The sequence below is a fragment of the Mycobacterium sp. GA-1841 genome, from assembly GCF_001954135.1.
GTDB lineage: Bacteria > Actinomycetota > Actinomycetes > Mycobacteriales > Mycobacteriaceae > Mycobacterium.
In genome coordinates this window covers 1-112,163 of the sequence record NZ_MBEQ01000120.1, presented here as the reverse complement: position 1 = coordinate 112,163, position 112,163 = coordinate 1, and the positions used below count along the sequence as shown (strand labels likewise).

Sequence of the window (112,163 nt, the reverse complement as noted above, 5' to 3'; positions counted from 1 at the left end):
CTGGCCACGAGCCACGCCACAGCGAGCGTGTCCGGATGATCGTTGCCCAGGGTGGTGCGGCGGGCTTCGTGAACCTCGATGGCGTTGCGCAGTGCTCCGCGCAGATCGCCTGCGTTCTGGCGTGCGGCCGCAACGGCCAGCAGCGCGTTCAGCGACGCTGGGTCGTCAGTAGTGCCGGATGGCTCGTCATTCATCTTCTGAGGCGGCCGGCACCTGCACGTTCTGCAGTGCCACCGCCCGGGCCAGCCGGGCATAGCGCAGCTCGAGATCCTTGATGCGCAAGTAGGTCGAGATCGTGACGAACACGAACGCGATGATGAGCATGTACTCCATCAGGTCCGTACCACGGTCCACCCCAAGCCAATTGGCCACCACGGTGGTGTCGTCGGGCCGCAGGATCGCGTAGATGCCCGTCGCGACGAACAACACGAAACCGACCTTCACCCACGCCTTGGACCGGGCGCTGCGCCGTGACCCCAACAGGTAGGCCAACAACACCAGCACCGCGACGATCAACAGGGCCTGAATCCAGTTCATCGGGACAGCCTCCTGCGCAGCAGCCCGTCGAAGACGATGTTCACGCCGTTGAGCAAGGGCTGACCCTTCGACTTCGAGTAGTCGGTGTAGAGGATCTCGACGGGCTCCTCGACCACGCGCCAACGTTTCTCGTATGCCACCGCGATGAACTCGCCGGCGTGGCTCATCCCGTTCATGGTGAGGTCGAGGTCGTCGGCGACCACCTTGTCGAACACCCGCAGGCCGTTGTGCGCATCGGTGAGCCCGAGCGCGCGGCTTCGTGGGCTCAGGAAGGCCGCGGTGCGCAAGATGATCCGCTTCAACGGCGGCGTGTGCGTCACGGCGTGGGCGTCCGGGTCGGCGAAGCGGGTGCCGACCACGAGGTTGGCGCCCTCGGCGTCGAGCCGGTCGATCATCCGCACGACGTCTTTGACCTGGTGTTGGCCGTCGGCGTCGAAGGTGGCGAACACCCGGGCCCGGGGGCGGCTCCGCGCGTATTCGACCCCGGTCTGGATGGCGGCGCCTTGACCGAGGTTCACCGGATGCGGCACGACGTGTGCGCCGGACTGCAGTGCCAGCTGGGCTGTGTCGTCGCGGCTGCCGTCGTCGACGCAGATCACGTTAGGGAAAACCGAGCGCACGTCGGTGATGACGTCGCCGATGATGCTCGCCTCGTTGAAGGCGGGGATGATGACCCAAACGTCGTGAAAGCGCATGTCGATGGGCACCAAACTACACTGCGGTCCAATATCGCGGCCGAAGCCGCTCCGCGATCACCCAGCAGCCCTCCGCGCCAGCGCGCCCAGGTGGACCACGATTCCCACCAGCGGTCCGCACAGCAGCGCGATGATGGTCCGTTCTTCGAGCCCCACCGGAAGCAGTAGCAGCGCCACCGCGGCCACGGTGGCGATGATCCAACCCGTCGCATAGGCCCGGTGCAGAGCGGCCGCGACGGTGGCGGCGCCGGTCAGGGTGAGCATCGCGATGGCCACGGCGGCACCGGTCAACCAGGCCAACAGGGCGCCGCCGGCCTGGTAATCGTCACCGAACCCCACGCGCAGCAGCCACGGGCCGAGCAGCCCGGCCGCCACCACCCCGATGGCCCCGAGCGCGGCCACCACGGCAGCGGGTGCCACCAGTGCGCGCAGCCGCTTGTGGCGCTGGTCCACGAAGTGCGCGATGAGGTTGCCCTGCATGGCCGTCAGCGGCACCAGCAGCGGGGCCCGGGTCAGCGTCACGGCCAGGATCACCACACCCCCCGTGGCGCCGAGTTCACCCGAAGTGGCCTTGAGCGTGGTGCTGCTCAGCGTCGGGCTGGCCGGGTTCTGCCTGCACGCCACGTTGCTCGGCATGCTCGCCGGGGTGAACCGGTGGACCGAATACGGGGCCCTGATGGTCACTGACGGCGGCCAGCCGCGCGGCCGGCGCGGCGATCAGCATGATGAGCCAGGCGACCGCCCCCGCCACGGTGGCCCACAGGAAACCGGCCAACCCCCAGCCCAGCACGAAGGTGGCCGCCGCGACGGCCACCCGGATGCCGGCGTCAGTGACCATCAGGGCCCCGTATTCGGTCCACCGGTTCACCCCGGCGAGCATGCCGAGCAACGTGGCGTGCAGGCAGAACCCGGCCAGCCCGACGCTGAGCAGCACCACGCTCAAGGCCCGGGACTCGGCGAACACGTGTGAACTCCACAGCAGGGAGCTGGCCGCGATCACCACTGCCGCGACGATGCCGACGGAGGCCGCGATCCGCATCGGGTGGGTTGTCGGGCCGGCGCTGAGATCCCGGTGACGGGCCCCGCGCACCTCACGGGTGGCCTCCTGCAACAGGCCGTTGGCGGCGCCGGTCACGAGGCCGAACGCACCCCAGAACACGCTGAAGATCGAGAAGCCGGCCGGCTCCAGGTCTCGTGCGGCCAGGTACAGCACGGCGTAACCGCACACTGCGCTGATGGCGGTGGCCAGCCCGACGCGGGCGACGCTGCTGCGCGTGATCGGCCCTGTAGCGGGGGTGCTGCCGCCGTCGGTCACAGGTCCGGCAACTCTTTGGAGTACAGCCAGGCCTGCCACAGTGGCTGCAACGGCTCGTCGGTGTAGCCGGCGGCCAGCCCGGTGAAATCGTCGGTGAATGCCGTGTTGTGCCGGTAGCGGGCCGTCCAATCCTGTAGCAACGCAAAGAAATTCGCGTCACCGATTCGGGTACGCAGCACGTGCAGGGTCAGCGCGCCACGCTTGTACACGCGGTCGTCGAACATGTCCTCGGGCCCGGGATCGGACAGCAGCAGATCCTGCGGTTGGTCCTGCAGACGTGAGTGATAGTGCTCGGCCCATTGCGCCGCGCTGCGGCCCCCGCTGTGTTCGGACCACAGCCACTCCGCGTAGCAGGCGAACCCTTCATGCAGCCAGATGTCCCGCCAGCGCCGAGCGGTCACCGAATTGCCGAACCACTGGTGGGCCAGCTCGTGGGCAATCAACCGCTCGGCGCCGCGATGGCCGTCGCAATGATTGGCACCGAAGATCGAGATGCCCTGAGCCTCCAGGGGAATCTCCAGATCGTCGTCGGTCACCACGACGGTGTAACCACTGGCCACCGGATATGGCCCGAACAGTTTGACGAACAGTTTCATCATCTGCGGCTGACGCTCGAAGTCGTGCTCGAAGTTGCGGCGCAACCGGGCGGGCAGCACCGCATGCATCGGCACCGGAGATTTGGTCAGCCGCTGGTTCTCGTACATGCCGATCTGCAGCGTCATCAGATAACTCGATGTCGGTTCGGGCTGCTCGTAGGTCCAGACCGTGTGTCCGGCGCGGGCCTTGCGGGAGATCAACTCGCCATTGGCCAGCGCGTAGTACGGCGTGTCGGTGCTGATCTGGATGCGGTAGCTGGCCTTCGAGCTGGGATGGTCGTCGCAGGGGAACCAGGAGGCGGCCCCGTTGGGTTGGCCGGCCACCAGGGCGCCCTCGGACAGCTCCTCGAAACCAACCTCGCCCCAATAGGTTTCGATGGGGCGCGGGTTTCCGTTGTAGCGGACGGCGACGGTCATCGCGGCCCCGGCCGGCAGTGCCGATCCCAGTGTGATCGACAACTTGCCGTCCGTGGTCCGGTACTGCGCGGGCCGGCGACCGTTCACCGAAACCCGGGACACTGACAGCGCGTCGGACAGATCCAGGGTGAAGGTGCGCAGCGCGGCCAGGGTGACCGCCGTGATGGTGGCCGAACCGGCCAGTCGGTTGATCGCCACCTTGTACTCGAGCTCGAGCTCGTAGCGGGAAACCCGGTACCCGAAATTGCCGTTGCCCGGCAGGTACGGGTCGATCACGGGGGCGGACGTCACCTTCTTGGCAGCTTTCTTCGATCGGGTCACGCGGCAGGGTTTTCCGTCCGCTTGGTGTCGGCTGGTTTGGCGGTGCGCTTCTTGCCGAACATGTTCCACGGGGCGATCGGGTTGCCCTGCCAACGGGTGGACGGCGGCACCTCGTCCCCGCGCATGACCAGCGAGCCCGGCCCGACGGTGGATCCCGCGCCCAGCCGGGCGGCGGGCAGCGCGACGCAGTGGGGTCCCAGCGTCGCACCCTCTTCGAGCACCACGCTGTCCAGTCGCATGATGCGGTCGTGGAACAGGTGGGTCTGCACCACGCAGCCGCGGTTGACGGTGGCGGCGGCCTCGAGGGTCACCAGATCGGCTTCGGGCAGCCAGTAGGTTTCACACCACACCCCGCGCCCGATCGAGGCGCCCAGGCCGCGCAGCCACACGTTCATCACCGGGGTTCCGCTGGCCGCCCGGGCGAACCAGGGTGCGGCGACAGTTTCGACGAACGTGTCCGAGACCTCGTTGCGCCACACGAACGACGACCACAGGGGCTGCTCGACCGCGCGAATTCGGCCGACCACCAACCATTTTGCGATCACGGCGATGATGCCTGCCACGGCACCGGCAGCCAACAGCACCACGCCACCGGTCAGCGCGGCCCACAGGAAGCCGAACCGCATCGTCACCGTCTGCAGCGCGCCCAGCACGGCGACGCCGATCGCGAAGGTGATGATCACCGGGACCAGCCGGCAGGTCTCCACCGCCGAGCGCATGACCTTCAGCCGCAGCGACGGATCGAAGGTGCGCAGTGCATCGGCGGCAGTGGCGTTGCGGCGCAATCGAACCGGCGGACTGCCCAACCAGGACGAGCCGGCCTTGGCCTTGTGTGGGGTGGCCGAGAGCACCGCCACCAGGCCGTCGTCGGGCACCTTGCGACCGGGCTGGGTGATGCCCGAGTTGCCGAGGAAGGCCCGCTTGCCGATGGTGGCCTTGGCGACGTGGATCCAACCACCACCCAACTCGTAGGAGGCCACCATGGTGTCGTCGGCCAGAAACGCGCCGTCGTGTACCTCGGTGAACTTCGGGGTGAACAGCGCCGTCGAGATCTCGGTGTCCCGACCGACTTTCGCGCCGAGCAGCCGCAGCCACCACGGGGTGAGCAGGCTGGCGTAGATCGGGAACAGGTAGTTGCGGGCCGCGTCCATCAGCCGTTCGGTCATCCACAACTGCCAGCCCACCCGGCTGCGCACCGGGTGATACCCCTCGGAGAGCTTGACCGACAAAACCCGTACCCCGATCACCGTGAGGACGGCGTAGGTCAGCAGTGCGACCAGCGCTGCGGCCGGCGTCCAGGCCAGCGCCGGTATCACGGCCTCGCCCGGGGAGCCGGTGTCGTGGATGCCCCAGCCGATCACCGCGAGACCCGCGGCCAGCGCGGTCAGCGGCAGCCCGGCCAACAACATCGAGGACACTCCGTACACCCCGACCCACAGCGGCGCGCGAGGCGGCCGGTGGTCCGGCCACGGGTGGCGGGCCTTGCCGGACTTCACGGCCGGCGAACCCTTCCAGAACTGGCCGTTCTTGACCTTGCCCACCACTGCCGAGCCGGGCGCGACATCGGCGTTCTTGCCGACGCTCGCTCCGGGAAGCAGCGTGGTGCGGGCACCGATCGTGGCATCGTTGCCGATCGATACCGGCCCGACGTGGAACATGTCGCCGTCGATCCAGTGCCCGGACAGGTCCACCTCGGGTTCGACCGAGGCGCGGTGACCGATTTTGAGCATGCCGGTCACCGGCGGCGCGGAGTGCATGTCGACGCCCTTGCCCACGCTGTTGCCCAGGGCGCGGGCGTAGTAGACCATCCACGGTGCGCCGGCCAGGTTTTCGGCGCCGCTGGCCGCGGCCAGCCGTTCGGCGATCCACACCCGAAGGTGAACGGCGCCACCGCGCCGGTATGTGCCGGGTTGCAGGCCGCCCAGCAGTATCCGGGCGAACAGCACCGCAATGCCCATCCGGCCCAGCGGCGTGACGAACAGTCCGAACCCGGCCAGCACCCACCACCAGCTCAGCGGATGCGCCCAGGACACCACGCCCGTCATGGCCGCCACGTTGTTGAGCAGCGCCAGCCAGACCACCCACTGCATGCCGGTGAGGGTGGCCAGCGGCAGTGACAATGCGACTTGCGCGGCCTGGGTCAGCACCGGCGTCGGTTGGACCTGGCGGGTGGTGATCTGCGGTGGGGGTTTGAGCTCGTCGAGATAGCCGGCCAGCGAGCCCAGCCGGGGGTGGTCGTAGAGGTCGGCGACGGTCACCAGCGGATAGCGCCGGCGTAGCGCGGCCACCAGTTGCGCGGCGGCCAGTGAACCGCCGCCGAGGGCGATGAAATCGGCCTCCGGCCCGTCGACCGGAGTGCCGAGCACGTCGCGCCACAACCCGGCCAGCCAGCCCATGGTGCCGGTGAGTTCGGTGGCATCGGGTTGGTTGTCGCCCGGCGGCGGCCATGGCAACGCGTTGCGGTCGACCTTGCCCGACGTGCGGGTGGGCAGGTCGTCGAGCAGGACGAGCCGGGGCACCAGGGCGGCGGGCAGTGACTCCGACAGTGCAGCTCGGGCCGCCGCCAGATCGAAGTCTGGATCCGTACTCGCGATGTAGCCGACCAGCAGCGGGGTGCCGCTCGCGGTCTTTCGGACCGCGGCCGCGCCGCCACTCACCCCGGGCAGGTTGACCAGGGCGGTGTCCACCTCACCCAGCTCGATGCGACGCCCGCCGACCTTCACCTGGTCGTCGGCGCGGCCTTGGAAGTAGAGCCCGTCGGCTTCCAGACGCACCAGATCGCCGCTGCGGTAGGCGCGGGTCCATGACCCATGTTGGCTCAAAGAAGGCATGGGGGCGTACTTCTCGGCGTCCTTGTCGGGATCGAGGTAACGGGCCAGGCCCACCCCGCCGATCACCAGTTCACCGACCTCACCGAACCCGACCGGCAGACCGTCGGCGTCCACCACGGCCAGGTCCCACCCCGCCAGGGGCAGCCCGATGCTGACGGGACCCTGCCCGTCCAGTTTCGCGGCGCAGGCGACGACGGTTGCCTCGGTGGGGCCGTAGGTGTTCCACACCTCGCGACCGACGCTGTCTTCCCCGGAAGCCAGCCGGGCCGCCAGTTCGGGCGGGCAGGCCTCGCCACCGAAGATCAACAGCCGCACGGCCTCCAGCGCTTCGGCGGGCCACAGCGCCGCCAGCGTCGGCACCGTCGACACCACGGTGATGTCCCGGCTGACCAGCCACGGTCCCAGATCCATCCCGCTGCGAACCAGCGATCGCGGGGCGGGCACCAGACAGGCACCGTGCCGCCAGGCCAGCCACATCTCCTCGCACGATGCGTCGAACGCCACCGACAGGCCGGCCAGCACCCGGTCCCCGGGTCCGATCGGGCTGTCCTGCAAAAACATCTGGGCTTCCGCATCGACGAATGCGGCCGCGCTGCGGTGGGTGACGGCGACACCTTTCGGGGTGCCCGTCGATCCCGACGTGAAGATGATCCAGGCGTCGTCGCGGCCCAGCGGGGCGGCGGCCCGCCACCCGCGTGAGGAGCCCGGCCCGCGGGTCAGGCCGGCTTCGGTGATCACCCCGACCACGTTGGCCTCGCCGAACACCAGCTCGGCGCGCTCGTCGGGATCGTCGGCGTCCACCGGAACGTAGGCGGCGCCGCAGGCCAGCACCGACAGGATGGCCACGTAGAGCGCATAACTGCCCGAGGGCATCCGGATCCCGATCCGGTCGCCCCGGCCGATTCCGCGAGCGGCCAGCCAGGCCACGCTGTCGGTGATGTCGGCGATCAGCTCGGAGTAGGTGAGCTGGACAGCGCCGTCATCGAGAGCCGGCGCGTCGGGAAAACGGGCGGCGGTCTCGTGCAGGATGTCGATGAGGGTGCGGGGCGCGGGGGCCAGTGGGGATAGCGCGTACTGCGGCGGAATCTCGTGTTCACCGGCGGCTGCTGTCACGCGTACAAACCTACTAAGCCGCCGGCTGCTCGGCCCGTTACCCGGGGCGCGGGTCGGTGCGGCGGGCCCGTTCGATTTCGGTTAGTGGGTGACGTCAGGCAGACTGGTCGGCGGAGGGGAGTATTCCTTCGCTGCGATGTCGTCATCACGTCGGTCGTCAATTGATCGATCGGTGTCGCAGACCGGTGGCTATAGCCGGTGGAAGAGACCTCCGGCGCTTTGACGACCGGAGGATTCTCGATGCAGGTAACACAGCTGGAATGGATCATCACCCTCGCCGTGACGATCGCCGTTCTGCTGTTCGACGTCGTGGTGATCGGGCGACGCCCCCACGAACCCACCACTCGCGAAACCGCCACCTATCTGTCGATCTACATCGGCATGGCGGTGGCGTTCGGCATCTGGGTGTGGGTGTTCCATGGCCACCAGTTCGGGCTCGAGTTCTTCGCCGGCTGGCTCACCGAGTACAGCCTGTCGGTCGACAACCTGTTCATCTTCCTGATCATCATGGCCAGCTTCAAAGTGCCGCGGATCTACCAGCAGCAGGCCCTGCTGGTCGGCATCATCCTGGCGCTGATCTTCCGCGGCATCTTCATCGCGCTGGGCGCGGTCGCGATCAACCAGTTCTCGTGGGTGTTCTACATCTTCGGCGCGTTCCTGGTGTACACCGCGATCAACCTGGTCCGCGACACCGACCATGACGACGACGGCGACAACGGCGTGGTGCGTTTCGCCCGCAAGCACCTGCGCACCACCGACCAGTGGGACGGCCTGAAGTTGTGGATCCACGAGAATGGGAAACGGCTGATGACGCCGATGTTCCTGGTCATCGTGGCGTTGGGCACCACCGACCTGCTGTTCGCGCTGGACTCCATCCCGGCGATCTACGGGCTGACCCAGGAGCCCTACCTGGTGTTCACCGCCAACGTGTTCGCGCTCATGGGTCTGCGGCAGCTCTACTTCCTGCTCGGTGACCTGCTCAAGCGCCTGGTGTACCTGTCGCAGGGATTGGCGTTCATCCTGGCCTTCATCGGCGTCAAACTCGTGCTGCACGCACTGCACGAGAACGAGTTGCCGTTCATCAACGGCGGCGAGCCGGTGCACGTGCCGGAGATCCCGACGCTCGCGAGCCTGGGCGTGATCGTCGTGACGTTGGCCATCACCACCGCGGCGAGCCTCTACAAGACCCGGGTGCGCGACGTCCGGTAGTTCGTTGGATTCGGGCTGAACGTAACTCTGGGCAGGTGCGGTATTTGCACATAACGTGTCCGGTGTGCGGATATTTGTGGCGGACGCCGAATCCTGGACCGAGCTGACAGACGGTGGGGCGCCGACGGCGCGGATTTCGGCGCCCGATCTGGCCCAGGCGCGCCGGATCCGATCCGGCCTCAAGTCCGAGGACGACGCCGTCTCGGTGATCTTGGACGTGTCCGTCGCGGTGGCCGCGGATTACCGCTCGGCCCGATGCAGTCTGACGGTGGCGGGCTCAGAGGCCGGGGCAGTGCTCGGTGTGCGCTATGTGGGGACGATTGACGGGCTGACCGGCTTGATCGCCGACATCGAAGCGGCCGGCGTGGCCGACGGCGTCACGCTGATTCCGACCGGCCCGGATCCGGATCCGCGGGTCCTCGGCAGCGACGTACTGCGGCGCCTGCGCTTGCGTTCTGCGGCCAGAGCCTCGTGATTATGGGTGGCCGGCTTGAGAATTGACGCCACCGCATAGGTATTCTCGATCACGTCGTCACTAAAGCAGAGGTCAGCGCGACCGGGGTGGCCTCAGTGAGTAAGGACGTGATCCCATGCGCGCGGAACAGCCGTACCCATCTGCGACCCTCGCCGGTTTCGGCCCGCGAGCAGGCGGGCGCCGATTGTCGTTGTTGTTGGTCGAGGACGACCGCGGCGACGCACTGTTGGTCGAAGAACAGATCGCCGATGTTGCCGACATCGCCGACATCGACCTGGTGTGGGTGCAATCCATGGCATCTGCCGAGCAGGCGATCGTCTCCGCCCGCCCCGATTGTGTGCTGCTCGACCTGAATCTGCCTGACGCCGAGGGCATTGACGCCCTGCACCGGTTGGGCCGGCTCGATCCCACGGTTCCGATCATCGTGCTCACCGGTTTGAACGACGAGCACTTCGGCATCTCGGCGGTCGCCTCGGGCGCCCAGGACTACCTCGTCAAGGGCCGGGTCGATCCGGAGATGCTGCGCCGTGCCGTGGTGTATTCGATCGAGCGCAAACGCGCTGAGCTCACCGCGGTGGATCTGCATGCCAGCCAGCTGCGTGAGCGGGAGAACGCCCGACTTGAGCGCGGCCTGCTGCCGTCGGCGTTGCTCATGGACGATCCGGGCGTCGAGGTCGTCGCCCAATCCCTGCCGAGCCGACGAGACGCCCTGTTGGGTGGGGATTTCTACGACATCGTGCAGACGTCCGACCGCACGGTCCACGTGATGATGGGCGATGTGGCCGGCCATGGCCCCGACGAGGCCGCGCTGGGTGTGGCATTGCGCATCGGTTGGCGCGCATTGACTTTCGCCGGGCTACGGGGTAACGCGCGGATGAGGCAACTCGACCGCATTCTGACCAGCGAACGACCCGGACCCGGAATCTTCGCCACGCTGCTCAGCGTGGCACTGGATCCCGAGACCGGGCAGTATGACGTGGTCCGCGCCGGGCACCCCGGCCTGCTGGTGCACGGACCGGGCACAGTGGACTGGGTCGAGCCCACTGCCGGCTCTGCGCTGGGGCTGGGTGCCAGCGAATGGCCGGTCGACCGATTGGAACTGCCGAAAGGACACGGCCTGGTGTTGCTCACCGACGGATTGTTCGAGGGTCACGCGGGGCCGGGCGGTCGCCGCCTCGGTGAGCAAGGCCTGCTTGAGCTGGCGAGATCGCAGGCGTCCCGGCCCGGTCGCGAGTTCGTCGGTGCGCTGATCGCCGAAGTCGAATCCCGTGCCCAACCGTATGGCGGTCTCAGTGACGACATCGCGATGATCAGAGTGGAACGCGCGCTGCGATGAAATTGACTGTGCAAGGCTGGCAGAACTTGCTGGTGTTCGGGATGTGTGTGATCGTGCTGGCCGGCGCGATCGCCGGTATCAACCTGGTGAGCCGCACCGATGCGGTGTCCCGCGAACTGATCGACAACATCCAGCCCGCCCGGGTCGCGGCCTATCAGTTGCAGGCGGCGCTGCGGGACCAGGAGACGGCCGTACGCGGATACGCGATCGCTGCCGACCCCCGATTCCTCGACCCCTACGGCGAGGGCCAGCGGGCCGAGGCGGAGGCCGCCGCTGAGATTCGGGGGTACCTGTCCGGCCACGATCAACTGCTGAACGATCTGGACGTGATCGAGAAGGCCGCTGCGGCATGGCGGTCCGCTTACGCCGAGCCGCTGATCGCCAGTGTCAAGGTGGGCAGCCCCACCGTCGTCGACGCCAAGACAGCAGATCGCGGGAAGGCGGAATTCGACCGGCTACGAGGGTTGTTCGACATCCAGAACGCCAACCTTGGCGATACCAGGCAGGCCAGTGTCGACGAGATGAGCCATGTCCGCCAATGGCGTGACAAGGTGGTGATCGCCATGATCGTCGCGTTCTTCGCCGTGGCGATCCTGATGACCATCCTGGTGCACAGCGCGGTCACCGGGCCACTGGCCACGCTGGCCGCCTCCTGCCGCAGGATCACCGAGGGACACTTCTCTGAACGCATCGCGGCGAAGGGCCCCAAGGATATTCGCGCCATCGCCACCGATGTCGAGGACATGCGGCAGCGGGTCGTCGAGGAACTCGAAGCCTCACGATCGGCGCAGGCGGCTCTGGATCAGCAGGCCGACGAGTTGCGCCGTTCCAACGCCGAACTGGAGCAGTTCGCCTACGTGGCATCGCACGATCTGCAGGAGCCGTTGCGCAAGGTCGCTTCGTTCTGCCAGCTGCTGGAGAAGCGCTATGGCGACAAACTCGACGAGCGGGGCACCGAGTACATCGGATTCGCCGTCGACGGGGCCAAGCGCATGCAGGTCCTGATCAACGATCTGCTCACGTTCTCGCGGGTCGGCCGGCTCAACGCCACACATACCGAGGTGGATCTCAACGATGCCCTCGACACCGCGCTGAACAACCTGACCACCGGCATCGACGAGTCCGGTGCTCAGATCGAGCGGCCCAGCGAGCCGCTGCCGGAGATCGACGGCGATCCCACGCTGATGGCGATGCTGTGGCAGAACCTCATCGGCAACGCGGTGAAGTTCCGCCGCGACGGTGTGGCGCCCCGGATCGTCATCGAATGCCGAGAAGGTACCGGTGAATTCGCCGATCAATGGGTATTCAGTTTGTCCGACAACGGGATCGGCATCGCCGAGGAGTTCGTGGACAAGGTTTTCGTGATTTTTCAGCGGTTGCACGGCCGTGATGCCTTCACCGGAACCGGCATCGGCCTGGCACTGTGTAAGAAGATAGTTGAGCACCATGGCGGATCGATCTGGATCGACACGTCCTACACCGGCGGTACCCGGTTCATGTTCACCCTGCCCGTCACCCCGACGACGGTGCCCACCCCTGTGCTGGAAGCCCAGCTGGAAGGAAGCCCTGAATGACCTCATCTGAAAGCCGCGCCATCGACATCTTGTTGGTCGAGGACGACCCGGGTGACGAACTGATCACCCGGGAGGCCTTCGAACACAACAAGATCAAGAACAACCTCCACGTGGCACGCGATGGTGAGGAAGGACTTGACTTCCTGTATCGGCGGGGGGCGTTCGAAGCTGCGCCGCGGCCGGATCTGATCCTGTTGGATCTGAACCTGCCCAAGTACGACGGCCGTCAGCTGTTGGAGAAGATCAAGTCCGACGCTGACCTGTGCCACATTCCGATCGTGGTGCTGACCACGTCATCGGCCGAGGAGGACATCCTTCGCAGCTACAAGTTGCACGCCAACGCCTACGTCACCAAGCCGGTCGACCTGGACCAGTTCATGAGCGCGGTCCGCCAGATCGACGAGTTCTTCGTTCAGGTGGTGCGGCTTCCGCAGTTCTGACCGACGTGGTCCCACTGCAGGCGCACCTTGGTGCCTGTGTGGTTCGAGTCGATCACAGCCCGGTCGGTGAGCGCGCGCATCAGCGGGATGCCGCGGCCCCGCGCCGGGTTCTTGTGGTCGGTCTCGGCGATCCGCCACACCCCCTCGTCGGCGACGGTGACGGTGAGCACCTCGGTGTTCTCGTCGTAGTCGGCCTGTACACGCATCGCACCGGGCGCCGGTGCGTTCACGTAGGCGAACTCCGCGGCGTTGGCCAGCGCCTCGTTCACGGCCAGTAGGACATCACTGGCCTTCGTCGGATCGAGCGCGAGATGCGTGCTCAGCCAGCTGGAGAACTCACGGCGTATCTGCGCCGCGGTTTCCGGTGCGGCGGTGACATTTTTCGTGAACTGTGCTGACTGGCCTGCGTCTGTCATATCGACCTGCTGGCTACCCCGTTTTCGCCGGTCTTATGTCTTCAAAGCGGTCAAAGCCTCGTCGAGCGTCGCGAAAAGGTCTACGACATCGGCGATTCCGACCAGTTTGAGTGGACGACTGGTGGCCGGTCCGTCCGCCACGACGGCGAACCGGACGGCGTCGCCCAACTCTTCGCGTGCAGCCACGAGCACGCCCATCCCGGCTGATGCCAGGAACTCCACAGCACTCAAATCGACAACCACGGCCGAGGGCGAGCTCTTGGCGGCCGCGCCGATCGCCTCTTCGAGTTTGGGTGCGGTGAGCATGTCGACCGTACCGGCCACTGCCACCACACTCACCTCACCGACGCGGCTCTCTTCAACTGAGCAGCTTGCCGGGTCCGGTTGGCTATTCATCGTCACCTCCGACGTGATCGGTGCGCCTCTGGAGACGTCGACAAATACTAACGGGGTGTCCGCCTCCTGCCACTGCGGGCCCAGATAAAACGCCGACAAGCTGGGCCTTACCTGCTCGAACAGCCCTCGCGGGTACGGCGGGCAGTGCGATCCTGAAGGTTCCACTGGGAGGACGGGCCATGGCACCTGCACGCAGCTACCGAATACTCCAGATCGCGCTCGTGGTGTTCGGCGCGGTGATGATCTTGCTCTATCCGCTGGCGGTGGTGTGGCCGGCCGGGTGGGCCTGGCATCACGGTGCACCGTACGAATCTGACTACTTCATGATGATCGTCGGGTTGTACGTGACCCTCGGACTGTTTCTGTGGAACGCGGCACGACGCCCGGAGGCCAACCTCAGCCTGATCTGGTTCACCGTGGCGTCCAGCCTCGTGCACGCGGCCATCATGACCGTGCAGTCCTTCGGGAGCGGCCACCACATGGGTCACCTGTTGGGCGACGTTCCGGCGCTGCTGCTGGCCGCTGTCGTGCTGGCGGTGCTCGTCCGGACCTCCGGCATCGGGACGCGCGACTAGGTGTACTGACAACTAGGTATGCGATGCGCTCGGCATCGGCACCGGCGTGACCAGTTCTCCGGATTCGAGGAACTTGTTCAGGTTGGCCAGGGTCAGCGCCTCCATCGCGGCCCGGGTCTCCACCGTCCCGCTGCCGACGTGAGGCAGCAGCACCACGTTGTCCAGACCCAGCAGCGCCGCGGGCACGTTGGGCTCGTCGGCGAACACGTCGAGTCCGGCGCCGGCCAGCCCGCGGCCGGTGAGTGCCTCGACCAGTGCCTGCTCGTCGACGATGCTGCCGCGGGCGATGTTGATCAGGTAGCCCTCCGGCCCGAGCGCGTCGAGCACCTCCCGGTCCACGAGGTGGCGCGTCCCGTTGCCGCCCGCCGCGGCGATGATCAGGACGTCGACCTGGCGGGCCAACTCCACGGCGGACGAGACGTAGGGGTACGGGCTGCCGGTGACCACCCGCCGGTTGTGATAACTGATCGGGCAGCCGAAGGCGACCAACCGGGTGGCAATCGCCTGCCCGATCCGGCCGAGCCCGATGATGCCCACCCGGGCGCCCGAAACTTTGTGGGTCAGCGGGTAGTTGCCGACGGCTGCCCAGTGGCCGGCCCGCAGATACCGTTCGGCGGCCGGGAACTGTCGCATCGTGTCGATCAACAAGCCGACAGCCGTGTCGGCCACGCAATCACTCAGGACATCAGGGGTGTTGCTGACCGCGACGCGGCGTGCGGCGGCCGCCTCGATGTCCGTCGTGTCGAATCCGACACCGAAGTTCACCACCGCCCCCAGGTTGGGCAACGCGGCCATCAGGGCAGCGTCCACTCCGGTACGTCCTGACGTCACCACGGCGATGACCGACGCGCCGTGTTGGTCGAGGAACGGTGTGCGCTCCGGGCCGTCGGGCAGGACCAGCGCGTCGTAGCCGGTCCGCAGGGTCTCGGCGAGTGACGGTTTGAGCGGGCCCACCTGTAGGACGCGGCGGGTGTGATCGGGTGCAGGCACACGTACTCCTCGGTCGGGTTGTAGCCCACCGTAAGCCTGCCGACTCACCAGTTGTAGAAGCCGCCCTCGGGCCCCAGCATGCGTTCCAGCCGGGCACGGTTGATGCGGGCCAGCTCGGCGCGGACCATCGACACTGCGCCGGGCGGGCACTCGGCCATATGCGGATACGCCTGCAACAGGCGGTCGATGGAGACTTCGCCCAAGCTGAACAGCAGCGCATCAGCCCGCCGCAACAGGGCGTCATGGTCGGCATAGGGACGGCCGCCGGCCAGGTCGGTCGCGAGCACCACGCTGTAGCAGCACTCGTACACGGCGTGCACCGCACGCCGCAACGGCAGCGCGTTGTACGCCTCGAGTCCCACGCCCTGGTGCATCAACACCTGGTAAAGCATGGAACGCGCAGAGCACGGCGGGGTTACCCGGTGTTACAACCGGGCTAAATCAGGCTGGGCCAGACTGGATCAGCGCGGCTCAGTGCCCCGAGCTCTTGAACCGCTCGACCGAACGCTGCAACTCGGCCTCGGCCTCTTCGCGGCCCACCCAGTCGGCGGTGTTGACGAACTTGCCCGGCTCCAGGTCCTTGTAATGGACGAAGAAGTGCTTGATGGCGTCGAGCTCGAACTGCGGCACGTCGGCGAGGTCCTGGATGTGGTCCCAGCGCGGATCCCCGGCGGGCACGCACAGCAGCTTGTCGTCACCGCCGGCCTCGTCGGTCATCTTGAACATTGCGACCGGACGGGCCTCGACGGTGCAACCGGGGAACACCGATTCGGGCAGCAGCACCAGTGCATCCAGAGGATCGCCGTCCTCGCCGAGGGTGTCCTCGAAGAACCCGTAGTCGGTCGGGTAGCCGAACGAGGTGTAGAGGTAGCGGTCGAGCTTGACCCGGCCGGTCTCGTGGTCAACCTCGTACTTGTTGCGTGAACCCTTCGGGATCTCGATGACGACGTCGAACTTCACCGTCGCGGCTCCTTCGCATCTGCGGTCAGGCTTCGTCGTCGGACGACGACGCGGGTCAACCCTAATCGAGCGATAGTCTGGCCTAAACGGGTGGCTCGGTCCCACCACCGGCAGAGCAGGAGAAATATGCGGCCCACTCGGTGGCGGCAGTCCACCCATGTGGCGGTTGGCGTCGTGGTCCTGGTGCTGGTTGCCGCCGTCGTCGCGGTTGCCGCAGTGCTCACCGGGCACCGGTCCAGCAATGCCGAGGCGGTCAAGCCCGCACCTGCGCTCGTGACCGCCAGCCCGGGCGTGATTCCGGTGGACATGTCCGCCCCGATCCCCACCGCAGACGGAATGGCCGCCGCTTTGGCACCGGCCTTGGCCGATCCCGATCTCGGCGCGCTGACCGGCCGGATCACCGACGCCGAGACCGGTGCCGAATTGTGGGAGCAGAACTCCGGGGTGCCGATGCAGCCCGCCTCGGTCAACAAGGTGTTGACCACGGCCGCCGCGTTGCTGGCGCTGGACCGCGATGCCCGGCTGACGACCACGGTTTTGGCCGTCGACTCGCAGCCCGGTCTGGTGGTGCTCAAGGGCGGTGGGGACACCACGCTCTCGGCCGCGCCGGAGGGCACCGACACCTGGTACAAGGGTGCGGCCCGAATCAGCGATCTGGCCGATCAGGTCCGCAGCAGCGGTGTCACCGTCACCGCCGTCCGAGTGGACACCAGTGAATACAGCGGTCCGACGATGGCGCCGGGGTGGGACCCCGCCGACATCGACGGCGGCGACATCGCGCCGATGGAACCGGTGATGCTCGACGGCGGACGCACCCAGCCGACGACGGTGGAGTCCAGACGGTCCACCACACCGGCGCTGGACGCGGGCCGGGCTCTCGCGGTGGCCCTGCGGGTGGACCCGACGGCGGTGACCGTGCTGCCCAGCTCGGTGTCAGGTGGCCGGCAGATCGCATCGGTGCAGTCGGCGCCGCTGATCGAGCGGTTGCGCCAGATGATGAACGAATCGGACAACGTGATGGCCGAGTCCATCGCCCGTGAGGTGGCGGCGGTGCAGCACCGGCCGCAAAGCTTCGACGGTGGCGTCGACGCGGTGCTGGACGAACTCGAGGGCATCGGTATCGACACCTCGGCGGCGAAGTTGGTCGATTCCAGCGGTCTGTCGGTCGACGACCGGCTCACGGCCCGGATCCTCGACGAGGTGGTCAGCATCTCCGCGGGCAACACCGAACCGGCCGTGCGCCCACTGGTGGACCTGCTGCCGATCGCGGGCGGAAGCGGCACGCTGTCCAACCGTTACCTCGACACTGCCGCCGGCCGGGACGCTGCGGGCTGGCTGCGGGCCAAGACCGGTTCACTGACCGGGACCAACGCGCTGGCCGGCATCGTCACCGACGACAGCGGCCGGGTGCTCACCTTCGCGTTGATCTCGAACAATGCCGGGCCCACCGGGCGTACCGCGATCGATGCGTTGGCCGCGGTGCTCCGTTCGTGTGGGTGCGGCACGTGAGCGAGCGCGCCGCGATGACGGCGGGCCGCGCGGTCGACTGGGATTTCGCCGCGACGGTCGGGGCGAAGTTGGCCAAACCGGCCCCGGCCTGTTCCGACTACACCCGGGACCAGGTGATCGAGCAGCTCTCGGAGAGTTCGAAGGCCGCCGAGCTGCCGGTGCGTGAGGTCACCGGGCTGATCGAGGGCGCCGAGGTGCCCGAGGCCCGCATCCTCGACCGTCCCGGATGGATCCGGGCGGCGACGCGCTCCATGCGGGTGATGACGGGCGGAGCCGACGGCGACAAACCGGGTTTCGTCACCGGGCGGGTGACCGGCGCGCAGACCGGCGCGGTGCTGGCGTTCATCTCCACGGGCATCCTCGGCCAATACGATCCGTTCACCCCAGGCGGTGGCGAGCTGCTGCTGGTCTACCCCAACGTCATCGCCGTCGAACGCCAATTGCGGGTGGTCCCAACGGATTTTCGGCTCTGGGTGTGCCTGCACGAGGTCACCCACCGGGTACAGTTCCGCGCCAATCCGTGGCTGACCGACCATATGTCGCAGTCACTGGCGGTGCTCACCCAGGATGTCGGCGAGGAAGTCACCGACGTGCTCGGCCGGCTCGCGGAATTCGTCCGCAATCAACGCAGCGGTGCGAACCCGGACCCGCGCTCCACCGGTGTGCTCGGCCTGATGCGTGCCGTGCAGGCCGAGCCGCAACGCCGCGCGCTGGATCAGCTGCTGGTGCTCGGCACGCTGCTCGAAGGCCACGCCGACCATGTGATGGATGCCGTCGGACCCGCGGTGGTGCCCACCGTGTCGACCATCCGGCGTCGCTTCGACGAACGCCGGCAACGCAAGCAGCCGCCGGTGCAGCGGCTGGTCCGGGCGCTGCTGGGTTTCGACGCCAAGATGAGTCAGTACACCCGCGGCAAGGCATTCGTCGACCATGTGGTCTCCGCGGTGGGAATGGCCCGGTTCAACACCGTCTGGTCGGGCCCCGAGACACTGCCGCAGCCCGACGAGATCGACGAGCCGCAACGATGGATCGAACGAGTGCTGTAGCCGCGCTGCGGCACGCGGTGACGCGCGCCGGCGCGTCGATCGGGGACACCCGCTGGTGCGTGGCGTTGTCCGGTGGCCCGGACTCCCTGGCGCTGACGGCGATCGCGGCCGGGTTGCGGCCGACCACCGCGCTGATCGTCGATCACCGGCTGCAACCGGGTTCGGATGCGGTGGCCGACACCGCGCGACGGCAGGCGCTTGCGCTGGGTTGTGTTGGCGCACATGTACTTCCGGTTGAGGTCGGCAGCGACGGCGGACCCGAGGCGGCCGCGCGCCGGGCTCGGTACGCGGCACTGGACGCGGCCCGCGACCGCGCGCCGGTGCTGCTCGCCCACACCCTCGATGATCAGGCCGAGACGGTGCTGCTCGGGTTGGGCCGCGGATCGGGCCCTCGTTCGATCGCCGGCATGCGCCCGCACGACCCGCCGTGGCACCGGCCGCTGCTGGGGGTCCGGCGGGAGGTGACCGGGGCGGCCTGCGACGAGCTCGAGCTCACCCCCTGGCAGGACCCGCACAACGACGAGCGCCGGTTCACCCGGGTCAGGCTGCGGCGCGAGGTGCTGCCGCTGCTCGAGGACGTGCTCGGCGGGGGAGTGGCCGAGGCCCTGGCCCGCACCGCCACCGCGTTACGCGAGGACACCGAGGCGCTCGACGGGCTGGCCCGTGAGGCGCTGGCGACGGTTCTGGACGCCGACGGATTAGCCGTCGACCGGCTGGGCGAATTGCCCGGCGCGCTGCGCCGTCGGGTGATCCGGGCCTGGTTGCTGGCCGGCGGCGCCTGTGATCTGACCGACATCCAGATCCGCGGGGTGGACCGGCTGGTGACCGCCTGGCGAGGGCAGGGCGGGGTGGCAGTCGGGTCCGGGCTGCGCAAACAGCGGCTGTTCGCGGCGCGGCGCGGTGGCGCACTGTTGCTGCACACCGAACCGGTCCAGTGATCCGCGTTGGTCAACCGCCCCCTTCGCGTGGCACGCTGTTCGGTGTGGCTGTCGACTCTGCCGAGCTGTACGCGGGAGACATCAAATCGGTGCTGTTGTCCGAGGAGCAGATCCGGACCCGCACCATCGAACTCGCCGAGATGATCGCCGAGCAATATCGGGACAACCTGGGCAACGACGACCTGCTGTTGGTCACCGTGCTCAAGGGCGCGGTCATGTTCGTCACCGACCTGGCCCGGACCATCCCACTGCCCACGCAGCTCGAGTTCATGGCCGTCAGCTCCTACGGCTCGTCCACGTCGTCCTCGGGTGTGGTGCGGATCCTCAAAGACCTCGACCGCGACATCAACGACCGCGACGTGTTGATCGTCGAGGACATCATCGACTCGGGCCTGACCCTGTCGTGGTTGCTGCGCAATCTGGCCACCCGGCACCCGCGCTCACTGCGCGTGTGCACGCTGCTGCGCAAACCCGAGGCCGTCAAGGCCGAACTCGACGTCGCCTACGTGGGCTTCGACATTCCCAACGAGTTCGTCGTCGGGTATGGCCTGGACTTCGCCGAGCGGTACCGCGATCTGCCCTACATCGGCACGCTCGAACCCAAGGTGTACGAACAGCCCTGAGCAGAACTTCCTGTTTGACTTTGAGCTGACGCCGCAATTCTGCGGGTAGCGGTGTGCGTGGTTTCAAAGTCAACAGCCATGAGCCGCGCCTACGTGAGCTCCCAGACGACGGTCACCGAGAAGTTCACGGTCTGCTGACCGGGTTCCAGCGGAACGGCCTCCATCGCCGCGCGCGGCATCGGAGTGGGCCGCGGCGGGGTGGAACCGTCGGACTGTTCGGAAATCGAGATCACCTTGCCCAGGTCCAGACCGGACAGCTCGGCGTACTGCTCGGCCCGGTTCTTGGCGTCGTCGAAGGCGCGGGCCCGGGCGTCGCGCACCAGATCGGAATCGTCGGTGATCGAATAGTCGACGGAGTTGATCCGGGTGGCGTCGCCTCCGGTGCTTGCGATCAGGGCCAGGGTTTCCGACGCCTTGGCGGTGTCGCGGATCGTGACCTTGATCGCGTTGCCGGCCCGGTAACCGCTGATCGTGTTGTCGTTGTACTGCGGTTGCACGCTGACCTGGGTCGTGCTGATGTCCTTGCGGTCGATGCCCGATCCGACCAGGGCATCGATGACGGCCTGCTGACGCTGGCTGGACTGGTTGAGTGCGCCCGACACGTCCGGTGCGGTGAATTCCATTGCCACATCGGCGGTCAGGGTGTCGGGTACGCCCTGCACCTGGCCGGACCCGACGACCGTCACCTGCCGGGGATCGCCCCCGCTGCCCCCGCCCGGTTGGGCATCGCAGGCCGAGAGGCTCAGGACAGTCAGGCCCGCCGCGGCGAGTGCACGCAATCGCATGACAGCACCCTACCGTCGGGTCACGGCGTGACCAGTACCTTGCAATGGCGGTCGGGTGAGGCGAGTTCGTCGAACATCGCGCCCACCCCGTCGAGGCCCACGGTGCCGGTGATCATCGGTGCCACGTCGATCTCGCCCTCGGCGATTGCGCGGAGCGAGGTCGCGAATTCGGCTGGGTCGTAGCCGAAGACGAACTGGATGTTGATCTGCTTGGTGATCGCGTAGAACGGATGCACGCTGTCAGGTTGCATACACACGCCGGCCACCACCATCCGCGCGCCGGCCGGGGCGCGGCGCAGTACGTCGTCGATGATGCCCGGCGCGCCCACCGCCTCGAAGATCACCGCAGGCTTGCACTGGTGAAACGGTGAATCCTCGCTCGGGTCGAGCGTGACGTGGGCACCCATCATCTCGGCCAGGGCGCGCCGAGCCGGGGAGAAGTCCGACGCCACAATGGTTTCCACCCCGCGCAGCTTCAGTGCGGCGATGATCGCGATGCCGACCGGGCCGCAGCCGATGACCAGTGCGGCCTCGCCGGGTTCGATGCGCGAGGCGTTGACCGCGTGCAGGCCGACGGCCATCGGCTCGGTCAACGCGGCGCGCTCGGCGCTCAACCCGTTCGGCACCGGCAGTAGCAGCGGCGCCGAGAGCAACATCTGCTCGGCGTAGCCGCCGACCGTGGTGTTGCTGTAGACGATCGGCGCGATCCCGCCTGCCGAGATCAGTACCGGCACCGAGGTCACCAGCGTTCCGGCGGCCGGTGCCTCGGTATCCGGCCCGGCATCGAGGATCTCGGCACTGAACTCGTGACCCATGTAGACATCCCCGGCCAGGTCGATGTCCATGTCGGGCATGCCTTCGAGGTCCGCACTCGCGGCCAGCATGTCGGCACCGTGGCTGGCGAAATGCAGGTCGGAGCCGCAGATTCCGCACGCCTTCACCTCGACGAGCACCTGGCCGGTGCCGGGCACCGGGGATGGCACGTCGTCGCGGACGATCATCCGGCCGTCGCGAAGTACCGCCGCGCGCATCAGTTCTTCCCTTCGGCGGTGTGTTCGGTGATGGCGTTGACGATGGCCTGTCCGGCCCGGCCCAGCAGCTGGTCGCGCATGCCCTTGGCCCAGTCATGGGAGGCGCGGGACGCGGTCAACTGACCTTTGAAGTGCGGGATCACCTCGCGGGCGAACAGCTCGTAGGAATGGAACGTCGCGGCCGGCGGCGCCCAGTCATGGCCCAGCATCAGGAATGTGCCGAACCCGCCGGAGCGGTCCAGCAGGTCCTGGATGTAGTCGATCGCGTCGGCCGTGGTGCCGATGCAGCAGTTGCCTTTGGCGGCATAGTTTTCCACGAACTCGTACGCGGAGCCCGCGGCCTCGGTCTTCTCCGACAGCGGCACGAACCCGGCTGCGCCGAAGTAGTTGGCGAAATCCTGCAGGCCGTAGGTGCAGTCCTCGATCGCCTGTTCGCGGGTGTCGGCGAGGTGGATGATCCCCAACACCCGCCAGTTCTGCCGGTCCGGTTCGGGCCGTTCGGATTTGGCGGCCTGGTCGCGCACGATGTCCCAGGTGGTCTCCAGGGCTGCGTAGCCGCCGGGCACCGACATCGACAGGGACAACAACGAGGTGCCCATGGCCCCGGCCAGCCGCGGACCGGACGGGGAAATCATTGCCGCGGTGGATATCTCGGGATATGGCCACGTGTAAGGGCGGATGTGCAGGGCCGCGTCGCGCAGGGTGAACCAGTCGGTCTCGCGGGTGATCCGCTCCTCGGGCGCGGCGCGGAACAGGGCCAGGATGGCCTCCAGGGATTCCTGCATCATCGGCCGCTGGTTCACCGGGTCGATGCCCATCATGTAGGCGTCCGACGGCAGCGCGCCCGGCCCGGTGCCGAACATCACCCGGCCGCGGGTGAGGTGGTCGAGCAGCACCCAGCGGTCGGCCACCATCAGCGGGTGGTGATACGGCAGCGACACCACGCCGGTGCCCAGCCGGATGTGCCGGGTCCGCTCGGCGGCCGCGGCGATGAACACCTCGGGACAGGCGATCAGTTCGTAACCACCGGAGTGGTGCTCACCGAACCAGGCCTCGTCGTAACCGAGCCGGTCCAGCGCCTCGACCCGGTCCATGTCGTATTGCAGTGCGGTGGTGGGGGATTGGCCGACCGGGTGGAACGGCGTGATGAAAACCCCGAAGTTCAGTGGTCTCATTTCAGCTCCAACCCGTCGAGGAACTCCAGCAGCACGGTGTTCACCTCGTCGGCGCGTTCCTGCTGCAGCCAGTGCCCGGCGCCTTCGAGCAGTACCTCGCGGTAGTCGCCGGTGACCACCTCCCGCACATGGTCGCGCGGGGTGAAGCTCAGCACCGGGTCGGCGCTGCCGGCCAGGAACAGGGTCGGCACCGTGATCGTCTGGGCCGCGATGTTGCCGGCCTCGGGATCGGTCAGCTCCCAGTTGCGGTCGAAGTTGCGGTACCAGTTCAGCGGTCCGGTGAACCCGGTACGGGTGAACTCGGCGATGTAATGCTCCAGCTCGTCCTGGGTGATCCAGTCGGGGAGACCGTCGGGTTCGGGCAGCCGGTCGATGAAGCCCTCGGGCCCGGGCGCGATCATCCGCTGTGCCGCGAACTCGTCACCGGTCGTGCGCAGCCCGCCGATCATCCGCCGCAAAGCCCGGGCCGGGTCGGCGGCCAGTGCGGCATCGGCCACGCCGGGTTCCTGGAAGTGCAGGATGTAGAAGAAGTTGTCGCCGAAGATCTTGCGCCAGATCGCGATGGGCGGTGCCGGGGCCCGCGGCACCGGGGGCACGCTCAGCGCGGCCACCGCCGCGCTTCGCTCCGGGAAGAACAGCGGGAAGTTGGTGGCCACCGGGGAGCCCCAGTCGTGCCCCACGAGCACCGCTTTCTCGGCGCCGACGTCATCGAGCAGGCCGGCGATGTCGGCGGTCAGCGCCATGATGTTGTAGGCCTCGATGCCGTCGGGGCGGGACGAGCCGCCGTAGCCGCGCTGATCCGGAGCCAGGACGTGGTAGCCGGCCGCCGCCAAAGCCGGGATCTGATGACGCCACGAATAGGCGAGTTCGGGGAAGCCGTGGGCCAGGACCACCACCGGATTTCCGCGTTCCCCCGCCTCGGTCACCTTCAACGTCACGCCGTTGGTTTCGACCAACCGCTCTGTCACGCGCACGCGAGGAGCAATTCCATAGATGTGAGCACGATCTCACCCAAGCACAGCGGCCCGCTGTGGGCTAGATACCGTCGGGAACTGCCGGACGTTGGTCTAGCGGTAGCCTTGAATGTCTCAACTGCGCACGTTGGAAGGACCGGGCCGAACTCGGCCGAGTGATCGATGAACCGCAAAAATGTGATCCGCACGCTGACCGTCATCGCGGTCGTGCTGCTGCTGGGCTGGTCGTTTTTCTATTTCAGCGACGACACCCGCGGCTACAAACCCGTCGACACGTCGGTGGCGGTGGCCCAGATCAACGCTGACAACGTCAACAGCGCCCAGATCGACGACCGCGAGCAGCAACTGCGCCTCGACCTCAAGAGCGGCAAAGAAGAGACCGAGAACTCCGACAAGGTCATCACCAAGTACCCCACGGGTTATGCGGTGAAGCTCGTCGACCAGCTCGACGCCAAGAACGTCAAGTTCGGCACCACCGTGAACCAGGGCAGCTTCCTCGGTTCGATGCTGATCTACATGCTGCCGCTGCTGTTGTTGGTGGCGCTGTTCGTGATGTTCTCCCGCATGCAGGGCGGCGGCCGGATGGGCTTCGGCTTCGGCAAGAGCAAGGCCAAGCAGCTGGGCAAGGACATGCCCAAGACCACGTTCGCCGACGTCGCCGGTGTCGACGAGGCGGTCGAGGAGCTCTACGAGATCAAGGACTTCCTGCAGAACCCGAGCCGGTATCAGGCGCTGGGCGCGAAGATCCCCAAGGGCGTGCTGCTCTACGGCCCGCCCGGAACCGGCAAGACCCTGCTGGCCCGCGCTGTCGCCGGGGAGGCCGGCGTCCCGTTCTTCACGATCTCCGGTTCGGACTTCGTCGAGATGTTCGTCGGTGTCGGCGCCTCGCGCGTGCGCGACATGTTCGAGCAGGCCAAGGCCAACAGCCCGTGCATCATCTTCGTCGACGAGATCGACGCCGTCGGCCGCCAGCGTGGCGCCGGCATGGGCGGCGGCCACGACGAGCGTGAGCAGACGCTCAACCAGTTGCTGGTCGAGATGGACGGCTTCGGCGACCGCCAGGGCGTCATCCTGATCGCGGCCACCAACCGGCCCGACATCCTCGACCCGGCCCTGTTGCGGCCCGGCCGCTTCGACCGGCAGATCCCGGTCTCCAACCCCGACCTGGCCGGCCGGCGCGCGGTGCTCAAGGTGCACTCGGCGGGCAAGCCGATCGCCCCCGACGCCGACCTGGACGGGCTGGCCAAGCGGACCGTCGGCATGTCCGGCGCCGACCTGGCCAACGTCATCAACGAGGCCGCGCTGCTCACCGCGCGCGAGAACGGCACCGTGATCACCGGTGCGGCGCTGGAGGAAGCCGTCGACCGCGTGGTGGGCGGCCCGCGCCGCAAGAGCCGCATCATCAGCGAGCAGGAAAAGAAGATCACCGCCTACCACGAGGGCGGGCACACCCTGGCCGCGTGGGCGATGCCCGACATCGAGCCGATCTACAAGGTCACCATCCTGGCCCGCGGCCGCACCGGCGGCCACGCCGTCGCGGTGCCCGAGGACGACAAGGGTCTGATGACCCGCTCGGAGATGATCGCCCGGCTGGTGTTCGCGATGGGTGGCCGTGCCGCCGAGGAACTGGTGTTCCGCGAGCCCACCACCGGTGCGGTCTCCGACATCGAGCAGGCCACCAAGATCGCGCGCGCCATGGTCACCGAGTACGGCATGAGCTCCAAGCTGGGTGCGGTGCGCTACGGCACCGAACACGGCGACCCGTTCCTGGGCCGCACCATGGGCACCCAGGCCGACTTCGGCCACGAGGTGGCCCGCGACATCGACGACGAGGTGCGCAAGCTCATCGAGGCCGCCCACACCGAGGCGTGGGAGATCCTCACCGAGTACCGCGACGTGCTCGACACCCTGGCCGGCGAGCTGCTGGAGAAGGAGACGCTGCACCGCGCCGAGCTCGAGGCGATCTTCGGCGACGTGAAGAAGCGCCCACGGCTGACCATGTTCGACGACTTCGGCGGCCGGGTGCCGTCGGACAAGCCGCCGATCAAGACCCCCGGTGAGATCGCCATCGAACGTGGCGAGCCGTGGCCGCCGCCGGTGCCAGAGCCCGCGTTCAAGGCGGCCATCGCCGCGGCCAGCCGCGAGGCCAACGAAAAGGCTCAAGCTGCCGGACAGACCAATGGAGCGCCGGGCAACGGCGCACCGCCCAACGGTTCGACGCAGCCCGACTACGGTGCACCGGCCGGCTGGCATGCGCCCGGTTGGCCCCCGCCACCTCAGCACCAGTCGCCGCAACAGCCGCAGCAGCCCGGTTACCAGCCGCCCCAGCAACAGCAGGGCTACTGGTACCCGCCGCCGCATCCGTCGGGATGGCAACAGCCCCAGCCGTACCCGTATCAGCCCTATCCTCATCCCGGTCAGCCCAACCCCAACGATGAGGCCGGCCAGGACGGCGGTTCCGACCGGCCCGAGCGGGCCGACCGGTCCAATCCAGGCGCCCACGGCTGATCCGAGAACGGAGGCTTCCATGTCGCAGTCGCTGCGCGAGCATCACAACAACACCGATACGGCCACGCGGGTGTTCGACCAACCGCGGGCTGAGGCGGCAGTACGTGAGCTGCTGATCGCCATCGGTGAGGATCCCGACCGTCAGGGTCTGTTGGACACCCCGGCTCGTGTGGCGCGTGCGTACAAGGAACTGATGGCGGGCCTGTACACCGACCCGGACGCGGTGCTCAACACCACCTTCGACGAGGAGCACGACGAACTCGTGCTGGTCAAAGAGATCCCGATGTACTCCACCTGCGAGCACCACCTGGTGTCGTTCCACGGGGTGGCCCACGTCGGGTACATCCCCGGGGTGGACGGCCGGGTGACCGGGCTGTCGAAGATCGCCCGGCTGGTGGATCTGTACTCCAAACGTCCGCAGGTGCAGGAGCGGCTGACCGCCCAGATCGCCGACGCCATGATGCGCAAACTCGACCCGCGCGGGGCCATCGTGGTGATCGAGGCCGAGCACCTCTGCATGGCGATGCGCGGGGTCCGTAAGCCCGGCGCGGTCACCACCACCTCCGCGGTGCGCGGACAGTTCAAGACCGACAAGGCATCCCGGGCCGAGGCGCTGGAACTCATCCTGCGGAAGTGAAGCCCACGCCTGTGCAGGTCATGGGAGTCGTGAACGTCACCGACGATTCCTTCTCCGATGGCGGCAAGTTCATCGACCGCGACCGCGCGGTCGAACACGGCCTGGCGCTCGCCGCGGCCGGGGCCGCGATCATCGACGTGGGTGGTGAATCGACCCGGCCCGGTGCGGTGCGGATCGCCCCGGCGGTGGAGGCCGCGCGAGTCGGTCCCGTCATCGAAGCCCTTGCTGCGCAAGGGATCACCGTCAGCATCGACACCATGCATGCGGCCGTGGCGAAGGTTGCGCTGGAGAGCGGCGCGCAGATCGTCAACGATGTCTCCGGCGGGCTGGCCGATCCGAACATGGCCCCGCTGCTCGCCGACGCGAAAGTGCCCTGGATCCTGATGCACTGGCGCTCGGTGGGCGCCGACCGGCCGCACCATGCTCCGGAATACGGCGATGTGGTGGCCGAGGTGCGCGCCGAGCTGCTTTCCGCGGTCGACGCCGCCGTCGCCGCCGGGGTCGATCCGCAGCGGCTGATCATCGATCCGGGTCTGGGCTTCGCCAAGACCGCGCAACACAATTGGACGCTGCTGCACGCACTGCCCGAGTTCGTGGCCATGGGGATCCCGGTCCTGGTCGGTGCGTCGCGTAAACGTTTTCTGGGCACTCTGCTGGCCGGTCCCGACGGCACGCCGCGGCCTCCCGACGGCCGGGAGACCGCCACCGCGGTGATTTCGCTGCTCGCTGCCCAACACGGGGCCTGGGGCGTTCGCGTCCATGACGTGGTGGCGTCCGTCGACGCGCTCGCCGTGCTGGACGCCTGGGAATCTGGAGGACCGATTGGCTGACCGAATTGAGTTGCGCGGCTTGCGGGTTCGCGGACACCACGGCGTCTTCGAGCATGAACGGCGGGACGGTCAGGAATTCGTCGTCGACATCACCGCGTGGGTGGACCTGCGCCGGGCGGCGGCCACCGACGATCTCGCCGACACCCTCGATTACGGCGCCCTGGCCCAGTGTGCGGCCGACATCGTCGCGGGCCCGCCACGCAATCTGATCGAGACGGTCTCGGCCGAGATCGCCGACGCCATCATGGTCGACGAGCGGCTGCACGCGGTCGAGGTCGTCGTCCACAAGCCCAGCGCACCCATTCCGCTGACGTTCGACGACGTCGCGGTGGTGGCCCGCCGGTCGCGCCGCGGACGTGAGGAGCGAAACAGCGACAGCGGCGGTGCGGGATGACCACCGTGGTGCTCTCGATCGGGTCGAACATCGGCGACCGGCTGGCCCGTCTGCAATCGGTTCTTGACGCGCTCGGACCTGCGGTGCGCGCGGTGTCGCCGGTGTACGAGACCGATGCCTGGGGCGGCGTCGAGCAGAGTCCGTTCCTGAACGCCGTGGTGCTGGCCGACGCGCCCGACCTCGACGGGCACGGCTGGCTGCGACGCGGTCAGGCCCTGGAGCAGGCCGCCGACCGTGTCCGCGAGCAGAAGTGGGGTCCGCGGACCCTCGACGTCGACCTGGTCACGTGTCACGACGGCGACGCCGAGGTGTTCTCCCGCGACGAGGAACTGACGTTGCCGCATCCACTGGCGCATCTGCGTGCGTTCGTGCTCATCCCGTGGCTCGCTGTGGATCCCGACGCCACACTGACCGTCGTCGGCCGGTCGCGTCGGGTGGCCCACCTGCTCGAGGAGATCGATCCCGTCGAACGGGCCGGGGTCCGGCGCACCGATCTGGATCTGGTCACCCGAACCGAACCCGTGGCCGACTGATGGGGCCGACCCGCAAGCGTGATCTCGTCGGCGCCACGGCGATCGTGGCGATCGTCGGCTATGTGCTCGTCGCCGTCCTCTACCGCTGGTTCCCTCCGCTGACGGTGTGGACCGGTCTGTCGCTGTTGGCGGTCGCGCTCATCGAGGCCGGTTGGGCGTTCTATGTGCGGGCCAAGATCAACGACGGCCAGATCGGGGTCGGCGCCGGGCGGCTGCACCCGCTGACGGTGGCCCGCTCGGTCGTGATCGCCAAGGCGTCCGCCTGGGTCGGGGCCATCGTGGCCGGCTGGTGGATCGGCGTCGTGGTCTATCTGCTGCCGCGTCGCGGCGAGCTGCGGGTGGCCGGTGAGGACACCCCGGGTGCGGTGGTCGCCGCGATCAGTGCCCTGGCGCTCGCCGTCGCAGCGGTCTGGCTTCAGCACTGCTGCAAGTCGCCCGGGGAGCCACCGGACAACGGCGACACCGCGACCGAATAACCGATTTCCTCAGGTCGGTGGCCGAATCGCCGCAGCGGTGGGCCGGCTGGAAGACCGGTGACGGGTACAGTCGGCCCATGACCGTTCTGCCCCGCGGTGGTCGGCCACGGCGCGGCGGCCGAAGGCCGGGCTGGCTCCTCTTGACGGTATTGCTGGTGCTCGCCATTCTGGCCAGTTCCGCACTGGTGTTCACCGATCGTGTCGAGTTGCTGAAGCTCGCCGTCATCCTGGCGCTGTGGGCTGCCGTGGTCGCGGCCTTCGTCTCGGTCATCTACCGCCGGCAAAGCGACCTGGATCAGGCCAAGGCGCGGGATCTGAAGTTCGTCTACGACCTGCAGCTGGACCGGGAGATTTCGGCGCGGCGGGAGTACGAGCTGACCGTCGAGACCCAACTGCGCCGCGAGTTGGCCTCGGAACTTCGCGCGCAGGCCGCCGACGAGGTCGCCGCGCTGCGTTCCGAGCTGGCCGCCCTGCGGGCGAATCTGGAAATCCTGTTCGACACGGACCTGGTGCACCGCCCGGCCATCGAGACCGACAAGAGCGCGGTGCGCACCGCGGGCCGGGTCACCGCCAGCCGTCTGGATGTGCCGCCGGTCGAGGTCACCGACATCCGCACCTCGCGGACCGAGGAAAGCCCGATCATCGATGTCCCGGCCGAGCCGCACCCACCGGACAACGACTGGGTGAGTTCGGGTGGTGCCCACCGGCTGCCGTCCCGGCCGATGCCCGCGGGGGAACCGCCGCGTCGCCGTCGGCGCCAACAGCAGGAAACCGCACGCCGGCCAGAGCCACCGCGGCGCGAACCACGTGTGGAGCCCGAACCTCGCCTGGAACCCGAGGCCCAGCCTCAGCCGCAACCGCAAGCCCGTCCCGAGCCGCAACCGGCGGCACGTCGGCAAGCTGAGCCGACGTCGGCCTGGGCACCGCCGCCACCGCCGCCGACCATGCCCCCGATGCAACCGTCGCCGACGATCGAGGCTCCTCAACCGGAGCCCGAGCCTGCGCGGGCGCCGGAACCGGAACCGGTTCCCGAACCGGCCGGCACCGGTTGGCAACCGGCGCCCGCCGAGGGCCAGTGGATTCCCGCGGGCGCACCGGGCAGCAACTGGGCGGCCCCGGTGACCCCGCAGAACGGCGCTGCGGCCGAGTATGTCGGCCGGCGTCGCGCTCCCGAATCCAGCACCGCCTCCACCCCGAGCCCGCAGACCTCCCCAGAGCCTGCCGCGGCCCCGGACCACACGCCGGTAACCCCCACGGTTGAACCACCCGTCTCTCCCGCCCCGGCCATGTCGGCTGCTCAGACACCGGAGCCGCCGCGCGGTCGCCACTCCGCCCCGGCCGAGTCAGATCCCGCCCGACCCGCCGCTCAGCCGTCGCCGGCGCTGGCCGCTGAACCGTCCGCACCGCCGGAGCCCCCGCAACCATCGCAGCGGGGGTCGCGGCACCGAAGTGAGGACGAGCCGGAGCCGCAGAACGGGCATCACGCCGACGGGCAGTCGGTCAGTGAGCTGCTGGCGCGGTTCCAGTCGGCCCCGGCCGAAGGCGGGCGTCGCAGGCGTCGCGAACCGTGAGCTAGTCTCGTGACGACCGTCCGGTACCCGCCACGCGGGACTGGAACGAGAACCTATTAATCCTGTGAGGTCGTCTGCGATGCAGCAGCTCCCAGCGGACGGGTGGTCTGCACCTGAGGGATTGCGTCCGGCCAGGCTCAGCGTCGGCGTCATATCCGCCGGCCGGGTCGGCACGGCGCTCGGCCATGCCCTGGAGCGGGTCGAACATGTGGTGGTGGCGTGCAGCGCGATCTCGGAGGCCTCGCGGTTACGGGCGCAGCGCCGGTTACCCGACACTTCGATCCTTCCGGTCGCCGAGGTGGCCCAGCGCGCCGAACTGTTGTTGCTGGCAGTGCCCGACGCCGAGCTGGCCTCGCTGGTATCCGGCCTGGCCGCCACCGGAGCGGTGCGGCCCGGGACCATCGTGGTGCACACCTCCGGGGCCAACGGCATCGCGGTGCTGGCCCCGCTGACCGAGCAGGGCTGCATACCACTGGCCATTCACCCGGCGATGACGTTCACCGGTTCCGACGAGGACATCACCCGGCTGCCGGACACCTGCTTCGGTGTCACCGCCGCCGACGAGGTGGGGTATGCGATCGGGCAGTCGCTGGTGCTGGAGATCGGTGGTGAGCCGTTCCGGGTTCCCGAGGACGCCAGGACCTGCTATCACGCCGCACTGGCGCATGCGAGCAACCACCTGGTCACACTGGTGCTGGATGCCGTCGACACGTTGCGGGCCTCGCTGCGCGGTCAGGAACTGCTCGGCCAGGAGCTCGTCGGCGACGCTCCCGGCGGGCTGCCCGAGCGGGCGGTGGGACCGCTGGCCCGGGCCGCCCTGGAGAATGCGCTGCAACGGGGCCAGGCCGCCTTGACCGGGCCGGTGGCCCGCGGTGACGCGGCTGCGGTGGCGGCACACCTGCAGGCGCTGACCGAGCTGAATCCTCAACTGGCCCAGTCGTATCGGGCCAATTCGCTGCGGACCGCCCAACGTGCCCACGCGGCCGACGACGTGCTGCAAGTTCTGACGGAATCGAGCCCGGAAACGAGTCAAGGATGACCCACAGCATTCCTCCCAAGTTCGTGGCCGGCGAGCTCAACGTCTACTCCACGCCTGCCGACGTCGCGGCGGTGACCCGTGCGCTGCGCACCAGCGGCCGGCGCGTCACGCTGGTGCCGACCATGGGCGCCTTGCACGAAGGGCATCTGGCCCTGATCCGTGCGGCCAAGCGGGTTCCCGGTGCGGTCGTGGTGGTGTCGATCTTCGTCAACCCGCTGCAGTTCGGCGCCGGTGAGGATCTCGACGCCTACCCGCGCACCCTCGACGACGACCTGGCCGCCTTGCGCGCCGAAGACGTCGACATCGCTTTCACCCCAACCGCTTCGGCCATGTACCCGGACGGGCCGCGCACCAGTGTTCAGCCCGGCCCGGTCGGCGAGGAGCTCGAAGGAGCTTCGCGCGCAGGACATTTCGCCGGTGTGCTCACCGTCGTGCTCAAACTCCTGCAGATCGTCCGGCCGGACCGCGCCTTCTTCGGCGAGAAGGACTATCAGCAACTGGCGTTGATTCGGCAGATGGTCGCCGATCTGAACGTGGACGTACAGATCGTCGGGGTGCCCATCGTGCGGGAGTCCGACGGGCTGGCGATGTCCTCACGCAACCGCTACCTCGACGCCGACGAGCGCGAACAGGCCGGTGCGCTGTCAGCCGCCCTGTTGGCCGGCAAATACGGCGCGGCGGGCGGCGCCGCAGCGGCGGTCGAGGCCGCCCGCGCCGTGCTCGACGAGGTGCCCGCCATCGACGTCGACTATCTCGAGGTGCGCGATCCACTGCTGGGTCCCGCACCGGCCGAAGGTCAGGCCCGGCTCCTGGTGGCTGCGCGGCTCGGCCGAACCAGGCTGCTGGACAACATCTCTGTCGACATCGGAGCGTCGGCCGGCATCGACGGGCATCCCCGCGTCGGCGACGACAACCACGAACTGCCCTGGAGGAACTGATGCAGCGCACCATGTTGAAATCCAAGATTCACCGCGCCACCGTGACGCAGGCCGATCTGCACTATGTCGGTTCGGTGACCATCGACGCCGACCTCATGGAGGCCGCCGACCTGCTCGAAGGGGAGCAGGTCACGATCGTCGACATCGACAACGGCGCCCGGCTGGTGACCTATGCGATCACCGGTGGGCGCGGCACCGGGGTGATCGGGATCAACGGCGCCGCAGCGCATCTCATCCATCCCGGGGATCTGGTCATCCTGATCGCCTACGGGGTGATGGAGGACGCCGAGGCCCGCACCTATCGGCCGCGGATCGTGTTCGTCGACAACGACAACAAGCAGATCGACCTCGGCGAGCACAGCCACGACCCGGCGTATGTTCCCGAAGATGCCGCCGAACTGATGTCGCCACGCTGATGCTTCTTGCCATCGACGTCCGCAACACCCACACCATCGTCGGGTTGATCTCCGGGGCCGGGGAACACGCGAAAGTGGTGCAGCAGTGGCGCATCCGGACCGAGTCCGAGGTGACCGCCGACGAGTTGGCGCTCACCATCGACGGCCTGATCGGTGAGGATTCGGAACGTCTGACGGGCGCGACTGCGCTCTCCACGGTGCCCTCGGTGCTGCACGAGGTGCGGCTGATGCTCGAGCAGTACTGGCCGTCGGTGCCGCATGTGCTGATCGAGCCCGGTGTGCGTACCGGCATCCCGCTGCTGGTCGACAACCCGAAGGAAGTGGGCGCCGACCGGATCGTCAATTGCCTTGCCGCCTACCACAAATACGGCTCCGCTGCGATCATCGTCGACTTCGGCTCATCGATCTGCGTCGACGTGGTCTCGGCCAAGGGCGAGTTCCTCGGCGGGGCGATCGCACCCGGGGTTCAGGTGTCTTCTGACGCTGCTGCCGCGAGATCTGCCGCGCTGCGCCGGGTCGAGTTGACCCGGCCGCGTTCGGTGGTCGGCAAGAACACCGTGGAGTGCATGCAGGCCGGCGCCGTTTTCGGGTTCGCCGCGCTGGTCGACGGGCTGGTCAACCGGATCCGCGACGATGTCGACGGGTTCGCCGGCGACGACGTCGCAGTGGTGGCCACCGGCTATACCGCCTCGCTGGTGCTGCCGGATCTACGTACCGTCGAGCACTACGATCCTCACCTCACCCTCGACGGCCTGCGCCTGGTGTTCGAACGCAACCGAGACAGTCAGCGCGGGAAGCTCAAGCCGGCCCGGTAACCGTCGGCGTGGCGTGGCGCGGGTCGGCGTTCATTTAAGCTGGCATTCTGTGAGCCCCGCCGATCGCGACGACGCGTCCCAGTCCCAGGCCGACCTTCCCGAACAATTCCGGATTCGTCAGGCCAAGCGGGAGCGTCTGCTGGCCGAGGGCCACGATCCCTACCCGGTGACGGTTCCCCGCACCCATACGTTGGCCGAACTGCGCGCGGCCTATCCCGAGCTGGCCGCCGACACCCAGACCGGCGACATCGTCGGCGTCTCCGGCCGCGTGGTGTTCGCCCGGAACTCGGGCAAACTGTGCTTCGCGACGCTGCAGGAGGGCGACGGCACTCAGCTGCAGGCCATGATCAGTCTGGCCCAGGTAGGGCAGGAATCGCTGGACGCCTGGAAGGCCGACGTAGACCTCGGCGACATCGTGTTCGTCCACGGCGAGGTGATCAGCTCCAAGCGCGGTGAGCTCTCCGTGCTGGCCGATTCGTGGCAGATGGCCGCCAAGGCGTTACGCCCGCTTCCGGTTGCCCACAAGGAGATGAGCGAAGAGGCTCGCGTCCGTCAGCGGTATGTGGATCTCATCGTCCGTCCGGAAGCGCGCAGCATCGCCCGGCAGCGGGTCGCAGTGGTTCGGGCCGTGCGTTCGGCATTGGAACGGCGGGGATTCCTGGAAGTCGAGACGCCGATGCTGCAGACGCTGGCCGGTGGCGCGGCGGCCCGGCCGTTCATTACCCACTCGAATGCGCTCGATGTCGATCTGTACCTGCGGATCGCGCCGGAACTGTTCCTCAAACGCTGCATCGTCGGCGGATTTGACCGGGTTTTCGAGTTGAATCGGAACTTTCGCAACGAAGGTGTCGATTCCACGCACTCGCCGGAATTCTCGATGTTGGAGACATATCAGGCGTACGGCGACTACAACGATTCGGCGGTCGTCACGCGCGAACTTATTCAAGAGGTCGCCGATGAGGCGATCGGTACCCGTCAAGTGCCATTGCCTGATGGCACAATCTATGACCTCGACGGGCAATGGGACACATTGGAAATGTATCCCTCACTATCCGAGGCGCTCGGTGAGGAGATCACTCCCGAGACATCTGTCGAGCACTTGTGGCGTATTGCCGAGCGCCTGGAGCTCGAGATTGCGCGGGACCGTGGATACGGACACGGGAAATTGGTCGAGGAACTCTGGGAACACACCGTGGGCGCAAAGCTCTGGGCGCCAACGTTCGTCCGCGACTTCCCGGTCGAAACCTCGCCGTTGACCCGGGCCCATCGCAGCATCGCCGGCGTCACCGAGAAATGGGATCTCTACATACGACGTTTCGAACTCGCCACCGGCTATTCCGAACTCATCGACCCGGTAATCCAACGGGAACGTTTCGAGGCCCAGGCCCGTGCCGCGGCCGCCGGTGATGACGAAGCAATGGTTCTCGACGACGATTTCCTTGCCGCATTGGAGTACGCGATGCCGCCCACCACCGGCACCGGAATGGGTATCGATCGCTTGTTGATGGCGTTGACGGGCTTGTCTATTAGGGAGACGGTTTTGTTCCCGATTGTTCGTCGTCACGGTAACTGACACAGCAACTGGACCCTCGTGATCCACACCGTGTTGGAAATATGCGTGTTTTTGTGGCACATTGGGCCTCGGGTGCAGGATACTCAGGCTTAGTCACCAATGGCGTGTGCAGAAGGGTTCGGTGCGGGGTAATGGCAAAGAAAGTGACCGTCACGTTGGTCGACGATTTCGACGGTGAAGCCACTGCCGACGAGACGGTTGAATTCGGTCTCGACGGCGTCACCTATGAGATCGACCTTTCCTCCAAGAACGCCACCAAGCTTCGCAATGATTTGAAGCAGTGGGTCGAGGCCGGCCGTCGCGTCGGCGGGCGCCGGCGTGGGCGTGCGGCCGGCCCGGCCAAGGGCCGTGGTGCCATCGACCGCGAGCAGAGTGCCGCCATTCGTGAATGGGCCCGACGCAACGGGCACAACGTGTCCACCCGCGGACGCATCCCGGCAGACGTCATCGATGCTTTCCACGCCGCCACATAAACAACCGCAACTCAACCGATAGTTGCCAGCTCCGGACCGGTGAGAATTCCCGGTCCGGAGTTTTTCGCTAGTGGCGAACCCGAAAGCCGTGGATTCGGGAAACGATTCGCCGACCGGCGGCGTTGCTCATCTGCAGCACCGGTTGCGGGTGGGTCTCCTCGGGCGGAACAGACCGCCAACCTCCGCGCCCGGGGCGGCCGCCCACTAGAGTGGACGGCAGGTACTACGTGCGGGCTGTGAGAAAACCGATATAACAAAGCCGTACGCGGGTATCGCTACGCGATGGAGAGCAGGTAACCACCGATGTTTGAGAGATTTACCGACCGTGCCCGCAGGGTCGTCGTCCTGGCGCAAGAAGAAGCCCGGATGCTCAACCACAACTACATCGGGACCGAGCACATCCTGTTGGGTCTTATTCACGAGGGCGAGGGCGTAGCCGCCAAGTCGCTGGAGTCGTTGGGTATCTCGCTGGAAGGTGTGCGCAGCCAGGTCGAGGAGATCATCGGCCAGGGGCAGCAGGCACCGTCCGGCCACATCCCGTTCACGCCCCGCGCCAAGAAGGTGCTGGAGCTCTCGCTGCGTGAGGCGCTGCAGCTCGGCCACAACTACATCGGCACGGAGCACATTCTGCTCGGCCTGATTCGTGAGGGCGAGGGCGTGGCCGCGCAGGTGCTGGTCAAGCTCGGTGCCGAGCTGACGCGCGTGCGTCAGCAGGTCATCCAGCTGTTGAGCGGCTACCAGGGCAAGGAGGCCGCCGAGGCTGGTACCGGTGGCCGTGGCGGCGAGTCCGGCAACCCGTCCACCTCGCTGGTCCTCGACCAGTTCGGCCGCAACCTGACTGCCGCCGCCGCCGACGGCAAGCTCGATCCGGTCATCGGCCGTGAGAAGGAAATCGAGCGGGTCATGCAGGTGCTGAGCCGACGCACCAAGAACAACCCGGTGCTGATCGGCGAGCCCGGCGTCGGCAAGACCGCCGTCGTCGAGGGCCTGGCCCAGGCCATCGTGCACGGCGAGGTCCCCGAGACGCTCAAGGACAAGCAGCTCTACACCCTGGACCTGGGGTCCCTGGTGGCAGGCAGCCGCTACCGCGGTGACTTCGAGGAGCGCCTGAAGAAGGTGCTCAAGGAGATCAACACCCGCGGCGACATCATCCTGTTCATCGACGAGCTGCACACGCTCGTCGGTGCCGGTGCTGCCGAGGGTGCCATCGACGCGGCCTCGATCCTGAAGCCCAAGCTGGCCCGCGGCGAGCTGCAGACCATCGGCGCCACCACCCTCGACGAGTACCGCAAGTACATCGAGAAGGACGCCGCCCTGGAGCGCCGCTTCCAGCCGGTGCAGGTGGGTGAGCCGACCGTCGAGCACACCATCGAGATCCTCAAGGGTCTGCGCGACCGTTACGAGGCGCACCACCGCGTCTCGATCACCGACGGCGCCCTGGTGGCCGCGGCCACCCTGGCCGACCGGTACATCAACGACCGGTTCCTGCCGGACAAGGCGATCGACCTGATCGACGAGGCCGGTGCCCGCATGCGCATCCGCCGGATGACCGCTCCGCCAGACCTGCGCGAGTTCGACGAGAAGATCGCCGACGCGCGCCGGGAGAAGGAATCCGCGATCGACGCGCAGGACTTCGAGAAGGCTGCGAGCCTGCGCGATCGGGAGAAGCAGTTGGTCGCCCAGCGCGCCGAGCGGGAGAAGCAGTGGCGTTCCGGTGATCTCGACGTGGTCGCCGAGGTCGATGACGAGCAGATCGCCGAGGTGCTGGGTAACTGGACCGGTATCCCGGTGTTCAAGCTGACCGAGGCCGAGACCACGCGCCTGCTGCGCATGGAGGAGGAGCTGCACAAGCGGATCATCGGCCAGGAAGACGCCGTCAAGGCCGTCAGCAAGGCGATCCGCCGCACCCGCGCCGGCCTGAAGGATCCGAAGCGTCCGTCCGGTTCGTTCATCTTCGCCGGCCCGTCCGGTGTCGGTAAGACCGAGCTGTCCAAGGCGCTGGCCAACTTCCTGTTCGGCGACGACGATGCGCTCATCCAGATCGACATGGGCGAGTTCCACGACCGCTTCACCGCGTCGCGGCTGTTCGGTGCCCCTCCGGGCTACGTCGGCTACGAAGAGGGCGGCCAGCTCACCGAGAAGGTGCGCCGCAAGCCGTTCTCGGTCGTGCTGTTCGACGAGATCGAGAAGGCCCACCAGGAGATCTACAACAGCCTGTTGCAGGTCCTGGAGGACGGTCGTCTCACCGACGGTCAGGGCCGCACGGTCGACTTCAAGAACACGGTGTTGATCTTCACCTCCAACCTGGGCACGTCCGACATCTCCAAGGCGGTCGGGCTGGGCTTCAGCCAGGGCGGTGGCGAGAACAACTACGAGCGGATGAAGCAGAAGGTCAACGACGAGCTCAAGAAGCACTTCCGGCCTGAGTTCCTCAACCGCATCGACGACATCATCGTGTTCCACCAGCTGACGCAGGACGAGATCATCCAGATGGTCGACCTGATGATCAGCCGGGTCGGCAACCAGCTCAAGGCCAAGGACATGGAGATGGAGCTGACCGACAAGGCCAAGGCCCTGTTGGCCAAGCGTGGTTTCGATCCGGTGCTGGGCGCGCGGCCGCTGCGGCGCACCATCCAGCGCGAGATCGAGGACCAGCTCTCGGAGAAGATCCTCTTCGAGGAGCTCGGCCCCGGTCAGCTGGTCACGGTCGACGTCGAGAACTGGGACGGCGAAGGTGCCGGCGAGGACGCGAAGTTCACGTTCTCCGGTGCGCCGAAGGCAGCCAGCCCCGACGGTCCGGATCTGGCCAAGGCCGGAGCTGCGGCAGAATAGTCGCCTCCGGCGACGAAGCCGAATAGTCGCCTCCGGCGACGAAGCGCAACAAGGTCCACGACGAAGAATGCCCTCGCCACAACGGCGGGGGCATTTTTCATACCTGTTTCATACCTGCCGTAGGGAGAACTCCTGCGCGGTAGTTACGATGCTGCTGTAATGACAGGCACAGGAACCTGGTGGGACTCCAGGACGGCCGCGCCACTGTGAACAGTCAGACCCTGACCTGTCGCACACACGGACTGGGACGCGAATTCCCGGGAAGGACCCGTAGATGACTTCCGCAGAGGCACGTAAGAGCCACGCTCCGGCAATTGACCTGTCGGCCACCAAGGCGGTGCTCTGGCTGACGATGACGGCGTTCTTGGCGCTGCTCGCGCTGTACTTCGTCGGCATGGATCAGGGCGCCACCTCGGTGCTGGGCAACAACACCTACGTGCATGAGTTCGTGCACGATGCTCGCCACCTGCTCGGTTTCCCCTGCCACTGATTCGCAGCGAGACACCGACACAATGGAAAAACACATCATCGGGCGCGGCCTGTTGGCCGGCGCCCTGGCCGGCGTGCTCGCGTTCGTCTGGTCGAAGTTGTTCATCGAGCCGGTGATCGGCCGGGCGATCGACTTCGAGAACGGGGTCGGGGCAGCCCATGAAGCCGCCGGACACAGCCACGGCGGGCATTCACACGGCGGCGAAGAGAGCGCCGAGCTGTTCTCCCGAGGCGTCCAATCGAACATCGGCATGGGCCTGGGTGTCCTGATTTTCAGCGTGGCGATGGGCGCTCTGCTGGCGGTCGTGTTCTGCGTGGTCTACGGCCGGATCAATCTTTCCGCGCGGGCACTGGCGGCCCTGACGGCAGGGGGCATGCTGGTCTCGCTGTGGATCGTCCCCGCGCTGAAGTACCCTCCGAACCCGCCCGCGGTGAGCCTGGACGAGACCATCAAGCAGCGCACGCTGCTGTACGTGCTCTTGGTGGTGCTTTCGGCGGCGCTGTTCGTGGGCTCGATCTTGTTGGTACGCCGGCTGATCCCCAAGTTCGGGGTGTGGAACTCCGCACTGATCGGTGTGGCGGACTACGTGGTCTCGATGGCCGTGGTGTTCCTGATCCTGCCGACGATCGACGAGACGCCGTCGACGTTCCCCGCCGACGATCTCTATGAGTTCCGGCTGTATTCGCTGGGTACGCAGATCGTCATCTGGACGACGATCGGCCTGGCTTTCGGGGCCCTGGTGTCCAAGCTGCTCGACGGCAAGCGTCAGGAGCAACTGACCGCGTGAGCCGCGAGCGTGAGTGAGGTCGTCCGGCTGTCGCTGGTGTCGCATGCCATGACGGACGCCACCGCAGCCGGGCGATTCCCCACCGACGAGGCCCTCAATCAGTTGGGCCACCGGCAGGCCGACGCGGCTGTCGACCCCGGTGTCCTCGATGCGGCCGCCGGCCGCGGTGTCCTCGACGCCGCATTCTGTGGGCCCGAGAAGCGGGCCCGCCAGACCGCCGAACTGCTCGGACTGTCGGCCATCGTCGAACCGCAATTGGCCGATCTCGATTTCGGAAGTTGGCGGGGTGCGGAGCTGAGCGGGGTGCTGCCGGCGGATCTGGCCATCTGGTTGACCGATCCCACCCAGGCGCCGCACGGTGGCGAGTCCGTCGTCGACCTCGTCGAGCGGGTGCGCACCTGGATGGACGGTGTGGCCGCGGCGCGGGGCCGGTTGGTCGCGGTGACGCATCCCGCGGTGATCCGAGCCGCCATCCTCGTCGCCCTGGATGCCCCGCCGAAATCGTTCTGGCGCATCGACATCGCACCGGTGAGCCGCACTGTGATGCATTTCCGAGGCCACGCCTGGACCCTGCGGAGCAGTTAGTTCCCGTCCCGGGTTTTGTCGACCGGGACACCGGTTTTCTACGGCAGGGTTGTCGTTCGGCGACGACCACAGCCCTCAGGTAGGAGCCGGCGCAGCCCAGACCCTCCTAACCCACGGGTGCCATGGCGAACGCCCGCTTGGCGATCGAGAGCAGCCAGCCCGCCGCTGTCGGGCTGCGGAACTTCGGCCAGTTCAACTGGAAGCTGACCACCCAGGGTTGCCCGGTGTGGTCCACCGCGTACCAGCTGAAGGTCAGATCGCCGGGCAGGTTGCCGCCCTTGGCCCCGATGTAGTTCCACTTCGCCGGATCCAGGTCGATGCCGGGCAGCGCCGACAGGATGTCCTTGACGGGTGCCGCCGGGCCGACTGCGGAGGCCTGCAAGGCGGCGTGCACCCGGCAGATGTCGGCCGCACTGGCGAACCACTCCAGACCGTCATCGGACGCCGGCGTATGGGTGCGGTTCGGATCCGGTTCATAGGGGCGGTTGTTGGTTTGTTTGAGCAGCGCGACCCGGCCGGCGGGTGACGCGGTCTTCCACTGATCCCGCAGATTCGGTTCGCCCCAACCGACCGAGAACACTTCGTGCATGGTGGGGAACGGGGTCATGCTCGCCGGGTCGTGATGACCGGCTGTCACCAGCGCACGTTCCACCGCGGCTGTACCCACCCGCTCGATCAGCAGGTCGGTGGCCATGTTGTCGCTGGCCGAGATCATCTGCTGGGCTGCGGTGCGCACGGTGATCTGCGCGCCGGGCGGCAGTTTGTCCAGACCTGCCGATCCGAGCTTCTTGCCTTCCCTGGTGATCGTCAGGTGATCGTCCCACTGCAGTGTGCCTGCTTTGATGGCATCCGAAACGGCAAGCAGCACATACAGTTTGAAGATCGACGCCAGTGGCAGGGACAACTCGGTGTTGGTGCCCGCCACCTTCTCGCACTTGCCGTCGACGACCTTCGACACGCCGTACGAGTAGCGCGCCCCCGATTTCGTCAGCTCGGTGTCGATATCCGACCAGGTGTCGATCCGCGGCGGCACCAGCGTGATGTCGAAGCGGTCGACAAGACCGACGTCGTTGGTCTTGAGATCGATGTCCTGGGCCACGTTGTAGGAGTTGAGGACGTGCAACGTCGCCTGGGCCGCGCCGATGTCCACCGACGTGACCCGGAACGGTCGATCCCACCAGATCGAGTCCATCTTGGTGCCCACCAGGTCGACCTTCTCCGGTGCGGCCAGCGTGCGCACGCCGATCGGGCCGATCGGCCAGTCGGAGTTGAGCATGTCCATGGTCTGCTTGGCCCGCAGACCGGGTGGGGTGATGGTGTCGATGTGCGCGCCGTAGGACACTTCGGCTGCGGGCGCGACCTGGTGCGAACAGCCACAAGCCAGCGATGCGGCAACCGCGACGACGGCCGTCAGGCCGAGGGCGCGGTGCAGCATCCGGCCGCGGCTACGCCTTGGCAGCGGGCCCTGCAACGTCCAGCACAACCTCGAACTCCAGCAGCGATGCGCCGGTGGCGACCGGGTTGGCGTGCTCACCCTTGTGGGCCTCGGCAGCGCGGCCGGTGGCCCAGGCCTGGAACGCCTCTTCGTTTTCCCACTGGGTCACCACGAAGTACCGTTCCTCGCCCTTGACCGGGCGCAACAGTTGGAAGCCGAGGAACCCGGGCTGGTTGTCGACGGAGTGTGCACGGTTGGCGAACCGCTTCTCCAGTTCCGGGCCTGCGTTGGGTGGTACTTCGATGGCGTTGATCTTCACGACAGGCATGTCGTTCAGGCTACCGCTAAGGCGCGGCAAGATAACGGCATGGTCACAGATCTACTCACGCACCGAGGGGGCCGCGGCGAGCCCATCGTCCTGGTGCACGGCTTGATGGGCCGTGGCAGCACCTGGTCACGACAATTGCCGTGGTTGACGGGTCTGGGTGCGGTGTACACGTACGACGCGCCGTGGCACCGGGGGCGTGACGTCGTGGACCCGTATCCGATCAGCACGGAGCGGTTCGTGGCCGATCTCGGTGATGCCGTTGCCGTGCTGGGCCGGCCGGCGGCGCTGGTGGGCCATTCCATGGGCGCGTTGCACTCCTGGTGTCTGGCGGCCGCCCGGCCCGAGTTGGTCAGGGCGGTGGTGGTCGAGGACATGGCTCCCGACTTCCGGGGCCGCACCACCGGCCCGTGGGAACCGTGGGTGCATGCCCTACCGGTCGAATTCGGCTCGGAGCAAGAGGTTTACGACGAATTCGGGCCCGTGGCCGGGCGGTACTTCCTGGAAGCGTTCGACCGGACGGCCACCGGCTGGCGGCTGCACGGGTATCCCCAGTGGTGGCTGGACATCGCCGCGCAGTGGGGGACGCGGGATTACTGGCAGCAGTGGCGCGCGGTGCGGATCCCGGCGCTGCTGCTGGAGGCGGGCAATTCGGTGGCGCCACCCGGGCAGATGCGCGAGATGGACGAGATCGGCCGGGCGACAACGTATCTGCACATCCCTGGTGCCGGACATCTGATCCACGACGACGAGCCGGACGTGTACCGCGAGGCCGTGACGGGTTTTCTAACGACGCTCACCTAGGGCACCGGCGCTCGGCCAGACCGGATGCTGCTCGAACCGGGTTCGCACCGCGTCGAGATCCGCTTCGGCGCGGTAGGACTCGTAGTCGGGCTGGTGAATGTCGAACACGTCGAGGCGGAACCGCAGGATGTTGTCGCGGTGCGCGGCCCAACTCACGGCGGCGGCAACCGCGATCGGCGAGATCAGGATCAGCAAGGCGAGTGCAACGGTCATGGCAGTAATCGTCGCAAGGCATATATCCAGCCAACAGTGGCAGTACTGACACCTTGGGATAAAATACGGCCATGCTGCGGAGTGTCTCCACCCTGGTGCTCGATGGCCTGGCCATCTTCGAATTCGGGGTCATCTGCGAGGTGTTCGGGATCGACCGGTCGGCCGACGGGGTGCCGAATTTCGACTTCAAGGTGTGTGGCCCCGAGCCGGGAAAGCCGCTACGGACGTCCGTCGGCGCCACCCTGACCCCCGAACACGGACTCGATGCGCTGCAGGGGGCGGATCTGGTGGCGATCCCGGCCATCGGCGGCTCCGATTACCTGCCCGAGGCGCTGGACGCCGTGCGCGCCGCAGCCGATGCCGGGTCCATCATCCTGACGGTGTGCTCAGGGGCCTTTCTGGCCGGGGCGGCGGGACTGCTCGACGGCAGGCCGTGCACCACGCACTGGATGCACGCCGACGCCCTGGCCCGCAAACATCCCACCGCACGAGTGGATCGCAACGTCCTGTTCGTCGACGACGGAAACCTGATCACCAGCGCGGGTACGGCGGCCGGTATCGATGCCTGCCTGCATCTGGTGCGCCGCGAACTCGGCAGCGAGGTGACCAACAAGATCGCCCGGCGGATGGTGGTCCCGCCGCAGCGCGACGGTGGCCAGCGCCAGTTCATCGATCAGCCGATTCCGGTCCGATGTTCGGAAGGCTTTGCCCCGCAATTGGATTGGATCATGGACAACCTGGACAAGCCGCACACCGTGACCACTCTGGCCCGGCGTTCGGCGATGTCCACCCGGACCTTCGCCCGCCGGTTCGTCGAGGAGACCGGCACCACCCCCATGCAGTGGATCACCGATCAGCGGGTGTTGTTCGCGCGGCGGCTGCTCGAGGAGACCGATCTGGACATCGACCGAATCGCCGGGCAAGCCGGATTCGGCACCGCCACGCTGCTGCGCCATCACTTCCGCCGCGTCATCGGCGTGACTCCTTCGGACTACCGACGTCAATTCGCCTGCACGGCAGACGAGCCCGGAGATGTCGAAGCCACCGCATAGTCCGTTCGAAGGCCGTCGCGGGCCCGCCCGGCCCGCGCCGCACGGTAGGCGATGGACGGCCGGAACAGGCGGGTCGGAGCGTCGATCATCCCGGTCACCCGGGTGAGTGCGGTCGTGACCGCCGGGTCGCGTTCGGCGGCGGTCATGACGCGACCGAGATAGGCGTTGCTCAGCCGCATCGACCACGGGCGCGGCCCGATCACCTCGGGTAACGCCAAATCGGAGCCGACGGCCGTCTGCCACGCCACTCGGAGTTGGCGCGCAGCCGCGCTGAAGAACCGCGGCGCCAGGTTGCGCGCCCCCTGCCGCAGGCACTCGCGCAAGATGGTCGACTCGATCGCCGCCAGCGTCATCCCCTGGCCGTAGATCGGATTGAAACTGCAGATCGCGTCACCGATCACCAGCAGGCCGTCGGGGAATTTGCGCATCTTGTCGTAGCGGCGCCACCGGTTCGACGGCACCCGATAATGCGCGACCTCGCCGAGGGGTTCGGCGTTGCGCACCGCGGCGAGCGCTTGTGGCGGCACGAAACCTTCGCCAAAGTCCAACATTTCAGTGAAGTTGGCGGGTGGTTCGAGGCCAGCCATGATGCCCTCGGTGAGCATCCAGATGTTGTTCTCGTAGCCGATCAGCGCCCAGGTCGTGGGGCGGCCGGGTTCCGGGAAGATCGCCACCAGGTGTTCGGGAACGGCGTCGGCGGACATGGCGAGCATCTGACTCGCATAGGCCAGCCGCACCATGAGTTCGTCTTCCCGGGGTCGTGGATATCCGAGGTCGGCCAAGAAGGTCGGTGTGCGTGAGCCGCGCCCGGTGGCGTCCACCACCAGGTCGGCTGCCAGCTGGGTCGGCGCCCCCTCGGTGCGGTCCTGCACGACCACGCCGGTCACTGCGGCGCCATCGGGTGTGGCGGTCAGCCCGCGCACATCGTGGCCGGGCAGAATCGAGATGTTGTCGATCGCCGCCAGCCGTCGACGCACGCTCCACTCCAGAAACGCGCGGCTGGGGTAGTACTGCGTAGGTGCCGACGGAGCGATCCCGGAACGCGAAAACAAATGGCCGCCAACCGAAATCCACAACTTCGACAGATCGCCGTCGTCCCACTTGCCGACCCCGCCGGCGATGAGCTCATCGAGGAACCCGGGGAACAGCTCGTCCAGAATCGCCGAACTGCGGGCCAACAGCGCATGGGCGTGCCGGCCCTGCGGCACCCCTCGCCGGTTCTCGGCGGTGTCCGGGATGTCGTCGCGTTCGACGATGGTGACGGTCCGGTAGTGCTCGGCGAGTACGCGTGCGGCCAGCGCACCCGCCATGCTCGCGCCCAACACCACCGCATGCCCGTCTGGTCGAGTCATAAAAGCAGTGTTCAGCGGGTCAATCCGGGCGGATAGAGTACCGACCTACCTCAGTTCGCACGCGCTCCTGCGTCGCGTGCATCGTCACCTTCGCCCGCAAGCGCGAAGCGGCCATCGACCGTCTGCTCCACCAAACCGTCGACCAGTAGGGAATCCAGCGCCCGGTCACGCTGAGCCGGATCGGACAGCCAGGCCACGTCCAACTGGCTCCTGGTTACCGGAGAGGTGCTGGCGCGCAAGACATCCAACAATTTTCCGCGCACCTGGCGGTCGGTGCCGGCATACCGCTGCACCCGGCGGGCGATGGTGGCCGCGGGGTAGCCGGCCGATCGCCACCGGCAGCTGCTCAGCGGGCAGTTCCCGCACCGTGGTGAGCGGGACGTACACACCACCGCGCCCAACTCCATCAGCGCGGCCGAGAACGTCGGCGCCGTCGCGTCCGGCGGCAGCAGTGCGGCCACGTCGTCGAGGTCGCGGGCCCGCGCGGGGGCGTCGGCCTGGCCGTGCAGTACCCGCGTGACCACCCGGCGCACGTTGGTGTCGACCACCGGAACACTTGCCCGGTAGGCGAAGCAGGCCACCGCCCGCGCGGTGTAGGCGCCGATACCGGGCAGGCTGAGCAGGGTGTCGACGTCCGTGGGCACCTCGTCCCCGTACTCTTCGGCGATCACCACGGCGCACTCGTGCAGCCGCTTGGCCCGGCGTGGATAGCCCAATTTCCCCCAGGCCCGCAACACCTCGGCCGCCCCGGCGGCCGCGGTCGCCGACGGGGTGGGCCACCGGTCGATCCAGGCCAGCCAGATCGGCTCGACGCGGGCCACCGGTGTCTGCTGCAGCATGAACTCGCTGACCAAGATCTGCCACGCAGAAACGCCTGGTCGGCGCCATGGCAGGTCGCGCTGGGCAGATTCATACCAACCTACTAATTCGCCCGCGTCGATGCTCATCGGCGGCTCATGCAGAATGGTTGATATGCCCAACTCGAACCCAGTGTCCGCATGGAAAGCACTCAAGGACGGTAACGCCCGCTTCGTGGCAGGCGAACCGCAGCATCCCAGTCAGGACATCGCGCGCCGCGCCAGCCTGGCGAACGGGCAGAAGCCCACTGCCGTGGTGTTCGGCTGCGGTGACAGCCGCGTGGCCGCCGAGTTGCTGTTCGACCAGGGTCTCGGCGACATGTTCGTGGTACGCACCGCGGGCCATGTCATCGACAACTCGGTGCTGGGTTCGATCGAATACGCGGTGTCGATCCTGAACGTGCCGCTGATCGTGGTGCTCGGCCACGACAGCTGCGGTGCGGTCCAGGCCGCCATCAACGCCCTCGACGAGGGAACGGTGCCCGGCGGTTACGTCCGCGACATCGTCGAGCGGGTGACCCCGTCGATCCTGATGGGTCGGCATGCCGGTCTGAAGCGGGTCGACGAGTTCGAGGAATACCACGTCAACGAGACGGTGTCCCAGCTGAAGCTGCGCTCGGCGGCAATCGCCGACGGGCTTGCCGCAGGCACCCAGGCGATCGTCGGCGCCACCTACCACCTGGCCGATGGGCGGGTGGAGCTGCGCAGTCACCTGGGCGACATCGGCGAAGCCTGACGACACGCCGGGTCGCCTCGAACAACTAGGGATGACCTGGGCTTACCGTGAAACCCGTGTTGGATCTCGAGCCCCATGGGCCACTGCCCTCGCAGATTTACTGGCGGCGCCGGGCGCTGGCCATCGGAATCGCGGTAGTCGTCGTGGGGATCGTTGCCGCGATCGTCGCGGTGATCGTGACCAGTAACTCCGGTGCCGAGTCAAAACCTGCGGGAGAGCCGGCTGCCAGCGCGGCCCCACCGACCCCGTTGCCGGGGGAGAACCCCGAGGTGAAGACCCCGGTGGTGCCACCGGCGCAGCACGCACCGCCGCCGACGGCTACGCCGACGGCGGCGGTGACACCGCCCCCGCTGCTCAAGGAGGGGGACGACTGCCCGGATTCGACGCTTGCCGTCAAGGGCATCACCAGCCAACCGGAGTACGTCGTCGGCGATCAGCCGAAGTTCACCATGGTGGTCACGAACATCGGCCTGGTGGCCTGCAAGCGTGACGTGGGGGCCGCGGTGCTGGCCGCCTACGTTTACTCGCTCGACAACAACCGGCTGTGGTCGAACCTGGACTGCGCGCCGTCCAACGAGACCCTGGTGAAGACCTTCAATCCGGGTGAGCAGGTGACCACCGAGGTCACCTGGACCGGTATGGGGTCGGCGCCGCAGTGCCCGATGCCGCGGCAGCCGATCGGGCCGGGCACCTACAACCTGATGGTCCAGTTGGGCAATCTCAGATCGGCTCCGGTGCCGTTCATCCTGGCTCAGGCCAACCCGCAGCAGCCCGGGCCGCCTGTCGAGGGTGCGCCGCCGGCAGCGCCGGGCGCACCGGGTAACTGACGCTCAGGCCAGTCGGTCGGCGATGGTCGACTCGGCCAGCAGTGACAGGCCCTCGCGGATGTGCCGGGCCCACATGGAACCGATGCCGTCCACGGACTGCAGGTCATCAGCGCTGGCGGCCAGCAGCCCCTGCAGCGAGCCGAACGACCGGACCAGCAGATCGACGTGGGCGAACTGCAGGCGCGGGATGCCGGCCATGGCGCGGTAGCCGCGTGAACTCATCGCCGAATCCTGGGCCTCCGCGGTCGATGGGTAGCCGAAAACCCTTGCCAGCGTGGTGAAGTCGAGCAGTTCGCTGTCGGTCAGCGCGTCGAGTTCGTCGAGTGTGGCATGCACCTGCGCGGCGGTCGGTGGGTCGGGAAGGGCGTGGTAGTCGCGCACGATCAGCTCGCGCGCGGCCTCGTTGTCCCCGAGCAGTTCGTCGAGCTGCAGTTTGAGCTGGCGTCCGTCGGTGCCGAGCTCGACCACGTCGGCGTCGATCTCCAGGCTGATCCGGCGCACCATCTCCAGGCGCTGCACCACGGTCATGACGTCGCGCAGTGTCACGAAGTCCTCGATCTCGGCGGTGGACAGCTGCTTGCTGACCTCGTCGAGCCGGCCCTTGTAGCGCTCCAGCGTGGCGATGGTCTGGTTGGCCCGGGACAGGATGGTGGCCGAATCGGGCACCACGTGCCGCTCGCCGGCGACGTAGACGGTCACGATGCTCATCGAATGGCTGACCGAGATCACCGGGTAACCGGTCTGGATCGCGGTGCGCTCGGCCGAGCGGTGCCGGGTCCCGGATTCGTCGGTGGGGATCGACGGGTCCGGCACCAGCTGGACGTTCGCCCGCACGATCCGGCTGCCGTCGCTGGACAGCACCACCGCGCCGTCCATCTTGGACAGCTCGCGCAGCCGGGTGGGCGCATACCGCACGTCGAGGGCGAACCCGCCATCGCAGATGGCTTCCACGCTGTCGTCGTAACCCAGCACGATCAGCGCGCCCGTCTTGCCGCGCAGGATGCGTTCCAGGCCGTCGCGCAGTGGGGTACCGGGCGCCAGCCGCCCGAGTGTTTCTCGTAGCGTCGGCCGCGCCAGATGCACGACGGTGCGGCTGGTCCTGGCACCGGAGTTCACGGCCATCTGCTCTCCTCGGGTCGGCCGCTATTGTCCGTGATCGGATCGATTGCTGGCAATCGCGATGTCTTTGAGTGCCCGTAATGCCGCCCCGATGTGATCGACGGTGATGACGCGCAGCCCCTTGGGCACACTGGTGACCCCGGGCGGCACCACGGCAATGGTGAACCCCAGCCGGGCCGCCTCGGCGAGCCTGCGGTCCATGCCGGTGACCCGGCGCAGATCACCGACGAGACCGACCTCGCCGATCGCCACCGCGTTCATCGGCAACGCGATGTCGAGATAGGCCGACGAGATCGCCACCGCCACGGCCAGGTCGGAGGACGGGTCGGTCAGCCGCATGCCGCCCACGGTGGACAGATAGATGTCGCTGTTGCCGATCGGCAGGGCGCATCGGGTCTGCAGCACCGCGCCGATCATCGCCGCGCGGGCCGAATCGATGCCGCTGACGACGCGACGCGGCGGCCCCACCGGCGGGGCGACGAGCGCCTGCACCTCCCCGATCATGGGGCGCTTGCCATCGAGCGTGACCGTGATGGCGGTTCCGGGCACGGCGGCCGGGCGCTGGTCCAGGAACAGGCCGGACGGGTCACTGACGCATTCGATTCCGTTGTCGTGCATCTGAAAACAACCGACCTCGTCGGCGGCGCCGAACCGATTCTTGACCCCGCGCACCATGCGCAGGCTCGAAGCGTGATCCCCCTCGAAGTGCAGCACCACGTCGACCAGATGCTCCAGTGACCGCGGGCCCGCAATGGCGCCGTCCTTCGTCACGTGACCGACCAGGATCATGGCCACCGCCGGATCTCCGACGGCGGTCTTGGCGTAGCCCGTCAGCGCCGTCGTCACCGCCCGCACCTGCGTCACCCCGCCCGTCACGCCGTCGGCCTCGGTGGTGGACATGGTCTGCACCGAGTCGACGATGACCAGGCTGGGCTTGACCTCGTCGATGTGACCGAGGGCGATCTGCAGATCGGATTCGCCTGCCAGATAGACATTGTCGTGCGTGCAGCCGGTGCGTTCGGCACGCAACCGGATCTGGCCCGCGGACTCCTCCCCGGACAGGTACAGCGCGCGGCGGCCGGTGTGTGCCCAGCGGTTGGCCACCTCGAGCAGCAGCGTGGACTTCCCGACGCCGGGCTCCCCGGCGAGCAGCGTGACCGAACCGGCCACCAGGCCGCCGCCGAGAACCCGGTCCAGTTCGGTGACCCCGGTCGCGTAATGGCGGGTGATGCCCGGATCGATCGAGGTGATCGGCACCGCGGGGGACGTCGGGGCCACCGAGCGGCGGGCCGCACCGCCCACAGAAGCGAGTACGGCTACCTCGTCGACCGTTCCCCACGTGCCGCAGTTGGCGCAGCGGCCCACCCATTTCGGGGTGGTGTGCTGACATTCCGAGCAGCGGTATTGCGAACGTACTTTCGAACCGGCCACGCAGCGACAGTAACGGTTGGCGCCGACATCGACAGTCAGGCGCAGCCGGTCGGGATACGCAGCCTCAGGGAAAACCCTCGGCGACTAGTGGTGGCCGCCCTCGCCGCCGGCCTCGGCAGCCTCTTCGGGGGACTCTCCGGCCTTGTTCCGGCGGGGTGCCTCACCGGCCGAGATCGGCACGGCCACGGTGGTCTCACCGTTGGAGAACTTGAACGTGAAGTCGTAGAGCAGGCCGTTCGACACCGGCTTGGACAGCGTCACCTTGGCGGTGGCGCCATCGGCGGCCTCGGTTTCCTCCAGAGGCTTGAGCTGGCCGTCGGGCTCGCCGACGACGAGGGTGCCGCCGGCCGGGACCGTCTGGTCGCCCGTCAGTGCGACGTCGCCGACATTGGACGTGATCGAGATGAGCTTGTTCGGCGCCTCGGTGGAACCGTTGGCCGCGACGAACAGCAGTTCGGCTTCGGAGCCCGGCTCGACGTAGTCCTTCTGCTGCGGGGCACGCAGGTGCACGTTGCGCAGGGCGATCTCGCCCACCTGTGCGTTGACGCCGTTGACGGCGGGCTCCTGCGTCGCCGTCTGGGAGACCTGCCCGGCGCTGCAGCCGGTGAGAACGGCTGCGGTCAGGCCACATGCGGCCAGACCGGTCGAGGCGCGCATTGCGAAGCGGTTCACTCAAGCCTCCTGAGCTGGGTCGGCGTACTTCGACTATGCAGAGTAGTAGGTGAGTGTCGCGGGTGGAATGCGAGGGCTTCCAGACGGCTGCTCGGGTGCCCGGTTCGACGCCCTCCGGATGGCCGTTCCACGGGTGTGACACGCGCACAACGTCTTTGCGGGGCGGTCCGTTTCAGCCCGCCGACGGCCACCGCGGTTGCACGGTTTCGTCACCGTGTCAACCCCTGCTCTTCACCTGCGGTGCCCCTGACCTGCATAGTTGGTGCGCACGTGATCGCGGCCCGTGTTAGGATGGACTAGCGAAAGGGGCTCGAATCAGATGATTTTCAAGGTCGGAGACACCGTCGTCTATCCACACCACGGTGCTGCGTTGATCGAGGCGATCGAAACCCGGACGATCAAAGGCGAGCAGAAGGAATATCTCGTCCTGAAGGTCTCCCAGGGGGATCTGACCGTTCGAGTGCCCGCAGATAATGCCGAGTATGTCGGTGTCCGCGACGTCGTGGGCCAGGAAGGCCTCGACAAGGTTTTCCAGGTGTTGCGTGCGCCGCACACCGAAGAGCCGACCAACTGGTCGCGCCGCTACAAGGCCAATCTGGAGAAGCTGGCCTCCGGTGACGTGAACAAGGTTGCCGAGGTGGTTCGCGATCTGTGGCGTCGGGATCAGGAACGCGGTCTTTCCGCGGGTGAGAAGCGAATGCTGGCGAAGGCTCGGCAGATTCTGGTGGGCGAGCTTGCGTTGGCCGAGAACACCGATGACGCCAAGGCGGAGACCATCCTCGACGAGGTTCTGGCTGCCGCGTCCTGACGCGTCGTGGCAACAACTGTCGCGGTCGTCCCGGCCGCCGGCTCTGGTGAGCGGCTCGGCGCGGGCAGGCCGAAAGCATTCGTCAATCTGGGGGACAAACCCCTGCTGGAGCATGCTCTCGACGGGCTGCTGGGCTCCGGGGTGATAGACCGGGTCGTGGTCGCGGTGCCGCCGGCGCGTACCGACGAGGCCATGTTGGTCTTCGGCGCGCGGGCACAGATCGTGGCCGGGGGACCGGACCGGACCGAGTCAGTGGCGTTGGCTCTGGCCGCCGCCGATGACGCGGATTTCGTACTCGTTCATGACGCCGCACGGGCGCTGACGCCGGCGAGCCTGATCAGTCGGGTGGTCGCGGGGCTGGCGGACGGCCACGCTGCCGTCGTCCCCGGCCTGCCACTGGCCGACACCATCAAGGCGGTCGACGCCAACGGCGCGGTGTTGGGCACGCCCGAGCGGGCCGGTCTCCGGGCCGTCCAGACGCCACAGGGTTTCCGTGCCGACGTGTTGCGCCGCGCCTATCAACGAGCCGGTACGGGTGCGGTGACCGACGACGCCTCCCTGGTCGAACAGATCGGCACTCCCGTGCAGATCGTCGAGGGCGACCCGTTGGCCTTCAAGATCACCACTCCCTTGGACCTGGTGCTCGCCGAGGCTGTGTTGGCGCGCGGGGCATGACGATCGCATGTTGATTCCATGTTGATTCCAAGGGTCGGCCTGGGAACCGACGTCCATCCGATCGAGCCGGGGCGGCCTTGTCGGCTGCTGTGCTTGGAATTCGAGGGCGCAGACGGCTGCGCGGGCCATTCCGACGGCGACGTGGCCGCGCACGCCTTGTGTGATGCGCTGCTCAGCGCGGCCGGGCTCGGTGACCTCGGTGGCGTCTTCGGCACCGACCGGCCGGAATGGCGCGGCGTGACCGGCGCCGACATGTTGCGTCACGTCCGCGGGCTGGTGCAGGCCGCAGGCTTCGAGATCGGCAACGCCACGGTGCAGGTGATCGGAAACCGGCCCAAGATCGGGCCGCGCCGGGACGAGGCCCAGCGGCTTCTCACCGAGCTGATCGGGGCGCCGGTGTCGGTGTCGGCCACCACCACGGACGGGCTCGGGTTGACCGGCCGGGGTGAAGGATTGGCCGCGATAGCCAGCGCTTTGGTGGTTCCTGCCGAATAGGCCGGTAAGCTGGCACGTCGTGACCGATCGCGCTCAAGCCGTCGCGTCGGGGTCTGCCTCCGATTTGCGGCTGTACGACACCATGGCGGGTGCCGTACGAGATTTCGTACCGCTGCGGCCGGGGCACGCTTCGATCTACCTGTGCGGTGCCACCGTCCAGGGCTTGCCGCATATCGGTCATGTCCGTAGCGGAGTCGCGTTCGACGTGTTGCGCCGCTGGCTGACCGCCAATGGGTATGACGTTGCGTTCATCCGCAACGTCACCGACATCGACGACAAGATCCTCAACAAGGCGGCTGACGCCGGCCGGCCGTGGTGGGAGTGGGCCGCGACGTACGAGCGGGCGTTCAGCGCCGCGTACGACGCGCTGGGCGTGCTTCCGCCGTCGGCTGAGCCGCGGGCCGCCGGCCACATCACCCAGATGGTCGAGCTCATCGACCGGCTGATCGAGCGGGGCCATGCCTACGCCCAGGGCGGGGACGTGTACTTCGACGTGCTGAGCCTGCCCGAGTACGGAGCGCTGTCCGGCCACCGGATCGACGATGTGCATCAGGGCGAGGGGGTGGCCACGGACAAGCGCGATCAGCGCGACTTCACCCTGTGGAAGGGCGCCAAGCCCGGTGAGCCGTCGTGGCCGACGCCCTGGGGCCGGGGTCGGCCCGGCTGGCACACGGAGTGCGTGGCGATGTGCGAGGCCTATCTGGGTGCGGAGTTCGACATCCATGCCGGCGGGATGGACCTGGTCTTCCCGCATCACGAGAACGAGATCGCCCAGGCGAAGGCAGTCGGTGACGGTTTCGCCCGGTACTGGCTGCACAACGGCTGGGTCACCATGGGCGGCGAGAAGATGAGCAAGTCGCTGGGCAACGTGCTCTCGATTCCGGCTGTGCTGCAACGGGTTCGGGCTGCCGAACTGCGCTACTACCTGGGCAGCGCGCACTACCGGTCGATGCTGGAGTTCTCCGAGAACGCCCTGCAGGATGCGGTGAAGGCCTACAGCGGCATCGAGGACTTCCTGCACCGGGTACGCAACCGGGTCGGTGCCGTCGCCGTGGGCGACTGGACCCCGAAGTTCGCCGCCGCGCTCAACGACGACCTCGCGGTCCCGATGGCGCTGGCCGAGGTGCACGCCGCCCGCGCCGAGGGCAACCGCGCGTTGGATGCCGGTGATCACGACGGCGCGATGGCACGGGCCACGTCGATTCGGGCGATGATGGGCATCCTGGGCTGCGATCCGCTCGACGAGCGCTGGGAATCCCGCGACGAGACCTCGGCCGCGTTGGCTGCCGTGGACGAACTGGTGCAGTGGGCGCTGGCCGGCCGGGCCGAGGCCCGGACCAATCGTGACTGGGCGGCGGCCGACGCCATCCGAGATCGGCTCAAGGCGGCCGGCATCGAGGTCACCGACACCGCTGACGGTCCGCAGTGGGCGCTGGTGGACGGGAACGGAGCGTAGATGGCCGGGAATTCGCAGCGGCGCGGCGCAGTGCGCAAGCCGGGGACGAAGAAGGGGCCCACGGTCGGGTCCGGCGGCGTACGTCGCCGCGGTCTGGAGGGCCGGGGGGCCACGCCGCGCGCAGAGCAACGTCCGCACCACCCGGCTGCCAAGAAAGCCGCCAAGGCGGCGCGTCAGGCGCAGGGCAGGCACCGCAAGACCGACGACACCGAGTTGGTGCTGGGCCGAAACCCGGTGGTGGAGTGCCTGCGGGCCAAGGTGCCCGCGACCGCGCTCTACGTCGCGCTGGGCACCGAGGCCGACGAGCGGCTCACCGAATCCGTCCAGATCGCTGCCGACCGCGGTATCTCGATCCTCGAGGTGCAGCGCCACGATCTGGACCGGATGAGCAACAACGCGTTGCACCAGGGCCTGGCGCTTCAGGTGCCGCCCTACGACTACGCGCATCCCGACGACCTGCTGAAGGCTGCCCGCGATTCCGGGGAGCCCGCGCTGCTGGTGGCACTGGACAACATCTCCGATCCGCGCAACCTCGGTGCCATCGTGCGCTCGGTGGCTGCATTCGGCGGTCACGGTGTGGTCATCCCGCAGCGCCGTTCGGCCTCGGTGACCGCGGTGGCCTGGCGCACCAGCGCCGGCGCCGCGGCCCGTACCCCGGTGGCGCGGGCGACGAATCTGACTCGCACGCTGAAGAGTTGGGCTGACGCCGGCGTACAGGTGGTCGGCCTGGATGCCGGGGGCGACACCACGCTGGACGAGCTCGAGGGCTCCGGGCCGATGGTCGTGGTGGTCGGTTCGGAGGGCAAGGGTCTGTCACGGCTCGTGCGCGAGAACTGCGATGCGGTGGTCTCGATCCCGATGGCCGGACCGACGGAGTCGTTGAACGCCTCGGTGGCTGCCGGTGTGGTGCTCGCCGAGATCGCCCGCCAGCGCCGAAGCCTCTAGTCCCCACCGCGAGCAGACATAAAACTGCCCAAAATCCTTCCGAAATAGGCAGTTTTGCGTCTTCTCGTCAGAGGAAAATGCGCAGGCCGACCCACAGCGCCAGCACACTCGCCACCAGGGTGAGCGGCACCGTCGCCAGTCCGATCCAGCTGAACTCCGTGGCTTTGGCGGGCAGGCCGTCGCGATGGACAACCCTGCGCCACAACAGGTTTGACAACGATCCGACGTAGGTCAGATTGGGGCCCACGTTGACCCCGATCAGCACGGCCAGCACCGCGGCGGGTCCGGCGGCGGCCACCAACGGCAGCAGCACGAGTACCGCCGGCAGGTTGTTGACCAGATTGGCCAGCACTGCCGCGATGGCGGCGAGCGCCAGCAGCTCCGGTAACGAACCACCCATCGGAAGCATGTCGCGCATGATGCCGTCGAGTCCGTTGCGCACTACCGCGTCCACCACCACACCCAGGCACAGGACGAACGCCAGGAACGGCAGGTTGACGGCACGCGCGATGCCGCCAATGGTGCTGCGGCGCTGGGCCAGGCTGCGCACGCCGAGAACGAGGGCCCCGCCCAGCGCCGCCCACGCCGGGGACACGTCGAAGGCCGACGTGACGACGAAACCCGCCAATGTCAGGCCCAGTACGGCGAGAACGAACACCGGGATCTCGGACGGGGGCGGGGTGATCTCGGCGGCCGGGCGGCTCAGTTCTCGGCGGAAAAGCAGGCGCAGCAACACGAACTCGACGGCGATGGCCGCCAGCCAGGGCAGTGCCATCACGGCGCTGAACTGGACGAAGGAAAGCCCGGCCATGGCGAACGCCAGCAGGTTGGTCAGGTTCGACACCGGAAACAGCAGGGAGGCGGTGTTGGCCAGATGCGCGCTGGCATAGGCATGCGGCCGCGACGGTATCGACAGTGTGCGCGCCGTGGCGAGCACCACCGGGGTCAGCAGCACGACGGTGGCGTCCAGGCTCAGCACCGCGGTCGTCGTCGCGCCGATGACGAACACCCGGGTCAGTAGGCGCCGGGGATCGCCTCGGCTGGCGCGGGCCATCACGGTGCCCGCGGCGTGGAACAGTCCCTCGTCGTCGCACAGGTGCGCCAGCACCAGCACCGCCGCCAGAAAGCCGACCACCGGCAGTAGGCGGTTCACTTCGGCCAATGCGTCGGGACCTGAGATCACCCCGAGCGCGATCAGCAATCCGGCCGCGGGTACCGCCGCGACCGCTTCGGGCCAGCCGTTGGGGCGCGCCAGCGCGAAGGCCAACACGATGGCCAGCGCGATGAGCGCCAGGATCAGCGCCAGGGGTCGGCCCGATCCCACAGCGTCGGCAGGTGCAGGCGCACCTGGTCGACGTCGGCGAGTCGGGTGAGCACCTGCATCGAGACGTCCAGGTCGTCACCCGCGAAAGGCAAGGCGCGCAACGGTTCGTGCAGCGGGCGGAAGAAGTCGTCCCAGTGGATCAGGACCACCCGCCGTGCCCCGACCGCACGCACGGTGTGGGTCCAATAGTCGATCAGGTACTGCTCGGGTTGCAGGCCGAGTTGGCCGACGCCGAGATAGACCACGTCGGCGCGTTGCCCGTCCAACGCGCCCGGCACCGCTCCGGCGCTGCCGACGATCAGCACGCGGCGGCCGCTGGGCTGATGATGCACGAGCGTCGACCAGGCCTCGCCGCACCGATAGGCCGAGACCTTGACCGGGGGCATGACGGGTTCGGTGATGTCGCCGGGAAACCGGTCCGGCGGGCAGTGTTCGGACTCGAACAGCGTGACCTCGTAGGCGCCGAGAGACACGGCTTCTCCTGGGGTGACGGTGACGATCCGGTCCGGGGCCAGGCCATGCCCGACGCCGACCTGCGCGGTAGAGGTGCCGCCCACCAGTCGGGCGCCGGTGCGCTCGGCCACGACGGCGGAATCCATGGCGTGGTCGAAGTGGGTGTGCACGGGCAGCACGGCTTCGAGCTTGTCGATCCCGAGCCGGGCCAGGCAGCCGTCGATGCGCGGTAGGGACGGTGCCAGCTTGCGCAGGACGACTCGTCCCAGCGGCGGTCTGGAAAAGAAGCCGTCGGTCAGGATCGCCGAGGTGCCGTCGTCGACCAGCAGTGTGCTGACCCCGGCCCAGGTGACCGTGACCGGGGATTGTGGTGTGCCCGACGGCACGTCGAAGAACCGCGCGTACGGCGCGAGGTCGGGTCTGCCGGGCTTGAGCCGCATGGACCCACCCTAGAGCCGGCTCCTAGCCGTAGCGACGACGGAACTTCTCCACCTGGCCGGCCGAGTCGATGTGCCGGGCCGAGCCGGTCCAGAAGGGATGGGAATCGCTGGTGACGTCGACGACGATCAGCGGGTAGCTCACGACGCCGTCGGCAGTGGGCCAGTCGATGGTGCGCTCGCTGGTGGCCGTCGACCGGGTCAGAAACTGCGTGCCGGTCGCGGCGTCCTGAAACACCACGGGGTGGTAGTCGGGATGGATGCTCGGTTTCATGGTTGTCCTCCTTCATGGTGGCCGGGAATCACCGGTTCGTCGGCACCGGCCTGGTCGTCGCACGGATCCTCGTGCCAGTCGCCGAACGGGTCGGGAAAGTGGGCCCACGTGGCGGGATGGGCGAGTTCTTCGTCGGTGAGCAGGGCGCCGCGGAGCGCGGCGTGGATCTCGTCCGGACGGGCGCCGCACACCAATACGGTCAAAGACACGTGGCGGTCACCGAAGTCGCTGTCCCAGTCGATCGCGGCCATCGCCAGCCGTTCGGGGTCGACGTAGGCCCTCTCACTGGGTTCCATGGCGGCCAGCCATCGCCCGGCATTGCTGAAATGCAGTCCACCACCGGCAGATTCGATCCACATCACGTCATCCGGGCGGTTCGCCAGCCAGGCCCGGCCGCGGGCGCGCACCACTCCGTCGAGCAGCAGGTCGATGGCGGCGTGCAGTCGCAGCGGGTGGAACGGGCTGCTCGCGGTGAACTCCAGCAGGCCTACCTCGCCGTCGGGTTCCAGTGGTGGCTCGCCCGCCAGCAGCGGGTCGTGTGGTGAGGCGATACGACCACGCCGGCTGTCGGATTCGAGATGCGCCAGTGCGAGTTCCACGCGCTCGGTGCCGACGGTGAGGCGGGCACGAGGGACAAGCCGGCGTAACACCGCCAGCGCGGTGGCGTCGGGTTCGGTGAGGACCAGCACGTCGGCGAACTCGGCCTGGCCGACGACCACCTGGGCGACGGTGCGTCCGTCGGCCAGTTCGTCTTCACCGATGGCCTGAGGTAGCCAGAATTCGGTGTCCACGCAGGTGATGACCGCCTCGATGCTGACATCGCGGGAGGCCGGTCCGTCGATGTACCCGGGCCCGACGTGCACGCGGATGTTCTCTATGGCCCAGCACACCGGTTCGGGTTCGAGCCAGCCCATCAGGGCCACCACGATGCGGGTGACGTCGCTGCGCCGGTGCAGGCGACGCAGGAGCACCAGCAGGTCGTCCCGGATCGTGCACGACACGCAGCCATGGGCCAGTTCCAAGGGCCACTGTGATGTTCCGTTGTCGGCGGTGACCGACCGCAGGACCACCTGGCCGTCAAAGGTGTGACGGACCAGGGCGGTGCCAGGTCTGCGACTCAACTCGGCGGCCACACCATCGACGTCGCCTTGACCGGCGACCAGCACGACAGGGGTGCGCATCTCGCCTCCCAACTAGCTATTGAAAACGATTATCATTATGTTTAAGTCACGTTACCCCATTCGAAGGAGGCTCATGTCAGCCCACTGTCAGGTCACCGGGCGCATGCCCGGATTCGGCAACACGGTGTCGCATTCGCACAAGCGGAGTAGCCGGCGCTGGAACCCGAACATCCAGAACAAGACGTATTACCTGCCGTCCGAGGGGCGCCGGATCCGGCTTCGGGTGAGCGCCAAGGGAATCAAAGTGATCGACCGCGACGGTATCGAGGCGGTCGTGGCACGTCTGCGCAGTCGGGGGGAGAAGATCTGATGGCCCGCACCGACATTCGGCCCATCGTCAAACTGAAGTCGACGGCCGGCACCGGCTACACCTACGTCACCCGCAAGAACCGCCGCAACGACCCGGACCGGATCGTGCTGCGCAAGTACGACCCGGTGATCCGCAAGCACGTCGACTTCCGCGAGGAGCGCTGATGGCCAAGAGGTCCAAGATCGTCAAGAACGAGAAGCGCCGCGAACTGGTGGCGCGCTACGCCGAACGCCGGGCCGACCTCAAGGAGATCATCCGGAATCCGCTGAGCACGCGCGAGGAGAAGGCCACGGCCGTCTCGGCGTTGCAACGGTTACCCCGCGACTCGAGCCCCGTGCGGCTGCGTAATCGTGACGCCGTCGACGGCCGGCCCAGAGGTCACTTGCGCAAGTTCGGTTTGTCCCGAGTTCGGGTGCGGCAGTTGGCGCACCGCGGAGAGTTGCCCGGGGTGCGGAAGTCGAGTTGGTGATGACGAAGAAAAATCCCCGGAAGCGCCCTCCGGCAACCGAACTGAAGAAGCCGAGGCGCAACCAGCTCACCGCGCTCGGCGTGACGCAGGTGGACTACAAGGACGTCCAACTCTTACGCACGTTCATCAGTGAGCGCGGCAAGATCAGATCACGACGAATCACCGGGCTCACCCCGCAACAGCAACGTCAGGTCGCCACGGCGATCAAGAACGCCAGGGAGATGGCGCTGTTGCCGGTCACCAACGCCCGCTGAGGCGATCCGTTTACGGGCGACTGCGGATCGGGGAAGCCGGTATGACTCCGCTAGGCGTATGGGCGCTCGGGTGGGTCGGTGCGCACTGCGCTCAACGCCGTCATCGTCGGGATGGTGCTACGGCTCGAATCGCTCTGCCCGGCAGGGATCGTGCCCTCCACCTTGATCCACGTGTTGTCCGGATAGCCGGTCAACTGGGCGGCGGCCGGCCCCGAAAGGTGAATACGGGCGAGTTGGGCGTCGGCTGCGCAACAGATGATCACCACCCGGGTCAGATCCGTCCGGTCACCGTCGCGCATCGTGAAACCGGACACCGTGACCGTGCGGTTGTCGAGCGTGCCGGCACTGTCCTGCGCGACGCGGATCAGCAAGTCGGGCAAGGCGATTTCCGGTGCGCGGTCATCGGGTAGAGGCGGAAAAGGCCGCCGCAGAACGTCAGTGGACACCTCGGCCACCGACGCGGCCTGCGGACGTATCGCCGGTGGCACCACGAACGCCAGCAGGGCGATCGGGATGAGCAACAGCCAGGTGGTGCCACGCCGGTGGGCATGGTCGTGGTGGGCGTGTTGCTCGTCGCCGCCGTGCCTGATGTCGGCCACGATCGATGCCAATGCCAGCAGGATCAAGAGCAGAGAGGTGGCCGCGAGATAGGGAAGCAGCGATGGCTTCACGTAACGGGTGAAAGCACCGGTGAGGGTGACGATGCCGGTGCTGACTCCGATCAGCAGCAACAGCGCATTCTCGGTTTCCCGGCTCACTGCGTACCGACGATCAGCAATCCCACACCGGTCGCGGCGACGGTGGCGACCAGAAAGGTCGCGGGTGCGAACCGATTGGCGAAGGGCCGGCCGAACATCCCGGCCTGCATCGCGAACAGCTTGATGTCGACGGCCGGGCCGACGACCAGAAACACCAGCCTCGGCAGCAGCGGCAGCATGGTGAGGCTGGCCGCGACGAACGCGTCGGCCTCCGAACATAGTGCCAGCACGACGGCCAGCACCGCCATGGTGATCACGCCGAGGATCAGCTGGCCGGCCAGGTGCTCGTAGACCCAGGTCGGCACCAGCACGTGCAGCGCGGCCGCGGCCGCCGCGCCGATGACCAGGTAGGACGCTGCCGAGAGGAAGTCGTGGCGGGCCGCCTCGGTGAACACCATCCACTTGGAGCCTTCACCGTGCCGGGGCTTGGGTAAGCGTCGGGTGATCCACGCCGGGCTGCCGAACCTGGCCCACAGCGCACCCATGATCAGCGCGGTCAGCAGCGATGCCGCGCACCGGGCGGCCACCATTTCGGGGTGGCCGGGGAACGCGACGGCCGTCGCTACCAACACGACGGGATTGACGGCAGGTGCCGCGAGCATGAACGTCAGCGCCGCGGCGCCCACCGCGCCACCTTGGGCGCCGTCGCCGAAAAGCCTGCGCGCCACCGGAACCGAACCGCATTCACACCCAGGCAGAGCCGCGCCTCCGATGCCCGCCGCCAGGATCGCCGCGCCGGTACGTTTCGGCAGCCATCTGGCCAGGCGGTCCGGCGTGACGAAAACCGCGATCAGTCCGCTGATGATCACTCCGAGTGCCAGAAACGGCAGCGCCTGCACGAACACACCGCAGAACACGGTGGCCGCCGTCGCGACATCCGGTGTGCCGTCCACGAAACCGCGCAGCGCGTTGCCGGCCAGGGCCAGCACGATGACACCGACTACCAGCACTTGCATGGATGTCGGCCGCCACCGGAGTGCTGCCGAAGTCGTGGCCACGGCGGACATGATGCCAGCCATGGTTGGGACCGGGCTGTGCGGCACGCAAATGACTATCATTTTCATTCGGTGGGGCTAGGCTGGGTAGATGGTGTGGCATGGCTTGCTGGCGAAGGCAGCGACAACGGTCGTCACCGGCGCGGTCGGGGTGGCGGCGTACGACGGCCTACGTAAGGCGGTGGCCAAGGCGCCCATTCGGGAAGCCGCGGTGACGACGACGGCATGGGCGTTGCGCGGCGCCCGCAAAGCCGAAGAAAGCGCCGAGTCGGCCCGGCTCAAGGTCGCCGATGTGATGGCCGAGGCGCGGGAACGGATCGGTGAGGAAGTGCCGCCGCCCGCCGTCGCCGACGCCGGGCATTCGCACGATCACTGAGTGTCGTGGCCACGTCAGAGGTCGTATCCGACGCCGCGGGCCGGATGCGCGTGCACGCGCCGTGGTTTCGCGGGGACGCACTCCGCGCCGTCGCGATAGAGGACTCGGTCGACCAGGTGGCGGGCGTGCGGGCCGTGCACGCTTATCCGCGGACCGCCTCTGTGGTGGTTTGGTACTCGCCGAAGCGGTGCGACCGCGACGCGGTGATGGCGGCGATATCGAGCGCCGCAGAGGTGGCGCGACACCTGGTGCCGGTCCGGACGCCACGTTCGGCCGACATCCACAACGCCGACATTCTGCGGATGGCCATCGGCGCTCTCGCCCTGGTGCTGCTCGGTGTTCGTCGTTATGCCTTCGCCAGGCCGCCGTTGCTCGGACCGACCAGTCGGATGTTCGCGACGGGGGCCACGATCTTCACGGGCTATCCGTTCCTGCGCGGTGCGCTGCGCACGTTGACCGGAAACCGCAGCGCGGGCACCGATGTCCTGGTCTCGGCCGCCACCGTGGCAAGCCTCGTGCTGAGGGAGAACGTCGTAGCGCTGACCGTCTTGTGGCTGCTCAACATCGGTGAATATCTGCAGGATCTCACGCTGAGGCGGACCCGGCGGGCGATCGCCAACCTGTTGCAGGGAACTCAGGACACAGTGTGGCTGCGTCTGGCCGACGGCACCGAGGTCGAGGTTCCCGTGGACGGGTTGCGGGTCGGTGACGAGGTCGTGGTGCACGAGCAGGTCGCGATCGCGGTCGACGGCGTGGTCAGCGACGGTGAGGCCATCGTCGATCAGTCGGCGATCACCGGCGAGAACCTGCCCGTCGCCGTCACGGCCGGGGCCAAGGTGTACGCGGGCTCGGTTGTGGTCCGCGGGAAACTGGTGATCACCGCCGAGGCGGTCGGGCGGCACACCACCATCGGCCGGATCATCACCCGCGTCGAGGAAGCCCAGCATCACCGGGCGCCCATTCAGACTGTCGGTGAGACCTTTTCGCGACGCTTCGTCCCCGCGTCGTTCCTGTTGTCGGCCCTGACGCTGGTGGTCACCAGGGACGTGCGCCGCGCGATGACGATGCTGTTGGTCGCCTGTCCGTGCGCGGTGGGATTGGCGACCCCGACTGCCATCAGTGCCGCCATCGGCAACGGTGCCCGGCGCGGCATCCTGATCAAGGGTGGCTCGCACCTCGAGGAGGCCGGCCGCGTGGACGCCGTCGTCTTCGACAAGACCGGCACGTTGACCATCGGGCGTCCGATTGTCACCAATGTGGTTGCCTTCCACAAGGACTGGGAACCAGAACAGGTGTTGGCATATGCGGCCAGCTCGGAAATCCACGCCCGTCACCCGCTCGCCGACGCGGTGCTCCGGTCGACCAAGGAGCGGCACATCGAAATACCTCCACACGAGGAGTGCGAGGTGCTCGTCGGACTGGGGATGCGCACCCGGGCCGACGGACGAACACTGCTGCTGGGCAGTCCTTCGCTGCTGGCGCAGGAGAAGGTCCGGGTGACCAAACGTGCCTCGGAGTGGGTGGACAAGCTCCGGCGCAGTGCCGAGACGCCGTTGCTGTTGGCCGTCGACGGAAAACTGGTCGGCCTCATCGGTTTACGTGACGAGATCCGGCCCGAGGCCATCGGGGTGTTGCAGGCATTGCGGGCTACCGGTGTGCGCCGCATGGTGATGCTGACCGGTGACCATCCCGATGCCGCCGCAGCCGTCGCCGAGGAGCTCGGCATCACCGAATGGCGCGCCGAGGTGATGCCGGAGGACAAGCTGGCCGTGGTGCGTGAGCTGCACGGTGAGGGCCACACCGTCGCTGTCATCGGTGACGGCGTCAACGACGCGCCGGCACTTGCCGCGGCCGATATCGGCATCGCCATGGGGCTCGGCGGCACCGATGTGGCGGTCGAGACCGCCGACGTGGCGCTGGCCAGTGACGACTTGCGACGACTGCTCGACGTGCGGGCACTGGGGGGTCGAGCGGTCGATGTGATTCAGCAGAACTACGCGATGTCGATCGCGGTGAATGCCATCGGTCTGCTCGTCGGTGCCGGCGGCGCGCTCTCGCCCGTGCTTGCCGCGGTCCTGCACAACGCATCGTCGGTGGCCGTGGTGGCCAACAGCGCCCGGCTGATCCGCTACGAGCTCGACCAGCCGCGGCAAGGCGCTCAGTTGTGAGCGCTCACCCGGATCAGGCTCCGATCGGCTCGTAGACGCTCCGGCAAATTTGAGCGGTCCCACTGCCCCGCTGCGATCCAGCCGCAGGCACCCCGCGCGTCGGCTTCGTCCACGATCGGCCCGATCCAGATCGCGGCCGCGCTGGGAGCCCGGTCCGTCGAGCAGGGCTGCAGGACCAGTACCGGGTTGGGGTCGGCGCCCCTGGTCGCGCAGGTGAACGTACCCAACAGGCATTGGGTGCTCACCAAAATTCCGTGCGGGCAGTTCCGTACGACGTCCCGCAGCATGCGGAACAGCGGCGATCCGGGATCGGACGACGGGCAGTGCATGCAGAGAGCGACGGTGAATGGTTCGCAGGTGTAGACCTGCTGCGACATGCGAACACCTTTCCATGGGGCCGGCGCGGCCTTGCAGCAGTTGAAAATCGTTTTCAACTGATCGGGTTCACGCTACAGTGCGGAACACGGCTTGTCGAAAATCATTTTCAATAAGCCTCGGGTGGGCGGCACTGTTGCGAAGGGGTCGAGATGGGGAATGTCCGTTCCGGCTGCGCGTTGAAAGTAGCTGCCACACGTAGGATTTCATCCAATCCGTCCGCCGCTACCGCGACGAGATCGAGGACTCATGGCTCAAGGTCCAGGTCGCGGGCTTCATCGGTCAGGAGATGACGCACGGTCTGCAGCACCGTGTCGCCAAATCGGCTTTCATCCCGACGACGTCGACGACAGTGAGTTACTCGAGCACCGGCACGACCACTATTTCGGCGGAGAGGTGCCCTGCTGGATCATCTCCGGTAGCGCCGAACATTGGTGTGTCCGCATCACGACAGCTCTACTTTGCTTGCCAGCCAACGTCCGTCGATCTTCTTCATGGTCATCCTGATCCTGCTGCGGTCCAGCCGGGGCTCGGGCATGGTGGCGTTGCTCACCGACTGATCGACGAACAACAGCACTTCGACTGTGTCGTCCGAGGCTGATTTGACGGCTGATTCGACCACCATGCCGTGGGCCGCCGCCTTGTTGTCGACGAGAAGCTGGCGCAGTCGAACGCTCGACTGCGCGTACATGTCCTTGAACTCACCGGTGGCGCCGTCCAGGATGCGGGTGAAATTCTCGTCGACCTTGCTGCTGTCGATGCTCGTCAGCACCTCGGCGTAGGACGTGGCCGCCGCCCGCGCCTGGCTGCCCGCGGCGTCGAGTTTCCGGAGGTGCCAGACCTGCCAGCCCAGTGACGCCGACGTTGCGGTGGCCGCGATGAGGACCGCCCCGCCGGCTGCCACGAGCAGCCGACGCCGCCGACCGCTGGCGGGTTTTTCGTCGTCGACCGGAGTAGTGGTGTCGTCGTCAGTTGTTGCGGTCACGGTGGGTTCCTCGTCGAATCTCTGTGCCGGGCAGGCTTTTACCGGAGCGTTGTGTCCGTCGCCACATTCCGGTGGTCCAAATGAAATCGGCGTTGACAGCGGGCGACGCTCACCCTACGTTATGCCGATAACGATAACCATTTTCATCTAGGGCCGGTTCTGCGGCCGCGAGGAGGGGGTTGCGATGACCGCTGGAACGCCCGTCGGGACGGCCGGGACCGCCGCGGACACTCAGCAACCGCGACTGAAAGACGGCGAACATCAGCCCGGATGGTTCGTCAGTCGCCGAGTCGACATCTACTTCGTATTCGGTCTGGGAGCATTGCTTTCGGCGATCCTGTTCGCCGCCGAAAGTCACAAGGGTGTGTTTCTTGTTGGAGCGGTGGCATTTTCGTTGCTGTCCGACCTCCCGCACGTGTTGACCACGACGGTGCGCGTGTGGCTCGATCCGCGGGAACGGTCCCGGTACCGGTTGCATTACGTGCTGAGCTTCGCTGTCGTCGCCGCGATCGTGGGCGTGCTCTGGTTCGGCGGGTGGTTGGTGCCGCTGTTGGCAATCTGGGCGTACTGGCAGGTCTTCCACGTTCTCAAGCAGCACTTCGGCATCATGAACATCTACGCCGCGAAGAACGGATACAAGGGCCCCCGGAGCCGGCTCAAGTACGCGCTGTATGCCGCCTGTCTGGCTCCGGTTCTCTACCGGGCGAGCCATGGGCTGCACTTCTCCGAGTACGAGGTGTTCGGCCACCGGCTGCCGTTCTCGAACCTGAGCGTGCCGGTACCGCCCATTCCCGAAGTGCTCATCGTCGCCGCGTACGCGGTCGCCGCGGTGTTGCTCGTCTTGGCGGTCGCCGAACAGGTCAAGCTGCGGCGCGACGGGCAGACGGCGCTGCCTCCGATGGCCGTGGCCACGTTCATCATCGCGGCGCTGTCGTACAACTTGTCCTACCTGCTGGTGTCGGACCTGTTCGCGCTCATCCTGATCGCGACGACCACCCACAGCCTGCAGTATCACTTGATCAACTGGACCAGGAACAACACCCGGTTCGCTGCCTCGACCGACCCCGGCGAGAAGAAGCTGCTGCTGGCCCGGCTCTCGACGCGTAAGGCACTTCCGCTCTACGTCGCGGGCCTGGCGTTGCTGGGCATCCTCGCCGGACAGTTGGACACCGTCATCTTCGCGGTTCCGCTGATGTTCGTGCTGCACCACTTCTACATGGACGGGGCGCTCTGGAAGAGCAAGGGCAACCCGGAGCTGGCGTACGACCTGGGAATCGTTCGTGCCAAGTGATCTGAAGACATCGCTGGTCGTCCGTGAGGTCACCTCCCACGCGGAAGCCAGCCGGTTCGTGGACCTCCCATGGGGCCTGTACCGCGGAGATGCCCGGTGGCGGCCGGTGTTGCGCCGGGGCATGCGGACCAAGATGGACGCCAGGAAGAACCCGCTGCATCGCGAGGTCGACGTCGCCAACTTCGTTGCCTACCAGGGTGATAGGCCCGTCGGGCGGATCTCGGCCAGTATCGACTCCGAGTACGTCAAGCGGTACGGCGACTGTGGCTTCTTCGGGCATTTCGAGAGTACCGATCAAGAGGACGTGGCCGGTGCACTGCTGGAAACCGCGGAGAACTGGGCGCGCCGCCGTGGCATGGGCAGGATGATCGGGCCCTACAGCTATTCGACGCGTGAGGAAGTGGGCCTGCTCGCCGAGGGCTACGGCACCCCGCCGACCCTCATGCAGCCGTACAACCCGCCGTATTACCTGCCGCTCGTCGAGTCCGCCGGGTATCGAAAGAAATTCGACAGCGCTTCCTATCGCTGGAACACCGGGGCCGACAGTGCCGTTCAGCAACGCCTCGTCAAACGTGCCGATGCGGTGATGGACGCGCAGGGCGCGACGGTGCGGTCCGTTCGGATGAAGGATTTCGACAACGAGCTGGAGACTCTTCGCGGCCTCTACAACGACTCCTTCGCCCACCATCCCGAGAACGTCCCGTTGAGCAAGCCGGTGTTCGCCGGGATGGCCGAACAGATGCGGCCGTTGATCGATCCCCGCATCGTCCGGATCGTCGAGGCGGACGGTGTGCCCGTCGGGTTCCTGTTGATGCTGCCCGACGTGAACGAGATCGCCGGGCAGTCCGGCCGGCTCACCCCGTCGATGTTGATGCGCATCGCGGCCAAGCACCGGGGACGGATCCGCGGCGTCGACACCGCGGTCGTCGTCCTGATCGGCGCCTCTGAAACCCGGTTCGGGGCGGGCATCGGCCGGATCCTGGCCGGCGAGATCGTCAGGGCGAGCACCGGCAGCGGGTATTCCTCGGTGGCGACAACCTGGGTGCACGAAGAGAATGTGTGGTCGAATTCTCTTGCCGCCCAGATGAAGACCGAGCCGGACAAACGGCACCGCGTTTACCAGAAGGCGCTGTGATGAGCGGGCGAATCCTCGTCACAGGAGGAGCCGGGTACCTGGGCAGTGCGCTGGTCGCCGAGCTGGTTCGCAACGGTGAAGCGGTCACCGTCATGACCGGACCAGACGACGGTGCGGCCCAGCCGGGGGGTTTGGGCGGTGCCGTCGAGGTGGTCCGTGCTGACATCACCGATGCGGCCAGTGTCGATGAGGCCCTGCGGGGCATCTCACACGTGTATCACCTCGCCGGCATAGCTTCGCCGAATTCGCGCCTGTCCCACATCATCTGGAACACGAACGTGCTGGGGTCCTATCACGTCGCGCAGAGCGCACTCCGCCATGGAGTCCGCCGGGTCGTACATGTGTCGTCGACGGCGGCCATCGGATATCCGCCCGACGGTGTGGTCGCCGACGAGCAGTTCGACGTCAGGGATTCGGTGCTCGACAACGTGTACGCCGCGACCAAACGGGCCGGCGAACGCGTGATGCTCGACTTCGGAGAGCGCGGACTCGACGTCGTGGTGGTCAATCCCGCAGCGGTTTTTGCGCCGACGGCCGGGCCGCCGCGATCCTGGCAGGCGCTGCGGACCGCCGCCCGGCGAGGGCTGCTGCGCGGCGTGCCCCCCGGCGGAACAGCGGTCTGCTCAGCCCGCGATTTCGTCGCCGGCGCCACCGCCGCGATGGTCAAGGGCGGATCCGGTGAGCGGTACATCCTGTCCAGCGTCAACCTGACGTATCGGCGGATCGCCGAACTGCTGGTCGAAGCCGTCGGGCGGAGCCACCGCGTCCGGCCCCTGCCCATGGGGTTGTTCCGGACGGCCGGGGCAGGGAACCGGGTGATGCGTGACCTGATCGGCAACCCACGGCATGACGATGCGCTGGTGCCCGAGAACGTCGAGCTGATGGGACGACACGTGTACTACGCCTCGGACAAAGCCGAGCGGGAGCTCGGAATACCGAGAATATCCGCCGCAGAGCTGATTACGGAGTTCATCCGATGACCACTGATACCCGCCAGACAGCGGCCGGGACGGGCTCCAAAGACGTGCTCGGCATATCGATGGCCGAGGCGCGGTCGCTGATCGCCGACCTGACCGCACGACGCCGCTGGATCTATTGGGTCGATCTCACCGCGTGCGTGGTGATCGGCTACACCACGTTCCTGCTGTGTCCGGCCGACCGACTGCTCTCACCGCTCGGAATCGGTTGCATGCTGATCGCCGCCCTGGCGTTCTACCGCGCGGTGCTGTTCGTCCACGAGATCGTGCACGCACCCCAGGAGCTGCGCGGGTTCTCGGTGGTGTGGCACCTGGTGTGCGGAATCCCTTTGCTGGTGCCGCAATTCACCTACGAGTTCCACCAGGATCACCACGGCTCGCGCACCTACGGAACCGCCGAGGACGGTGAGTACGTTCCGTATGCGACCGAACCGCGCTGGCGGGTGATCACGCTGCCGTTCACCGCGTTGCTCGGTCCGCTCGTCTTTGTGCTGAGGTTCCTGGTGTTGGCGCCGCTGTCCTGGTTGGTCCCGCCGATCCGGTCCTATGTCCTGACCCGGGCATCGGCGCTGATGATCGACGCGGACTTCGTCCGCAAACTGCCCGAAGGGCACATCCCCCGTTCCTGGTTGGTGCAGGAAATCGCGTGCTTCGCGTACCTCGTGGTGATGCTGGCACTGCTCGTCGGCGGGGTGTATTCGCCGGACCGGCTCGCCGAGGCGTACGTGATCGTCGCGGCGGTGCTGTTCGTCAACTGGATCCGGGTGCTGGCCGCGCACCGCTACGAGAGCCGCAACGAGCGGATGACGTTTCCCGAGCAGGTGCTCGACTCCATCGACCATCCGTCGATGCCGGTCATCGGGGAACTGTGGGCCCCGCTCGGGCTGCGCTATCACGCGGTACACCACCTGTTTCCGAAGCTGCCCTACCACCAGCTCGGCAAGGCGCGTCGTCGCCTGGCCGAGGCGATTCCGCGTGACGGCGGGTTCTGGGCCACCGAGGATCGGTCGCTGACCGCCTCCCTGAGACGGCTTCTCGCCCACCCACGGGAGGCGCTGTGATGCGCGAATCGTCGGCGGCGACCTACTCCCGGCGGCTGTCGATCAGGCCGATCGAGGCGGCCGGTGCCCGGTTGCGCGACGCCGACGGCCGCTGGTACGTCGACTGTCTGGCCGCGGCCGGGGCGATGTCGCTTGGCTGGAATCACCCGGTTGTCCGCGAAGCGGTGATCAAGACTCTCGAATCGGGAGAACCGTGGCAGTCCCTGGACTTCCACACCCCGACCAGGGAACGCTTCGTCGAAGATCTGCTGTCCATCCTGCCGCCGGGGCTGGCGCGGGAAGGCCGCGTGCACCTGTGCTCGCCGAGCGGTGCCAGTGCCGTCGAGGCGGCCCTGATGCTCGCCGAGGTAGCCACCGGTGGGCGCGAACACATCGGCGTGCAAGGCGGTTTCCACGGCTGCACCCGGGCCGCCCGGGCAGCCAGTTCCGGCGGCGACCTGCGCCGCCAACCCGTAGTACTGGCGCCGCACGCCACCTTCCTGCCGTACCCCCAGGACTACCGGTGCCCCTTCGGGGTCGGGGGCGAGCGTGGCGTCGACCTCGCGATCGCCGCCGTCGAGAACCTGGCCCGGCCGCACTCGGGCATCACGGCACCGGCCTCCGTCCTGGCGGAATTCGTGCTGGGAGAGGGTGGAGTGATCCCTGCGCCGTACCGTTGGGGTAAGGCGTTGCGAGACATGGCGACCCGCCTCGATGTTCCGCTGATCGCCGACGAGGTACAGGCGGGGATGTTCCGGACCGGGCCGGCCTGGGCGTTCCAGCGGTGCGATATCGAGCCCGACATGATGGTGATCTCGAAAGGACTCGGGTCCGGACTCCCCATCGCGGTACTGGTGATCCGCGACCGCTATGACGTGTGGGAGCCCGGGGCGTTCACGGGCACCTTCCGCGGCAATGCGATGGCGTTCGCCGCCGCCGGCGCCGTGATCAGGTTCGCTGTCGAGACGCGGCTGTCCGATCGCGTCCATGCGACGGGCGCAGCCTTTCTCGACGGATTGAAATCGGCTGCGGCGCAGTCCGAGATCGTGGGCGACGTGCGCGGTGCCGGGTTGATGCTGGCGGCCGAGATCGTCGACCCGATGAACACGGGGCAACACGGCGCGGCGGCCCCCGATGCGGAACTGGCGCAGCGCATCCAGCTGGCCTGTCTGCAGCACGGTCTGATCGTCGAGACCGGCGGACAGTACGGGAACGTGGTGCGGTTTCTGCCCCCGCTGACCATCGACGAGGCCGACATGTCGACGGCACTCACCGCCTTCGACGCCGCCGTGCGACAGGTCCAGCGGCAACGGCCGGCAGGCAGCGTCCTGATGGGAGCACGGTGACCCTCGATACGAGTCCGTTCGCGGGCGACTTTCTCACCCCTGGCGGATTGGCCGGGTATCGCGAAGCGCTGACCCTGGCGGCCATCTGGACCGGGACCGAGCTGCGCGATCCGGCGAGTCCGGGCCTGGTATCCGGGTACACAGAGTTGGACCGGGCGGTCGAGGAGTTCAGCCTCGACGCGCCAGCGGGAATCGGATTGCCGCGCGCGCTCGGTGAGGCCGCCGGCCTGCTGTCCGGACGCTCGGCCGTCGTGACGCATCCCGGTTATCTGGCGCATCTGCACTGTCCTCCGACGGTGTCGTCACTGGCAGCCGAGATCCTCGTCAGCGCCTTCAACCAGTCGCTGGACTCCTTCGACCAGGCACCGGCGGCCACTGCCGTCGAGCAGAAGGTCATCCGCGACCTGTGCGCCGTACTCGGATACGGCGACGACGCCGACGGAACGTTCACCAGCGGCGGCACCCAGTCCAACCTGCAGGCGCTGATGATGGCCCGAGACCTGTTCGCCCGGGACAGATTCGGGTCTGACCTGGCGGCGGGGCTGCCGGCCGGCGCCGGATCCTGGCGGGTGTTGTGTACTCGCCAGACCCATTTCTCGGTGCGGCAGGCGCTGCGGATCCTGGGGTTGTCGGGTGCCGTGGTCGAGGTGCCGACCGATGCGGCCGGGCGCATGCGTGCCGACGCGCTCGGTGACTGCATCGATCGGGCGGTCGAGGCCGGCACGCCGATCATGGCACTCGTACTCACCGCCGGAACCACCGACTTCGGCGCGATCGATCCGCTGCCGGAGGCGATCACCGTTGCGCGCGAGCACGATATCTGGACCCATGTCGACGCCTGCGCAGGTGGCTGCCTGATGTTCAGTGACACCCATCGCCAGCTGCTGCGCGGAATCGAGCACGCCGACTCCATAGCCATCGACTTCCACAAGCTGTTGTTCCAGGCGATCAGCTGTAGCGCACTGCTGGTACGACGAAGCGATTCCTTCGACATACTGGCCGACCACGCCGATTACCTGAACCCGCTGCAGGATTCGGCCGAAGACGTGGTCAACCTGGTCGGAAAGTCGCTGCAGACCACGCGTCGGTTCGACGCTCTGAAGGTGTTCGTGACGTTGCGGGCACTGGGCAGGCAGCGGGTGGGAGAGATGATCGAGGCCACCTGTGCGGCCGCGGCTGCGGCCGCCGATGCGGTGTCCGATCATCCGCGCCTGGCACTGGTGGCACCCGCCGCCACGAACACCGTCGTCGTGCGTTGGCAGCATCCGGACCTGTCGGATACCGAATGCGACGACGCCAACCAGGCGATCCGAACGGCCCTGGCCGAATCCGGGCGTGCCGTTCTCGGCCGGTCGACCGCCGCCGGAGGTCAGGCGCTCAAGCTCACCTTCGTCAACCCGCTGATCACTCCCGAGGCTGCCGCCGACGTGATCGCCGCCATCGCCGCTGAGGGACAACGGATCCTGCATGCCCGGGGAAGGGAATTCACCACCGCATGAACACCAGATCACTGCGGGTCGAGCGCGTGCGACCCGACGATGAACGGTTCGGTTGGGCGAAGAGCGTCGAGTACACCATTTTCGGCCTGGAGAACGACTACGCGAGCGAGGCGGACATCGCGGCCGGCGAGATGGTGCACTACCGGCCGTGGGAAAGGTCATCGGAGATCTTCGTGGGCATGCGCGAGGATTCCGACGAACCGGTCGGGGTTCTGCGGGGTCTACGCGCCGATGCCCGACTCGGACTGGACAGCTTCAGCACCTTGCGCGACGGTCGCCACTATGCGGCGGCCGGCCGGCCGTTACGGAATTACCTTTACCCCGAGTGGAATTCCTTCTTCGACGACATCTCACCTGAGCGGATCGCCGAACTGGCGACCCAGGGTGTGCTCAAGAAACACCGGCGCGTGGGCATGATCGAGCAGATCTGGCAGGCATTCTTCGGCAGCCTGGCGGCCGACGGCGTCGACTACGTCACCGTGGCGCTCGTGGTTCCGCTGTTCGAGTGGTACAGCCGGCTGTTGTCGCCCCGAATTCACCAGATCGGCGAGATCATGCCGGACTACATCGGGGCGGACAGCGTCCCCGCCGTCGTCGACATCAGCGGGTCCTTCATCGCCGATGCCACCAGAACCCTTCTACCGTCCAGCAGTTAGAGGAACACACCAGATGCGATCGATTCACACTCAAGAGCACGTCTTCCGAAAGGTCAGCGAGATCGACTGTCCCGTCGACCTCGTGTGGGACCGGGTGACCACCCAGGAGGGCATCAACGACGAGATGGGTCCCTATCTCAAGATGACCATGCCACGCCAGTTCCGGGGACAGTCGATCGCCGACGTCACCCCCGGTACCCGCATCGGCAAGAGCTTCCTGCTGCTGTTCGGCATCGTGCCGTTCGGCTTCGACGACATCACCATCGCCAAGATCGATCCCGGCCGCATGTTCCGGGAAGAGTCCATCATGACCGGAATGCGGATCTGGGTTCATCACCGCACCCTGGAACCGTTGGGGGACAAGACCATCGTCACCGATGAGATCACGCTGGCTCCACAGGCACCGATGGGTCTGATCCCCGGCTGGGGAAAGGTGATGAGCCGGGTCCTGTCGGCCTTCTTCACCCACCGGCACCGCAGGCTGAGCCGGACCCTGACCGGTGCGGGCGCGGCGAGGTGAGGCGGATTCTCGCGGCGGCCGGGGCAGGTTTGCTCGGGTCCGGTCTGCTGGCCGGCTGCGCACCGGTGAACGAGGAGGCCGGAAGGCCGGTGGGGCACGCATACGAGCTGCTGAAGTACCCCGACGCGGTGGCCGAACCGGGGGCCGAACCCCGCGCCGGATCACCCTTCGGGAGTTACCCGTTGGAGATTTCGGGCTCGGTCACCTACCTCGACGAGAAGACATCGCTGCCCACGTCGGGTGTACTGACCATCGGCCCGGGACCGCGGCGCGGTGAGCTGAAGGTCGAGCAGTACTACTCCGGCGACCGTTTCCCGTACGAGACCGGCATCGTCTCCACTGGGTCTGACGATGCCGGGGCCGGCACTCTCGATGCGATCACGATCGTCAACCCGCTCGACTCACGCGTGTCGTTGCAATGCGCAGTCAACGGTGGAATCGACCTGGGAGATACCGGGGAACCGCGTGAACTGACCGGCTCGTGCGGTGGCGGCGCGGCGGTACGCGGAAGTGTGCGTTCAGAAGGCACTCGGAACAGCAGCTGGCGCGGCAAACCTGTCGAATTGGTCCGCACCGTGGTCGATCTCGACGTGACCGGGGTGAGCACCGGCACGATCCACCAGGTCAACGAGACACCCAAGGGCGGCAGTTTTCCGCTCTACACCGAGCTCAAGGTGGACCTGACCGCGCAGGGCATCCATCTGACCGAAGAGCTGGAGCGCCACGTCCTTCCCAGAGTCGGAGATTGAACGGCCCATGTCTGAAGACAACCAAGACAATTCGTCGCCGGCATTGCTCGCCGAGGACGTCACCAGGTCGTATCCGGGCACACAGACCCGTGCCGTCGACGGACTCAGCCTGACGGTGCCCCGCGGGGTGGTCTACTGCCTGCTCGGCCGCAACGGCGCCGGCAAGACCACCACCATCCGCATGGCCACCACGCTGCTCGCACCGACGAGCGGCCGGCTGGAAGTGCTCGGCATCCCCGTCGCCGAAACCGATGAGCTGCGACCGCTCATCGGCGTGGCGCTGCAGGAGGTCGCACTCGACCTGTGGATGTCACCGGTCGAACAGATCCGCATGAGCCTGGCGATGGCCGGCTGGCCGAAGTCCGAAAGGTGCACGCGCGAGGACGAACTCGTCGAACAGTTCGGCCTGGGCAAGTACCTCACCCGCAAGGTCGGGGCGTTGTCGGGCGGGATGCGTCGCCGCGTCGACGTGGCGCTGGCGGTGGCGCACGACCCGAAGATGCTGTTCCTCGACGAGCCGTCCAGCGGCCTCGACATCGAGGGCAAGCAAGAGGTGTGGAACGCCATCCGGTCTCTGCGCTCGCAGGGCCGCACGGTGGTGTTGACCACCCACGACATGGACGAAGCGGTTTCGCTGGCCGACGAAGTCGGGATCATCAAGGACGGCAGATTGGTCGCCTCCGGTTCGACCCAGGAATTCACCAGAAGTCATGGATTCGTCGCAGCGATCTCGTCGGGCACACCGATACCCGATACGGCGGTGCAGGGATTGTCCGCAACCGGATACGCCGTGGAGCGTACGAGTGACACCACGCTGACGACGGCCCTTGAGTCGGCGTCGGCGTCCGCCCTCGGCAGGCTCAGCGCCGAGCTGGAGCGAGTCGGACTGGGCGAGGCCGATATCGAGGTCCGGTCGACCTCACTACGTGACGCGTTTCTGGAGGCCACCCGATGAAGTCGTTGTCGAACACCCTGCGGCTGCTCCGCCGCTACGTGGTCGTGGGCCTGCGCCAGCCGGTCTTCGGTTTCATCTTCCCGATCGTCTTCCCTGTGGTCCTGGTGATCTTCGTGCGATCGATGTTCCAGCGGGTCGCCGATCTGCCCGGATTCCCGTTGTCGTCCTATACCGCCTACATCGCCCCGGGCCTGATCATGCTGATCCCGATGCTCGGCGCCGGCTACGGCGCGGGCACCCTGATCGACGAGATCCGGTCCGGCTTCACCGATCGGCTGCGGCTCTACGGGGTGTCGACCAGTCAGATCATGGCGGCGAAGTTCGGATTCGAGATGTTCCGCATCCTGCCCGCCGCAGTCATCGTGATCGCGCTGCTGGCCCTGCTCGATGCGCCGCTGCGGGCCGGGACCCTCACTGCCGCACTGCTCGTCGTGCTGATGTTCCTGTGGTCGGCGGCCTACAGCTCGCTGTTCTACCTCGTGGCGCTGCGCACGCTCAACCCGCAGGCACCCGTGGCGATGCTGCCGCTGGCACTGCCGGTGTTGTTCATCAGCCAGGCGCTCATGCCCTCGGTGTTCCTGTCGGACTGGCTTCGGTTCAGCATCAACCTCAACCCGTTCTCCCACATCGTGGCGGCCGCGTCGACCATCATGTACGGCGAGTTCGACACCGGCACCGTCATCACGGGTTGCCTTGTCGCCATTGGCATGTTCGCCGTTCTCCAGATACCCATTCACCTGGTGATTCGCCGCAAGATCGGAAGGTAGTCAGGCCGTGTCAGAAGTACGGGAATTCCTCATCGAGTTCATCACCGACGAACTCGAAATGCCCGCCGAAGATGTCAACGATTTCTCGGAGCTGGTCGGGGACCTGGGTTTCGACTCACTGTCGTTCGCCCTCGGGGTGTCCGAGATCAAGAACCGATTCGGCGTCGTGCTCAACAAGGACGATGTGTTCGGATGCAAGACCGTCGGCGCGCTGGTCGAGCTGGTGGAGAACCGCACCCTGCTGGGGCAGCCGTGAACCGCATCCTGGCGAGACTGCAAGGCGCGGTGGGTATCACGTCGCGCGGTCTCACCGCGGCCCCGGTGGATCCGGACGGCAGCTCGCGGCTCGAACAACTGACCAGGGTCACCTGGGCGCAGGTGCACCGGTCCGGCCGCGCCGTTGCAGGCGGGCTGCAGCAGGCCGGGGTCAAGCCGGGAGATGCGGTGGCCGTGCTGGCCGGCGCACCGGGCGAGATCGCCCCGCTGGTGCAGGGCATCTGGATGTCCGGTGCGGCCGTGACCATGCTGCACCATCCGACCCACCGGACCGAGATCTCTGCCTGGGCGGCGGATCTTATCCCCACGTTGTCGACCATCGGCGCCTCGACTGTCGTCGTCGGTAGCCCCTTACTGGCCGCCGGCGAGGCGCTGTCCGCGGCCGGGGTGCAGACCCTGCTGCTGACCGAATTGCTCGACGCGACACCGGGTCAGATCGTGGAATCGGACGAGGACGCGATCGCGTTCGCACAGTTGACTTCGGGATCGACCGGCAGGCCCAAGGCCGTCGCGATCAGCTACCGCAACATCGAGGCCAATCTGGTCGGGATGGCGGCCGCCTCGGGTGCGGACCCCGAGACCGATGTCGTGGTGAGCTGGCTGCCTCTTTTTCATGACATGGGCATGATGGGCTATCTGATCACGCCGATGTGCCTGGGCATCGAGACCGTGAAGGTCACGCCGGTGGACTTCCTCGGCGATCCGCTGCTGTGGCCCGAGCTGATCACCAGGTATCGCGGAACCATGACCGCGGCCCCGAACTTCGCGTACTCGGTGCTGGCGCGCCGGCTCCGCAAGGCTGCCGACGGTGCCTACGACCTGTCGTCCTTGCGGTTTGCGCTCAGCGGAGCCGAGGCCATCGACATCGCGACGCTGGACCGGTTGACCACCGAGGGCGCGCGATTCGGTCTGCGCAAGCACGCCATCGTGCCGGCCTACGGGATGGCGGAGGCGACGCTGGGAGTGTCGTTCGTCCGTCCTGGCGATGAATACCGGGTATGTGCGCAGCAGGTGGCGCTCGGGCAGCCGCTGCCGGGTTGTCAGATCCGTGTGGTGGCCGAGGACGGGACCGTGGTCGAGTCACCTGCGGTCGGTGAACTGGAGATCCGCGGCGAGAACGTGACCCGCGGATACCGCACCCCCGAGGGTTTCGAGGCGGTCACCGACGCCGACGGATGGTTTCGCACCGGCGACATCGGTTATCTGACCGACGACGGCCAACCCGTCATCTGCGGCCGCAAGAAAGACATCCTGATCGTCTCGGGCCGCAACGTCCATCCCGAGGACATCGAGCAAAGCGTGGCCGGGGTGGCCGGTGTCCGCTCGGGAGGCGTTGCAGCGGTGCGGTTTTCCACCGCGGCTGCCGGTGAGGGGTTCTCCATGGTTGCCGAATCGGCGCTGCACGACGACACTGCCGAGACCGCGCGGATCCGTGCCGAGATCGCCGATCGAATCTATCGGCGGCTCGGGCTCAGCCCGCGGGCAGTGCACGTGGTCCCGGCCGGCTGGCTGCCCAAGACCTCCTCGGGCAAGTTGCGACGGTTGGAGACGACGGCGCGGTTGGCCCGGCTGGGACATCCCGGGGAGCGTGAACTCGCCCGATGACACTGCGGGACACCAGTTCCCGTGTTGTCCAGGTAGGTGCGGGATACCTGCGTCGCCATCCGGTGGCGGCGCTGGCCACGGTCGGTGAGCAGGTGGTATTCGGATTGACGACGATCCGGTTCTGCGTCACCGACCTGCTGGCCGGACGTTTTCAGTGGGCCGAGTTCGTTCGGCAGGCGGCGTTCATGGCCGGGGCGGCCGTCATGCCGACGATCCTGGTGGCACTGCCGATCGGGGTCACCTTGTCGATCCAGTTCGCGCTGCTGGCAGGACAGGTCGGCGCGACCTCGCTCGCCGGTGCGGCCAGCGGACTGGCCGTCGTGCGACAGGCCGCCTCGCTGGTCGCCGCACTGTTGCTGGCCGCAGCGGTGGGCGCCGCGATGACCTCGGACCTGGGCTGCCGGACCATGCGCGAGGAGACGGCCGCGATGGAGGTAATGGGTGTTTCGGTGATCCGCAGGCTCGTCGTGCCCCGGTTCGCGGCAGCGATCGTCATCGGAGTCGCCCTGACCGGGGTGGTGTGCTTCGTCGGATTCCTGTCGAGCTACCTGTTCAACGTCTACGTACAGGGCGGTGCGCCAGGCAGTTTCATCGCCACCTTCGCCTCGTTCGCCACCACGGGGGACATGCTGCTCGCATTGTTCAAATCGGCGGTGTACGGCGCGATCGTCGCGGTCGTGTCCTGTCAGAAAGGGCTGGCCGCCGGGCCGGGACCGGCAGGCGTGGCCAACGCCGTCAACGCCGCGGTGGTGGAATCGGTTCTGGTGCTGATGATCGTGAACGTCGCGGTGAGTCAGCTCTACACCATGCTGTTCCCACGGACGGGACTGTGACATGACCCAGCCCGTGATGACCCGTCCGGTGGCGCGCTTCGGACATTTCGTCGCCTTCTCCACCCACGCCCTTTCCGGTACGCCCTTGGCCCTGCGCCGGTACCGCCGGGAGTTCCTCCGGCTGGTCTCCGACATCACCTGGGGCAACGGTTCGATCGTGGTGGGCGGCGGCACCGCCGGGGTGATCCTGGTCCTCGGCATCACCACGGGTGCCCTGATCGCGGTCGAAGGATACGACTTCCTGAATCTGCTCGGACTCGGCCCGGCGACCGGGATCATCTCGTCGCTGGTCACCACCCGCGAGCTGGCCCCGATCATGGCGGCCCTGGCGTTCGCGGTTCAGGCGGGCTGCCGGTTCACCACCCAGATCGGTTCGATGCGGATCTCCGAGGAGATCGATGCGATGAATTCGCTTGCCATCAGGCCGATTCCATACCTCATCACGACGCGCCTGCTGGCCTCGGTGGTCGCGATCATCCCCCTGTACGCGGCGTGCCTGGGCATCTGCTACCTGTCCTGTCAGATCATGGTGGGCGTCATCAGCGGCGGATCGCTCGGCCCCTACCTGCACTACTTCACGTTGCTGATCAGCGGCCCCGACATCGTCTACTCCATGGTGAAGGCCGTCGTGTTCGTCTGGATCGCGGCGACGGTGCAGTGTTACTACGGCTTCTGCGCGGGTGGCGGTCCGGAGGGGGTCGGTATCGCGGCGGGGCACGCCATGCGGGCCAGTATCACCGTGGTGATCATCGTCAACATGCTGTTGACCATGGCGCTCTGGAGCGTGAATTCCGGTGCAAGGCTGGGTGGTTGACGGTGTCGAGCATGGTCGACCTGGACGGGAACCACCTCACCGGCAGACAGCTGATCCGGCGTGGCACGGTGGCATTGGTCGTGGTGGGTGTGGTGGCCTCGGTGCTGCTGGTCAAATCGGCCGGGCTGTTCGACCGCAGCCTGCACGTAGTGGCCGAACTGCGCAACATCGGCGACGGCCTGCCGGCCCGCTCCGATGTGAAGTTCCGCGGGGTACTGGTGGGCGCGGTGGAAAGCGTCACGCCGGGCACCGGCGAGCAGCCGAGTCAGGTGCACATCCGGTTGGAACGCTCCTATGCGCAGGGCATTCCGGCCGGCGTGGCGGCACGCGTGGTACCCAGCAACGCCTTCGCGGTGTCGTCGGTGCAACTCGTCGAGTCCCCCGACGGCGCGACCGGTGCGATCCGCGACGGTGTCCGGATCCCCGAGGACACGGCGCTGCCGACGGTGTTGTTCCAGACCACCCTCACCAAACTGCGGGACATCCTCGCGGCAGCGGGCCGAGGGCGTGACGACCACACCGTCGGTGTGCTCGCCGCCGTCGCGGCGGCCACCAACAACCGGCGCGGGCAACTGCTGACATCAGCGGCCGAACTCAACCGGCTCATCGATGAGCTGAATGCCGTCGTCGCGACCGATGAAGGACCGTCGACGATTTCGGCGTTGTCGGAAGCCGCGCGCGGGCTGTCTCAGACCGCGCCCGACCTCGTCTCGGCGTTGCACGAGGCGGTCGGACCGATGCGGACCCTCGTCGAGCAACGCCGAAGCCTCGAGGATTTCCTGGCGGCAGCCGCACACACCACGGGTACCAGCGCACAGTCACTGGACAATCAGACCGACCGGCTGGTCCACATCACTACCGACCTGACCCCGGTGCTGGGCGTGCTGGCCCAGAACGCCCAGCATTTCGTGCCGATCAGCCAGCGGATGACCAGGTTCTCCGACACCTTCTTCGCCGAGGTGTGGGACTCCGAACTCGATACCGCCCGCGGCCGGGTGAATCTCTCGTTCACGCCCTCGTTCACCTACACCCGCGCCGACTGCCCGCGATACGGAGCACTGGTCGGGCCGAGTTGCTTCACCGCACCCGAGGTACCCGTTCGGGCGGAGCTCCCCGAAGTCCTGCTGCCGCAGAACTATCAGCCGCCGCCGGATCTGGCGCCACCGCCGGGTACGGCCATCGGGGAGAACGGCAACCTGATCGCGGTAGGGCCACCGCTGTTGGCCCCCGCCTCGTTCGGCGGCACCGTCGGCCCGGTCGGCAGCGGCCAGGAGCGCGACCGGCTGGGCGAGATCGTCGGAGAGCCCGCGACGGTGGCCACGCAACTGCTTCTGGGGCCCGTCGCACGCGGGACGGTCGTCACGCGAACGCCGCTGCCCACACCCGAACCCAAGTAGGAGACCAACGATGTCCAGATCTGCTCTGGCGGCCGACTCGATCCGGCGCCGCGGCCCGCTGCTCGGGCTGTGCCTGTTCCTGGTGGTGGCCACCGTGTTGACCTGGCTGGTCTATGTCACGCTGCGGCGCGATGTCAGCGGCCCGACCGCGTCATACTCGGCGGTGTTCACCGACGTCTTCGGACTACGTGAGGGCGACGACGTGCGGGTGGCCGGAGTCCGGGTTGGCCGCGTCCAGGCGATCGAATTGCAGGGCACCCTGGCCAAGGTGTCGTTCATCGTGCAGGACGGCCACCACCTCACCAGCGGCACCGTCGCGTCGGTCAACTACCAGAACATCGTCGGACAGCGATATCTCGCGTTGGACCGCGGTCGGGCAGGACCGGCCACCGAGCTTCCGGTCGGGGCGGTGATCGGGGTCGACCGCACCGAGCCGTCCTTCGACATCGGCACTCTGCTCAACGGTTACGAACCGTTGTTCGCCGTCCTGGACCCCGAGCAGGTGAACAACCTCACCAACGCCGTGGTCGGATCGCTGCAGGGCGACACCGCCGCCATCACCCAGTTGGTCGACCAGACATCGGTTCTCACCGAGACCTTCGTGGGTCAGGACCGAACGCTCGACCGGGTCATCACCGGGCTGGACGGCGTGGTGGGCAACCTGTCCGGCCAGAACGACAACTTCGAGCGCACGATCACGGCCGCCCGAAACACCGTGGTGGCCTTCGACAATCGCCGTGAGCCGCTGGTGTCGTCTCTGGGCACGATGACGGCCGTGGCGGGCAATCTGTCCCGGATCGCGCAGGATGTGCAACCGACGATCCGCGACATGCTCAACCGCGAGCCCGGCTACACCCGCCACATGCTCGACATCGAACCGCAGATCGCCTACACGGGTCTCAACACACCGCTGCTGTTGAAGGGATTGTCGCGGGTGTTCGGAGAAGGCGCCTACATGAACGCCTACGCGTGTGACGTCAACGCCTACGGGTTCTTCCCCGGGCTCAACGACGTCGTGCCGATCATCGTCGATGCCGCGACGCCCGGTGGTACCGCCAAGCACACCCCCAAGTGCAGGAGCATGGCCAATGGCTGACCAGGTTTCCAGGAAGGCCTGGCTCGGACTTCTGGCCGTACTCACGGTGGGCGGGCTGATCGCAGCGATGCTGCTCGTCAAGGAGGCCGGCATCGGGTATCACCGCTACACAGCCGAATTCGTCCAGGCGGCTGCCTTGCGCGCCGACGACGTCGTGGCGGTCGCGGGCATCCCGGTGGGAACGGTCACCGCTGTTCGCCTCGCCGGGGACCACGTCGAGGCCGACATCCTGGTGCGCGACGACGTGCCGGTGGGCCGCGACACCCGTGCCGCGATCAAGGTCACCACGTTGTTCGGTTCTCGTTATCTCGACCTGCGGCCGGGCGGCGACGGAGTGCCTGACGACCGCACCATCGACGTGGCCCACACCGAGGTTCCCTACGATCTGCAAGCCGCCCTTGCGGATTCGACCCGAACCTTCGAGCAGGTCGACGCCGACCGGATCGCTGCTTCGCTCGACGTGCTGAGCCGGCAACTGGACGGGCTGCCCGCGGTGGTACCCCAGGCGATGGACAACGTGCGCGCGCTCTCGTCGGTGATCGCGCAGCGTCGCGGCCAGCTGGGCAATCTGTTGGTCAACACCGAGCACGTCACCAGCATGCTGCGGCGCCAGCAGTCCGAGATCGGCAACTTCATCCGCCAGGGACAGGAACTCGTGGGTGAATTCGTCGCACGGTCGGCCGCCTTTCATGCGCTGATGCAGTCCCTGCGGTCGGTGGTGGGCTCCCTGCACACCATCGCGGTGCACGACCGGGCCGCGCTCGACGACGTGCTCGCCACCATGGAGCAGCTGAGCGGCAAGTTCGCCGAGCAGGATGCGTTGTTCCGGAATCTCCTGCAGATCGCGCCTGTCCCGATCCGTCAGATCGCGAACGCCACCGGGTTCGGCAATGCGATCGAGACCAACGCCCCGGCAGGCGCCCTGATCGATTCCTGGATGTGCGCGATCAGCGGGCGAGCCGAGCAGTTCGGGATGATCCCTTATCTGAAGGGCTGCAAATGATCGGCCGGCACAAGCGCCTGATGATCGCTGCGGCGCTGATCGCCGTGTTGGCAGTGGTCGCCGGGCTGGGCAGGTCCCTGCTCACCCATCGCGACCGCAGCATCACCGTCACCGCCCAGTTCGACAGTGCGGCAGGGCTGTACGTCGGAAATGTGGTGGCAGTACTGGGCGTCCCGGTCGGTCAGGTCACCCAGGTGACGCCGAATGGCAGCTATGCCGAGGTCGACTTCACCGTCGACGAGACGGTCGCGATACCGGCGGACGTCGAGGCGGTGACGCTGTCCACCTCGATCCTGACCGACCGCCAGATCGAGCTGTCACCGCCGTACCGAGGGGGACCGACGCTGCGCAACGGCGACACCATCGGTCTGCACCGCACCAAGACCCCGGTCGAGTTCGACCGGGTCCTCGGGATGCTGGACAAGCTGGCGACGTCTCTGCGCGGTGACGGGGCCGGGGGCGGTCCGGTGGCCGACCTGCAGAACTCGGGCGACGGTGTGGTCTCCGGGCACGGTGAGCAGATCAGGGGCGCCCTCGACGAACTGTCGCGTGCACTGCGGTTGAGTTCTGACGGCGGTGCTCGCACCCGCCAACAGGTGACCACGATCATCACCAACCTCGGATCGCTACTGGACGCAGCCGCCGGCAACGACGCGAAACTGCGCGAATTCGGGTCCACGGTGCGCCAACTCAGCCAGATCCTGGCCGCCGAGGACTTCGGGTCGGGGACCACCGGCAGGCAACTCAACGAGGTGGTGGAGAAGACCGGGCAGATCCTGTCGGCGAACCGGGATCTGATCAAGCAGGGCATCGCCAACGGCGACACCAGCATGCGGACCCTGAACGACCGCCAGCGTGAGCTCGCGGAGTTCTTCGACGTGCTTCCGCTGATGGCCGACAACCTCTACAACGCGATCGATCAACGCAACGGTGCCATCCGCGCGCATTTCCTGGCCGATCGCATGGTGTTCGACGGCCAGATGGCCAAGGAGGTCTGCAACATGATGGGTCTGCGCCAACTCGGCTGCAGCACCGGCACCCTGCAGGACTACGGCCCCGACTTCGGGCTGACCAACATGCTCGACGGTCTCGCGGCGATGGGCCAGAAATGACTGCGGCACAAGCGAAACTGCGCCGGTTACTGGGACTGTTGTCGGCGGTACTGCTGACCGCGGGATGCGCCACGAACGGTCTGGCGGACCTGCCGTTGCCCGCGCCGGGGCTCGGATCGGGTGGCTACCGGCTCACGGCGGTGTTCGCCAATGCGCTCAATCTTCCCGAGCATGCCAAGGTCAAGCTCGGCGGGGCCGACATCGGTCAGGTCGAGGACATGACCGCCCGCGATTTCACCGCGGTCACCACGCTGCGCATCAGTGACGACGTCCGACTGCCGGTGGGCAGTACGGCCGAACTCCGTTCGGCCACACCGCTGGGTGATGTGTTCGTCTCGATCGTTCCGTCCCGCACCGGCGAGGCGGGGATGCCTTCACTGCGAGACGGTGACAGCATCGGCCTCGACTCCACCACGGCGGCGGCGACGGTCGAGTCGGTGCTGAGTTCGGCGGCGATCCTGGTCAACGGCGGCGCCGTCCACAACCTGACCAACATCGTCAACGGCATGGGTAGGGCGGCCGGGCCAGACGGCCGCGCCTTCGGTGACCTGGTGGCCAAATCGAACCGGCTGCTGGGCACGGTGAATGCGCGGTCGGCACAGATCGATTCCGCGATGACCGAGACCACCCGACTGGCCGAGCTGTTGGCGTCAAAGAACCAAGAGGTCAGTGAACTGCTGCAGGCCGCCGCGCCGGCCACCGAGACACTGGCCGACAACACCGGCCGGGTGACCGACCTCGTTCTCACGCTCGGCGACATCTCGCAGAACCTGGCCAAGTTCCCGTCCATCGCCGGAACGGATTCCAGCGGCCGCAGCGTGATCGCGGATGCAGACACCATCGCCCGCGCGTTCAACGACGTCGTCGTGGACCCGCAGACCAGCCTGGCCTCGCTGAACCGGCTGTACGCCCCTTTCATCAAGATGACGGCGGGAACGTCGATGGCAGGGGCGGCCGGGATCGACCGGCTCGTGCTCGGATCGATTCCCGATGCCGGGTTCTCGGGGGACCCCGGGCTGCACGGTCCCAAACGGGCCGATTGGCATCAGCTCGTCGGGTCGATCAAGTTCGTGCTCTGGCGCCTGCAGGAACGGGTCGTCGGCAGAGGGCCGCAGCCGTGAGCGGCTCCCCGCGCAGTGCCTGGGTCGCGCTGGCCGCGTTGGCGCTCACCCTGGTCATCTCGGTCGCCTACCTGATGGTCGGCGTGCTGCACGTGCGGCCACTTTCGGCGACCTACCGCGTGACGGTTCAGCTGTCGGAATCCGGTGGGCTGCTGCCCAATCAGGATGTGACGATGCGCGGGGTGCGGGTGGGCAAGGTCGAGGAGCTCGCCTTCACACCTCGTGGTGTCGAGGCAGTCCTGAGAGTGTCGGACGACGTGCGTATTCCGGCGTCGAGTTCGGTCCGGGTGTCGGCCTTGTCGGCGGCCGGCGAACAGTACGTCGACTTCTCGGCGGCCTCCGACGGCGGCCCGTATCTGGCCGACGGCGACGTGATCGCCCGCGACCGTACGGCTGTACCGGTCCCGATGGCCGAGTTGCTGGCCCATGCGGACGGGGTTCTGGCGCAGGTGGATCCGCAGAAGCTGGAGCGGGTCAAGGAGGAACTGAGCCTGACTGACGCCGGGCCGCAGAAGCTTTCCGCGATCGTCGACGGCGGGACATTCCTGCTGTCCACGCTGGATTCGGTGCTACCCGAGACGGTGGGCATCATCCGCAACAGCCGGATCGTGTTGTCCTCGGCGGTGGATGTGAACGAGGGAATCGCCGCCACGGCAACCAATCTGCGCCACACGCTGACAGGCGTGGCGGGGATGCAGGAGGGTTACCGCACGTTGCTCGGCCGGTCCCCGGCGACGCTGGGCGCGATCGACAACCTGTTCACCGACAATTCGGAGACCATGGTGCAGTTGCTGGGAAATCTTGCCACCGTCGCGCAGCTGTCCTATGTCCGGGTGCCGGCGCTCGACGCGCTCTTCCCCGACTACCGGGGTTCGGCGCTGGAGGCCTTCATCAGCACGATGCACGAACACGGACTATGGGTGACCGCCGACATCTATCCGCGGTACGCCTGCGATTACGGCACGACCCGCAGGCCGCCCTCGGCCGCCGACTATCCCGAACCGTTCCTGTACACCTACTGCCACGACGACGATCCGAGCCTGCTGGTTCGCGGTGCGCGCAATGCTCCGCGGCCGGCCGGCGACGACACCGCGGGCCCTCCGGCCGGGGCGGACCTGGCCACCACGGCCGATCCGACGCCGCCGGGCCGCTACACCATTCCGACTCCCTACGGCGGACCCACGCTGCCCATCGAGCCGCCCCGCTGATCGTCCGAGTGCACCGACCGGCTCGGCGCGGGGGCCGCCGGCCACCACTCGGCGATGACGACGATCAACCGCAGGAATCGGACGAAGCATGTCATCGCGACGTTTTTCAGCAGGTCGCGGATACGGGAAAACCGGGACATGTGGAAATGGTAATCATTACCAATAGTGACAGGGTGGCCAGGCTAGGCGAAAGGCCTCAGCTGGATCCCTTCGGCCGCCAAGCGTTTCCGCACAGCGGTGGCGATCTGCACTGCCCCCGGTGAATCCCCGTGCACACACACCGATTCCACGGTGACGGGAACCGCCGACCCGTCGACCGCGAACACTCGTCCCGTCGTCACCATTGTGGCGACGCGGTCGGCGATCGCCGCCGGATCGTGGAGTACGGCGCCGGGTTCGCGCCGGGACACCAGCGTGCCGTCGGGTTGGTAGGCCCGGTCGGCGAAGGCCTCGGCCACCGTTCGCAGACCGAGCTGCCGGGCCTCCTCGAAGAACACCGAACCGGACAGGCCCAGCACCGGCAGGCCGGCGTCCACGGCCGCCACTGCAGCCGCCACTGCGGCGGCCTGCGCACGGTGGCTGACGATCGTGTTGTACAACGCGCCATGGGGTTTCACGTAGCGCACGGTCGTTCCCGCGGCATGGGCGAGGGCTTGCAGGGCGCCGATCTGGTAGATCACCTCGGCAGTCAGATCCTCGTGGTTGACATCGATGAAGCGCCTGCCGAAACCGGCCAGGTCTCGGTAGCTGACCTGGGCGCCGACCCGGACTCCGAGCTCGGACGCCGCGCGGCAGGTGCGCAGCAGCAGCGCCGGGTCGCCGGCGTGAAAGCCGCAGGCGACGTTGGCGCTGGTGACCAGCCTCAACATGGCCTCGTCGTCCCCGAGTGTCCAGGCGCCGAAGCTTTCGCCCAGATCGGCATTGAGGTCGACGGATGCAGCCACCCGATCAGCCTAAGGCGCGGCCTCGGACGGCCAGCCGTTCTCCGAGACGAATTCGGGCAGCGGACGCCCGACGGTCCAGTGTTCGATCTCCAGCACCGGCCGGTCGGGGAACTCCGGCACCGGGCCCAGGCACAGGATCGCCACCGGCTCGGCGTCGTCGGGCATGCCCATCAGTTGAGCCAGGGGCACCGGTTCGAAGATCGACACCCAGCCCATGCCGAGTCCCTCGGCGCGCGCGGCCAGCCACATGTTCTGGATTGCGCACGACACTGACGCCAGGTCCATCTGGGGCAGCGTGCGGCGGCCGAAGATGTGCCGGTCGCGGTGCTCGCCGAGGGCGACGACGAACAGCTCGGCGCAGTCGAGGATGCCCTCGACCTTGAGCGCCAGGAACTCGTCGCCGCGGGTGCCCAGCGCGTCGGCCGTGTTGACGCGTTCCTCGTCGACCAGCGCGTGGATCTTGGCGCGCAGCGCGACATCGGTGATCCGGATGAATCGCCATGGCTGCATCAGGCCGACGCTCGGTGCGGCGTGGGCGGCGTGCAGAAGCCGGCCGAGAACCTCGGGTGCCACTGTGCTGCCCGGGACGAACCGGCGCATGTCGCGACGTTCGGCGATGGCCCGGTAGACGGCGCGGCGCTCGTCGGGGCTGAAGGCATGCTCGGACACGGGTCGAGCTTATGTGGACCGCAAGCCGCTCAGTGCACGTGTGTGACGTTCCAGGCCGGCAGCGGATCGGCATACCGTGCCCACGCCTGGTCACCTTCGGCGAGTTCGTCGTCGGTCAGCAGGGCTGCGCGCAGCAGCGCGTCGAGTGCCGGGCGGTCGATGCGGATCCCGATGAACACGATCTCCTGGCCGGGCTGGATCTCGGTGGACGACCAGAACTGGGCCGGCTCGATCACGAGGTTCGGGCCGGCCTGTGACCAGATCGCCGCGATCGACGCTCGGCTGGCGATCCAGCAGAAACCCTTGCTGCGCAACAGGCCCCGCACCTGTTCGAGTACGTCGGCAAGCCGTTGGGGATGAAACGGACGATCGGCCCGGAACGTCATCGAGCCGATTCCGTACTCCTCGGTCTCGGGTGTGTGGCCTTCGGCGATCTCCTCGTCCCAGCCCGGAGTCTGCGCCGCGGCGACCGGATCGAACAAGCCTGTGTCGAGGACCTCACCGAGATCGACCACGCCGTGCGTGGTGTGCAGGAGCCGCGCGTGCGGGTTGAGTTTGCGGACCACCGCCTCGACCGCGCCGACCCGTTCGGCGCTGACCAGATCGGTCTTGTTGAGCAGGATGACATCGGCGAACTCGACCTGGTCGACCAGCAGATCCGCCACGTTGCGGCCGTCGCCCGGGCCCGCGGTCAACTTGCGCTCGGCCAGGGCGTCGCCGCGAACCACCTCGGTCAGGAAGGTGGCCGCGTCCACGACGGTCACCAGCGTGTCCAGCCGGGCCAGGTCGCCGAGCCGGAAACCGTTCTCGAACTCCCAGTCGAAGGTGGCGGCCACCGGCATGGGTTCGGAGATACCGGTCGATTCGATCACCAGCTGGTCGAAGCGGCCCTGCGAGGCCAGCGTCCCGACCGCCTCCACCAGATCCTCGCGCAGCGTGCAGCAGATGCAGCCGTTGGTCAGCTCGACGAGCTTTTCCTCGGTGCGGTCCAGATGGCCCTGCCCGGCGATGAGCGCGGCATCGATGTTGACTTCGCTCATGTCGTTGACGATCACGGCGACTCGCCTGCCGTCGCGGTTGGCCAGGATGTGGTTGAGCAGTGTGGTCTTGCCTGCGCCGAGGAAGCCGGACAGGACGGTGACGGGGAGGCGGTCGGCCATCTGACTCCTTATTGAAAATGATTTTCAGTAAGCTATCATCTGGATGTGCGTCGCATAATGCAAACGGTTATCGTTATCGCCGTGCTGTCCCGTCTGAACCTGCGTCTTCCGGTCGCCGCCGTGCTGTTGGCCGCGCCGTTCACCTTGGTCGCCTGCAGCGCGGGGGAGACCAACGACGCCGAACCCGCCGGAGACTGCCCGACGACGCCCGTCAACGTCGTCGTCAGCGTCGACCAGTGGGGCGACATCGTGTCCGAGCTCGGCGGGGATTGCGCGAAGGTGACCACGGTGGTGGCCGGATCGTCGGTGGATCCGCACGACTTCGAGCCCGCGCCCGCGGATGCGGCGAAATTCCAGGGCGCGCAGTTGGTCGTCGTCAACGGCGGGCACTACGACGAGTGGGCCACCAAGCTGGCGCAGAGCACTGCGCCGGATGCCGTCGTGGTCACCGCAGCCGGGGACCACGATCACGGCGGCGACCAGGCCGACGATCAAGCCCACGAGCACTCCGCGAACCCGCACGCCTGGTACAACCCGGCCGCGGTGACCGGCCTCGCCGACACTGTGACCGACGAGCTGAGCCAGTTGGCGCCGCAGGCCAAGGAGTACTTCGCGCAGCGTCGTGCCGAGTTCACCACCGCCATGCAGCCTTACCAACAGCTGATCACCGACATCAAGACCAAGGCGCCCGGTAAGCGGTACGCCGCCACCGAAGCGGTGTTCGACGACCTGGCGACCGCGGCCGGCCTGGTCGATCAGACCCCGGCGGGCTACCAGGCCGCCTCGTCCAACGGGACCGATCCGTCACCGGCCGACCTCGACGCCTTCCTGCGGCTGCTGGGCGACCGCGGCGTCGACGTCCTGATCTACAACACCCAGACCGAGGGCTCGCTGCCCCAGCAGATCCGCGCCGCGGCCGACAGTGCCGGAGTTCCGGTTGTCGATGTCACCGAAACCGTGCCGCCCGGAGCCGATTCGTTCGAGGCGTGGCAGGTGGACCAGCTGACCGCGCTCGCTGAAGCCCTCGGCATCCAGGGCTAGTGTCAACTGGTGGCACCCAACTCCGCTGAGCCGCCCGCGCTCGTCTTCGACGACGTCAGCGCCGTGCGCGGCGGGCGCCTGATCTGGTCGGAAGGGACGTTCGAGATCCCCAGCGGCGGCATCGTCGCGCTGATCGGCTCCAACGGTTCCGGCAAGTCCACGATGTTGCAGGTGGTGCTGGGTCTGCTGCCGGCCGCCTCGGGTTCGGTCCGGGTCCTCGGCGGCGCGCCGGGTGAGCACAACGATCTGATCGGCTATGTCCCCCAGGACTATGTCGCCGGCGCGGGATCGGCGATCCGGGCTCGCGGCGCCGTCACCCTGGGATTGACCGGTCGGCGCTGGGGTTTCACTCGTACCTCGGCGGCCGAAAAGGCCCGCATCGACGAGGCGTTGAGTTGGGTCGAGGCCACCGGCTTCGCCGATATGCGGGTGTCGGAACTGTCCGGTGGTCAGCGTCAGCGCATCGCATTGGCCAGTGCCCTTGTCGGACAACCGAAAATGCTCATCCTCGACGAACCGCTGGCCGCGCTCGATCTGCGCAATCAGCACGAGATCGTGCAGCTGTTGGCCCGGCTCAACAATGACCTCGGCGTCACGATTCTCGTTGTCGCCCATGACCTCAACCCCTTGCTGAGCGTTCTGGACAGCGCCATCTACCTGCTCGACGGGCACGCCCACCACGCTGCCATCGACGAGGTGGTCGATGCCGAGCTGCTGACTCACCTGTACGGCACCACCGTGCAGGTGGCCAACACCCCGTTGGGCCAGATGTACATGAGGAGCGGGTGATGACGGGAGTGCTGGGTCACGGCACGTTCGCCCAGAGCACCCTGGCACTGGGCTATCAGCACAACTGGTGGCAGATCCTGACCTCGGCCTTCATGCGTAACGCGTTGATCGGCGGCACCCTGGTGGCGCTCGCCGCCGGTCTGATCGGCTATTTCGTCATCGTGCGCAACACGGCGTTCGCCGCGCATGCCCTGGCGCACATCGGTCTGCCCGGGGCCACCGGCGCGGCACTGCTGGGCTTGCCCGTCGGCCTGGGGCTGGGGGCCTTCTGCATCGCGGGGGCCGTGGTGATCGGGGCGCTGGGCAGCCGCGCCCATGATCGCGAGGTGGCCACCGGCACCGTGCTGGCGCTGGCCACCGGTTTCGGCCTGTTCTTCAACTCATTGGCCACCAAGAACTCGTCGACGCTGACCAACGTGTTGTTCGGCAACCTGCTGGCAATCACGCATCAGCAGCTGCTGACCTTCACCGTGCTGTTGGTGGTGTTGGCCGCGGCGATCGTATTCGTTTTCCGCCCATTGCTGTTCGCGTCGGTCAACGCGCAGGTGGCCGAGGCCAAAGGGGTACCGGTCCGCGCCTTGTCGGTGCTGTTCATGGTTCTCCTCGGCGTCGCGGTGACCATGGCCGTGCTGGCGGTGGGCACGCTGCTGTTGTTCGCGCTCGTCGTCACGCCCGCCGCGACGGCGATCATGGTGACCGCCCGGCCCATCGCCGCGATGGCGATCTCGACCGGGATCAGCGTGGTGTCGGTGTGGGCGGGGTTAGCGATCTCCTCAATTTTCAATATGCCGCCGAGCTTCGTGATCGTCACCTTCGCGTGCGGAATCTGGTTGGCGATGTGGACGGTTGACCGGGTGAGGAATTCGGCCATCCACTAGCCTCGGAAAGCATGCCAAGGAGTCCCCACCCGCCGCGGCGGGCCACCCTGGCTTCGTTGGCGGCCGAACTGAAGGTTTCCCGCACCACGATCTCCAACGCCTACAACCGTCCTGACCAGTTGTCGGCGGAGCTTCGCGACCGGATCTTCGATGCCGCCAAGCGGCTCGGCTACGCCGGGCCGGATCCGGTCGCGCGGTCCCTGCGCACCCGTAAGGCCGGGGCAGTGGGACTGATCATCACCGAGCCGCTCAACTACTCGTTCAGCGATCCGGCCGCACTGGATTTCGTTGCCGGACTTGCCGAATCGTGTGAGGCCGTCGGACAGGGGCTGCTGCTGGTGGCGATCGGGCCCAACCGCAGCTTCGAGGATGGTGCGGCGGCGGTGCTCGCGGCCGGTGTCGATGGGTTCGTGGTGTACTCCGCCTCCGACGACGACCCGTACCTGCCGGTGGTACGCCAGCGCCAATTGCCGGTCGTGGTGGTGGACCAGCCCAAGGACGTGGCGGGGGTGTCGCGGGTCGGCATCGACGATCGCGATGCGATGCGTCAACTGGCCGAGCAGGTCTTGGATCTCGGCCACCGGGACGTCGGGCTGCTGACCATGCGGTTGGGTCGTGACTGGCCGCACGAGAGCATGAAACCCGCGCTGGCAGACCCCGATCGGGTGCTGTCACCACATTTCCACGTGCAGCGCGAGCGCATTCACGGGGTGTATGACGCGATGACGGCCGCGGGCCTGGCGCCGGCCACGTTGACCGTGGTGGAGAGCTACGACCATCTGCCGACCTCCGGTGGGGCCGCGGCCGAGGTGGCGCTGGAGGCCAATCCCCGCATCACCGCCCTGATGTGCACGGCCGACGTGCTCGCGTTGTCGGCCATGGATTACCTGCGCTCACGGGGCATCTACGTGCCGGGGCAGATGACGGTGACCGGTTTCGACGGAGTGCCCGAGGCGTTGCGGCGCGGGCTGTCCACGGTGGTGCAGTCCAGTGTGGCCAAGGGGCGGCGCGCCGGCGAACTGCTGCACACTCCGCCGCGCGACGGGCTTCCGGTGATCGACGTGCTGCCCACCGAGGTGGTGCGAGGCCGGACCACGGGCCCGCCGGCCTAGCCCGTTTCGGCGGATTGGCGCTCGTCCAACAAGTACTTCAGCGCCGCCACAACGTCTTCCGGTTCGGCGACGCGGTAGCCGGCCAGCGTGTCGCCTGGGCCCACTTTGACGCCGATATCACCGTCACGCAGCCGGCGGAACGCCTTCTCGTCGGTGACGTCATCGCCGAAGTAGATCACTGCGGACGCCTGGTGCTCGTCCCGCAGGATGTCGATGGCTTCGCCCTTGTCGGTGGTGATGACGGCGAATTCGAGCACGGCCTTGCCCGTGGTCAGCTGCGCTTCCCAGGCTTGTGCGGCGTCGAGAGCCTGCGCGGACGCGGCCTCGGCATCGGCGGGGGAGGCGTTGCGTACGTGTAGGGCCACGCTGGCGGGTTTGAGTTCGACGGTGACGCCGGGCCGGGAGGCGGCGATGGCGCCCAGTTCGGTGGCAATGCGGTCCAATAAGTCGCGGTCGATGTGATGGGCGAATCCTGAGGTGAATTCGGCGCCGTGGCTGCCGACCAGGTGCACTGTGGCGGGCAGGCCCGACAGCTCTCGCAGTACCTCGAGCGCGCGTCCGGAGATCAGCGCGGTCGCGGTGCCGGGGCATTGGGCCAGCGCGACAAGAGCTTCAGCCCCCTCGCGCAACGGGCGCGCATCAGCCGGGTTGTTGACGATCGGGGCCAGCGTGCCGTCGAAGTCGGACGTGATCAGTAGACGATCCGATCCGGCCGCCTTGGCGAGCGCGGTCTTGAGTTCTGCGGGGAGAGCTCTCACCCGTCAGATCTTAGGTTTGTCCTCCGCGCCGATCAGCAGACGCACGGCCAGATCGAGTCGCTTGCTGACATCGGTGGCCGAAGCGCGGCGCGTCAGCCAGGCCAGCAGGTTGGACAGCCACACATCGGAGATCACCCGGGCGATGTGGTACTGATCCTCGGTCGGTTCGCCGTCACTCATGGCCCGGGCGAACATCGAGTCCATCAATTTGCCGACGTGATCGACTTCGCCGGCCGCCGAGGCGTCGGCGAAGACAAAGGCGCGGGTCATGGCCTCGGTGAGCAACGGGTTGCGCTGCATGGCCCGGTTGAGCTTGCCGACCATGAAGCTGAGCCGCTGGTACGGCGTGCCCCCGGCGAGCGCGGCCCGGTCGGTCTTGGCGTCGATGCGTTCGAATTCCCGGCCCAGGGCCGACACCAGCAGGTGCACCTTGGAGGGGAAATAACGGTAGAGCGTGCCGACGGCGACATCGGCCCGCTCGGCGACGGCGCGCATCTGCACCGCCTCGTAGCCGCCCTTGGAGGCGATGGCGAGGGTGGCGTCGAGGATGCGCTTGCGGCGTTCCCGCTGTGCTTCGGAGCCGAGCTCGGATTCGGCGAGGACGGCCACGTTCAGCACCTCACGTGGTCGTGAGTCCGACCCGGAGGTGTCGTTGCCTGATGGCCGTGATGCGCCAGACATGCGGTCTGTGGCTCCTTCTCGTCGCGTACCTCGTCGAAAACGATACGCACGCCGATCTCCTTCTACGCACCTCCGCGCCGGTGAAGACACGAACGTGTACTGCTGTGATGCCGGTCGACTTGACGGTCGAACGCTGTCACCATTAGAACACGTTCTAGTGGGAAGCACGGACTTCTCGCGTTAGCGGCTAGGAGGTCCACCATGTCCGGCGCATCTGCCACCATCACCGACGAGCAGTTTGCCGCCCGTGACCTGGTCCGAAGCTGGGCGGCGGCGACCGACAGCGCCGCAGCTGTCCGAGCCGGGGAACACGATACCGACGCGTGGCGCAGGCCGTTTCAGGGTCTCGCCGAACTAGGGATCTTCAGCGTTGCGGTCGCCGAGGAACACGGCGGCGCCGGCGGCACGGTCGAGGACCTGTGCGCGATGGTCGACGAGGCAGCGGCAGCTCTGGTTCCCGGGCCGGTGGCCACCACCGCGCTGGCCACCCTGATCGTCACCGATGACGCGGTGCTGGAGGCGCTGGTATCGGGTGAGCGCACGGCCGGGGCAGCGCTGAGCGCGGACCTCACGCTCGACGGTGAGCGGGTGTCGGGCACCGTCGAATACGTTCTGGGTGCCGACGCCGCCGGCGTGCTGTTGCTGCCGGCCGGAGATCAGGTGGTTCTGGTCGACGCCGGAGCCGACGGCGTCAGCATCGAGCTGCTCACCGCAACCGACTTCTCGGTGCCGCTGGCCCGGGTCGTGCTCGATGCGGCCCCGGCGCAGGTGCTCGAGGTGTCGCGGCAGCGCTTCGCGGACGTCGCCGCCACCGTGCTGGCCGCCGAGGCCGCCGGGCTGGCGCGCTGGTCACTGCAGACTGCCACCGAATACGCCAAGGTGCGTGAGCAATTCGGTAAGCCGATCGGCAGCTTCCAGGCCGTCAAGCACATGTGTGCCGAGATGTTGTTGCGTGCCGAGCAGGTGTCGGTGTCGGCGGCCGACGCGGCGCGTGCGGTCTCGGAATCCGATGCGGCGCAGCTGTCGATCGCCGCAGCCGTGGCAGCCGCCGCGGGCATCGAGGCGGCCAAGGCCAACGCCAAGGACTGCATCCAGGTGCTCGGCGGCATCGGCATCACCTGGGAACACGAGGCACATCTGTATCTGCGTCGGGCTTACGGGATTTCGCACGCACTCGGCGGCCAGCGCTCGTGGCGGCGCCGGGTTTCGGCGTTGACCCAGGAAGGCGTGCGCCGCGAGCTGCGCATCGACCTGGAGTCGGTGGCCGGCCTGCGTCCGGAGATCAGCGCGGCAGTGGCCGAGGTGGCCGCCCTGCCGGTGGACAAGCGCCAGGTGGCGCTGGCCGAGGCCGGGCTGCAGGCCCCGCACTGGCCACGACCCTACGGCCGCAACGCATCTCCGGCCGAGCAGCTGTTGATCGATCAGGAGCTCGCCGCAGCCAAGGTGGAGCGGCCGGATCTGGTGATCGGCTGGTGGGCGGTGCCGACCATCTTGGAGCACGGCAGCCCCGAGCAGATCGACCAGTTCGTCCCGGCCACGCTGCGTGGTGACTTGTCCTGGTGCCAGTTGTTCTCCGAGCCGGGCGCCGGTTCCGACTTGGCCGCTCTGCGCATGAAAGCCGTTCGCGCCGAAGGCCCCAACGGTGAGGCCGGATGGAAGCTGACCGGGCAGAAGGTGTGGACCTCGGCGGCGCAGAAGGCGCACTGGGGTGTGTGCCTGGCGCGTACCGACGCCGACGCCCCAAAGCATAAGGGCATCACGTACTTCCTGATCGACATGAAGAGCCCGGGCATCGTGATCCGGCCACTGCGCGAGATCACCGGCGACGAGCTGTTCAACGAGGTGTTCTTCGACGACGTGTTCGTGCCCGACGAGATGGTGGTGGGCACGGTCAACGACGGCTGGCGGCTGGCCCGCACCACGCTGGCCAACGAGCGCGTGGCGATGGCCGGTGGCACTGCGTTGGGCAACCCGATGGAGGAATTGCTGCGGACCCTCGGCGCGCAGCCGGACGTGGACCCGGCCGACCTGGACCGGCTCGGTGGGCTGATCCTGACCGCCCAGGTGGGTTCACTGCTGGATCAGCGGATCGCGCAGCTCGCAGTGGCCGGGCAGGACACCGGCGCGCAGGCCAGCGCTCGCAAGCTGATCGGGGTGCGCTACCGCCAGGCCCTGGCGGAGTTCCGCCTCGAGCTCTCCGAGGGCGGCGGTGTGGTGCGCAACCAGGAGGTGCACGACTTCCTCAACACCCGCTGCCTGACGATCGCCGGCGGAACCGAGCAGATCCTGCTGACGGTCGCCGGCGAGCGGTTGCTCGGCCTGCCGCGGTAGGACAGAAAGTCAGCGCATTAATCCGCTGGCCTGTCGCGCCAGTCCGGTAAAGTCAGCCAGCTGACAATACGACCAGGCAAGTGGTGAGAGGGCGCGGTGGTGGTCCGGATCGATCCCCGACTCGTCGAGGTTGCCAGCACGTCGCCCAACTTCGGAGCCCTCGCCGCGATTGAGCCCCTGCTCGCTGTTTATGGCGCTGGTGCTGAGTCGTCAATTTACTCGGACCCTAATGGCGCGCTCGTAAAGTGCCGCCAGTTCGGTGAGGTCTTGGCCGAGCAGCTCATCATCCGCACCAGGACCTCGTGTGACAGCGGGCGTCAAGTCGATCGCATCATCGCCCTGGAACGTGCCGGCGTTTTGACCACGGACACGGCACGGGTGTTCCACGATGTGCGCAGGCATGGCAACGAAGCCACTCATGATCATCTGTTCGACGTCCGTCGTGCGCTATCGGCCCTCGAAAAGTGTTGGCAGCTCGGTAATCTTCTTCGGCTGGCGATTTCCGGAGATCGGACACCGCGGAGCTTCATCGCGCCGGAACCGGCCTCGTCGCCCGTTGCCACAGGAGCAGCTGATCGCGAAGCGATCGCGGAGATCCAGACCGTCCTGGACAAGTCTCGGTCGGATCTGGGCGAGACGCTGACGGTTCTGGACGCGGCACGTTCAGCGCAAGAGGCGGAGGCGCAGGCTCGTGCCGCCGCCGAGGCGGAATTGGCACGTATCCGCGAGCGTGAGGCCGTGATGGCTGCCTCGCTGTCTCAGCTCGAAGCGCAGATCGCTGAACTGCTTCAGACGGGGACGGTGGCCTCAGCTCAAGTACCGGTCGTCACTGCCGGCGACGCGAAGACCTTCACCCAGGCCTTCCGGCGCCGGCCGCCCCGCAACGAGGTCCAGTCGCGGCGCATCATCGACAAGCAGCTGACCGACGCCGGCTGGCTCATTCAGGACTTCGCCGACATGAATCCAGGGGCGGGCATCGGTGTCGCAGTGCGCGAATTTCCCGTAGCGACCGGTTTCGCGGACTACATGTTGTACGTCGATGGCTGGATCGTCGGCGTGATCGAAGCAAAGCGCGAAGGCACGCTGCTGATCGGTGTTGAGCAGCAGACCCGCAAGTACGCCGAGGGTCTCCGCGCGGAGCATCAGATTGCGACATGGCGCCGTGGCGAGCCTTTGCCGTTCCGCTATGAAGCGACGGGTGCGGAGACCCGTTTCACCAACCAGCTCGACCCGAAACCACGGTCGCGAGAAGTTTTCGCGTTTGCGAAGCCGCAGACCATCCGCGCCTGGATGAGCGAGGCCGACGAGAAGCCCGACGCTCCGACCTTTCGCGCCCGCCTGCAGACATTGCCGCCACTTGATAAGGAAGGGTTGCGGCCCAACCAGATTCAAGCTGTCGAAGGCATCGAGAAGTCGCTCAAGGACAACCACCCCCGCGGTCTCGTCCAGATGGCAACCGGCGCGGGTAAGACGTTCACGGCAGTGACGTCGACCTATCGACTGATCAAGCATGCAAACGCTGCACGGGTGCTGTTTCTGGTTGACCGAAACAACCTGGGGGAGCAGGCCCACGACGAGTTCGACCGCTATGTCCCGCGTGACGATGGTCGCCGTTTCGGAGAGATCTACAACGTTCAGAGACTGGCGGGTAGCACGGTTCTCGGTTCCACGAACGTTCTCATCTCGACGATTCAGCGGCTGTACATGCTGCTGCAAGGCAAGGATATTCCCGATGTCGACGACGACACCGACACTGACGACGACGAATCGACGTCACCGGTGGACGTGGTTTACAACCCCAATATTCCGCCGGAGACGTTCGGCCTGATCGTTGTCGACGAATGCCACCGGTCGATCTACGGTCGGTGGCGCGCAGTGCTGGACTATTTCGATGCTCCGATCATCGGACTGACGGCCACGCCCACCAAGCAGACGTTGGGCTTTTTCGACCAGAACCTGATCAGCGAATACACCTATGAAGAGTCGGTGATCGACGGGGTCAACGTTCCCTTCGACGTGTACCGGATGCGTACGCAGATCACTGAGCAGGGCAGCATCATCGAAGCGAAGACCGTGGTGCCCGTGCGTGATCGCAAGACGCGCGCGCAGCGGTACGAGGAACTCGACGAGGACTTTGCTTACACCGGAAATGCACTGGGCCGCACCGTCATCTCCGAGGATCAGATCCGCACGGTGTTGACGACGTTCCGAGACAAGCTCTACACCGAGATTTTCCCCGGCCGGTCTGCAATGCCGAAGACACTCATCTTCGCGAAGACAGATGCCCATGCCGATGAGATTGTCGAGCAGGTGCGTGAAATCTTCAATGAGGGCTCAGATTTCGCCACCAAGATCACCTACAACGCCAAGAATCCGAAAGAACGGCTGGCGGACTTCCGCAACAGCCCCTCGCTGCGAATCGCGGTGACCGTGGACATGATCGCAACAGGAACCGATGTGCGAGCCATCGAATGCGTGTTCTTCATGCGATCAGTGCGATCAGCGGTGTACTTCGAACAGATGAAGGGCCGCGGCGCCCGGATCATCAACGCCGACGACTATGCAGCGGTCACACCCGATGCCCACAAAGGCTTCACCAAGGACCGATTCGTCATCGTCGATGCGGTCGGTGTCACCGATTCCGAGCTTGTCGATGCCACCCCGATGGAACGCGAGCCAAGTGTCTCGCTGGAGAAGTTGCTCTCCAAGGCCGGTCAGATGACGCTGACGCCGGATGACGCGTCGACCCTCGCGGTCCGGTTGGCCAAGTTGGCCTCGCAGTTGGAGCCTGCCGAGGACACCGAAATCGCCGAGGTCGCAGGCGGTATTCCGCTGCGCGACATCGCACGCCGGATTGCCGCGGCCTGCGATACCGATGCCGTTGTCGCCGCACAGGATCGGGGCGGAGATGCCGCAGTCCGAGAGTTGATCAACGACGGTGTGGCGCCGTTGACCACGAACCCCGAGTTGCGACGGCGCATCCTCGATATCCGTCGTGCCAAGGATCTGTTGTTCGACGAAGTCAGCAAAGACACCGTGGTAGAGACCGTCCGTATCGACTACGCCGAAGCCTCGCGCGACCGCATCGCCTGTTTCCGCGAGTATCTGGCTGAGCATCGAGACGAGATCGCCGCCTTGCAAGTTGTGCACGGCAGTGGGTCCGAGCGGCCGAGCTATCGCGATCTGAAAGCGTTGGCGGAGAAGGTGGCGCGTGTTCCCGAGATCGGCAGTGTCGACATGATCTGGAGGTCGTACGCCGAATTGGGTGAGTTGGCGGATCCGGATCACAAGGCAGGCGTGCCCGACCTGATCACTATCCTGCGCCACGAGTTGTCGAAAGACGCTGGCGAGTCCAAGATTCGACCGTTTGCCTCAGTCGTTGAGTCAAGGCTGGCTGAGTGGATCGACGAGCAACAGCGCCGCGGGAGGACATACTCCGGCGAGCAGAAGCGCTGGCTAGCAACGATTGTCGATGTGTTGAAGACGAGCATTCATGTCGGAGTCGACGACCTCGACCAATTGCCACTGTCGTCGCTGGGTGGTGTGGACCGTTTCGCCCAGGACTTTTCGGTGTCGACCCTGGAGGAAGCGCAAGCCTTGCTTGACGAATTGAGTATGGAGTTGACTGCGTGACTGATCTGCCGGACGGCTGGGCGTGGACGACGCTTGGCGAGGTTGCGAAGTACACGAATGGTCGCGGTTTCAAGAAGTCGGAGTGGAGTAAATCGGGGCTCCCGATTATTCGCATCCAAAATCTCACGGGGTCAGGATCCTCATTCAATCACTATGAAGGCGAATTGCTGCCGCAACACCGAGTAAAAACTGGTGACATCCTTGTTTCTTGGGCTGCAACTTTGTCAGTCCACCGATGGGCTGACCCCCGCGAGGGGGCGTTAAACCAGCACATCTTCAAGGTAGAGGCGTATGAGTGTATTGATGACCGCTACCTGGAATACGTGCTGAGATCTGCAATTGATGCCATGTATGTTTCCGCTCACGGAAGTGGCATGGTCCACATAACGCGTGGCAAGTTTGAATCCACTCCAATACCTTTACCTCCGTTGGCAGAGCAGCAACGCATCGCTGAGGTGCTGGAGGATCACCTGTCGAGGCTGGATGCTGCCGAAAAGGTGTTGGAGTCGTCCGCGCAGCGAATTCGCTTCTTAGCTGAAAGGGCCGTCAACTATTCGCACTGTGAAGTTGTTGGCTCGGATGGTGCAGCCTTGCCGCCTACGGATGCTGACGTAATTGACGGGGAATTGCCGCAGCTACCGGAGAACTGGCGTTGGTCGCGCCTCGGCGAGATCGCCGAGGTTGTCGGTGGGATCACGAAAGATTCAAAGAAGCAGAGCGATGACTCGTTAGTGCTCCATCCTTATTTACGCGTGGCGAACGTACAAGCTGGCTACCTTGACCTCGATTACGTAGCGGAAATCCGCGCGACGCCTGCACAGGTCAAGAAGTTGACGCTTCAAATCGGCGATGTGCTGCTAAATGAAGGAGGTGACCGCGACAAGCTCGGACGTGGTTGGATTTGGGAAGGCCAGGTGCCCGACTGCCTTCATCAGAATCATGTATTTCGAGCCCGCGTGCTGGATGGCGTTATTGACCCGCGCTTGATCGCATGGCACGCAAACTCTTTCGGCAGATCTTGGTTCATGACGAATGGCAAGCAGAGTGTGAACCTTGCGTCGGTGAGTCTGAAGACAATTCGAGCATTCCCGGTTCCGGTGCCTCCACCAGCAATGCAAAGTGCCATCGTCGAGCGAATCAGCGGAGGTCTCGAGTCTTTCGGCCGACTTATGGATGGCATTGGAGTTGCTCAGGCGCGCTCCGCGGCGCTCCGCCGGGCCCTCCTTCGCGCAGCATTCAACGGCGAACTCGTCGACCAAGACCCATCGGACGAGCCGGCAGAGGTCGCTCTCGAGCGTCTTCGGGCGGAATCGAAGCCAGTTCGAAACCGCGCCGCAAAACGTTCCGCAGTGACTGCCACTCAGAGCTGACAAAGTGCCAGTCCGGTGGGAGTCGATCATCATCGACGATTGGCTTCGCGATGGTGACGGGCGCATCTCCGAGGAGCCGCTGGGCGGCAAGGAGAAGTTCTGGATCATTGGTCCGGACGGAGTTGAGTACCTCTTCAAGTACGCCCGTAGCGACCCCGACGGCACCAATGTCCGGGGTGAGGATTGGGCAGAGTGGGCGGTCCATCAGCTGGCCGAACTCATCGGCGTGCCGACGGCCATCGTGATCCCCGGCCAGCATTGTGGTCGACGTGGGAGCTTGTCCCGTGCTGTGTGGCACGAACGGGAGCAACTCATCCACGGCAACGAGTTGCTCACCCGCCATAATCCGGACTACGACGCGACCGCGCACCGGGAAAATCCCGGCTACACCGTCGGTGCGGTCCGTGCTGCGCTTGAAGGAGTCGCCGCACCTACTGCCTGCGAATCACCGGTGGTCAGCGGGTTCGAGGCGTGGGCTGGTTATGTGATGCTCGATGCGTGGGTTGCCGGCAGGGACCGGCACCACGAGAACTGGGCCGCCATCAACCACGCCGGTTCGCTTCGCCTGGCGCCCTCCTATGACCACGGCAACGCACTCGGATTCCAGGAATCAGAGGAGCAAGCGGCCAAACTTGCGGCCGACGACGAGCGGCTCGCTCGCTGGAGCCAGAAAGGCCGTAGCTTTCACTTCGCGGGCCGGCCAGCGCTGGTGCAGGTAGCCAACACCGCACTCCAACTGGCTGGAAATGCAGTTCAGAGCTACTGGCGCAGTAAGCTGGCGGCAGTGACGGTTGCCAGCCTCACCGAGATCTTCGAGCAGATCCCATACTTGTCGGACCAAGGCCGTAGATTCCGAATCAGCCTGCTCACCTACAACCAGGAAAGGATCGTCAATGACCAGTAGCTCGTCTCTGAGTGCTGCCACCGCGCCGGTCATCGACGAGAAGCGCCGCCTGTTCCTGATTTGGCAGAACCCTGATACTCGCCAGTTCGTCCGAGTTGGCATCTTGATCGAGCTGGTCGACGGTCGATACGTGTTCGAATACACCAGCGACGCCAGTGCAGAGGGCTTTCATCCTTTGGTTCAGTTTCCAGATGTGAGCAAGACCTACGTCTCTGACGCGCTGCCTGCGTTCTTCGTCAATCGCCTGATGTCAAAGCGACGTGCGTCGTATCCGGCGTATTTGACCGCGATCGGTCTTGACGACCCGGAACTGGACACTCCAATGGAGCTGCTGGCTCGCACCGGCGGGCCTCGGGTGACTGACACCTTCCACCTGGTCGACGACCTCAGCTCCGATGAGAACGGCGTCGTCGTCAGCCGATTCCTCGCCTCGGGCGTGCGACATGTGGAGGGAGCGACCGACGCACTCAGTCGCGTTCGGCAGGGCGATCGGCTGCAGCTGCGGGCCGACGACACCAATCCGGTCAACGAGCGCGCACAGCTTGTCTGCGCGGCCACCGGCGAGGCGCTGGGCTACGTTCCGGACTGGCTCCTGGATGACCTGCGCGCACTGTTGGAACGGGCACACGAATACTGTGTCATCGCCGAGCGCGTGAATCCGGCCGAGCATCCGCACCTGCGCTTGCTATGTCGCCTCGAGGCGCACGTCTAGCCTGCGACTACGCTCACAGGCGTGTCCAATCACGCTGAACTGCGCCGCCTGGTCGACAAGCTGTGGAGCTACTGCGACGTACTACGTGACGCAGGAGTATCCAACATCGACTATGTCGAGCAGCTCAGCTACCTGCTGTTCCTCAAGATGGCGGACGAACGGCAAAAGGGGCTTCGGCGCCAGCAGATCCTGCCGGCGGAGCTGGACATCTCGTGGGACCGCCTCGCCGGTCTCAACGGCTTGGACCTTGAAGTTGAGTACCGCCGGATCCTGGATGAACTCAGCAAGCAGACCACCAACCTGGGCGTGGTTTTCCGCAAGGCGCAGAACAAGATTCAGGAGCCCGCGCTACTGCGTAAGCTCATCGTCGACCTGATCGGATCAGAAACCTGGTCGGTCGGGGGCGATCTCAATGGTGACGCATACGAAGGGCTCCTGCAGAGATCTGCCTCCGATGTTAAATCCGGTGCAGGCCAATACTTCACACCACGCGTATTGATTCACGCGGTCGTCGACGTGATGCGCCCAGCGCCCACCGACACCATTACCGACCCGGCCTGCGGCACGGGCGGCTTCCTGCTCGCTGCCGTTGACTACCTGAACAAACATCATTCAGATTCGATGACTCCGGAGCAGCGTCGCGCATTGAGTGAAGGACGCACCGTCCATGGCGTCGAGCTGGTCGACGCCACCGCCCGGCTCGGCACCATGAACATGTATCTGCACGGCATCGGGCAAGCTACCGGCGAACCTGTGATTGCCGTGCGAGATGCGCTGGCCACCAAGGTTGATCCGGTTTCGATGGTGCTCGCCAACCCCCCGTTCGGACGGAAATCGTCGATCACGGTCATCGGTGATGACGGCCGCGCCGAACGCGAGGACATCGCCTACGCCCGAAACGACTTCTGGGTCACGACCACAAACAAGCAGCTCAACTTCGTCCAGCACATCGCCACCGCGCTCAAAATCGATGGACGGGCCGCTGTCGTCGTCCCCGACAACGTGCTGTTCGAAGGCGGCGCTGGTGAGACGGTGCGCCGGCGGCTCCTCAACGAGTACGACGTGCACACGTTACTGCGGCTGCCCACCGGCATCTTCTATGCCGGTGGCGTCAAGGCGAACGTACTGTTCTTCGACCGCAAGCAAGCGCGCCCTGGCAAGCCATGGACCGAGAAACTATGGGTCTACGACTTGCGAACCGGATCGCACTTCACACTCAAGCAGCGGCCGATGCTCGACGAACACCTGGTGCCGTTTGTCGAGGCCTTCAACGCGGAGAACCGCTCTGCCAGAACTAAATCAGAGCGCTTCCGTGCCTTCGATTACGACGAACTCATGGCTCGGGACAAGTTGAATCTCGATATCACGTGGCTGAAAGACCCCTCGGCCGCCGACCTCGACGACGGCGTACCCCCGGAGATCATCGCTCAAGAGATCGTCGATGACCTCACCGCGGCGCTCGCCGAGTTCAGCGCAGTGGCGGATGCTCTCGCCGCCCGTGCCTCGGGCCCTACCGGCTCCGAGTGAGCGCATCTCGCCGGGAAGTGCCGATCAGAACCCGGTCGTGGCGCAGGCGCTCGGCGTGGTGAGGTTCACCCCGCCCCAGGTCACGTGGATGTCTGAGCAGATGATGAAGTTGTCTGCGGTGTTGGGCTGGCCGGTCTGCCACTTGGTCGGGGTCGAAACGCCGTCGACGGTGAAGCGTTCGATCGGCCCGCCACCGAAGGTGGTCACGGAGATCTCGACCTTGTTGACCGACCGGTACAGCTTCGACAGCACGTTGTCGTGGTTGGAGCCCTTGATTTCGCGGGGCATCCCGGCCGGCGCGCTGTAGGAGGCTTCCTGCCACGTGTCTTTGTTCGAGCTGCGCAGAGTGATGGTCTGACGGGCCCACGCGTCACCGGGAAACCCGATCGGGCCATCCGGCGTCAGTAGGTTCGCCGATGTCCTGAAGTTGCACGTTGTCCCGGCGCAGTCCGCGCTGACGTGCATCTCGATCGTGCCCTGCGGGCTGGGAATCGAGCTGACGGCCGAGTTGGCGGCCGCGGTGGCCGACGCGGGATACGCCAGCGCTGCCGTGGTCAGCGCCGCTGCCGCGCTCGCTGCGGAGAGCCTGTTGATCGTCATCGTCAAGAAAGGTATCCGCTCGTTACTCGTCGTAGGTGACTTCGACCGAATCCGACACCGGCGTGGCCTGGCAACCCAGGATCAGCCCTTCGTCGAGGTCGGAGGGTTCCAGGACGTCGTTGATCTCCATCTCGACGTCGCCGGATTTCTTCAACACCGCGCACGCTCCGCAGTGGCCCTCGCGGCAGGAGAACGGCGCGTCCAGGCCCTTGTCCAACAGGACGTCGAGCAGCTTGGCCGAACGGGGCCAGCGGAACTCGTGGGTGGTGCCGTCCAGGGTGACGATTGCGGTGGCCGGGCCCTGGTCGCTGTCGTCGTCTTCTTCGATCACCACCGCGGCGAACGGGTCGGACTCCAACGACTTGAACACCTCGATGTGGATGTTCTCGGCGGATGCGCCGGCCTGTTGCAGGGCCTGCTCGGCGGCGGTCATGAACGGTCCGGGCCCGCAGATGAAGGACTGACGTGCGGCGTAGGGCGCGACGAGTCCGGCCAGCGCCGCGGTGCTGGGCAGGCCCTGCACGGTCTCCAGCCAGTGCACGACGGTGAACCGGTCGGGGTATTTGGCCGCCAGATCGCGGAGGGTCGCGCCGAAGATGACCGAGTTCTCGTCGCGGTTGGCGTAGACGAGCACGACGTTGCCGGTGCCCTCGGCGAGCGCGGATTTGCAGATCGCCATCATCGGCGTGATGCCGCTGCCCGCGGCCAGCAGTAGGAAATCGGTGGTGAGATCTTTGGGCACGAACGTCCCCGAGGGCGCCAGCACGTGGATTTTCATCCCGGCATGCGCGTTGTCGCACAGCCAGTTCGACGCGTAGCCGTCGGCGGTCCGTTTGACCGTGACCGTCAGCTGGTCGTCGGTCGTCGGCGAGCTCGACAGCGAATAGCAGCGGGCTACCGAACCGGTGCGGTCGCTGGGCACCCGCAGGGTCAGGAACTGACCGGGGGAGTAGCGCAGTTTGTCGGGCGAGATCTCCGAACCCTCGGGGACGGAGAACACCAACGACCGGGCGTCGGCCGTCTCGTCGATGACCGCGCTCACCTGCAGTTCGAGCACGTGGTTGCCCAGTGGCTCATCCGTCACGGCTGGACCCTCTCTTCACTCATAACTAGAACATGTTACAAAAACCTACTTATGCAGGTCCAGACCCTGTTAGAAGTCGCTACTCGACACAAATCGTAACGTGTTCTAATCTCAGCTTAAGTCCGATTCTCGGGAGGCATTCAGTGACATCCATTGAACAGCGTGACGTGCAGGCGGTTCTGGCCGGCATCGATGAGCTGCTACCAACGTTGCGTGAGCGCGCGCAGGAGACCGAGGATCTGCGCAAGCTGCCCGATGCGAACGTCAAGGCCTTGGAAGAGATCGGCTTCTTCAGGCTGTTGCAACCCGAGCAGTGGGGCGGTCTGCAGTGCGACCCGACGCTGTTCTACGAGGCGGTTCGGCGGTTGGCCAGCGCGTGCGGTTCCACCGGCTGGGTGGCCGGCATCATCGGCGTGCACAACTGGCACCTGGCGCTGTTCGATCAGCAGGCGCAGGAAGACGTCTGGGGTGAGGACACCGCGGTGCGGATCTCCTCCTCCTATGCCCCGATGGGTGCCGGTGTGGTCACCGAGGCCGGCGATGGTTACCTGGTCAACGGTGCGTGGAACTGGTCCTCGGGTTGTGACCACGCCACCTGGGCCTTCCTCGGCGGCCCTGTCATCAAGGACGGACGCCCGGTCGACTTCGGCAGCTTCCTGATCCCGCGGACCGACTACCAGATCGACGACGTGTGGAACGTCGTCGGCCTGCGCGGCACCGGTTCGAACACCGTCGTCGTCAAGGACGTGTTCGTGCCCAAGCACCGCTTCCTGTCCTACAAGGCGATGAACGACGGCACCGCCGGTGGGTACCAGACCAACACCGCGCCGGTGTACAAGATGCCTTGGGGCACAATCCATCCCACCACCATCTCGGCCCCGATCGTCGGCATGGCCTACGGCGCCTATGACGCGCACGTCGAGCACCAGGGCAAGCGGGTGCGCGCGGCGTTCGCCGGTGAGAAGGCCAAGGACGATCCGTTCGCCAAGATCCGGATCGCCGAGGCGGCCAGCGACATCGACGCCGCCTGGCGTCAGCTGTCCGGCAACGTCGCCGACGAGTACGCCCTGCTGTCGGCCGGCCAGGAGATCCCGTTCGAGTTGCGGGCCCGCGCCCGTCGCGACCAGGTGCGGGCCACCGGCCGTGCCATCGCCTCGATCGACCGGCTCTTCGAGGCGTCGGGTGCCACCGCGTTGGCCAATGACGCGCCGGTGCAACGGTTCTGGCGGGATGCCCACGCCGGCCGGGTGCACGCCGCCAACGATCCCGAGCGGGCTTACCTGATCTTCGGCAACAACGAGTTCGGCCTGCCTCCGGCCGACACGATGGTCTGATCGCGATGACGTCGTTCGCCGCCGAAGCTGCCCAGCAGCAAGAGATCACGTTCGAATCCACCTCCCGGTACGCCCAGGTCCGAGACGACATGCGGCTGCACTACCACGAGGCCGGTGACCCCGAGGCGCAGACCATCGTGCTCTTGCACGGCGGTGGTCCCGGCGCGTCTAGTTGGTCGAACTTCGGCCGCAACATCGCGGTGCTGGCCGAGCGCTACCACGTGCTGGCCGTCGATCAGCCCGGCTACGGGTACTCCGACAAGCACACCGAGCACGAGCAGTACAACCGCTACAGCGCCAAGGCGCTGCTCGGGCTGTTCGACCACCTCGGCCTGCAGGGCCGCATTCCGCTACTGGGCAACTCGCTCGGCGGTGGCACCGCGGTCCGCTTCGCGCTCGACTACCCCGATCGCGCCGGCAAGCTGGTGCTGATGGGTCCCGGTGGGTTGAGCGTCAACCTGTTCGCGCCGGATCCGACCGAAGGTGTGAAGGCGCTCGCCAAGTTCAACTACGAGCCGACGCGCGAGAACCTCGAAGCGTTCATCCGCATCATGGTGTTCGACCAGAAGCTCGTCACTCCGGAGCTGGTCGACGAGCGCTTCGCGATCGCGAGCACGCCGGAGTCGCTGGCCGCCACCCGCGCGATGGGTAAGTCGTTCGCCGGTGCGGACTTCGAACTCGGCATGATGTGGCGCGAGGTGTACAAGCTGCGCCAGCCGGTGCTGTTGATCTGGGGCCGCGAGGATCGGGTCAACCCGCTCGACGGCGCACTGGTGGCCGTCAAGCAGATTCCGCGTGTGCAGCTGCACGTCTTCGGGCAGTGTGGGCATTGGGCTCAGGTCGAGAAGTTCGACGAGTTCAACAAGCTCACCATCGATTTCCTTGGGGGTTAGGCCATGAGCATCAAGTCACTGGGCTACCTGCGCATCGAGGCCACCGACATGGCCGCCTGGCGCGAGTACGGACTCAAGGTCCTCGGCATGGTCGAGGGGTCCGGCGCCACCGAAGGTGCGCTGTACCTGCGGATGGACGAGTTCCCGGCGCGGCTGGTGATCGTCCCTGGTGAGCATGACCGGCTGCTGGAGTCCGGCTGGGAGACGGCGAATGCCGCTGAGCTGCAAGATATCCGGACCCGGCTGGAGGCCAACGGGACACCGTACAAAGAGGCGACGGCAGCCGAGCTCGCCGATCGTCGGGTCGACGGGATGATCGTCTTCGAGGACCCGTCGGGCAACCGGCTGGAGGTGTTCCACGGCGTCGCTCTGGAGCACCGGCGCGTGGTCAGCCCCTACGGGCACAAGTTCGTCACCGAAGAGCAGGGGTTGGGCCACGTCGTCCTCACCACCAAGGACGACGCGGAGTCGCTGCACTTCTACCGCGACGTGCTGGGCTTCTATCTGCGGGATTCGATGCGCCTGCCTCCGCAGCTGGTGGGCCGGCCGGCCGATGGCGACCCCGCCTGGCTGCGCTTCCTCGGGGTCAACCCCCGGCACCACAGTGTGGCGTTCATGCCGGGGCAGACGCCCAGTGGCATCGTCCACCTGATGGTCGAGGTGGAGAACTCCGACGATGTGGGTCTGTGCCTGGACCGGGCACTGCGCCGCAAGGTGAAGATGTCGGCGACGTTGGGCCGGCACGTCAACGACAAGATGCTGTCCTTCTACATGAAGACGCCGGGCGGTTTTGACGTCGAGTTCGGTTGTGAGGGCCTCGAAGTCGACGATCACAACTGGGTCGCCCGGGAGTCCACCGCGGTCAGTCTGTGGGGGCACGACTTCTCGGTCGGATTCAAGTAGGCATGTCCTCCGCCGCGATCGATCCGCGCACATTCCGAAATGTGCTCGGCCAGTTCTGTACTGGCGTCACGGTCATCACCACCGTCCATGACGACGTGCCGATCGGCTTTGCCTGCCAGTCCTTCGCTGCGCTGTCGCTGGACCCGCCGCTGGTGTTGTTCTGCCCCACCAAGCAGTCACGCGCCTGGCAGGCCATCGAGGCCAGCGGGAAGTTCTGCGTGAACATGCTGCATGAGAAGCAGCAGCATGTGTCCGCGCAGTTTGGCTCCAAGGCGCCGGACAAGTTCGCCGGTATCGACTGGACACCTTCGGAGCTCGGTTCGCCGGTGATCGACGGTAGCCTCGCCCACATCGACTGCACGGTGCACTCGGTGCATGACGGTGGGGATCACTTCGTGGTGTTCGGTGCCGTGCACGCGCTCTCGGAGGTCTCGAAACTCAAGCCTCGGCCGCTGCTGTTCTATCGCGGCGAGTACACCGGGATCGAGCCGGACAAGAACACCCCGGCGCAGTGGCGCGACGACCTGGAAGCCTTCCTCACCACGACGACGTCCGATACCTGGCTATAAATTTCCTGACGCAACGACAATGTGGCGGGGGCCCCCCCCCCCGGGGGGGGGGGCCCCGCTACATTGTATTACCTGGGGTTTTTTTTAATATGTGGTGTTTTTTTTGTGGGGGGGGGGGGGTGTGTTGTGGGGGGGG

115 protein-coding genes, 2 pseudogenes and 1 riboswitch (1 of these 118 running past the window's edge) are annotated in these 112,163 nt (G+C 66.8%); of the genes and pseudogenes, 78 read left to right on the top strand and 39 right to left on the bottom strand.

Annotated elements, in window-relative coordinates; genetic code table 11:
* The 6 genes and pseudogenes from A5740_RS27350 to A5740_RS27325 form a co-directional block, all read right to left on the bottom strand.
* Positions 1-194, bottom strand: the beginning of a protein-coding gene (locus A5740_RS27350) for a hypothetical protein (RefSeq protein WP_254849353.1). It extends 1,096 nt beyond the left edge of the window; only the first 194 of its 1,290 coding nucleotides appear in the window; it begins with the start codon at positions 192-194; its stop codon lies beyond the left edge, outside the window.
* Entirely contained in the window at positions 187-537 is a 351-nt protein-coding gene (locus tag A5740_RS27345; protein WP_076199436.1) for a DUF2304 domain-containing protein, read from the bottom strand. Before A5740_RS27345 ends, A5740_RS27350 begins: the two co-directional genes overlap by 8 nt.
* The gene (locus A5740_RS27340; RefSeq protein ID WP_076199434.1) at positions 534-1,232 is read right to left on the bottom strand and encodes a glycosyltransferase family 2 protein; all 699 of its coding nucleotides are present in this window, start codon (positions 1,230-1,232) and stop codon (positions 534-536) included. The genes A5740_RS27345 and A5740_RS27340 overlap by 4 nt, the downstream gene beginning before the upstream one ends.
* Positions 1,233-1,289: 57 nt before the next feature.
* Positions 1,290-2,547, bottom strand: a pseudogene (locus A5740_RS29430) (lipopolysaccharide biosynthesis protein).
* Positions 2,544-3,881 carry a M1 family metallopeptidase gene (locus A5740_RS27330; RefSeq protein ID WP_076199432.1) on the bottom strand — a complete coding sequence of 446 codons (1,338 nt, stop codon included), beginning with the start codon at positions 3,879-3,881 and terminating at the stop codon, positions 2,544-2,546. Before A5740_RS27330 ends, A5740_RS29430 begins: the two are co-directional and overlap by 4 nt.
* Positions 3,878-7,825, bottom strand: coding sequence for a Pls/PosA family non-ribosomal peptide synthetase (locus tag A5740_RS27325; protein ID WP_076199430.1), 3,948 nt, complete (start codon positions 7,823-7,825; stop codon positions 3,878-3,880). Before A5740_RS27325 ends, A5740_RS27330 begins: the two co-directional genes overlap by 4 nt.
* A 240-nt stretch (positions 7,826-8,065) precedes the next feature.
* Between A5740_RS27325 and A5740_RS27320 the strand changes: the two genes are divergently transcribed.
* The 5 genes from A5740_RS27320 to A5740_RS27300 all read left to right on the top strand — a co-directional run bounded on the left by A5740_RS27320 (position 8,066) and on the right by A5740_RS27300 (position 12,859).
* Positions 8,066-9,034 (top strand): TerC family protein, encoded by a 969-nt coding sequence (locus A5740_RS27320; protein WP_076199486.1) that lies wholly within the window; start codon positions 8,066-8,068, stop codon positions 9,032-9,034.
* Between the two features lie 55 nt (positions 9,035-9,089).
* Positions 9,090-9,509, top strand: a complete 420-nt coding sequence (locus tag A5740_RS27315) for a hypothetical protein (protein ID WP_076199428.1) — start codon at positions 9,090-9,092, stop codon at positions 9,507-9,509.
* Between the two features lie 115 nt (positions 9,510-9,624).
* Positions 9,625-10,845: a PP2C family protein-serine/threonine phosphatase gene (locus A5740_RS27310; protein ID WP_076199426.1), complete on the top strand. Its 1,221-nt coding sequence runs from the start codon at positions 9,625-9,627 to the stop codon at positions 10,843-10,845.
* Positions 10,842-12,419: a CHASE3 domain-containing protein gene (locus tag A5740_RS27305; protein WP_076199424.1), complete on the top strand. Its 1,578-nt coding sequence runs from the start codon at positions 10,842-10,844 to the stop codon at positions 12,417-12,419. Before A5740_RS27310 ends, A5740_RS27305 begins: the two co-directional genes overlap by 4 nt.
* Complete coding sequence (locus A5740_RS27300; RefSeq protein ID WP_076199422.1) at positions 12,416-12,859, top strand: response regulator; 444 nt, start codon at positions 12,416-12,418, stop codon at positions 12,857-12,859. The genes A5740_RS27305 and A5740_RS27300 overlap by 4 nt, the downstream gene beginning before the upstream one ends.
* Here the strand turns inward: A5740_RS27300 and A5740_RS27295 are convergent.
* Both A5740_RS27295 and A5740_RS27290 read right to left on the bottom strand, forming a co-directional pair.
* Entirely contained in the window at positions 12,832-13,275 is a 444-nt protein-coding gene (locus A5740_RS27295; protein ID WP_076199420.1) for an ATP-binding protein, read from the bottom strand. The genes A5740_RS27300 and A5740_RS27295 overlap by 28 nt on opposite strands.
* 33 nt (positions 13,276-13,308) lie before the next feature.
* Positions 13,309-13,671, bottom strand: coding sequence for an STAS domain-containing protein (locus A5740_RS27290; protein ID WP_076199484.1), 363 nt, complete (start codon positions 13,669-13,671; stop codon positions 13,309-13,311).
* A 179-nt stretch (positions 13,672-13,850) separates the two neighbouring features.
* On the opposite strand from A5740_RS27290, the gene A5740_RS27285 reads away from it, so the two are divergent.
* A complete protein-coding gene (locus A5740_RS27285; protein WP_076199418.1) occupies positions 13,851-14,246 on the top strand; it encodes a DUF6632 domain-containing protein in 396 nt (131 codons plus the stop codon).
* 12 nt (positions 14,247-14,258) lie between these two features.
* On the opposite strand, the gene A5740_RS27280 is transcribed toward A5740_RS27285, so the two are convergent.
* The 3 genes from A5740_RS27280 to A5740_RS27270 form a co-directional block, all read right to left on the bottom strand.
* Positions 14,259-15,236, bottom strand: a complete 978-nt coding sequence (locus A5740_RS27280; RefSeq protein ID WP_076199416.1) for a 2-hydroxyacid dehydrogenase — start codon at positions 15,234-15,236, stop codon at positions 14,259-14,261.
* A 44-nt stretch (positions 15,237-15,280) separates the two neighbouring features.
* Positions 15,281-15,616, bottom strand: a complete 336-nt coding sequence (locus A5740_RS27275; RefSeq protein WP_083654475.1) for a 2-oxo-4-hydroxy-4-carboxy-5-ureidoimidazoline decarboxylase — start codon at positions 15,614-15,616, stop codon at positions 15,281-15,283.
* A 91-nt stretch (positions 15,617-15,707) separates the two neighbouring features.
* Entirely contained in the window at positions 15,708-16,196 is a 489-nt protein-coding gene (locus tag A5740_RS27270) for an inorganic diphosphatase (protein WP_076199414.1), read from the bottom strand.
* Positions 16,197-16,322: 126 nt separating this feature from the next.
* Between A5740_RS27270 and dacB the strand changes: the two genes are divergently transcribed.
* Genes dacB through hpt form a run of 4 tightly spaced genes read left to right on the top strand, consistent with a single transcriptional unit; the run spans position 16,323 to position 20,312 of the window.
* Positions 16,323-17,705 (top strand): D-alanyl-D-alanine carboxypeptidase/D-alanyl-D-alanine-endopeptidase, encoded by a 1,383-nt coding sequence (gene dacB, locus A5740_RS27265; RefSeq protein ID WP_076199412.1) that lies wholly within the window; start codon positions 16,323-16,325, stop codon positions 17,703-17,705.
* 14 nt (positions 17,706-17,719) lie between these two features.
* Positions 17,720-18,751, top strand: coding sequence for a zinc-dependent metalloprotease (locus A5740_RS27260; RefSeq protein WP_076199480.1), 1,032 nt, complete (start codon positions 17,720-17,722; stop codon positions 18,749-18,751).
* Positions 18,730-19,689 (top strand): tRNA lysidine(34) synthetase TilS, encoded by a 960-nt coding sequence (gene tilS, locus A5740_RS27255; RefSeq protein ID WP_076199410.1) that lies wholly within the window; start codon positions 18,730-18,732, stop codon positions 19,687-19,689. Before A5740_RS27260 ends, tilS begins: the two co-directional genes overlap by 22 nt.
* Positions 19,686-20,312 carry a hypoxanthine phosphoribosyltransferase gene (hpt, locus tag A5740_RS27250; RefSeq protein ID WP_076199408.1) on the top strand — a complete coding sequence of 209 codons (627 nt, stop codon included), beginning with the start codon at positions 19,686-19,688 and terminating at the stop codon, positions 20,310-20,312. Before tilS ends, hpt begins: the two co-directional genes overlap by 4 nt.
* A gap of 89 nt (positions 20,313-20,401) precedes the next feature.
* Here the strand turns inward: hpt and A5740_RS27245 are convergent, their stop codons facing one another.
* The 4 genes from A5740_RS27245 to A5740_RS27230 are packed head-to-tail and all read right to left on the bottom strand — an operon-like array spanning position 20,402 to position 24,271.
* Positions 20,402-21,097, bottom strand: a complete 696-nt coding sequence (locus tag A5740_RS27245; protein ID WP_076199406.1) for an SIMPL domain-containing protein — start codon at positions 21,095-21,097, stop codon at positions 20,402-20,404.
* 20 nt (positions 21,098-21,117) lie between these two features.
* Positions 21,118-22,128, bottom strand: a complete 1,011-nt coding sequence (locus tag A5740_RS27240) for a zinc-binding dehydrogenase (RefSeq protein WP_076199404.1) — start codon at positions 22,126-22,128, stop codon at positions 21,118-21,120.
* Entirely contained in the window at positions 22,128-23,303 is a 1,176-nt protein-coding gene (locus A5740_RS27235; protein ID WP_076199402.1) for an LLM class flavin-dependent oxidoreductase, read from the bottom strand. The genes A5740_RS27240 and A5740_RS27235 overlap by 1 nt, the downstream gene beginning before the upstream one ends.
* Complete coding sequence (locus A5740_RS27230; RefSeq protein WP_217696716.1) at positions 23,300-24,271, bottom strand: alpha/beta fold hydrolase; 972 nt, start codon at positions 24,269-24,271, stop codon at positions 23,300-23,302. Before A5740_RS27230 ends, A5740_RS27235 begins: the two co-directional genes overlap by 4 nt.
* Positions 24,272-24,439: 168 nt before the next feature.
* On the opposite strand from A5740_RS27230, the gene ftsH reads away from it, so the two are divergent.
* The 17 genes from ftsH to A5740_RS27145 all read left to right on the top strand — a co-directional run bounded on the left by ftsH (position 24,440) and on the right by A5740_RS27145 (position 41,174).
* Positions 24,440-26,785 (top strand): ATP-dependent zinc metalloprotease FtsH, encoded by a 2,346-nt coding sequence (gene ftsH, locus A5740_RS27225; protein WP_076199398.1) that lies wholly within the window; start codon positions 24,440-24,442, stop codon positions 26,783-26,785.
* 19 nt (positions 26,786-26,804) lie between these two features.
* The gene (gene folE / locus A5740_RS27220; protein ID WP_076199396.1) at positions 26,805-27,422 is read left to right on the top strand and encodes a GTP cyclohydrolase I FolE; all 618 of its coding nucleotides are present in this window, start codon (positions 26,805-26,807) and stop codon (positions 27,420-27,422) included.
* Positions 27,419-28,252 carry a dihydropteroate synthase gene (gene folP / locus A5740_RS27215; RefSeq protein ID WP_371454815.1) on the top strand — a complete coding sequence of 278 codons (834 nt, stop codon included), beginning with the start codon at positions 27,419-27,421 and terminating at the stop codon, positions 28,250-28,252. The genes folE and folP overlap by 4 nt, the downstream gene beginning before the upstream one ends.
* Positions 28,245-28,646 carry a dihydroneopterin aldolase gene (gene folB, locus A5740_RS27210; protein WP_076199394.1) on the top strand — a complete coding sequence of 134 codons (402 nt, stop codon included), beginning with the start codon at positions 28,245-28,247 and terminating at the stop codon, positions 28,644-28,646. The genes folP and folB overlap by 8 nt, the downstream gene beginning before the upstream one ends.
* The gene (folK, locus tag A5740_RS27205) at positions 28,643-29,179 is read left to right on the top strand and encodes a 2-amino-4-hydroxy-6-hydroxymethyldihydropteridine diphosphokinase (RefSeq protein WP_076199392.1); all 537 of its coding nucleotides are present in this window, start codon (positions 28,643-28,645) and stop codon (positions 29,177-29,179) included. The genes folB and folK overlap by 4 nt, the downstream gene beginning before the upstream one ends.
* Positions 29,179-29,655 (top strand): DUF3180 domain-containing protein, encoded by a 477-nt coding sequence (locus tag A5740_RS27200; protein WP_076199390.1) that lies wholly within the window; start codon positions 29,179-29,181, stop codon positions 29,653-29,655. The genes folK and A5740_RS27200 overlap by 1 nt, the downstream gene beginning before the upstream one ends.
* A gap of 77 nt (positions 29,656-29,732) precedes the next feature.
* Entirely contained in the window at positions 29,733-31,226 is a 1,494-nt protein-coding gene (locus A5740_RS27195; protein ID WP_076199476.1) for a DUF6779 domain-containing protein, read from the top strand.
* Between the two features lie 79 nt (positions 31,227-31,305).
* Complete coding sequence (locus A5740_RS27190) at positions 31,306-32,265, top strand: Rossmann-like and DUF2520 domain-containing protein (protein WP_076199388.1); 960 nt, start codon at positions 31,306-31,308, stop codon at positions 32,263-32,265.
* A complete protein-coding gene (gene panC / locus A5740_RS27185) occupies positions 32,262-33,203 on the top strand; it encodes a pantoate--beta-alanine ligase (protein ID WP_076199386.1) in 942 nt (313 codons plus the stop codon). Before A5740_RS27190 ends, panC begins: the two co-directional genes overlap by 4 nt.
* Positions 33,203-33,619 (top strand): aspartate 1-decarboxylase, encoded by a 417-nt coding sequence (panD, locus tag A5740_RS27180; protein WP_076199384.1) that lies wholly within the window; start codon positions 33,203-33,205, stop codon positions 33,617-33,619. Before panC ends, panD begins: the two co-directional genes overlap by 1 nt.
* A complete protein-coding gene (locus A5740_RS27175) occupies positions 33,619-34,434 on the top strand; it encodes a type III pantothenate kinase (protein WP_076199382.1) in 816 nt (271 codons plus the stop codon). Before panD ends, A5740_RS27175 begins: the two co-directional genes overlap by 1 nt.
* A gap of 49 nt (positions 34,435-34,483) precedes the next feature.
* Entirely contained in the window at positions 34,484-36,007 is a 1,524-nt protein-coding gene (gene lysS, locus A5740_RS27170) for a lysine--tRNA ligase (RefSeq protein ID WP_076199380.1), read from the top strand.
* A gap of 131 nt (positions 36,008-36,138) precedes the next feature.
* A complete protein-coding gene (lsr2, locus tag A5740_RS27165; protein WP_076199378.1) occupies positions 36,139-36,480 on the top strand; it encodes a histone-like nucleoid-structuring protein Lsr2 in 342 nt (113 codons plus the stop codon).
* A gap of 303 nt (positions 36,481-36,783) precedes the next feature.
* Complete coding sequence (gene clpC1, locus A5740_RS27160; RefSeq protein WP_076199376.1) at positions 36,784-39,312, top strand: ATP-dependent protease ATP-binding subunit ClpC; 2,529 nt, start codon at positions 36,784-36,786, stop codon at positions 39,310-39,312.
* A gap of 129 nt (positions 39,313-39,441) precedes the next feature.
* Positions 39,442-39,561: riboswitch (cobalamin riboswitch) on the top strand.
* Between the two features lie 25 nt (positions 39,562-39,586).
* Positions 39,587-39,802 carry a CbtB-domain containing protein gene (locus tag A5740_RS27155; RefSeq protein WP_076199374.1) on the top strand — a complete coding sequence of 72 codons (216 nt, stop codon included), beginning with the start codon at positions 39,587-39,589 and terminating at the stop codon, positions 39,800-39,802.
* A 22-nt stretch (positions 39,803-39,824) separates the two neighbouring features.
* Positions 39,825-40,589, top strand: a complete 765-nt coding sequence (locus tag A5740_RS27150) for a CbtA family protein (protein ID WP_076199372.1) — start codon at positions 39,825-39,827, stop codon at positions 40,587-40,589.
* Positions 40,590-40,598: 9 nt separating this feature from the next.
* Positions 40,599-41,174, top strand: coding sequence for a histidine phosphatase family protein (locus A5740_RS27145; protein WP_076199370.1), 576 nt, complete (start codon positions 40,599-40,601; stop codon positions 41,172-41,174).
* 106 nt (positions 41,175-41,280) lie between these two features.
* On the opposite strand, the gene A5740_RS27140 is transcribed toward A5740_RS27145, so the two are convergent.
* Positions 41,281-42,609 (bottom strand): serine hydrolase, encoded by a 1,329-nt coding sequence (locus A5740_RS27140; RefSeq protein ID WP_083654461.1) that lies wholly within the window; start codon positions 42,607-42,609, stop codon positions 41,281-41,283.
* Positions 42,610-42,619: 10 nt separating this feature from the next.
* Positions 42,620-42,937 (bottom strand): mycobilin-forming heme oxygenase MhuD, encoded by a 318-nt coding sequence (gene mhuD, locus A5740_RS27135; protein ID WP_076199368.1) that lies wholly within the window; start codon positions 42,935-42,937, stop codon positions 42,620-42,622.
* A gap of 39 nt (positions 42,938-42,976) precedes the next feature.
* On the opposite strand from mhuD, the gene A5740_RS27130 reads away from it, so the two are divergent.
* Positions 42,977-43,738 (top strand): alpha/beta fold hydrolase, encoded by a 762-nt coding sequence (locus tag A5740_RS27130; protein WP_076199366.1) that lies wholly within the window; start codon positions 42,977-42,979, stop codon positions 43,736-43,738.
* Here the strand turns inward: A5740_RS27130 and A5740_RS27125 are convergent.
* On the bottom strand, positions 43,721-43,951 hold the full coding sequence (locus A5740_RS27125) for a hypothetical protein (protein WP_076199364.1): 231 nt from the start codon (positions 43,949-43,951) through the stop codon (positions 43,721-43,723). The two genes, A5740_RS27130 and A5740_RS27125, sit on opposite strands and share 18 nt — an antisense overlap.
* 71 nt (positions 43,952-44,022) lie before the next feature.
* On the opposite strand from A5740_RS27125, the gene A5740_RS27120 reads away from it, so the two are divergent.
* Positions 44,023-45,003 carry a GlxA family transcriptional regulator gene (locus A5740_RS27120; protein ID WP_076199362.1) on the top strand — a complete coding sequence of 327 codons (981 nt, stop codon included), beginning with the start codon at positions 44,023-44,025 and terminating at the stop codon, positions 45,001-45,003.
* On the opposite strand, the gene A5740_RS27115 is transcribed toward A5740_RS27120, so the two are convergent.
* The gene (locus A5740_RS27115) at positions 44,952-46,355 is read right to left on the bottom strand and encodes an NAD(P)/FAD-dependent oxidoreductase (RefSeq protein ID WP_139335373.1); all 1,404 of its coding nucleotides are present in this window, start codon (positions 46,353-46,355) and stop codon (positions 44,952-44,954) included. The two genes, A5740_RS27120 and A5740_RS27115, sit on opposite strands and share 52 nt — an antisense overlap.
* 50 nt (positions 46,356-46,405) lie before the next feature.
* Positions 46,406-47,302, bottom strand: a complete 897-nt coding sequence (locus A5740_RS27110; protein WP_076199358.1) for an A/G-specific adenine glycosylase — start codon at positions 47,300-47,302, stop codon at positions 46,406-46,408.
* A gap of 25 nt (positions 47,303-47,327) precedes the next feature.
* Here A5740_RS27110 and A5740_RS27105 point away from each other — a divergent pair, with 25 nt between their 5' ends.
* Together A5740_RS27105 and A5740_RS27100 are read left to right on the top strand one after the other, a co-directional pair.
* The gene (locus A5740_RS27105) at positions 47,328-47,948 is read left to right on the top strand and encodes a carbonic anhydrase (RefSeq protein WP_076199356.1); all 621 of its coding nucleotides are present in this window, start codon (positions 47,328-47,330) and stop codon (positions 47,946-47,948) included.
* Between the two features lie 56 nt (positions 47,949-48,004).
* The gene (locus A5740_RS27100) at positions 48,005-48,775 is read left to right on the top strand and encodes a hypothetical protein (RefSeq protein WP_175616377.1); all 771 of its coding nucleotides are present in this window, start codon (positions 48,005-48,007) and stop codon (positions 48,773-48,775) included.
* A 3-nt stretch (positions 48,776-48,778) separates the two neighbouring features.
* Here A5740_RS27100 and disA read toward each other — a convergent pair whose 3' ends face one another.
* The 3 genes from disA to A5740_RS27085 form a co-directional block, all read right to left on the bottom strand.
* Positions 48,779-49,858 (bottom strand): DNA integrity scanning diadenylate cyclase DisA, encoded by a 1,080-nt coding sequence (disA, locus tag A5740_RS27095; protein WP_175616381.1) that lies wholly within the window; start codon positions 49,856-49,858, stop codon positions 48,779-48,781.
* A 60-nt stretch (positions 49,859-49,918) separates the two neighbouring features.
* A complete protein-coding gene (radA, locus tag A5740_RS27090; protein WP_076199350.1) occupies positions 49,919-51,325 on the bottom strand; it encodes a DNA repair protein RadA in 1,407 nt (468 codons plus the stop codon).
* A gap of 84 nt (positions 51,326-51,409) precedes the next feature.
* Entirely contained in the window at positions 51,410-51,997 is a 588-nt protein-coding gene (locus A5740_RS27085; protein WP_076199348.1) for a hypothetical protein, read from the bottom strand.
* 319 nt (positions 51,998-52,316) lie between these two features.
* On the opposite strand from A5740_RS27085, the gene carD reads away from it, so the two are divergent.
* From carD to rlmB, 5 genes are read left to right on the top strand one after another with little or no spacing between them, the layout of a single operon-like run.
* Positions 52,317-52,805, top strand: a complete 489-nt coding sequence (gene carD, locus A5740_RS27080) for an RNA polymerase-binding transcription factor CarD (RefSeq protein WP_003882506.1) — start codon at positions 52,317-52,319, stop codon at positions 52,803-52,805.
* Between the two features lie 6 nt (positions 52,806-52,811).
* Positions 52,812-53,480: a 2-C-methyl-D-erythritol 4-phosphate cytidylyltransferase gene (ispD, locus tag A5740_RS27075; RefSeq protein ID WP_076199346.1), complete on the top strand. Its 669-nt coding sequence runs from the start codon at positions 52,812-52,814 to the stop codon at positions 53,478-53,480.
* Between the two features lie 18 nt (positions 53,481-53,498).
* A complete protein-coding gene (gene ispF / locus A5740_RS27070; RefSeq protein ID WP_076199344.1) occupies positions 53,499-53,975 on the top strand; it encodes a 2-C-methyl-D-erythritol 2,4-cyclodiphosphate synthase in 477 nt (158 codons plus the stop codon).
* Positions 53,976-53,994: 19 nt separating this feature from the next.
* The gene (gene cysS, locus A5740_RS27065; protein ID WP_139335372.1) at positions 53,995-55,431 is read left to right on the top strand and encodes a cysteine--tRNA ligase; all 1,437 of its coding nucleotides are present in this window, start codon (positions 53,995-53,997) and stop codon (positions 55,429-55,431) included.
* A complete protein-coding gene (gene rlmB, locus A5740_RS27060) occupies positions 55,432-56,376 on the top strand; it encodes a 23S rRNA (guanosine(2251)-2'-O)-methyltransferase RlmB (protein WP_076199342.1) in 945 nt (314 codons plus the stop codon).
* A 67-nt stretch (positions 56,377-56,443) separates the two neighbouring features.
* On the opposite strand, the gene A5740_RS27055 is transcribed toward rlmB, so the two are convergent.
* From A5740_RS27055 to mrf, 4 genes are read right to left on the bottom strand one after another with little or no spacing between them, the layout of a single operon-like run.
* Positions 56,444-57,676, bottom strand: a complete 1,233-nt coding sequence (locus A5740_RS27055) for an SLC13 family permease (RefSeq protein ID WP_076199470.1) — start codon at positions 57,674-57,676, stop codon at positions 56,444-56,446.
* A complete protein-coding gene (locus tag A5740_RS27050; RefSeq protein WP_076199340.1) occupies positions 57,673-58,593 on the bottom strand; it encodes an MBL fold metallo-hydrolase in 921 nt (306 codons plus the stop codon). The genes A5740_RS27055 and A5740_RS27050 overlap by 4 nt, the downstream gene beginning before the upstream one ends.
* 22 nt (positions 58,594-58,615) lie before the next feature.
* Positions 58,616-58,864 carry a type B 50S ribosomal protein L31 gene (locus A5740_RS27045; RefSeq protein ID WP_076199338.1) on the bottom strand — a complete coding sequence of 83 codons (249 nt, stop codon included), beginning with the start codon at positions 58,862-58,864 and terminating at the stop codon, positions 58,616-58,618.
* On the bottom strand, positions 58,861-60,045 hold the full coding sequence (mrf, locus tag A5740_RS27040) for a ribosome hibernation factor-recruiting GTPase MRF (protein ID WP_076199336.1): 1,185 nt from the start codon (positions 60,043-60,045) through the stop codon (positions 58,861-58,863). Before mrf ends, A5740_RS27045 begins: the two co-directional genes overlap by 4 nt.
* Positions 60,046-60,118: 73 nt before the next feature.
* Here mrf and rpmB point away from each other — a divergent pair, with 73 nt between their 5' ends.
* From rpmB to rpsR, 4 genes are read left to right on the top strand one after another with little or no spacing between them, the layout of a single operon-like run.
* Entirely contained in the window at positions 60,119-60,355 is a 237-nt protein-coding gene (gene rpmB / locus A5740_RS27035; RefSeq protein WP_076199334.1) for a 50S ribosomal protein L28, read from the top strand.
* Complete coding sequence (rpmG, locus tag A5740_RS27030) at positions 60,355-60,519, top strand: 50S ribosomal protein L33 (RefSeq protein WP_076199332.1); 165 nt, start codon at positions 60,355-60,357, stop codon at positions 60,517-60,519. The genes rpmB and rpmG overlap by 1 nt, the downstream gene beginning before the upstream one ends.
* Entirely contained in the window at positions 60,519-60,824 is a 306-nt protein-coding gene (gene rpsN / locus A5740_RS27025) for a 30S ribosomal protein S14 (RefSeq protein ID WP_076199330.1), read from the top strand. Before rpmG ends, rpsN begins: the two co-directional genes overlap by 1 nt.
* Positions 60,824-61,078 (top strand): 30S ribosomal protein S18, encoded by a 255-nt coding sequence (rpsR, locus tag A5740_RS27020; protein ID WP_076199328.1) that lies wholly within the window; start codon positions 60,824-60,826, stop codon positions 61,076-61,078. The genes rpsN and rpsR overlap by 1 nt, the downstream gene beginning before the upstream one ends.
* A gap of 50 nt (positions 61,079-61,128) precedes the next feature.
* Here rpsR and A5740_RS27015 read toward each other — a convergent pair whose 3' ends face one another.
* Together A5740_RS27015 and A5740_RS27010 are read right to left on the bottom strand one after the other, a co-directional pair.
* The gene (locus A5740_RS27015; RefSeq protein WP_076199326.1) at positions 61,129-61,836 is read right to left on the bottom strand and encodes a TIGR03943 family protein; all 708 of its coding nucleotides are present in this window, start codon (positions 61,834-61,836) and stop codon (positions 61,129-61,131) included.
* Entirely contained in the window at positions 61,833-62,792 is a 960-nt protein-coding gene (locus A5740_RS27010; RefSeq protein WP_217696715.1) for a permease, read from the bottom strand. Before A5740_RS27010 ends, A5740_RS27015 begins: the two co-directional genes overlap by 4 nt.
* 130 nt (positions 62,793-62,922) lie before the next feature.
* Between A5740_RS27010 and A5740_RS27005 the strand changes: the two genes are divergently transcribed.
* Together A5740_RS27005 and A5740_RS27000 are read left to right on the top strand one after the other, a co-directional pair.
* On the top strand, positions 62,923-63,207 hold the full coding sequence (locus A5740_RS27005; RefSeq protein ID WP_003882487.1) for a DUF1490 family protein: 285 nt from the start codon (positions 62,923-62,925) through the stop codon (positions 63,205-63,207).
* Between the two features lie 44 nt (positions 63,208-63,251).
* The gene (locus A5740_RS27000; RefSeq protein ID WP_175616380.1) at positions 63,252-65,375 is read left to right on the top strand and encodes a cation-translocating P-type ATPase; all 2,124 of its coding nucleotides are present in this window, start codon (positions 63,252-63,254) and stop codon (positions 65,373-65,375) included.
* On the opposite strand, the gene A5740_RS26995 is transcribed toward A5740_RS27000, so the two are convergent.
* Positions 65,366-65,752 carry a hypothetical protein gene (locus A5740_RS26995; RefSeq protein WP_254849352.1) on the bottom strand — a complete coding sequence of 129 codons (387 nt, stop codon included), beginning with the start codon at positions 65,750-65,752 and terminating at the stop codon, positions 65,366-65,368. The genes A5740_RS27000 and A5740_RS26995 overlap by 10 nt on opposite strands.
* Before the next feature lie 206 nt (positions 65,753-65,958).
* Here A5740_RS26995 and A5740_RS26990 point away from each other — a divergent pair.
* Positions 65,959-66,063, top strand: a pseudogene (locus A5740_RS26990) (metal-dependent hydrolase); the annotation flags it as partial.
* A 132-nt stretch (positions 66,064-66,195) separates the two neighbouring features.
* Here A5740_RS26990 and A5740_RS26985 read toward each other — a convergent pair.
* Positions 66,196-66,735 (bottom strand): Mce protein, encoded by a 540-nt coding sequence (locus tag A5740_RS26985; protein WP_076199322.1) that lies wholly within the window; start codon positions 66,733-66,735, stop codon positions 66,196-66,198.
* A gap of 184 nt (positions 66,736-66,919) precedes the next feature.
* On the opposite strand from A5740_RS26985, the gene A5740_RS26980 reads away from it, so the two are divergent.
* The 21 genes from A5740_RS26980 to A5740_RS26880 are packed head-to-tail and all read left to right on the top strand — an operon-like array spanning position 66,920 to position 88,135.
* Positions 66,920-68,026 carry a hypothetical protein gene (locus A5740_RS26980; protein WP_076199320.1) on the top strand — a complete coding sequence of 369 codons (1,107 nt, stop codon included), beginning with the start codon at positions 66,920-66,922 and terminating at the stop codon, positions 68,024-68,026.
* 13 nt (positions 68,027-68,039) lie between these two features.
* A complete protein-coding gene (locus A5740_RS26975) occupies positions 68,040-69,161 on the top strand; it encodes an N-acetyltransferase (protein ID WP_371454816.1) in 1,122 nt (373 codons plus the stop codon).
* Positions 69,161-70,141, top strand: a complete 981-nt coding sequence (locus tag A5740_RS26970) for an NAD-dependent epimerase/dehydratase family protein (RefSeq protein ID WP_076199316.1) — start codon at positions 69,161-69,163, stop codon at positions 70,139-70,141. The genes A5740_RS26975 and A5740_RS26970 overlap by 1 nt, the downstream gene beginning before the upstream one ends.
* Entirely contained in the window at positions 70,138-71,199 is a 1,062-nt protein-coding gene (locus tag A5740_RS26965) for a fatty acid desaturase (protein ID WP_076199314.1), read from the top strand. The genes A5740_RS26970 and A5740_RS26965 overlap by 4 nt, the downstream gene beginning before the upstream one ends.
* Positions 71,199-72,524 (top strand): aminotransferase class III-fold pyridoxal phosphate-dependent enzyme, encoded by a 1,326-nt coding sequence (locus A5740_RS26960; RefSeq protein ID WP_076199312.1) that lies wholly within the window; start codon positions 71,199-71,201, stop codon positions 72,522-72,524. Before A5740_RS26965 ends, A5740_RS26960 begins: the two co-directional genes overlap by 1 nt.
* Positions 72,521-74,023, top strand: a complete 1,503-nt coding sequence (locus A5740_RS26955; protein ID WP_076199310.1) for a pyridoxal-dependent decarboxylase — start codon at positions 72,521-72,523, stop codon at positions 74,021-74,023. The genes A5740_RS26960 and A5740_RS26955 overlap by 4 nt, the downstream gene beginning before the upstream one ends.
* A complete protein-coding gene (locus A5740_RS26950) occupies positions 74,020-74,679 on the top strand; it encodes a hypothetical protein (protein WP_076199308.1) in 660 nt (219 codons plus the stop codon). Before A5740_RS26955 ends, A5740_RS26950 begins: the two co-directional genes overlap by 4 nt.
* Positions 74,680-74,692: 13 nt before the next feature.
* Positions 74,693-75,199 carry a hypothetical protein gene (locus A5740_RS26945; protein WP_076199306.1) on the top strand — a complete coding sequence of 169 codons (507 nt, stop codon included), beginning with the start codon at positions 74,693-74,695 and terminating at the stop codon, positions 75,197-75,199.
* Entirely contained in the window at positions 75,196-75,948 is a 753-nt protein-coding gene (locus A5740_RS26940) for a hypothetical protein (RefSeq protein ID WP_083654458.1), read from the top strand. Before A5740_RS26945 ends, A5740_RS26940 begins: the two co-directional genes overlap by 4 nt.
* Before the next feature lie 7 nt (positions 75,949-75,955).
* A complete protein-coding gene (locus A5740_RS26935; protein ID WP_076199304.1) occupies positions 75,956-76,903 on the top strand; it encodes an ABC transporter ATP-binding protein in 948 nt (315 codons plus the stop codon).
* Positions 76,900-77,670 (top strand): ABC transporter permease, encoded by a 771-nt coding sequence (locus A5740_RS26930; RefSeq protein WP_076199302.1) that lies wholly within the window; start codon positions 76,900-76,902, stop codon positions 77,668-77,670. The genes A5740_RS26935 and A5740_RS26930 overlap by 4 nt, the downstream gene beginning before the upstream one ends.
* 58 nt (positions 77,671-77,728) lie before the next feature.
* The gene (locus A5740_RS26925) at positions 77,729-77,926 is read left to right on the top strand and encodes a phosphopantetheine-binding protein (RefSeq protein ID WP_254849357.1); all 198 of its coding nucleotides are present in this window, start codon (positions 77,729-77,731) and stop codon (positions 77,924-77,926) included.
* On the top strand, positions 77,863-79,551 hold the full coding sequence (locus tag A5740_RS26920; RefSeq protein ID WP_371454814.1) for a fatty acyl-AMP ligase: 1,689 nt from the start codon (positions 77,863-77,865) through the stop codon (positions 79,549-79,551). The genes A5740_RS26925 and A5740_RS26920 overlap by 64 nt, the downstream gene beginning before the upstream one ends.
* Positions 79,548-80,384, top strand: coding sequence for an ABC transporter permease (locus A5740_RS26915; RefSeq protein ID WP_076199296.1), 837 nt, complete (start codon positions 79,548-79,550; stop codon positions 80,382-80,384). Before A5740_RS26920 ends, A5740_RS26915 begins: the two co-directional genes overlap by 4 nt.
* A 1-nt stretch (position 80,385) precedes the next feature.
* Positions 80,386-81,198: an ABC transporter permease gene (locus tag A5740_RS26910; RefSeq protein ID WP_076199294.1), complete on the top strand. Its 813-nt coding sequence runs from the start codon at positions 80,386-80,388 to the stop codon at positions 81,196-81,198.
* An 11-nt stretch (positions 81,199-81,209) separates the two neighbouring features.
* Positions 81,210-82,595, top strand: coding sequence for an MlaD family protein (locus tag A5740_RS26905; protein WP_083654469.1), 1,386 nt, complete (start codon positions 81,210-81,212; stop codon positions 82,593-82,595).
* A 10-nt stretch (positions 82,596-82,605) separates the two neighbouring features.
* Positions 82,606-83,691: an MlaD family protein gene (locus A5740_RS26900; RefSeq protein WP_139335371.1), complete on the top strand. Its 1,086-nt coding sequence runs from the start codon at positions 82,606-82,608 to the stop codon at positions 83,689-83,691.
* Complete coding sequence (locus tag A5740_RS26895) at positions 83,684-84,694, top strand: MlaD family protein (protein WP_076199290.1); 1,011 nt, start codon at positions 83,684-83,686, stop codon at positions 84,692-84,694. The genes A5740_RS26900 and A5740_RS26895 overlap by 8 nt, the downstream gene beginning before the upstream one ends.
* Positions 84,691-85,806 carry an MCE family protein gene (locus A5740_RS26890; RefSeq protein WP_076199288.1) on the top strand — a complete coding sequence of 372 codons (1,116 nt, stop codon included), beginning with the start codon at positions 84,691-84,693 and terminating at the stop codon, positions 85,804-85,806. Before A5740_RS26895 ends, A5740_RS26890 begins: the two co-directional genes overlap by 4 nt.
* Positions 85,803-86,927, top strand: a complete 1,125-nt coding sequence (locus A5740_RS26885) for an MlaD family protein (protein WP_076199286.1) — start codon at positions 85,803-85,805, stop codon at positions 86,925-86,927. Before A5740_RS26890 ends, A5740_RS26885 begins: the two co-directional genes overlap by 4 nt.
* The gene (locus A5740_RS26880; RefSeq protein ID WP_076199284.1) at positions 86,924-88,135 is read left to right on the top strand and encodes an MlaD family protein; all 1,212 of its coding nucleotides are present in this window, start codon (positions 86,924-86,926) and stop codon (positions 88,133-88,135) included. The genes A5740_RS26885 and A5740_RS26880 overlap by 4 nt, the downstream gene beginning before the upstream one ends.
* On the opposite strand, the gene A5740_RS26875 is transcribed toward A5740_RS26880, so the two are convergent.
* Genes A5740_RS26875 through A5740_RS26860 form a run of 4 tightly spaced genes read right to left on the bottom strand, consistent with a single transcriptional unit; the run spans position 88,096 to position 90,908 of the window.
* Positions 88,096-88,275: a hypothetical protein gene (locus A5740_RS26875; RefSeq protein WP_076199282.1), complete on the bottom strand. Its 180-nt coding sequence runs from the start codon at positions 88,273-88,275 to the stop codon at positions 88,096-88,098. The two genes, A5740_RS26880 and A5740_RS26875, sit on opposite strands and share 40 nt — an antisense overlap.
* Positions 88,276-88,317: 42 nt before the next feature.
* The gene (locus A5740_RS26870) at positions 88,318-89,079 is read right to left on the bottom strand and encodes a LamB/YcsF family protein (RefSeq protein WP_076199280.1); all 762 of its coding nucleotides are present in this window, start codon (positions 89,077-89,079) and stop codon (positions 88,318-88,320) included.
* 9 nt (positions 89,080-89,088) lie between these two features.
* Positions 89,089-89,748, bottom strand: coding sequence for a 5,6-dimethylbenzimidazole synthase (gene bluB / locus A5740_RS26865; RefSeq protein WP_076199278.1), 660 nt, complete (start codon positions 89,746-89,748; stop codon positions 89,089-89,091).
* 29 nt (positions 89,749-89,777) lie between these two features.
* Positions 89,778-90,908, bottom strand: coding sequence for a GTP-binding protein (locus tag A5740_RS26860; RefSeq protein ID WP_076199276.1), 1,131 nt, complete (start codon positions 90,906-90,908; stop codon positions 89,778-89,780).
* 57 nt (positions 90,909-90,965) lie between these two features.
* On the opposite strand from A5740_RS26860, the gene A5740_RS26855 reads away from it, so the two are divergent.
* The 4 genes from A5740_RS26855 to A5740_RS26840 are packed head-to-tail and all read left to right on the top strand — an operon-like array spanning position 90,966 to position 94,728.
* Complete coding sequence (locus A5740_RS26855) at positions 90,966-91,949, top strand: metal ABC transporter solute-binding protein, Zn/Mn family (protein WP_076199274.1); 984 nt, start codon at positions 90,966-90,968, stop codon at positions 91,947-91,949.
* A 6-nt stretch (positions 91,950-91,955) separates the two neighbouring features.
* Complete coding sequence (locus A5740_RS26850; protein WP_076199272.1) at positions 91,956-92,738, top strand: metal ABC transporter ATP-binding protein; 783 nt, start codon at positions 91,956-91,958, stop codon at positions 92,736-92,738.
* Complete coding sequence (locus A5740_RS26845) at positions 92,738-93,616, top strand: metal ABC transporter permease (RefSeq protein WP_076199270.1); 879 nt, start codon at positions 92,738-92,740, stop codon at positions 93,614-93,616. Before A5740_RS26850 ends, A5740_RS26845 begins: the two co-directional genes overlap by 1 nt.
* An 11-nt stretch (positions 93,617-93,627) precedes the next feature.
* Positions 93,628-94,728, top strand: a complete 1,101-nt coding sequence (locus A5740_RS26840; protein ID WP_076199268.1) for a LacI family DNA-binding transcriptional regulator — start codon at positions 93,628-93,630, stop codon at positions 94,726-94,728.
* On the opposite strand, the gene otsB is transcribed toward A5740_RS26840, so the two are convergent.
* Entirely contained in the window at positions 94,725-95,486 is a 762-nt protein-coding gene (otsB, locus tag A5740_RS26835) for a trehalose-phosphatase (RefSeq protein WP_076199266.1), read from the bottom strand. The two genes, A5740_RS26840 and otsB, sit on opposite strands and share 4 nt — an antisense overlap.
* Before the next feature lie 3 nt (positions 95,487-95,489).
* Positions 95,490-96,095, bottom strand: a complete 606-nt coding sequence (gene kstR, locus A5740_RS26830) for a cholesterol catabolism transcriptional regulator KstR (RefSeq protein WP_164480958.1) — start codon at positions 96,093-96,095, stop codon at positions 95,490-95,492.
* A gap of 273 nt (positions 96,096-96,368) precedes the next feature.
* On the opposite strand from kstR, the gene A5740_RS26825 reads away from it, so the two are divergent.
* The 6 genes from A5740_RS26825 to A5740_RS26800 all read left to right on the top strand — a co-directional run bounded on the left by A5740_RS26825 (position 96,369) and on the right by A5740_RS26800 (position 106,644).
* A complete protein-coding gene (locus tag A5740_RS26825) occupies positions 96,369-98,498 on the top strand; it encodes an acyl-CoA dehydrogenase (RefSeq protein ID WP_076199262.1) in 2,130 nt (709 codons plus the stop codon).
* Positions 98,499-98,597: 99 nt separating this feature from the next.
* Positions 98,598-102,131, top strand: coding sequence for a DEAD/DEAH box helicase family protein (locus tag A5740_RS26820; protein ID WP_254849351.1), 3,534 nt, complete (start codon positions 98,598-98,600; stop codon positions 102,129-102,131).
* Positions 102,128-103,501: a restriction endonuclease subunit S gene (locus A5740_RS26815; RefSeq protein ID WP_076199260.1), complete on the top strand. Its 1,374-nt coding sequence runs from the start codon at positions 102,128-102,130 to the stop codon at positions 103,499-103,501. Before A5740_RS26820 ends, A5740_RS26815 begins: the two co-directional genes overlap by 4 nt.
* Positions 103,502-103,505: 4 nt before the next feature.
* A complete protein-coding gene (locus A5740_RS26810) occupies positions 103,506-104,405 on the top strand; it encodes a hypothetical protein (protein WP_076199258.1) in 900 nt (299 codons plus the stop codon).
* Between the two features lie 103 nt (positions 104,406-104,508).
* Entirely contained in the window at positions 104,509-105,117 is a 609-nt protein-coding gene (locus A5740_RS26805; RefSeq protein WP_139335370.1) for a hypothetical protein, read from the top strand.
* A 21-nt stretch (positions 105,118-105,138) separates the two neighbouring features.
* A complete protein-coding gene (locus A5740_RS26800; protein ID WP_076199254.1) occupies positions 105,139-106,644 on the top strand; it encodes a class I SAM-dependent DNA methyltransferase in 1,506 nt (501 codons plus the stop codon).
* A 24-nt stretch (positions 106,645-106,668) separates the two neighbouring features.
* Here the strand turns inward: A5740_RS26800 and A5740_RS26795 are convergent, their stop codons facing one another.
* Entirely contained in the window at positions 106,669-107,244 is a 576-nt protein-coding gene (locus tag A5740_RS26795; protein WP_139335369.1) for a hypothetical protein, read from the bottom strand.
* Between the two features lie 22 nt (positions 107,245-107,266).
* Positions 107,267-108,328, bottom strand: a complete 1,062-nt coding sequence (locus A5740_RS26790; RefSeq protein ID WP_076199252.1) for a ferredoxin--NADP reductase — start codon at positions 108,326-108,328, stop codon at positions 107,267-107,269.
* Between the two features lie 143 nt (positions 108,329-108,471).
* On the opposite strand from A5740_RS26790, the gene hsaA reads away from it, so the two are divergent.
* The 4 genes from hsaA to hsaB are packed head-to-tail and all read left to right on the top strand — an operon-like array spanning position 108,472 to position 112,027.
* Positions 108,472-109,662 (top strand): 3-hydroxy-9,10-secoandrosta-1,3,5(10)-triene-9,17-dione monooxygenase oxygenase subunit, encoded by a 1,191-nt coding sequence (hsaA, locus tag A5740_RS26785; protein WP_076199250.1) that lies wholly within the window; start codon positions 108,472-108,474, stop codon positions 109,660-109,662.
* Positions 109,663-109,667: 5 nt separating this feature from the next.
* On the top strand, positions 109,668-110,555 hold the full coding sequence (hsaD, locus tag A5740_RS26780; protein WP_076199248.1) for a 4,5:9,10-diseco-3-hydroxy-5,9,17-trioxoandrosta-1(10),2-diene-4-oate hydrolase: 888 nt from the start codon (positions 109,668-109,670) through the stop codon (positions 110,553-110,555).
* A 3-nt stretch (positions 110,556-110,558) separates the two neighbouring features.
* Entirely contained in the window at positions 110,559-111,458 is a 900-nt protein-coding gene (gene hsaC, locus A5740_RS26775) for an iron-dependent extradiol dioxygenase HsaC (protein ID WP_076199246.1), read from the top strand.
* Positions 111,459-111,460: 2 nt separating this feature from the next.
* Entirely contained in the window at positions 111,461-112,027 is a 567-nt protein-coding gene (gene hsaB / locus A5740_RS26770; protein WP_076199244.1) for a 3-hydroxy-9,10-secoandrosta-1,3,5(10)-triene-9,17-dione monooxygenase reductase subunit, read from the top strand.
* Positions 112,028-112,163 lie beyond the last annotated feature (136 nt).

What these genes read in the sequence shown, in the direction of transcription:
- A5740_RS27345 (WP_076199436.1), bottom strand. Translation starts at nt 537, where the DNA reads ATGAACTGGATTCAGGCCCTGTTGATCGTCGCGGTGCTGGTGTTGTTG.
- A5740_RS27340 (WP_076199434.1), bottom strand. Translation starts at nt 1,232, where the DNA reads ATGCGCTTTCACGACGTTTGGGTCATCATCCCCGCCTTCAACGAGGCG.
- A5740_RS27320 (WP_076199486.1), top strand. Translation starts at nt 8,066, where the DNA reads ATGCAGGTAACACAGCTGGAATGGATCATCACCCTCGCCGTGACGATC.
- A5740_RS27310 (WP_076199426.1), top strand. Translation starts at nt 9,625, where the DNA reads ATGCGCGCGGAACAGCCGTACCCATCTGCGACCCTCGCCGGTTTCGGC.
- A5740_RS27305 (WP_076199424.1), top strand. Translation starts at nt 10,842, where the DNA reads ATGAAATTGACTGTGCAAGGCTGGCAGAACTTGCTGGTGTTCGGGATG.
- A5740_RS27300 (WP_076199422.1), top strand. Translation starts at nt 12,416, where the DNA reads ATGACCTCATCTGAAAGCCGCGCCATCGACATCTTGTTGGTCGAGGAC.
- A5740_RS27295 (WP_076199420.1), bottom strand. Translation starts at nt 13,275, where the DNA reads ATGACAGACGCAGGCCAGTCAGCACAGTTCACGAAAAATGTCACCGCC.
- A5740_RS27290 (WP_076199484.1), bottom strand. Translation starts at nt 13,671, where the DNA reads ATGAATAGCCAACCGGACCCGGCAAGCTGCTCAGTTGAAGAGAGCCGC.
- A5740_RS27285 (WP_076199418.1), top strand. Translation starts at nt 13,851, where the DNA reads ATGGCACCTGCACGCAGCTACCGAATACTCCAGATCGCGCTCGTGGTG.
- dacB (WP_076199412.1), top strand. Translation starts at nt 16,323, where the DNA reads ATGCGGCCCACTCGGTGGCGGCAGTCCACCCATGTGGCGGTTGGCGTC.
- A5740_RS27260 (WP_076199480.1), top strand. Translation starts at nt 17,720, where the DNA reads ATGACGGCGGGCCGCGCGGTCGACTGGGATTTCGCCGCGACGGTCGGG.
- tilS (WP_076199410.1), top strand. Translation starts at nt 18,730, where the DNA reads ATGGATCGAACGAGTGCTGTAGCCGCGCTGCGGCACGCGGTGACGCGC.
- A5740_RS27245 (WP_076199406.1), bottom strand. Translation starts at nt 21,097, where the DNA reads ATGCGATTGCGTGCACTCGCCGCGGCGGGCCTGACTGTCCTGAGCCTC.
- A5740_RS27240 (WP_076199404.1), bottom strand. Translation starts at nt 22,128, where the DNA reads ATGCGCGCGGCGGTACTTCGCGACGGCCGGATGATCGTCCGCGACGAC.
- A5740_RS27235 (WP_076199402.1), bottom strand. Translation starts at nt 23,303, where the DNA reads ATGAGACCACTGAACTTCGGGGTTTTCATCACGCCGTTCCACCCGGTC.
- ftsH (WP_076199398.1), top strand. Translation starts at nt 24,440, where the DNA reads ATGAACCGCAAAAATGTGATCCGCACGCTGACCGTCATCGCGGTCGTG.
- folE (WP_076199396.1), top strand. Translation starts at nt 26,805, where the DNA reads ATGTCGCAGTCGCTGCGCGAGCATCACAACAACACCGATACGGCCACG.
- folK (WP_076199392.1), top strand. Translation starts at nt 28,643, where the DNA reads ATGACCACCGTGGTGCTCTCGATCGGGTCGAACATCGGCGACCGGCTG.
- A5740_RS27200 (WP_076199390.1), top strand. Translation starts at nt 29,179, where the DNA reads ATGGGGCCGACCCGCAAGCGTGATCTCGTCGGCGCCACGGCGATCGTG.
- A5740_RS27195 (WP_076199476.1), top strand. Translation starts at nt 29,733, where the DNA reads ATGACCGTTCTGCCCCGCGGTGGTCGGCCACGGCGCGGCGGCCGAAGG.
- A5740_RS27190 (WP_076199388.1), top strand. Translation starts at nt 31,306, where the DNA reads ATGCAGCAGCTCCCAGCGGACGGGTGGTCTGCACCTGAGGGATTGCGT.
- panC (WP_076199386.1), top strand. Translation starts at nt 32,262, where the DNA reads ATGACCCACAGCATTCCTCCCAAGTTCGTGGCCGGCGAGCTCAACGTC.
- panD (WP_076199384.1), top strand. Translation starts at nt 33,203, where the DNA reads ATGCAGCGCACCATGTTGAAATCCAAGATTCACCGCGCCACCGTGACG.
- A5740_RS27175 (WP_076199382.1), top strand. Translation starts at nt 33,619, where the DNA reads ATGCTTCTTGCCATCGACGTCCGCAACACCCACACCATCGTCGGGTTG.
- lsr2 (WP_076199378.1), top strand. Translation starts at nt 36,139, where the DNA reads ATGGCAAAGAAAGTGACCGTCACGTTGGTCGACGATTTCGACGGTGAA.
- clpC1 (WP_076199376.1), top strand. Translation starts at nt 36,784, where the DNA reads ATGTTTGAGAGATTTACCGACCGTGCCCGCAGGGTCGTCGTCCTGGCG.
- A5740_RS27155 (WP_076199374.1), top strand. Translation starts at nt 39,587, where the DNA reads ATGACTTCCGCAGAGGCACGTAAGAGCCACGCTCCGGCAATTGACCTG.
- A5740_RS27150 (WP_076199372.1), top strand. Translation starts at nt 39,825, where the DNA reads ATGGAAAAACACATCATCGGGCGCGGCCTGTTGGCCGGCGCCCTGGCC.
- A5740_RS27140 (WP_083654461.1), bottom strand. Translation starts at nt 42,609, where the DNA reads ATGCTGCACCGCGCCCTCGGCCTGACGGCCGTCGTCGCGGTTGCCGCA.
- mhuD (WP_076199368.1), bottom strand. Translation starts at nt 42,937, where the DNA reads ATGCCTGTCGTGAAGATCAACGCCATCGAAGTACCACCCAACGCAGGC.
- A5740_RS27130 (WP_076199366.1), top strand. Translation starts at nt 42,977, where the DNA reads ATGGTCACAGATCTACTCACGCACCGAGGGGGCCGCGGCGAGCCCATC.
- A5740_RS27125 (WP_076199364.1), bottom strand. Translation starts at nt 43,951, where the DNA reads ATGACCGTTGCACTCGCCTTGCTGATCCTGATCTCGCCGATCGCGGTT.
- A5740_RS27120 (WP_076199362.1), top strand. Translation starts at nt 44,023, where the DNA reads ATGCTGCGGAGTGTCTCCACCCTGGTGCTCGATGGCCTGGCCATCTTC.
- A5740_RS27115 (WP_139335373.1), bottom strand. Translation starts at nt 46,355, where the DNA reads ATGACTCGACCAGACGGGCATGCGGTGGTGTTGGGCGCGAGCATGGCG.
- A5740_RS27110 (WP_076199358.1), bottom strand. Translation starts at nt 47,302, where the DNA reads ATGAGCATCGACGCGGGCGAATTAGTAGGTTGGTATGAATCTGCCCAG.
- A5740_RS27105 (WP_076199356.1), top strand. Translation starts at nt 47,328, where the DNA reads ATGCCCAACTCGAACCCAGTGTCCGCATGGAAAGCACTCAAGGACGGT.
- carD (WP_003882506.1), top strand. Translation starts at nt 52,317, where the DNA reads ATGATTTTCAAGGTCGGAGACACCGTCGTCTATCCACACCACGGTGCT.
- ispF (WP_076199344.1), top strand. Translation starts at nt 53,499, where the DNA reads ATGTTGATTCCAAGGGTCGGCCTGGGAACCGACGTCCATCCGATCGAG.
- rlmB (WP_076199342.1), top strand. Translation starts at nt 55,432, where the DNA reads ATGGCCGGGAATTCGCAGCGGCGCGGCGCAGTGCGCAAGCCGGGGACG.
- A5740_RS27050 (WP_076199340.1), bottom strand. Translation starts at nt 58,593, where the DNA reads ATGCGGCTCAAGCCCGGCAGACCCGACCTCGCGCCGTACGCGCGGTTC.
- A5740_RS27045 (WP_076199338.1), bottom strand. Translation starts at nt 58,864, where the DNA reads ATGAAACCGAGCATCCATCCCGACTACCACCCCGTGGTGTTTCAGGAC.
- mrf (WP_076199336.1), bottom strand. Translation starts at nt 60,045, where the DNA reads ATGCGCACCCCTGTCGTGCTGGTCGCCGGTCAAGGCGACGTCGATGGT.
- rpmB (WP_076199334.1), top strand. Translation starts at nt 60,119, where the DNA reads ATGTCAGCCCACTGTCAGGTCACCGGGCGCATGCCCGGATTCGGCAAC.
- rpmG (WP_076199332.1), top strand. Translation starts at nt 60,355, where the DNA reads ATGGCCCGCACCGACATTCGGCCCATCGTCAAACTGAAGTCGACGGCC.
- rpsN (WP_076199330.1), top strand. Translation starts at nt 60,519, where the DNA reads ATGGCCAAGAGGTCCAAGATCGTCAAGAACGAGAAGCGCCGCGAACTG.
- rpsR (WP_076199328.1), top strand. Translation starts at nt 60,824, where the DNA reads ATGACGAAGAAAAATCCCCGGAAGCGCCCTCCGGCAACCGAACTGAAG.
- A5740_RS27010 (WP_217696715.1), bottom strand. Translation starts at nt 62,792, where the DNA reads ATGCAAGTGCTGGTAGTCGGTGTCATCGTGCTGGCCCTGGCCGGCAAC.
- A5740_RS27005 (WP_003882487.1), top strand. Translation starts at nt 62,923, where the DNA reads ATGGTGTGGCATGGCTTGCTGGCGAAGGCAGCGACAACGGTCGTCACC.
- A5740_RS27000 (WP_175616380.1), top strand. Translation starts at nt 63,252, where the DNA reads ATGCGCGTGCACGCGCCGTGGTTTCGCGGGGACGCACTCCGCGCCGTC.
- A5740_RS26995 (WP_254849352.1), bottom strand. Translation starts at nt 65,752, where the DNA reads ATGTCGCAGCAGGTCTACACCTGCGAACCATTCACCGTCGCTCTCTGC.
- A5740_RS26980 (WP_076199320.1), top strand. Translation starts at nt 66,920, where the DNA reads ATGACCGCTGGAACGCCCGTCGGGACGGCCGGGACCGCCGCGGACACT.
- A5740_RS26970 (WP_076199316.1), top strand. Translation starts at nt 69,161, where the DNA reads ATGAGCGGGCGAATCCTCGTCACAGGAGGAGCCGGGTACCTGGGCAGT.
- A5740_RS26965 (WP_076199314.1), top strand. Translation starts at nt 70,138, where the DNA reads ATGACCACTGATACCCGCCAGACAGCGGCCGGGACGGGCTCCAAAGAC.
- A5740_RS26960 (WP_076199312.1), top strand. Translation starts at nt 71,199, where the DNA reads ATGCGCGAATCGTCGGCGGCGACCTACTCCCGGCGGCTGTCGATCAGG.
- A5740_RS26950 (WP_076199308.1), top strand. Translation starts at nt 74,020, where the DNA reads ATGAACACCAGATCACTGCGGGTCGAGCGCGTGCGACCCGACGATGAA.
- A5740_RS26945 (WP_076199306.1), top strand. Translation starts at nt 74,693, where the DNA reads ATGCGATCGATTCACACTCAAGAGCACGTCTTCCGAAAGGTCAGCGAG.
- A5740_RS26935 (WP_076199304.1), top strand. Translation starts at nt 75,956, where the DNA reads ATGTCTGAAGACAACCAAGACAATTCGTCGCCGGCATTGCTCGCCGAG.
- A5740_RS26930 (WP_076199302.1), top strand. Translation starts at nt 76,900, where the DNA reads ATGAAGTCGTTGTCGAACACCCTGCGGCTGCTCCGCCGCTACGTGGTC.
- A5740_RS26925 (WP_254849357.1), top strand. Translation starts at nt 77,729, where the DNA reads ATGCCCGCCGAAGATGTCAACGATTTCTCGGAGCTGGTCGGGGACCTG.
- A5740_RS26920 (WP_371454814.1), top strand. Translation starts at nt 77,863, where the DNA reads ATGCAAGACCGTCGGCGCGCTGGTCGAGCTGGTGGAGAACCGCACCCT.
- A5740_RS26915 (WP_076199296.1), top strand. Translation starts at nt 79,548, where the DNA reads ATGACACTGCGGGACACCAGTTCCCGTGTTGTCCAGGTAGGTGCGGGA.
- A5740_RS26910 (WP_076199294.1), top strand. Translation starts at nt 80,386, where the DNA reads ATGACCCAGCCCGTGATGACCCGTCCGGTGGCGCGCTTCGGACATTTC.
- A5740_RS26905 (WP_083654469.1), top strand. Translation starts at nt 81,210, where the DNA reads ATGGTCGACCTGGACGGGAACCACCTCACCGGCAGACAGCTGATCCGG.
- A5740_RS26900 (WP_139335371.1), top strand. Translation starts at nt 82,606, where the DNA reads ATGTCCAGATCTGCTCTGGCGGCCGACTCGATCCGGCGCCGCGGCCCG.
- A5740_RS26895 (WP_076199290.1), top strand. Translation starts at nt 83,684, where the DNA reads ATGGCTGACCAGGTTTCCAGGAAGGCCTGGCTCGGACTTCTGGCCGTA.
- A5740_RS26890 (WP_076199288.1), top strand. Translation starts at nt 84,691, where the DNA reads ATGATCGGCCGGCACAAGCGCCTGATGATCGCTGCGGCGCTGATCGCC.
- A5740_RS26885 (WP_076199286.1), top strand. Translation starts at nt 85,803, where the DNA reads ATGACTGCGGCACAAGCGAAACTGCGCCGGTTACTGGGACTGTTGTCG.
- A5740_RS26875 (WP_076199282.1), bottom strand. Translation starts at nt 88,275, where the DNA reads ATGTCCCGGTTTTCCCGTATCCGCGACCTGCTGAAAAACGTCGCGATG.
- A5740_RS26860 (WP_076199276.1), bottom strand. Translation starts at nt 90,908, where the DNA reads ATGGCCGACCGCCTCCCCGTCACCGTCCTGTCCGGCTTCCTCGGCGCA.
- A5740_RS26855 (WP_076199274.1), top strand. Translation starts at nt 90,966, where the DNA reads ATGCAAACGGTTATCGTTATCGCCGTGCTGTCCCGTCTGAACCTGCGT.
- A5740_RS26845 (WP_076199270.1), top strand. Translation starts at nt 92,738, where the DNA reads ATGACGGGAGTGCTGGGTCACGGCACGTTCGCCCAGAGCACCCTGGCA.
- A5740_RS26840 (WP_076199268.1), top strand. Translation starts at nt 93,628, where the DNA reads ATGCCAAGGAGTCCCCACCCGCCGCGGCGGGCCACCCTGGCTTCGTTG.
- A5740_RS26825 (WP_076199262.1), top strand. Translation starts at nt 96,369, where the DNA reads ATGTCCGGCGCATCTGCCACCATCACCGACGAGCAGTTTGCCGCCCGT.
- A5740_RS26795 (WP_139335369.1), bottom strand. Translation starts at nt 107,244, where the DNA reads ATGACGATCAACAGGCTCTCCGCAGCGAGCGCGGCAGCGGCGCTGACC.
- hsaD (WP_076199248.1), top strand. Translation starts at nt 109,668, where the DNA reads ATGACGTCGTTCGCCGCCGAAGCTGCCCAGCAGCAAGAGATCACGTTC.
- hsaC (WP_076199246.1), top strand. Translation starts at nt 110,559, where the DNA reads ATGAGCATCAAGTCACTGGGCTACCTGCGCATCGAGGCCACCGACATG.
- hsaB (WP_076199244.1), top strand. Translation starts at nt 111,461, where the DNA reads ATGTCCTCCGCCGCGATCGATCCGCGCACATTCCGAAATGTGCTCGGC.